This window comes from Chitinophaga vietnamensis (genome assembly GCF_902167635.1).
Classification (GTDB): domain Bacteria; phylum Bacteroidota; class Bacteroidia; order Chitinophagales; family Chitinophagaceae; genus Chitinophaga; species Chitinophaga vietnamensis.
In genome coordinates, this window is record NZ_CABHMS010000002.1 from 517,875 (window position 1) to 633,217 (window position 115,343).

General features: G+C 50.8%; 89 protein-coding genes (1 of these 89 only partly in view). 55 read left to right on the forward strand and 34 right to left on the reverse strand.

Annotation, left to right across the window (positions count from 1 at the left end; translation table 11 throughout):
* From FPG75_RS06385 to FPG75_RS06405, 5 genes are all read left to right on the forward strand, one after another.
* On the forward strand, nt 1-251 hold the final stretch of the coding sequence (locus FPG75_RS06385) for a glycoside hydrolase family 35 protein (protein ID WP_143305933.1). 1,558 nt of this gene lie to the left of the window's left edge; the window shows 251 of its 1,809 coding nt (coding positions 1,559-1,809); the start codon falls outside the window, past its left edge; it ends in the stop codon at nt 249-251.
* A 252-nt stretch (nt 252-503) separates the two neighbouring features.
* On the forward strand, nt 504-1,424 hold the full coding sequence (locus tag FPG75_RS06390) for a hypothetical protein (protein WP_143305934.1): 921 nt from the start codon (nt 504-506) through the stop codon (nt 1,422-1,424).
* A 33-nt stretch (nt 1,425-1,457) separates the two neighbouring features.
* Nucleotides 1,458-5,270 carry a DUF5977 domain-containing protein gene (locus tag FPG75_RS06395; protein WP_143305935.1) on the forward strand — a complete coding sequence of 1,271 codons (3,813 nt, stop codon included), beginning with the start codon at nt 1,458-1,460 and terminating at the stop codon, nt 5,268-5,270.
* 19 nt (nt 5,271-5,289) lie between these two features.
* A complete protein-coding gene (locus FPG75_RS06400) occupies nt 5,290-9,753 on the forward strand; it encodes a DUF6443 domain-containing protein (RefSeq protein WP_143305936.1) in 4,464 nt (1,487 codons plus the stop codon).
* Between the two features lie 5 nt (nt 9,754-9,758).
* Nucleotides 9,759-10,196 (forward strand): hypothetical protein, encoded by a 438-nt coding sequence (locus FPG75_RS06405; protein WP_143305937.1) that lies wholly within the window; start codon nt 9,759-9,761, stop codon nt 10,194-10,196.
* A gap of 54 nt (nt 10,197-10,250) precedes the next feature.
* Here FPG75_RS06405 and FPG75_RS06410 read toward each other — a convergent pair whose 3' ends face one another.
* Together FPG75_RS06410 and FPG75_RS06415 are read right to left on the reverse strand one after the other, a co-directional pair.
* A complete protein-coding gene (locus tag FPG75_RS06410; protein ID WP_142688496.1) occupies nt 10,251-10,586 on the reverse strand; it encodes a helix-turn-helix domain-containing protein in 336 nt (111 codons plus the stop codon).
* 61 nt (nt 10,587-10,647) lie between these two features.
* Nucleotides 10,648-11,744 (reverse strand): IS3 family transposase gene (locus FPG75_RS06415; RefSeq protein ID WP_143305938.1). Its coding sequence is split into 2 segments (ribosomal slippage): nt 10,648-11,498 and nt 11,498-11,744, totalling 1,098 coding nucleotides; the frame shifts between segments, so codons are not numbered across the junction.
* Between the two features lie 167 nt (nt 11,745-11,911).
* Between FPG75_RS06415 and FPG75_RS06420 the strand changes: the two genes are divergently transcribed.
* From FPG75_RS06420 to FPG75_RS06435, 4 genes are all read left to right on the forward strand, one after another.
* Nucleotides 11,912-12,997 carry a helix-turn-helix domain-containing protein gene (locus tag FPG75_RS06420; RefSeq protein ID WP_143305939.1) on the forward strand — a complete coding sequence of 362 codons (1,086 nt, stop codon included), beginning with the start codon at nt 11,912-11,914 and terminating at the stop codon, nt 12,995-12,997.
* Between the two features lie 164 nt (nt 12,998-13,161).
* On the forward strand, nt 13,162-16,467 hold the full coding sequence (locus FPG75_RS06425) for a SusC/RagA family TonB-linked outer membrane protein (RefSeq protein WP_161596692.1): 3,306 nt from the start codon (nt 13,162-13,164) through the stop codon (nt 16,465-16,467).
* A gap of 18 nt (nt 16,468-16,485) precedes the next feature.
* Nucleotides 16,486-18,075, forward strand: a complete 1,590-nt coding sequence (locus FPG75_RS06430) for a SusD/RagB family nutrient-binding outer membrane lipoprotein (RefSeq protein ID WP_143305941.1) — start codon at nt 16,486-16,488, stop codon at nt 18,073-18,075.
* Between the two features lie 84 nt (nt 18,076-18,159).
* Entirely contained in the window at nt 18,160-18,651 is a 492-nt protein-coding gene (locus tag FPG75_RS06435; protein ID WP_143305942.1) for a DUF6886 family protein, read from the forward strand.
* A 1-nt stretch (nt 18,652) separates the two neighbouring features.
* On the opposite strand, the gene FPG75_RS06440 is transcribed toward FPG75_RS06435, so the two are convergent.
* The 3 genes from FPG75_RS06440 to FPG75_RS06450 are packed head-to-tail and all read right to left on the reverse strand — an operon-like array spanning nt 18,653 to nt 21,642.
* A complete protein-coding gene (locus FPG75_RS06440; protein ID WP_161596693.1) occupies nt 18,653-19,402 on the reverse strand; it encodes a LytR/AlgR family response regulator transcription factor in 750 nt (249 codons plus the stop codon).
* A 5-nt stretch (nt 19,403-19,407) separates the two neighbouring features.
* The gene (locus tag FPG75_RS06445; RefSeq protein WP_143305944.1) at nt 19,408-21,210 is read right to left on the reverse strand and encodes a sensor histidine kinase; all 1,803 of its coding nucleotides are present in this window, start codon (nt 21,208-21,210) and stop codon (nt 19,408-19,410) included.
* Between the two features lie 15 nt (nt 21,211-21,225).
* Complete coding sequence (locus FPG75_RS06450) at nt 21,226-21,642, reverse strand: hypothetical protein (RefSeq protein ID WP_143305945.1); 417 nt, start codon at nt 21,640-21,642, stop codon at nt 21,226-21,228.
* Nucleotides 21,643-21,837: 195 nt separating this feature from the next.
* Here FPG75_RS06450 and FPG75_RS06455 point away from each other — a divergent pair, with 195 nt between their 5' ends.
* The 3 genes from FPG75_RS06455 (at nt 21,838) to FPG75_RS06465 (ending at nt 25,804) form a co-directional block, all read left to right on the forward strand.
* The gene (locus FPG75_RS06455; RefSeq protein WP_143305946.1) at nt 21,838-22,458 is read left to right on the forward strand and encodes a hypothetical protein; all 621 of its coding nucleotides are present in this window, start codon (nt 21,838-21,840) and stop codon (nt 22,456-22,458) included.
* 72 nt (nt 22,459-22,530) lie between these two features.
* On the forward strand, nt 22,531-25,221 hold the full coding sequence (locus tag FPG75_RS06460) for a hypothetical protein (RefSeq protein WP_143305947.1): 2,691 nt from the start codon (nt 22,531-22,533) through the stop codon (nt 25,219-25,221).
* 10 nt (nt 25,222-25,231) lie between these two features.
* Nucleotides 25,232-25,804, forward strand: coding sequence for a phage tail protein (locus FPG75_RS06465; protein WP_143305948.1), 573 nt, complete (start codon nt 25,232-25,234; stop codon nt 25,802-25,804).
* Here the strand turns inward: FPG75_RS06465 and FPG75_RS06470 are convergent.
* Complete coding sequence (locus tag FPG75_RS06470) at nt 25,797-26,513, reverse strand: metallophosphoesterase family protein (RefSeq protein WP_143305949.1); 717 nt, start codon at nt 26,511-26,513, stop codon at nt 25,797-25,799. The two genes, FPG75_RS06465 and FPG75_RS06470, sit on opposite strands and share 8 nt — an antisense overlap.
* Before the next feature lie 133 nt (nt 26,514-26,646).
* Here FPG75_RS06470 and FPG75_RS06475 point away from each other — a divergent pair, with 133 nt between their 5' ends.
* From FPG75_RS06475 to FPG75_RS06500, 6 genes are all read left to right on the forward strand, one after another.
* Nucleotides 26,647-29,313 (forward strand): glycoside hydrolase family 38 N-terminal domain-containing protein, encoded by a 2,667-nt coding sequence (locus FPG75_RS06475; RefSeq protein ID WP_143305950.1) that lies wholly within the window; start codon nt 26,647-26,649, stop codon nt 29,311-29,313.
* Between the two features lie 4 nt (nt 29,314-29,317).
* Nucleotides 29,318-30,541 (forward strand): glycoside hydrolase family 27 protein, encoded by a 1,224-nt coding sequence (locus FPG75_RS06480; RefSeq protein WP_143305951.1) that lies wholly within the window; start codon nt 29,318-29,320, stop codon nt 30,539-30,541.
* A 94-nt stretch (nt 30,542-30,635) separates the two neighbouring features.
* Nucleotides 30,636-31,526 carry an aldo/keto reductase gene (locus tag FPG75_RS06485; protein ID WP_161596694.1) on the forward strand — a complete coding sequence of 297 codons (891 nt, stop codon included), beginning with the start codon at nt 30,636-30,638 and terminating at the stop codon, nt 31,524-31,526.
* Nucleotides 31,527-32,699 (forward strand): enolase C-terminal domain-like protein, encoded by a 1,173-nt coding sequence (locus tag FPG75_RS06490; RefSeq protein WP_143305953.1) that lies wholly within the window; start codon nt 31,527-31,529, stop codon nt 32,697-32,699.
* A 16-nt stretch (nt 32,700-32,715) separates the two neighbouring features.
* A complete protein-coding gene (locus FPG75_RS06495; RefSeq protein ID WP_143305954.1) occupies nt 32,716-34,266 on the forward strand; it encodes an SLC5 family protein in 1,551 nt (516 codons plus the stop codon).
* Between the two features lie 12 nt (nt 34,267-34,278).
* Nucleotides 34,279-34,686 (forward strand): L-rhamnose mutarotase, encoded by a 408-nt coding sequence (locus FPG75_RS06500; protein ID WP_161596695.1) that lies wholly within the window; start codon nt 34,279-34,281, stop codon nt 34,684-34,686.
* On the opposite strand, the gene FPG75_RS06505 is transcribed toward FPG75_RS06500, so the two are convergent.
* Complete coding sequence (locus FPG75_RS06505; protein ID WP_143305956.1) at nt 34,673-35,554, reverse strand: AraC family transcriptional regulator; 882 nt, start codon at nt 35,552-35,554, stop codon at nt 34,673-34,675. The genes FPG75_RS06500 and FPG75_RS06505 overlap by 14 nt on opposite strands.
* 172 nt (nt 35,555-35,726) lie before the next feature.
* Here FPG75_RS06505 and FPG75_RS06510 point away from each other — a divergent pair, with 172 nt between their 5' ends.
* From FPG75_RS06510 to FPG75_RS06555, 10 genes are all read left to right on the forward strand, one after another.
* Nucleotides 35,727-38,849 (forward strand): SusC/RagA family TonB-linked outer membrane protein, encoded by a 3,123-nt coding sequence (locus tag FPG75_RS06510; RefSeq protein ID WP_143305957.1) that lies wholly within the window; start codon nt 35,727-35,729, stop codon nt 38,847-38,849.
* Between the two features lie 18 nt (nt 38,850-38,867).
* Nucleotides 38,868-40,673 carry a RagB/SusD family nutrient uptake outer membrane protein gene (locus FPG75_RS06515; protein ID WP_143305958.1) on the forward strand — a complete coding sequence of 602 codons (1,806 nt, stop codon included), beginning with the start codon at nt 38,868-38,870 and terminating at the stop codon, nt 40,671-40,673.
* 15 nt (nt 40,674-40,688) lie between these two features.
* Entirely contained in the window at nt 40,689-43,190 is a 2,502-nt protein-coding gene (locus FPG75_RS06520; protein WP_143305959.1) for a hypothetical protein, read from the forward strand.
* Between the two features lie 12 nt (nt 43,191-43,202).
* Complete coding sequence (locus FPG75_RS06525) at nt 43,203-45,482, forward strand: hypothetical protein (RefSeq protein WP_143305960.1); 2,280 nt, start codon at nt 43,203-43,205, stop codon at nt 45,480-45,482.
* A gap of 105 nt (nt 45,483-45,587) precedes the next feature.
* Nucleotides 45,588-46,328 (forward strand): GntR family transcriptional regulator, encoded by a 741-nt coding sequence (locus FPG75_RS06530; protein ID WP_143305961.1) that lies wholly within the window; start codon nt 45,588-45,590, stop codon nt 46,326-46,328.
* Between the two features lie 12 nt (nt 46,329-46,340).
* Nucleotides 46,341-48,956: an ROK family protein gene (locus tag FPG75_RS06535; protein WP_143305962.1), complete on the forward strand. Its 2,616-nt coding sequence runs from the start codon at nt 46,341-46,343 to the stop codon at nt 48,954-48,956.
* A 20-nt stretch (nt 48,957-48,976) separates the two neighbouring features.
* Nucleotides 48,977-50,338: a sugar porter family MFS transporter gene (locus tag FPG75_RS06540; protein WP_143305963.1), complete on the forward strand. Its 1,362-nt coding sequence runs from the start codon at nt 48,977-48,979 to the stop codon at nt 50,336-50,338.
* Nucleotides 50,339-50,355: 17 nt separating this feature from the next.
* Nucleotides 50,356-53,616, forward strand: coding sequence for a glycoside hydrolase family 38 N-terminal domain-containing protein (locus FPG75_RS06545; RefSeq protein WP_143305964.1), 3,261 nt, complete (start codon nt 50,356-50,358; stop codon nt 53,614-53,616).
* 10 nt (nt 53,617-53,626) lie between these two features.
* Nucleotides 53,627-55,162, forward strand: a complete 1,536-nt coding sequence (locus tag FPG75_RS06550) for a glycoside hydrolase family 43 protein (RefSeq protein ID WP_143305965.1) — start codon at nt 53,627-53,629, stop codon at nt 55,160-55,162.
* Nucleotides 55,163-55,192: 30 nt separating this feature from the next.
* Complete coding sequence (locus tag FPG75_RS06555; RefSeq protein WP_143305966.1) at nt 55,193-55,543, forward strand: VOC family protein; 351 nt, start codon at nt 55,193-55,195, stop codon at nt 55,541-55,543.
* 4 nt (nt 55,544-55,547) lie between these two features.
* On the opposite strand, the gene FPG75_RS06560 is transcribed toward FPG75_RS06555, so the two are convergent.
* The 9 genes from FPG75_RS06560 to FPG75_RS06600 form a co-directional block, all read right to left on the reverse strand.
* On the reverse strand, nt 55,548-55,997 hold the full coding sequence (locus tag FPG75_RS06560) for a DUF1569 domain-containing protein (protein WP_143305967.1): 450 nt from the start codon (nt 55,995-55,997) through the stop codon (nt 55,548-55,550).
* Nucleotides 55,998-55,999: 2 nt separating this feature from the next.
* A complete protein-coding gene (locus FPG75_RS06565; RefSeq protein WP_143305968.1) occupies nt 56,000-56,407 on the reverse strand; it encodes a VOC family protein in 408 nt (135 codons plus the stop codon).
* Between the two features lie 66 nt (nt 56,408-56,473).
* Nucleotides 56,474-56,899, reverse strand: coding sequence for a helix-turn-helix domain-containing protein (locus tag FPG75_RS06570; RefSeq protein WP_143305969.1), 426 nt, complete (start codon nt 56,897-56,899; stop codon nt 56,474-56,476).
* A gap of 75 nt (nt 56,900-56,974) precedes the next feature.
* A complete protein-coding gene (locus FPG75_RS06575; protein ID WP_143305970.1) occupies nt 56,975-57,775 on the reverse strand; it encodes a PhzF family phenazine biosynthesis protein in 801 nt (266 codons plus the stop codon).
* An 84-nt stretch (nt 57,776-57,859) separates the two neighbouring features.
* Nucleotides 57,860-59,617 (reverse strand): RagB/SusD family nutrient uptake outer membrane protein, encoded by a 1,758-nt coding sequence (locus FPG75_RS06580; protein ID WP_161596696.1) that lies wholly within the window; start codon nt 59,615-59,617, stop codon nt 57,860-57,862.
* Nucleotides 59,618-59,636: 19 nt separating this feature from the next.
* Entirely contained in the window at nt 59,637-63,038 is a 3,402-nt protein-coding gene (locus FPG75_RS06585; RefSeq protein WP_161596697.1) for a TonB-dependent receptor, read from the reverse strand.
* A 402-nt stretch (nt 63,039-63,440) separates the two neighbouring features.
* Nucleotides 63,441-64,562 (reverse strand): FecR family protein, encoded by a 1,122-nt coding sequence (locus FPG75_RS06590; protein WP_143305973.1) that lies wholly within the window; start codon nt 64,560-64,562, stop codon nt 63,441-63,443.
* Nucleotides 64,563-64,634: 72 nt separating this feature from the next.
* Nucleotides 64,635-65,210, reverse strand: a complete 576-nt coding sequence (locus FPG75_RS06595; protein ID WP_143305974.1) for an RNA polymerase sigma-70 factor — start codon at nt 65,208-65,210, stop codon at nt 64,635-64,637.
* 138 nt (nt 65,211-65,348) lie between these two features.
* On the reverse strand, nt 65,349-66,617 hold the full coding sequence (locus tag FPG75_RS06600; protein WP_143305975.1) for an alpha-L-fucosidase: 1,269 nt from the start codon (nt 66,615-66,617) through the stop codon (nt 65,349-65,351).
* Between the two features lie 183 nt (nt 66,618-66,800).
* On the opposite strand from FPG75_RS06600, the gene FPG75_RS06605 reads away from it, so the two are divergent.
* Nucleotides 66,801-69,224, forward strand: a complete 2,424-nt coding sequence (locus FPG75_RS06605) for an ABC transporter permease (RefSeq protein ID WP_143305976.1) — start codon at nt 66,801-66,803, stop codon at nt 69,222-69,224.
* A gap of 204 nt (nt 69,225-69,428) precedes the next feature.
* On the opposite strand, the gene FPG75_RS06610 is transcribed toward FPG75_RS06605, so the two are convergent.
* Nucleotides 69,429-71,588 carry a TonB-dependent receptor family protein gene (locus FPG75_RS06610; RefSeq protein WP_143305977.1) on the reverse strand — a complete coding sequence of 720 codons (2,160 nt, stop codon included), beginning with the start codon at nt 71,586-71,588 and terminating at the stop codon, nt 69,429-69,431.
* A gap of 165 nt (nt 71,589-71,753) precedes the next feature.
* Between FPG75_RS06610 and xth the strand changes: the two genes are divergently transcribed.
* Nucleotides 71,754-72,527 carry an exodeoxyribonuclease III gene (gene xth / locus FPG75_RS06615; RefSeq protein ID WP_143305978.1) on the forward strand — a complete coding sequence of 258 codons (774 nt, stop codon included), beginning with the start codon at nt 71,754-71,756 and terminating at the stop codon, nt 72,525-72,527.
* A gap of 603 nt (nt 72,528-73,130) precedes the next feature.
* Here xth and FPG75_RS06620 read toward each other — a convergent pair.
* Together FPG75_RS06620 and FPG75_RS06625 are read right to left on the reverse strand one after the other, a co-directional pair.
* A complete protein-coding gene (locus FPG75_RS06620) occupies nt 73,131-74,471 on the reverse strand; it encodes an ankyrin repeat domain-containing protein (protein ID WP_143305979.1) in 1,341 nt (446 codons plus the stop codon).
* Between the two features lie 4 nt (nt 74,472-74,475).
* The gene (locus tag FPG75_RS06625; protein ID WP_143305980.1) at nt 74,476-75,663 is read right to left on the reverse strand and encodes an ankyrin repeat domain-containing protein; all 1,188 of its coding nucleotides are present in this window, start codon (nt 75,661-75,663) and stop codon (nt 74,476-74,478) included.
* A gap of 140 nt (nt 75,664-75,803) precedes the next feature.
* Here FPG75_RS06625 and FPG75_RS06630 point away from each other — a divergent pair, with 140 nt between their 5' ends.
* The 7 genes from FPG75_RS06630 (at nt 75,804) to FPG75_RS06660 (ending at nt 85,713) form a co-directional block, all read left to right on the forward strand.
* Entirely contained in the window at nt 75,804-76,364 is a 561-nt protein-coding gene (locus FPG75_RS06630; RefSeq protein WP_143305981.1) for an RNA polymerase sigma factor, read from the forward strand.
* A gap of 83 nt (nt 76,365-76,447) precedes the next feature.
* Nucleotides 76,448-77,590 carry a FecR family protein gene (locus FPG75_RS06635; RefSeq protein ID WP_143305982.1) on the forward strand — a complete coding sequence of 381 codons (1,143 nt, stop codon included), beginning with the start codon at nt 76,448-76,450 and terminating at the stop codon, nt 77,588-77,590.
* Between the two features lie 334 nt (nt 77,591-77,924).
* Nucleotides 77,925-81,374 (forward strand): TonB-dependent receptor, encoded by a 3,450-nt coding sequence (locus FPG75_RS06640; protein WP_143305983.1) that lies wholly within the window; start codon nt 77,925-77,927, stop codon nt 81,372-81,374.
* 20 nt (nt 81,375-81,394) lie between these two features.
* On the forward strand, nt 81,395-82,798 hold the full coding sequence (locus tag FPG75_RS06645; RefSeq protein ID WP_143305984.1) for a RagB/SusD family nutrient uptake outer membrane protein: 1,404 nt from the start codon (nt 81,395-81,397) through the stop codon (nt 82,796-82,798).
* 26 nt (nt 82,799-82,824) lie between these two features.
* Nucleotides 82,825-83,922 (forward strand): TlpA disulfide reductase family protein, encoded by a 1,098-nt coding sequence (locus tag FPG75_RS06650; RefSeq protein ID WP_143305985.1) that lies wholly within the window; start codon nt 82,825-82,827, stop codon nt 83,920-83,922.
* Nucleotides 83,919-85,121: a TlpA disulfide reductase family protein gene (locus FPG75_RS06655; RefSeq protein ID WP_143305986.1), complete on the forward strand. Its 1,203-nt coding sequence runs from the start codon at nt 83,919-83,921 to the stop codon at nt 85,119-85,121. Before FPG75_RS06650 ends, FPG75_RS06655 begins: the two co-directional genes overlap by 4 nt.
* A 76-nt stretch (nt 85,122-85,197) precedes the next feature.
* The gene (locus FPG75_RS06660) at nt 85,198-85,713 is read left to right on the forward strand and encodes a DinB family protein (RefSeq protein ID WP_143305987.1); all 516 of its coding nucleotides are present in this window, start codon (nt 85,198-85,200) and stop codon (nt 85,711-85,713) included.
* A 218-nt stretch (nt 85,714-85,931) separates the two neighbouring features.
* Here the strand turns inward: FPG75_RS06660 and FPG75_RS06665 are convergent, their stop codons facing one another.
* The 4 genes from FPG75_RS06665 to FPG75_RS06680 all read right to left on the reverse strand — a co-directional run bounded on the left by FPG75_RS06665 (nt 85,932) and on the right by FPG75_RS06680 (nt 90,519).
* Nucleotides 85,932-86,417 (reverse strand): hypothetical protein, encoded by a 486-nt coding sequence (locus FPG75_RS06665; RefSeq protein ID WP_143305988.1) that lies wholly within the window; start codon nt 86,415-86,417, stop codon nt 85,932-85,934.
* Between the two features lie 2 nt (nt 86,418-86,419).
* Nucleotides 86,420-87,742 (reverse strand): hypothetical protein, encoded by a 1,323-nt coding sequence (locus FPG75_RS06670; protein WP_143305989.1) that lies wholly within the window; start codon nt 87,740-87,742, stop codon nt 86,420-86,422.
* 361 nt (nt 87,743-88,103) lie between these two features.
* Nucleotides 88,104-89,441, reverse strand: coding sequence for a TIGR00341 family protein (locus tag FPG75_RS06675; protein WP_143305990.1), 1,338 nt, complete (start codon nt 89,439-89,441; stop codon nt 88,104-88,106).
* A 73-nt stretch (nt 89,442-89,514) separates the two neighbouring features.
* On the reverse strand, nt 89,515-90,519 hold the full coding sequence (locus FPG75_RS06680; protein WP_143305991.1) for an EndoS/ChiA family endoglycosidase: 1,005 nt from the start codon (nt 90,517-90,519) through the stop codon (nt 89,515-89,517).
* A gap of 158 nt (nt 90,520-90,677) precedes the next feature.
* Here FPG75_RS06680 and FPG75_RS06685 point away from each other — a divergent pair, with 158 nt between their 5' ends.
* Together FPG75_RS06685 and FPG75_RS06690 are read left to right on the forward strand one after the other, a co-directional pair.
* Nucleotides 90,678-91,712 carry an OmpA family protein gene (locus FPG75_RS06685; RefSeq protein ID WP_143305992.1) on the forward strand — a complete coding sequence of 345 codons (1,035 nt, stop codon included), beginning with the start codon at nt 90,678-90,680 and terminating at the stop codon, nt 91,710-91,712.
* Nucleotides 91,713-91,820: 108 nt separating this feature from the next.
* Entirely contained in the window at nt 91,821-92,498 is a 678-nt protein-coding gene (locus FPG75_RS06690) for a GNAT family N-acetyltransferase (RefSeq protein WP_143305993.1), read from the forward strand.
* On the opposite strand, the gene FPG75_RS06695 is transcribed toward FPG75_RS06690, so the two are convergent.
* From FPG75_RS06695 to FPG75_RS06705, 3 genes are all read right to left on the reverse strand, one after another.
* A complete protein-coding gene (locus FPG75_RS06695) occupies nt 92,474-93,283 on the reverse strand; it encodes an alpha/beta fold hydrolase (protein ID WP_161596699.1) in 810 nt (269 codons plus the stop codon). The two genes, FPG75_RS06690 and FPG75_RS06695, sit on opposite strands and share 25 nt — an antisense overlap.
* A gap of 122 nt (nt 93,284-93,405) precedes the next feature.
* The gene (locus FPG75_RS06700; protein ID WP_143305995.1) at nt 93,406-94,545 is read right to left on the reverse strand and encodes a tetratricopeptide repeat protein; all 1,140 of its coding nucleotides are present in this window, start codon (nt 94,543-94,545) and stop codon (nt 93,406-93,408) included.
* Between the two features lie 55 nt (nt 94,546-94,600).
* Nucleotides 94,601-95,524: a terpene synthase family protein gene (locus FPG75_RS06705; protein WP_143305996.1), complete on the reverse strand. Its 924-nt coding sequence runs from the start codon at nt 95,522-95,524 to the stop codon at nt 94,601-94,603.
* A 103-nt stretch (nt 95,525-95,627) separates the two neighbouring features.
* Between FPG75_RS06705 and FPG75_RS06710 the strand changes: the two genes are divergently transcribed.
* Entirely contained in the window at nt 95,628-96,359 is a 732-nt protein-coding gene (locus FPG75_RS06710; protein ID WP_143305997.1) for a DUF481 domain-containing protein, read from the forward strand.
* On the opposite strand, the gene FPG75_RS06715 is transcribed toward FPG75_RS06710, so the two are convergent.
* The gene (locus FPG75_RS06715; protein WP_143305998.1) at nt 96,325-96,816 is read right to left on the reverse strand and encodes a hypothetical protein; all 492 of its coding nucleotides are present in this window, start codon (nt 96,814-96,816) and stop codon (nt 96,325-96,327) included. The genes FPG75_RS06710 and FPG75_RS06715 overlap by 35 nt on opposite strands.
* 19 nt (nt 96,817-96,835) lie before the next feature.
* Nucleotides 96,836-98,113 carry an erythromycin esterase family protein gene (locus tag FPG75_RS06720; protein WP_161596700.1) on the reverse strand — a complete coding sequence of 426 codons (1,278 nt, stop codon included), beginning with the start codon at nt 98,111-98,113 and terminating at the stop codon, nt 96,836-96,838.
* Between the two features lie 103 nt (nt 98,114-98,216).
* On the opposite strand from FPG75_RS06720, the gene FPG75_RS06725 reads away from it, so the two are divergent.
* Nucleotides 98,217-98,876: a GDSL-type esterase/lipase family protein gene (locus FPG75_RS06725; protein ID WP_143306000.1), complete on the forward strand. Its 660-nt coding sequence runs from the start codon at nt 98,217-98,219 to the stop codon at nt 98,874-98,876.
* 3 nt (nt 98,877-98,879) lie between these two features.
* Complete coding sequence (locus FPG75_RS06730; protein WP_143306001.1) at nt 98,880-99,923, forward strand: ArsO family NAD(P)H-dependent flavin-containing monooxygenase; 1,044 nt, start codon at nt 98,880-98,882, stop codon at nt 99,921-99,923.
* Here the strand turns inward: FPG75_RS06730 and FPG75_RS06735 are convergent.
* Nucleotides 99,901-100,419: a GNAT family N-acetyltransferase gene (locus FPG75_RS06735; RefSeq protein ID WP_143306002.1), complete on the reverse strand. Its 519-nt coding sequence runs from the start codon at nt 100,417-100,419 to the stop codon at nt 99,901-99,903. The two genes, FPG75_RS06730 and FPG75_RS06735, sit on opposite strands and share 23 nt — an antisense overlap.
* Nucleotides 100,420-100,653: 234 nt before the next feature.
* Between FPG75_RS06735 and FPG75_RS06740 the strand changes: the two genes are divergently transcribed.
* Entirely contained in the window at nt 100,654-101,520 is an 867-nt protein-coding gene (locus FPG75_RS06740; RefSeq protein ID WP_143306003.1) for an EamA family transporter, read from the forward strand.
* A gap of 36 nt (nt 101,521-101,556) precedes the next feature.
* On the opposite strand, the gene FPG75_RS06745 is transcribed toward FPG75_RS06740, so the two are convergent.
* The gene (locus tag FPG75_RS06745; RefSeq protein ID WP_143306004.1) at nt 101,557-101,979 is read right to left on the reverse strand and encodes a VOC family protein; all 423 of its coding nucleotides are present in this window, start codon (nt 101,977-101,979) and stop codon (nt 101,557-101,559) included.
* Between the two features lie 140 nt (nt 101,980-102,119).
* Here FPG75_RS06745 and FPG75_RS06750 point away from each other — a divergent pair, with 140 nt between their 5' ends.
* Entirely contained in the window at nt 102,120-102,980 is an 861-nt protein-coding gene (locus FPG75_RS06750) for a helix-turn-helix domain-containing protein (protein ID WP_143306005.1), read from the forward strand.
* Between the two features lie 51 nt (nt 102,981-103,031).
* Nucleotides 103,032-103,436, forward strand: a complete 405-nt coding sequence (locus tag FPG75_RS06755; RefSeq protein ID WP_143306006.1) for a DinB family protein — start codon at nt 103,032-103,034, stop codon at nt 103,434-103,436.
* Nucleotides 103,437-103,623: 187 nt separating this feature from the next.
* Here FPG75_RS06755 and FPG75_RS06760 read toward each other — a convergent pair whose 3' ends face one another.
* Complete coding sequence (locus tag FPG75_RS06760; protein WP_143306007.1) at nt 103,624-104,880, reverse strand: serine hydrolase domain-containing protein; 1,257 nt, start codon at nt 104,878-104,880, stop codon at nt 103,624-103,626.
* Nucleotides 104,881-104,979: 99 nt separating this feature from the next.
* Between FPG75_RS06760 and FPG75_RS06765 the strand changes: the two genes are divergently transcribed.
* A complete protein-coding gene (locus FPG75_RS06765) occupies nt 104,980-105,870 on the forward strand; it encodes a LysR family transcriptional regulator (RefSeq protein ID WP_143306008.1) in 891 nt (296 codons plus the stop codon).
* On the opposite strand, the gene FPG75_RS06770 is transcribed toward FPG75_RS06765, so the two are convergent.
* Entirely contained in the window at nt 105,863-106,270 is a 408-nt protein-coding gene (locus FPG75_RS06770) for a hypothetical protein (RefSeq protein ID WP_143306009.1), read from the reverse strand. The genes FPG75_RS06765 and FPG75_RS06770 overlap by 8 nt on opposite strands.
* Before the next feature lie 41 nt (nt 106,271-106,311).
* Between FPG75_RS06770 and FPG75_RS06775 the strand changes: the two genes are divergently transcribed.
* The 5 genes from FPG75_RS06775 to FPG75_RS06795 are packed head-to-tail and all read left to right on the forward strand — an operon-like array spanning nt 106,312 to nt 108,758.
* Nucleotides 106,312-106,803 (forward strand): 2'-5' RNA ligase family protein, encoded by a 492-nt coding sequence (locus tag FPG75_RS06775; protein WP_161596701.1) that lies wholly within the window; start codon nt 106,312-106,314, stop codon nt 106,801-106,803.
* A gap of 20 nt (nt 106,804-106,823) precedes the next feature.
* On the forward strand, nt 106,824-107,237 hold the full coding sequence (locus FPG75_RS06780; RefSeq protein ID WP_143306011.1) for a response regulator: 414 nt from the start codon (nt 106,824-106,826) through the stop codon (nt 107,235-107,237).
* 14 nt (nt 107,238-107,251) lie between these two features.
* Nucleotides 107,252-107,740, forward strand: a complete 489-nt coding sequence (locus FPG75_RS06785; RefSeq protein WP_143306012.1) for a DinB family protein — start codon at nt 107,252-107,254, stop codon at nt 107,738-107,740.
* 60 nt (nt 107,741-107,800) lie between these two features.
* On the forward strand, nt 107,801-108,214 hold the full coding sequence (locus tag FPG75_RS06790; protein WP_143306013.1) for a nuclear transport factor 2 family protein: 414 nt from the start codon (nt 107,801-107,803) through the stop codon (nt 108,212-108,214).
* A gap of 1 nt (nt 108,215) precedes the next feature.
* Entirely contained in the window at nt 108,216-108,758 is a 543-nt protein-coding gene (locus FPG75_RS06795; protein ID WP_143306014.1) for a TetR/AcrR family transcriptional regulator, read from the forward strand.
* Here the strand turns inward: FPG75_RS06795 and FPG75_RS06800 are convergent.
* Nucleotides 108,755-109,504: an XRE family transcriptional regulator gene (locus FPG75_RS06800; protein ID WP_143306015.1), complete on the reverse strand. Its 750-nt coding sequence runs from the start codon at nt 109,502-109,504 to the stop codon at nt 108,755-108,757. The genes FPG75_RS06795 and FPG75_RS06800 overlap by 4 nt on opposite strands.
* Before the next feature lie 136 nt (nt 109,505-109,640).
* Here FPG75_RS06800 and FPG75_RS06805 point away from each other — a divergent pair, with 136 nt between their 5' ends.
* The 4 genes from FPG75_RS06805 to FPG75_RS06820 are packed head-to-tail and all read left to right on the forward strand — an operon-like array spanning nt 109,641 to nt 113,879.
* Nucleotides 109,641-110,648, forward strand: a complete 1,008-nt coding sequence (locus tag FPG75_RS06805) for a hypothetical protein (RefSeq protein ID WP_143306016.1) — start codon at nt 109,641-109,643, stop codon at nt 110,646-110,648.
* Nucleotides 110,649-110,660: 12 nt separating this feature from the next.
* On the forward strand, nt 110,661-111,920 hold the full coding sequence (locus FPG75_RS06810) for an amidohydrolase family protein (RefSeq protein ID WP_143306017.1): 1,260 nt from the start codon (nt 110,661-110,663) through the stop codon (nt 111,918-111,920).
* Between the two features lie 51 nt (nt 111,921-111,971).
* A complete protein-coding gene (locus FPG75_RS06815; protein ID WP_143306018.1) occupies nt 111,972-112,574 on the forward strand; it encodes a pseudouridine synthase in 603 nt (200 codons plus the stop codon).
* Between the two features lie 9 nt (nt 112,575-112,583).
* Nucleotides 112,584-113,879, forward strand: a complete 1,296-nt coding sequence (locus tag FPG75_RS06820) for a hypothetical protein (RefSeq protein WP_143306019.1) — start codon at nt 112,584-112,586, stop codon at nt 113,877-113,879.
* On the opposite strand, the gene FPG75_RS06825 is transcribed toward FPG75_RS06820, so the two are convergent.
* Nucleotides 113,842-115,284, reverse strand: a complete 1,443-nt coding sequence (locus FPG75_RS06825; protein ID WP_143306020.1) for an alkaline phosphatase — start codon at nt 115,282-115,284, stop codon at nt 113,842-113,844. The genes FPG75_RS06820 and FPG75_RS06825 overlap by 38 nt on opposite strands.
* Nucleotides 115,285-115,343: the final 59 nt, after the last annotated feature.

Below are 115,343 nucleotides of genomic sequence, written 5' to 3' on the forward strand. Positions count from 1 at the left end.
AAGGCGCTTTCCAGTTGACCTCCACCGGCGATACTTACCTGGATATGTCGCAATGGGGTAAAGGGGTGGTATGGGTCAACGGACATCACCTCGGCCGCTACTGGCAGGTAGGGCCGCAGCAGACTTTATACGTTCCTGCCGGATGGCTGAAGAAGGGGACCAATAAGGTAACGGTGCTGGAGCTGATCCGGCCGGAGCAGCAAGTCTTGCAGGGGATTGATCATCCGATACTCGATGTATTGAATAAATAAAAAAGAAGGCCTTACGATAATGTAAGGCCTTCTTTTTTTGATAGAAATTATTATTTTTGGCGTGAGTAACCAAGAGTATATTGCCCCTATATCTGTACGAAATTGGCCCGCAATGTAATTCTTCTATTTTTTTGTGAGTGTTAATCCTTAATTGTACTTGTACTTATGAAACGAGTTTGCATTACTGTAGTTATTGCATTGGCAATGTCTGGGCAACTGTCTGCCCAAGTTACCCAGGATCCAAGTGGGAACGTGAGTGTCGGTAGTAGTACCTTGCCTCAAGGCACCTTGGATGTCAACAGGGCTACCATTAATACCCTTTCTACTGTATTGGGTCGTCTGCCGGAAGGGAATGCTGCCAGTCCGGGTACTTATTTGGGTCTGCAAGCCTACAACACTACGCCGGCTGGTAGTCTTTCATTCGCATTTGAGCACAAATTCTACGGCGTGCTGAACAGTGCTATTAATTTCTATCGTGGATCGGCCAAAGATGATGGCTTTATGACCTTTACTACTGCTACTGGCAATGAGCGTATGCGCATTAGCGCCAATGGTAATATTGGTATCGGCACTACGACGCCCGCAGCTTTTCTTGATATCGGAAAGCCGGCCAATAATACTTTGACGGCCGTATTGGCTCGTATGTTGGAAGGAAGTCCGAATACTTACCTGGGTGTGCAAACCTATGCTACAACGCCGGTTAACAGCGTGTCATTTGCATTGGAGCACAAATTCTACGGTGTGCTCAATAGCGCCATTAATTTTTACAGAGGCTATTCAACCAGTGGAGGTTTCATCGCATTCTCTACCGGCGATGGCACCGAGCGTATGCGCATTGATCCATTCGGTAATGTGTGCATCGGCACTCCCAACCCGCAAGCCAAGTTGTCCGTAAATGGTGATGTTTTTGCCAAAAGAATAAAAGTAACACAAACCGGCTGGCCTGACTATGTGTTCACCTCCGCATATCAATTGCCATCCTTACAACAGGTAGAACATTACATCCATACCAACGGACATCTGCCGGAAATGCCTACTGCTGAAGAGGTAGAGGCCAAAGGTCAGGATGTAGGAGAGATGAATAAGCTGCTGCTGAAGAAAGTGGAAGAGCTGACGCTGTATATTATAGAGCAGAATAAGCGGATAGAGGCGCTGGAGAAGAAGGGGAAGTAGAGGAACCCCTAATATTTCAAAGATTGTAAGAACATGAAAAATAGCATATCGGTCTGGCTGAAGCGGGTATTGATTATTGCAGTCATTCATTGTACGGGCATTGAGCTTTCTCTCGGTCAATCTGACCAGTTAAGTACGATTATTCCGCCATCGCCACGCTCAAGAGAGTTTGAAAAATTCATCAATTATGAGGTTTCACTATACAACGGGTTACCTCAGATTAATGTCAATTTTTATACTATTGAACTAGGCGGTATAAAGATACCCATAGGTATATCTTATCACGCCTCTGGTATAAAATATGGCCAAACGAGCGGCGATGTGGGCATTGGCTGGGCCTTGGACCCTGGGTTCCGTGTGTCGAGGACAGTGCATGGCCGGCTGGATGAGGCTTACGACATGCCAGATATGAATAATTTTCCCGGCGGGCAGACGATAAGCAGCTACCTGAGTGGGTTTTCATCTTCGTACGACCGTGACCGGTACCTCGCGAGGTACATGCTATTACAACCAAATGGAGAGAAACCTGCCGTTTCTGCATCCTCAAATGACTACCTGGATGGGCAATATGATCAATTCACTATTGGCTTGCCAGGTAACAGTGGCAATTTCATTATCACGAACCGCTTGAGCCGCACTGTTACTATGCTGGATAATTCAGCGTTGCAAAAGATCAATTATTCAACCGGGGATGTTGGTATTACGGAATTTAATGTGACCGATGGAAATGGAATACAGTATAGATTTGGTGTTTCAGATGCTAATAATGAAAACTCACAGGTATATATCAATGGTGCATACCGAAAGTATAATTCTGCCTGGTTATTGGGCAAGATTACCACGCTCTTCAATGATTCCATTAATTTCCAATACCAATCATTTACTGAATCAAGTGAAGGGATGCCGTCTTATAGCAGGACAATTCTGGAGGGCTATGGCCCAACTTACTGTTCCCCGTTGTGTTACCCCTCGTCGGACAATAATCAAAGGGGACTTGAGCAACCTGCTACAATCAAGTATTATGATACGAAAATATTATCCGGCATCACTACTCCGAATGAGCTGGTAACGCTAACCCGGAACGCTAATGGCACAGTAAGTACTATCACGGTTACTAATAAGAAGGGAGCACTATTGAAAAAGGTGTCCTTCTTTTACAGTCTCTCAGGATCTTCTAATTTTCTGGATTCCCTTCAAGTGGCTGGCGCCGACAACGTGGCGGTTGAAAGGTATAACTTTGACTATACATCAAAAAATGTACGTTTCCCCAACTACGATTGCTTTGGATATGGAATAAACAACCCTGGCGGAGGATATAGTTACGCGAATTATTTTGGCAAGTTTGACTATACACAAGTAGGCAAGGATGTCTACACTACTAGTCCCGGTGATCCTGGCGCATCATCTGATGTATGTAACGGGAATGCGTTTCCTCAATCATATCCTCAATCGATCACATTTGACGGTACCGATAAAAGAAGCGTGCTCCCATTGGACGCTGGCATGTTGAAACGGATTACCTATCCTACGGGAGGGACTCGAACATTCAGCTACGAGTACAACCAATACAAAGTTTTGGTGAATGGTATTGCTTACGCCAGAACTGGCGGCGGTTTCAGGATAGCCAGTATTAGCAGCGATGATAAAGTGAAAGGTACTACCTTAACCAGAAACTATTACTATGGAGATGGCCAGCGTACTTTCGATCCCACAGATCCCCAGCTGGCAGTGAAAGAAAAAGCAGCATTGGCCTTGTTTACATGCCCCGGCGCTACCGTGAAGAAATTACGGCAGGTTACACAGGCTTCATCATTAGATGAAGAGTTGTCGGAGGCCATAGTGCAGGGCCAGGAGGGTTGGTACAGCGATGTTACAGAAAACTATGGCGCGGGGAAGATTACATATAAGTTCAATATTCCCAATACAACTGCGGGTTTAAACCGCTACATAAACAATGGTACTTCTCTGGCGAATCCATCCTATTGTTTGCAGACGTATAATCCCTGGAACAAACCTTATTTAGCAGAGAAAACGATTTATGAAACCAAACCTGTTACGGGTGACGTGATCAGGCAGAAGGAGAGCTATGAATACTATATACCTGCTCCCAACCCGGTATCTGAGGTATTTACCGGTTTGAAAGTGTCTCCTTACGGACTTGCGTACAAAGTAGATGTACAGAACCTTTCGACGCCAACATATGATTTGTACGCAGCCGGAATACAATCTGTGTTTAATTATGCTACATATAATCTGACTAAAGGGGATGTACTGTTGAAGAAGAAGATAACTACTGATTATGATACCCAGACAGGCAATACTACCAGTACAGTTGCTGAATACAATTATACCTATGCTAACCTGATGGCTAGTGAGAAAGCGACTAATAGTAAAGGAGAGGTGATCTTCACCAGTTATAAATATCCGCTCAATTATGCGGGTATAACCGCTACAGACGCTATTTCGGCAGGTTTGAAGAATATGCAGAATGTTAATGTTGTCAATCCCGTAATTGAAAAAAGTATCTACCGCGCAAATGTAGATATGACCAATAAGCGGTTGATGTCTTCTTTGTTCTTTACTTATAAGTCTATGGTCCCTGTGGCTGATAAAGTCTTCAGAACAGCGTTGGCGGCGCCCGTTACCAGTTTTGTTGAATCCAGTGTTCAGAGTGGCGCGGTAATAAAAGACAACAGTTATCTTGAAGATATCAGCTTTGATCTATACGATGCTAAGGGGAATATTTTACAGCGTTCCAGAACTAATGATGCCAAAGAAGTTTATTTCTGGGGGTACAATAACAATTATCCAGTGGCTAAAATTACGGGAAGTGACTATAATGCGGCGAAACAATATATCAGTCAGATCCTGCTTGATAGTGCCGCCAATTATACAGATGCAGCTGTTCAAGCCGAGCTGGGCAAGCTACGTACCAACCTGGGCGGGGCATTGGTATCAACGTACACCTATCGTCCGCTGGTGGGTATGAGTACCGCAGCCGATCCTTCCGGTAAGCTCTCGTACTATGATTATGATGCTTACGGAAGGCTGCAAACGGTGCGTGATAAAGATACCAGGATTGTAAGCCAGTTTGACTACAAATATCAGACTCCTATTACGCCTATATGGGGCAATAATTATAAGTTCCAAACGTTTACCCGCAACAATTGTACTGTTGGTGGAGGTACACCTGTGGATTACGCCGTACCTGCCGGAACTTATTATTCGGGTATCAGCCAGGCAGATGCCGACCAGATGGCGCAGAATGATATCAATGCTAACGGTCAGGCCTATGCGAACAAGTATGGTTGCTGTACTTACTTCAAGAATGCCGGTGCCAGTCAGTGGTTCATACGCAGCAACTGCACCGCAGATTCAATCGGGGGATGGATACTCTATAGCGTGCCGGCAGGAACTTACACTTCTGTTATTAGTCAAGCAGATGCCGATCAAAAAGCCACAAACGAAATCAATACTAATGGACAGGCTTATGCAAACCAATATAGTAAATGCCAGCCACCGGTATATGCAAAATTGCGTTTAGAGAACATTACTCAAACGCCTACGACTACAACGGGTGATGTGGTTGTACGGTTCTACAGTGATGATGCCTGTACGACGCCTGTTTCATTAGTAGGTAGCGTGATAGTAAATATCAAGATTACAAAGGTCACCACACCTGATAATACTACTACCATTACTAATGAAAGCTCCACCTGCAATGGCTCCTACCAGGTGCTTAAATCAGCCTTCCTTCTTTCAGAACGGCAATCACAAACACCGGGAGCCCCTGCCACCAATTATACTTTTACACTGCAAAGTGGTTATGGATACACCGTGCGTTAACCAATAAATAAGCATCAGCATGCAAAAGAGATTCTCTATACAACAAATTTTTTTTACGACGGTGTTATTGCTGCTAAATGCAGGGGTATGTGCGCAGTCGCCCGATGCCAGTCAGCGGCCCGCCGCCACAGCTGTTACGCCACCAGCGGCTTACAATAATTCCACTATTAACTATATCCGTACCTGGACACCCAGCATGCCCACTACTGATACCGCTGTGGTGAGCGCTGCTGCAAGATCGGTGGCAGAAGTAAAACAGGCCACGCAGTATTTTGATGGCTTGGGCCGGCCGATACAAACGGTTGCTAAAGGAATAAGCGCAACAGGCAAAGATCTGGTGACGCCTGTTGTATATGATGCATTCGGAAGGGAGCAGTATAAATATCTTCCATATGCGCAGCAGGACGCCAGCGATGGCAAATTCAAAACCAATCCTTTTAATAGCCAGGCATCGTTTTATCAGAATGCTGCACTGAATCCCGGCGCTAACGGGGAAAGTATTTATTATAGTCAGACAGAATTCGAGTCATCTCCGCTTAATCGCGTGTTGAATAACTATTCAGCTGGCAACAGCTGGGCAAAAGAAGGAGGGAACCGCGCGGTGCAAAATCAGTATCTGGTGAATACTGTAGCGGATTCTGTTCGCCTGTGGAGTATCAATGCTGTTATTCCGGTGAGCACTACTACCTATGCCGCTGGAACGCTGTACAAAAATATTATCATCGATGAAGCCGGCAACCAGTCGGTGGAATATAAAGATAAAGAAGGTCATGTTGTACTGAAGAAAGTGCAGCTGTCTGCAACTCCCGGCACGGCGCACGTAGGCTGGCTTTGCACCTATTATGTGTATGACGACCTGGGCAACCTGCGTTTTGTGATCGCACCGCGGGCAGTGGAATTGATTAGCGCCAATTGGAGCATCAGTGCAGACATGGCTGCCGAGCTTTGTTTTGCTTATCGCTACGATGGCCGTAACCGCATGATCGTGAAGAAGGTGCCTGGCGCAGATTCCACTGAAATGGTGTACGATGTGCGCGACAGGCTGGTATTCAGCAGAACCGGCAATCTCAGGGATCAGGGCAACTGGCTGGTGACATTTTACGATAACCTCAACAGGCCAACGATGACGGCCTTATACCGTTCCTCATCGAGCCGGGATGCACTGCAAACCAGTATGAACACGGCAGTATCCAATACTACCGCGATCGCCTATACGTTCCCAGGCACTGCCGACCTGGTATTGGGTAATTATGATGGCAGTTCTTTATACCAGGCCACTAACAGCATTACGGTACAAGATGGATTTGATTCCGGTACTGGCGCTGAATTTTCAGCAGAGATCAACGCTAATGCTAATAATGGCACTACATCTGTTACGGTAACGAACCCCCTGCCCGGAATTGCCAGCAGCGCATTAACGCCACTGACTTACACCTTCTACGATAATTACAACTACAATGGCAAACTCGATTATGTAAGTGGCGATATCACAAAGCCACAAGCAGGCAGCAATCCCTATGCAGAAGCCTTGCCTGCTTCCGCCAGCGCGGCTATCATGGGACTTACCACCGGAGTTAAAGTGCGTGTGCTGGAAACTAATCAATGGCTTACCACCAGCACCTACTATGATGATAAAGGCCGCGCCATTCAGACCGTCTCCAACAACAATACCGGTGGGAAGGATGTACTGACAACATTATACGATTTTAGCGGCAAGATATTAAGTACTTACCTGCGACAAACAAACGTACGCAGCGGCGCTACCCCTCAAACCACTTTGCTCACCATGAATCAGTATGATGATGGCGGCCGGTTGGTATCTATCAAAAAGCGTTTGAATGATAATGTAAGTCTGGAGAGAACAATCGAAGAGAATAGCTACGATGAGCTGGGACAACTCAAAAGCAAAAGGATAGGGGTTTCCAGCGCAAGCGCGCAACTGGAAACACTGAACTATGAATACAACCTCAGAGGCTGGCTGAAGGGCATCAACAAGAGCTTTGTGAATACAGCCGGCAGCACCAGCAACTGGTTCGGCCAGGAGCTCAGCTACGACTATGGTTTCAGCAGTAACCAGTTTAATGGTAATATCTCTGGCATCAAATGGAAGAGCGGTTCCGATGGTACGCCACGGGCTTATGGCTACAGCTATGATAAAGTCAATCGCATTACTATCGCCGACTTCAACCAGCAGAATACAAATGGCGCCAACTGGACGCGTGACAAGGTTGATTTTTCTGTAAGTGGTCTTAACTATGATGCCAATGGCAACATCCTCTCGATGACCCAGAAAGGGATGATAGGCATTACACCCTCTACCATCGATCAATTAACATACAGTTACCGTTCAAACAGTAATAAACTGATGGCGGTAGCCGATCCTATCAACACGTCCAGCGCGGGTTTAGGGGATTTCATCAATGGAACTAACGCTGGCAACGACTATAAATATGATACCAGCGGTAACCTTATCCAGGACCTGAATAAGGGCATCGCGTCTATCAGTTACAATCATCTCAATCTTCCGGATACCATTATCATCACGGGTAAAGGTACTATCACTTACTTGTACGATGCAGCTGGCAACAAATTGAGGAAAACGGTACTTGATAATACAAGCAATCCTGCCAAAACCACCGTAACCGATTATCTTGGGGGACAGGTCTATTCCAATGATACCTTGCAGCTGATCAGTCATGAAGATGGCCGCATCCGCCCGGTATTCAAGACAGGCCAGCCATTAGCATACGCCTTCGACTATTTTGTAAAAGATCATTTAGGAAATATCCGGATGGTATTAGGCACACAGAGTGATGCCAACCAATACGCAGCCACTATGGAAACCGCTGCCAGCGCCACAGAGAATGCGTTGTTCAGCAATATCGATGTTACCCGCGCACCCAAGCCGGTAGGCTATCCTGTTGACGGCACCACCAATCCTAACGACTACGTAGCTAAATTGAATGCTACCAACGGCCAGAAGGTAGGCCCGTCACTGGTTTTGCGGGTAATGGCCGGCGATACCATCCAGCTCGGTGTCAAAGCATTTTATAAAAGCACCGCTGCCAACACTTCCAGTACCACCAGCAGCGCGATGTTGGGTTCCTTGCTATCTGCCTTCAGCGGCGGTAGCGTAGCCGATGGATCACATAGCGCCACAGGACCGGGTTCACCAATGGCTACTACTTACAGTAGCGCCCTCTATGATCAGCTGAAACAAAAAGACCCCAGCCAAAACCTGCCGGATAAGCCCAAGGCCTATCTGAGCTACGTACTCTTCGACGACCGCTTTAATATGGTAGACGAGAACAGCGGTGTAAAACAGGTACAAGGCACGCCCGACGCCTTACAAACGCTGGCTACCGACAGGCTCACGATCAAGAAGACAGGCTTTTTGTATATTTATACCAGCAACGAAAGTGGTGCAGATGTGTTCTTTGATAACCTGGTAGTAGCGCATAATAGCGGGCCGCTGTTGGAGGAGACGCATTATTATCCGTTTGGGTTGACGATGGCGGGGATTAGTTCGAATGCGTTGAAGGGGAGCAACTACTCTGAAAACCGCTTGAAATACAACGGAAAAGAACTTCAATCAAAAGAGTTCGGAGACGGTTCAGGGTTGGAGTTATATGACTACGGAGCCAGGATGTATGATGCGCAGATAGGACGGTGGCATGTTCAGGACCCAATGGCAGACAAGTACATAGGCTATTCTCCTTATGGCTATGCTAATAATAGTCCTATACTCTTTGTTGATCCGAATGGAAAGGAGATTTGGATATATTATGGAGATAATCAGAAAGCTCGCTACAACAATGGAAGATTGTATAATGAAGATGGTAGTAAATATAAGGGGAAGGATCAGTTTGTGTCTACCGTAATGAAGACATTAAATCAAATGAACTCAACTGAAATAGGCAAGGAGGTCTTAACTACTCTTTCTGGCTCTGAGAATAAATTTGATTTTATGAATAAAACCCCTACGAAGGGAGGAAAAGAAATAGACGCATTACAGTTCCAAGAAAATGCTTCTGGTGGAGGTAAGATTTGGGCCGGAGCATTAATGAAAAATACTCCTGGTGCACAGAAATTAGAGAATACGGCGCATGAATTATTCCACGGTTATCAGCATGAGAATAAACAAAGCGGTGCATCTGTAAATAATGAAGTAGGGGCATACTTATTTGGGCAGGCAGTAGCAATGAATGCAGCACTAAATGGTAGTGCTATGGGTGGTCTCCAACCTCCTGCAAGAATGGATAATAATGCGGGGGTAATGTATGGGCAGGCCTATAATTACTTATTGTATGATGCAAAAGGTGTCAATTATAATACTTATATTAATTATTTTAATGCACTTATGAGCTTCAAGAAAGGAAGCACGTCTAACGTAACAGGTCTTTATAATAACAACCCTATGTTACTGCCCAATCAACAAGGATCTGTTATATTTAAATTTTTCCCATTAATAAGAGAAAAATAGTACTCATGAAATCCGTAATAGCATTGATGATAGTAGGCTTTAGCTTTGGTTGTGTCCAATCAGGCAGAGAAGTCACAAATGAGGCAGCTGTAAAGAGTGGGGATACAATTATAGACCCAATAGTGCCGTCTCACTTTGAGATAGACTATAACCGAGTTGTCAAAGTTAGTCCTAATATCTTTCCTCAAGGTTCTAATGGTATTGGGGCAATTAGAATATTTATTGATACAGCGTCAAAAGTAGAACGGTTTGAAATTATTTCTGCCAGAATTAATGATGGAGGGAATACTATTTACAACTATGTATCTGATAAGGATAGCGCTAAAACACAGGAGTTAATTAATGCATTGAAGATATTGGTAAATAGTATTAAAGTAAGGAAGCTTGGTAATCCAATATTACATGGCCTGGAGCCGTATGATTTAGCTGTCAAATTTGAATAATAATTTTTATCTCATAACAGTAAAGCCGCTGGCGTGATGCCAGCGGCTTTACTGTTATCTTGAATATGCTTTTTTAGTTTTATTGTATGTAATGGCCATATCGATGAAGTAATAAATTTTTTCTTTTTCCTCCTCCGGTAAGGCTTCAATATCTTCAATGCGTTTAAGTAATTTTTTATCCAGTACCATGCTGGTAGAGCCGCCAATCAGGTAATCCACGGTCACGCCCAGTTCATCCGCGATTTTTTTAGCCATCTCGATAGAAGGCTTTATCTCGCCACGTTCATATCGGCCAATAATGGGCGCCGATGTACCCACTCTTTTAGCCAGTTCGTCCTGGGATATTTTAAGCTGCTTACGCTGCGTAGCAATGTGTTCACCAAAAGTCATAAAAAGGTACTTTAAATACCCTGTAAAAGCTGGTGTAAGTACCCCATCTAGGTAACAGCGATTAATTGGAGTTTCTTGATTTTTGCAACTCCGTTTTCCATTCGCAAGGCGTCATGTTCTTCAAAGATTCGTGGGGTCTTCTCTGGTTATATTCTTCGATCCAGACATCGGTTAATTCCCTTACCTGGTACAAGTCCTCAAAGATATAAGCATCCAGGACGGCTTCTCTGTAAAGACGATTAAATCGTTCGATATAACCATTCTGCATTGGTCGGCCTGGTTGAATGTATTGTAGCCTGATATCATGCTGATGGCACCACTGTTCAAAGTACGCGGAAGTGAACTCCGGGCCATTATCAGTTCTTATCGCGGCTGGTTTCCCTCGGTATTCAATAATTTTTTCCAATACCCGCACAATTCGGCATGAGGATAGTGAAGTATCGATTTCTATACCCAATACCTCCCGGGAGCCATCATCTATCACGTTAAATGTCCTGAAGCGTTTGTTTCCGGTCAGGCTATCACTCATGAAATCCATACTCCAGATGACATTAACATTGGTTTGCCGCTGCAATGGTTGTTTGATACGAGCTGGCACTCTCCGTTTGAGCTTCTTCCTCTTATTCAGTTTAAGCAGCCTGTATACCCGATATACTCGTTTATGATTCCAGTGGTGGCCGGCACGCCTCAAATAGGCAAATAGCTTGCGAAAGCCGTAGGAAGTATGCTTAAAAGCAAGGTCCTGAAGGGCATCAATCAGTACCTGGTCATTTCTACGACTACGATAGTAAAACTTCGAACGGGGAAAGGAAACTATTCGACAGGCCCTGCTCACAGAAACACCCTGATCTGCGACCAGTTCTTCTGCTACTTGTCTTTTTGTGGAAGGGCCCAGCCTTTTTTTGTGAATAGATCCTTCAGTATCTGATTGTCAAGGGACAGGTCAGCATACATTCTTTTGAGCCTGGAATTTTCTTCCTCCAGGTCTTTGAGGCGCTTCACATCTGAAGCCTCCATGCCTCCATACTTGCTTTTCCAGTTATAGAAAGTGGCTTCAGAAATGCCGTGTTCACGACAAATGTCCTTTGTGGCAAGCCCGTTCTCCTGCTGCTTCAAAATAGACACAATCTGGGTTTCTGTGAATCTGGTCTTTTTCATGATGGTAGTTCAGTTTAAATTTAACCTTTTTTATCTAAGTTTAAACTGTTACCAGAATAGGGATACTTACAACCCTTTCCAAAACTTAACCCAAACATAACACTGCTCATTTCTTAAACTTCCGGTAACATTAGCCTCCTAAATTAGCAGCATCAACCTCTGTGGATATGATGAGCATTATACTTCTGTCATGCATTAACCTGCAAGCCTGTGTCGCTATTTATTTGTTTAACCTCTTACGGCCTAAGGACCGCTTCGAGAAAACGCTGAACGCTTTCCTGATCCTGCTGCTGGCGCATCTGGGGGTGAAGTTATCTTTGCTGGTGGTGTGGAAGAGCGCCTTCCTGTATAATAACAGCCCGAGTGGTTTCAGCTTCGCCTATGGACCGCTCTTGTACCTGGCCACTTTATTTTACCGGGAGCGCAAAGTACGCACCCCGAAAATCCTGGCGCACATGCTGCCTTTATGTATCGGACTGCTGATGTTCCTGGTTACCAGTGAAGGGTACCTGGAAGGACTGATATCGCCCGTGTTCATGCGCATGTATGCGAAAGTCTATGAGATAGGAGCGATCGGGTCGCTGATCGTATACCCCTTATTGTGCTGGCGGATGCTGAAAGGCGGCGCGGATACACCGGCTGATCCCAAACGCAAGCTGCTGCTGGCTTTCATACGTACGATACTGGCGGCTATCTTACTGGGGCTGGCAGGCATGGTGGTATTCGGCATCAAAACGGGCCGCTGGGATCTCAACTTCTGGATATTACCTTATCTCTGTTATGTATGGCTGATCGTGATGATCCTGCGATATAAAATGGAATCTATTGCGGCCGTGAAGCCGGTGGCGCCGCCTGTAAGACAGTATAAAAAATCAGGGCTGGACGAGGAGCGCATGGATAGTTATGAAGATAATATCCGCGCCTTCATGCAGCAAAGTCGTATCTACCTGGAGCCGGAGCTGTCGCTGGAAGAGCTGTCGGAGCGCGCCGGTATCCCCAAACATCATATCACGCAGTTGCTGAACGAACGTTTCAACAAAAACTTCTACACCTTTATTAATGAATATCGGATAGAGCTGGCGATGAAGAAATTAAAAGATCCTTCTCTCGACATTAATTTATTATCCCTCGCCTACGATTGCGGCTTCAATTCCAAATCATCTTTCAACAGTTATTTCAAAAAGATCACGGGGGTAACGCCTTCCGTTTACCGGAAGAATAGCCATCAAAACATTCCGGTAACAATTCCGTAAGGATTAGGTAACATTGGCTAAATGAGCCATGGTGGCTGATGTTAGTGTGTGTGCCATACGGCTTGTACATTTTTTTGACCTTCCCGCTGGGCTTTGTCGTATTAGTTGGGCGGCATTTTCATTTTTGCGTCGGTTCCTATTTTATTACCAAAACCAAAATGAAAATGAGATTATTCACGCTACGCAGTACATTTCTCTCCCTCTGGCTGGCCCTTCTGCTGATTGCAGGTAATGCCATCGCACAGGACAGGATCATCAAAGGGAAGGTGACAGCGGCTGATGGCGCCGGTATCCCGGGCGCCAGCGTCAGGGAGAAGGGCAAGCCTGGTGGCGCCTTCACCGATACCAACGGCGAATTCACTATCAAAGCCAGCGGACCTGGCGCCGTACTGGTTTTTTCGTATGTAGGTTATTTATCCCAGGAGGTAGCCACAGGCGCCAATACCTTCTTCAATATCTCTTTACAGGAAGATCACAAACGCCTCGACGAAGTAGTGGTAACGGCCATGGGTATACGTAAAGAAGCCAAACGCCTCGGCTACTCCGTACAGGAAGTAAAAGGCGCCGACCTCGTAAAAGCCCGTGATGCCAACCCGATCAACTCCCTCTCCGGCAAGGTGGCAGGCCTCTCTGTAGGCGCCAGCCCCGAAATGCTCGGCCGCCCCGACCTCGTACTGCGCGGCAGCAAAGACCTCCTCTTTGTAGTGGATGGAGTGCCCATCAACTCCGATACCTGGAACATCAACCCCGATGACGTAGAATCATATTCTGTATTGAAAGGAGCTAACGCCGCCGCCCTCTATGGTTTCAGAGGTATCAACGGCGCCATCGTCATCACCACCAAACGCGGCACCAAAGCGGCCAAAGGATGGCAGGTAGATGTGAACAGCAGCACCATGTTCGAAAAAGGATTTCTCGCGCTGCCACAGATACAGGAAGAATATGGCCGCGGCACCAACTTCAAATATTCTTACGGCGATCAACTGTACGATAACAACCAGCGCCTGCCCGAATGGGGACCCCGCTTCGAAGGTCAGCTGGTGAAACAATTCGACAGCCCCTGGGATCCGGTGAACCGCGTGAGAACCGCCACCCCCTGGACCGCACGCGGTAAAGATAACTTCAAACGCTTCATGGAAACAGGCGTGATCAATACCAATAACATCTCCCTGTCCTCCGCCACCGACCGCTCTGATATCCGGATATCCGTATCCAACATGAATCAGAAAGGTATGAACCCCAATACCAAGCTGCATACCTATGCACTGTCGCTGAGCGCCGGCTACAAGATCACCGATAAACTGAAGATCGAAGCCAGCGCCAATATCAACAAACAATATTCTCCCAATATCCCCGATGTGAACTACGGGCCTAACTCTTACATCTACATGTTCCAGGTGTATGGCTCCGCAGATTATAACATCGACGATCTGAAAGATATCTACAAAGCGCCGCAGGGCGTGCCGGGCCTGATCCCTTACGCACAGGAATACGGCCGTGAGAACAGCGCCTGGTTCATCGCCAAAAAATGGTTGCGCGGCCATGATAAAACCGATATCAATGGTTATATCAAAGCCAGCTACAAGTTCAACGACGCGCTGGACCTGAGCCTCCGTACCCAGATCACTACCTGGAACCAGGTAAGAACAGAGCAGGTGCCTGCCGGTACTAACCTCAACACCTATACGCCGTGGTATTACTTCGGCTGGTACGGCGATTACCGCGAAGACCGCAGGAACCTCTTCGAAAATAATACAGACCTCATCCTGAATTATAATAAGAAGATCAGCAAGTTCAATATCTCCGGTCTCGCCGGCGCGAGCATGCGCTCTTTCACTTATAACTCACTCTGGGGTACTACCAAAGCGCTGGCAGTGCCGAATGTATACTCGCTCACCAACTCCAAAGAAGCTTATTCTTCTTTTACCTGGGGCTCTAAAATGCAGGTGTACAGCGGGTTCTATTCTATCGACTTCACCTACGACAAATTCCTGACCCTGTCGCATACCGGTCGTGTGGATCATGTATCTACGCTGGCAGATGGTTATAACACCTTCTACTATCCTTCGGTATCGCTCAGCTCTGTGATCAGCGATTATGCGCACCTGCCGGAATTTATCTCCCTGTTGAAGATACGCGGCTCTTACGCCAACGTGAAAGGCGCGCTCACTTCGCCCACTATAGCCTCTGCTTTCACCAGGGTAACAGGCCAGAGCACTAACGCCAAGCTGGGATATGGTACTGACCTCTATACTTCTTATGATGGTCCTACTTATGCCAACCAGATGGCATATAACAATAACAGCTATTACAATAACAACCCTTCAGTGGACTTCTCCAACGTGATCGCTGATCCTACACTGAAGCCTTTCACGGTGAGTTCTTATGAAGCCGGCGCCGACCTGCGCCTGTTCAATAACAGGCTGGGCGTGGACTTCACCTACTTTACGAGCCTCAATGGTCCGCAGATATTTCCTTTTGGCATACCGCCATCTTCCAGCTACGACAAACGTAACGAGAACGCCATCACTACCCGCAAGAAAGGTATAGAGATCGCGCTTACCGCTGCGCCGCTGCGCAATCCGAACGGCCTGAGCTGGGATATCGGTATCAACTACGCTACCTACAAAGAAACGCTGGACCGGATCAACGACCATGATGAAGCGATCGCGCTTAACAACCACGTTTACCACAAAGGCGAAAGGATGGATGCCATCTATGGCGCCGGCTTTGTACGCGACCAGAGCGGTAATGTAGTGTACAGTGGCGGTTTGCCGCTGCGCGCGCCTTCCGATATCAGCAACAACGTGTTCCTCGGACATGCCAATCCTGATTTCACTTTCGGTTTCACCAACCGTTTCTCTTATAAAAATTTCACCCTCAGCTTCCAGATCGATGGCCGCATCGGTGGCAAGATCTATGACGAAGTTTATAAAGATGGTATGAACGGCGGTACCGCGCTCGCCAGCGCCAGCGGCGACTTTGGCACTGCGCGCCTGGCCGACTGGCAGTCTACCAACGGTGGCACACAGGCGCCTTCCGGTCACTATATAGCGGATGGCGTGAAGATCACCAGCGGTACGCCCATCTATAAAGATGGTCAGATCACCAACTACAAAGACCTCACTTTCGCTAAAAACGATGTAGCCACCACCGTACAGAACTTCATCTCTTCCGGTATCGGTAACGTCACCGAATACTGGATGGTAGACCGCTCTTTCGCGAAACTGCGCGAAGTAACGATTGGTTACTCATTGCCCGCCAGACTGCTGGGTGGCAACCGTTTCATCAAATCGGCTACCTTCTCGCTGGTAGGCCGCAACCTGCTGTACTGGGCAAAACGTAAGGATATTGACCTCGACCAGTTTGCATCCGGTTATAATGATACCGACCGCTCACTCAACAATGGCGGCGTTCTCCAGAGCATGACTGCCAGAAGGTATGGCTTTAACATCAATCTCAGTTTCTAATTTCTTTAAATCATCAGTATGAAGATATCATTCAAATATATCGCGGTGGTAATGCTGGCAATCGGGTCGGTGATCAGCGGTTGCCAGAAAGGGGACTTGCTTTCCGATCCCAACGTGGCAGCAGAAAATGCGCCTGTGCCGGTATCCCTGATCCTCAATCACATCACCGCCAACCTGCTGCGGGAAGAGGAACCAGTGATCTCCACGGTATACCGTTACAACCAGAATATCGTTTCCAACTATTCTTATTATTTCGGCAGCAACGCCTACAACTGGTCCAATACCAATCATACCTACGATATGATCCGCTATTGCAACCAGCTGGAAATACAGGCGAAGCGCCAGTATAACAACACTACCAACGTGTATTTCGCGCTCAGCAAGTTTTTCAAGGCCTATGCCTATATCTGGCTGTCGCAGCGCGTGGGAGATATCCCGATGTCACAGGCGGGCGATGTGAACAACCTTGCACCCGCTTACGACAACCAGCATGATGTATACAAAAACTGCCTGGCCATGCTGGATACCGCCAATACCATGATGGGTACCCTGATGAACACGCCCGGCGTGCCTGCCAGCAAGGTAGACGCCAATGGCGACATCTTCGGTCTTACCTACCTGCAATGGCGCAAAGTGATCAATACTTACCGCTTGCGCGTATTGATCAGCCTGAGCAAACGTGCAGACGACAATGCAGACCTCAACATCAAATCGCAGTTTGCCACTATCTTCAACAATCCTGCACAGTACCCGGTAATGACCTCCGGCGATGATAACATGGTATACCGTTATACCAGTGTTACCCTGTATCCGCCAAACCGCTCTGGCAACGCGCCGTATAACAACTGCGCCAATATCAGCAAAACCTTCTTCAGCGTAACGGCGGCGTATAACGATCCGCGCGTGTTTGCCCTCACTATTCCTGCGCCGGCGCAACTGGCTGCTGGTAAACAGGTCAGCGATTTTACCGCTTATGTGGGAGAAGACAACGGGAAATCGCAAGGGCTGATGTCGAGCTTCTCTGCTGATGGAAAATATTCTTCGTTGAGCTATAACCGTTATATGTCATCTGCTTCAGGCGCCAATGCGGAGCCCTATATCGTGATCGGCTATACGGAGTTGTGCTTCAATATCGCGGAAGCAGCCTACCGTGGCTGGATCGCGGCGGACCCGGCCACCTGGTACCTGAATGGTATCAATGCATCGATGAAATGGTATGGCCTCTCACAGGGGCAAACACTCACCATCGGCAACGTGGATGGCTCCAAACCCAATCAGGGTACTGCCGTTGTTGACATCGCCGGTTTCCTCGCCAATCCTAACGTGGTGTACAATCCGGTGAATGGTCTCAACCAGATCCTGACGCAGAAGTATGTAGCCTTCTTTATGAACTCCGGTTTTGAGGCTTACTACAACTGGCGCAGAACAGGCATTCCGGCTTTCAGCCAGGGTGGCGCAGGCATCGGTACCGCCAGCAATATGATCCCGCTGCGTTGGCAATATCCGCAGGACGAGATCACCTACAATAACAATAACTACAAAGCGGCCGTAAGCAGCCAGTATGGCGGCACGGACGATGTGAACGCGAAAATGTGGCTGATTAAATAATTTACGGATTTGCGGATTTTTTGATTTACGGATTGAGACAAATCCGTAAATCAAAAAATCCGTAAATCCGTAAATAATTACTTTATGGAGAAACTATATCATATCTCTGAAGACCCGAAGATCAAATGCTTCGAGCCGCGGGATCAGAAGGTGTTCGCTATTTCTGGCGAGCTGTTACACAACTACCTGTTACCAAGGGATTGCCCGCGCGTAACCTACTATTGCGGCCCGCAGACTTCCGCCACTGACCGTGCCCTGTTCTTTGGCTATAGCACCGCTAATTATATTGTGGCCGTAGAATCGGCCTGGCTCAAACGGATACAACAGGCCATCATCTACTGTTATGAATTTCCGGCAGATGATTTCTTCCTCTTCGATCCCTGCGCAGGATATTACATCGCGCAGAAAGCGATCACGCCATTGCAGGTGAAGCCAATTTACAATGTGATGGAAGAGATGCTGAAACGCCAGGTGGAACTGCGTTTTATGCCATCGATCACCGGCCTCGCCGATGCGGTGAAACATTCTTCGCTCAATTTTTCGCTCATCCGTATGCAGTATGCCAAACAAGCCTGAGTCACTTTAACATCTGACGCGTTTTCAGCAGCGCCTCTTTATAGCGGCGGCTCATGTAGATCATGTGCCCGTTATTAAGCGTCACGTAATTCTCTGCGGTATTGATCTCTCTTACTTCGTCGAGGTTGACGATGAAGTTGCGGTGTATACGTTGAAAAAGCGCTGCGGGCAGCATATCCATCAATACTTTGAGGGAGTGGAAAACGAGGAAACGCGCATCGCGTGTGATAATGCTGCAATACTTGTCATCTACCTCCACAAAAAGGATCTCCTTCACGGGCACTTTCACCAGGTTATTCCCTTTCTTGATAAAGAACTCCTGTTGCGTAACGGCGGCAGCGGTTTGGCTGGTGGTGAACAGGCCAGGCTGCGCTACCAATTTTTCTATGGCCAGTTCCAGGGTGAATTGCAGCTCTATTTCATTGAAAGGTTTTACCAGGTAAGCAAAGGGAGTGGTTTTCTTTGCTTCCCCGAATGTTTGCCGGTCGGTGATGCTGGTGATGAAGATGAAAGGCTTGCGGAGCAAGGGATTTTCGTTAATGGTTTGTGCAAATATAAGTCCGTCTGCCGCGCCATTCAGCAGGATATCGATGATCACCAGGTCGGGCGGCGCTTTGTAAAATTCCTGCAAGCCACTGGCGAGAGAGCCGGCTACGGCGGTAACGAGGTAGCCGTTGCTTTCCAGTAAGCTGCGGAGATAGTTGGCCTCGCGCTGGTTATCTTCTATGATGAGGATACGGATCGGTTCCATGGTGTTCAGGCAATAGGTAAAGTGATCAGGATGAGGGCGCCTGTATGGGAGGCAGGGGCGGTAATGCTGCCCCGGTTCATTTGCAAGAGGTAGTGACATAGCCACAAACCGAGGCCAGTGGAGGGTTCGCCGGCGGTGCCGCTTCGCTGTTTCTTTTCATTGATCGCAAACAGGTTGGCACGTGTTTCCGGCGGAATGCCAATGCCGCTGTCTTGTATGCGGAGCTGTGCCATACCGTTTTCTTCGGTGGCGCTGATGCGGATGATTCCCTTGTTCGTGTATTTGACAGCGTTACCCATCACATTCCTGAGCACTGTTTTTACCGCGTTGATATCCGCGTGGATCATCAACTCCGGCGGGATAAGCGTTTCCAGCTGGTTGTGTTTGCGTTGCAATGCGGGCTTGAGATCATGCGCTACCTGTTGTACAATGGCTGCCAGCGGCAGTTGTTCCGGGTGAAAAGGGTAGCGGCCTGATTGTATCCATACCCATTGCATCAGGTTATCAAGGAGGTGCTGATATTGTTTCAGTTCCGCCTGCATGGTGTGGAGGTTCTCTTGTAATGCTGGTTGGTGGCGGTTTGCCAGGAGTTGTACATTTTCGTTGGCGAGCAGTTGCAGGGAGAATACAGGCGAGCGCAGATCATGCGCTACTACAGAAAACAGTTTCTCCCTCGTTTGCAATAATGTTTCCACTTGTGTTTTCTGGGAGAGGATCACGCGGTTACTTCTGACCTTCTGGCGTACGGCGAGCAGGCTGATGATACTAAGCGCCATGAAGGAACCTGCCGCCACGAGGAAGGTATTGCGCTGCCATCGTTTTTGTTTGATCTCGGCCAGCTGCAACTGGCTCCTGTGCTGCATGTTGACTAGTTCCTGCTGTTTAAGTGCGAGGGCGGTATTCTTCTCTTTCTGTGCCAGGTCCCATACTTTATCGCGGTTCCAGATACTGTCTTTTACCTGCAGGTATGCTTCGAGGTAGTTAGTGGCTGCATGGTAGTTGCCCAGGTTTTTCATGGCTACAAAAAGATTGTAGCTGGCATTCTGCTGCACGGCCAGGCTTCGTTGTTGCTGTGCGAGGGCCAGGCTTTTTTTCCAGTAAGGGATGGCTTTTTTATCGAGGTACTGTTCATAGTACAGGTCCCCGATATTGAGGTAGGAGGTAGCGATGCCGGTGGTATCGCGCAAGGCTGTTTCGAGCTGCAGGCTTTTCTGGTGGAAGGTTTCCGCCTCCTGATATTTTTCCAGGTACAGGTAGCACAGCGCGGTATTGTTGAATACCGTGCGTTGCAGGCTGGCGCTGGTATCGAAGCCGGGCATGCGTTGTATGGCGGCATAGCAGGTGAGCGCTTGCTGGTATTGCCTGGCATTGAAATACAATACGGCAAGATCGGACCGGGCTTCGGCAGCTAGTGGGAAACGTCGTTCCCTTGCAATGGCGATGGCTTGTTGTAAAGCGGCTGCGCCTTTCTGTGGCAGCTTGCCGCGCAAGTAGATGTTCCATTCTATCAGGTGCGCAAGATACAGGAGCGTATCGTCAGGCTGTTTTTCCAGTTGGTCGATCGCTTTGAGCACATGCGGCAGCGCCTCGTTGTATTGTTGTTGTGCCAGCAGGCGATGCGCCTGGTGGTACCGGGTGGCGAAGGGCAGCATACTGCCTTGCAGCGGCAGGAACAGCGGTGAGCGGCACACATAGCAATGCGCACGGAACTGCTGCTCCGCGAGCCGGGTATTGAGGTTGTTCTGCGCCGTCGCCGGTGAAATGCTGCCTAATAACAGGAACGTATAAACGAAAATCAGTGAGCGCATTTCGTTACAGATAGGTTATGAGCTGGAACCGTCTTTGGGCATGGATATAGTCCCGCGCTTCGGGCCACACTCGTCTGGCAGGTCATCCGTGACCTGTATCAGCTGAATGGTGGCATCTAGCTGTACGTCGAATGAAATCAGGTAAAGATAGTTGCCTGGAAGTACGTCGGGTACAGGAGGATTCAGTGGAGAGATACAAAAGTTGGCCGCGATCAGCTCCTGCGTGCATGGGGCATTGTCTCCCCGTGTGATATGGATATTATCGATATCTGCGATCGGTAAGGAACAGATAATATTCACGTGGCACGAATATTCTGCGCTGAGATACTCCGGCGGCAGTTTTTCTGCGCTCATACAGAGGACATTCACGGAACTTACCAGTGGACCAGACAAAGGCGTGATCTTGACGCCTTCAACAGTGGCAAAGGGCATAGGATAATTTTCCTACAATATACCACATTCCCATCACCTGCGCGCCATTGCTTCCACATTTTCCGCCACTTGCGGTAATAGCTGCGCCACTCGGGCCAATGCCGTCAATAACCATCTCTATGACCGATAATTTTGACTTCATGATCACCGGTGATATGTCTTAAACATTTCCTAACCACCTTTTAAACTTATTTTATGGCAGACATCAAACTGAATTTCGTGAACCGTTCCAACGACAGGAACAATTCCAGCATCGTTATTTTCCAGAAGAATGTAGCTACCGATTTTAACGAGGTCGCAGTGGCCTGGCGCGTGATTAAAAATTGCGGCCAAACCTGGAACCATCCTTTTACCTATCCGATGACCATGACTGTTTCCGCCAGCGACAGCTGGGGTAACTACAGCCCTCAACAGAAAGCTATCAATGGCCAGCAATTTCTGGTAGTGCAGGATAACAGCGGTGACATCCTGCGCCGTGGCTCTTTTGCCGCCAGCCCTAATGAAGTGGAAGTGCTCAACACCCTTGAAGTGGGCGCTATTGATGCCAATATCTACAAAGATGGCCGCCTGCTGGCCACCAAAACATCGATTGCTCCCGGCCAGAAGGCAGTGTTTGAATTTAAACCCACTATCTGGATCGGTGTGGTATCACAAGTGGAAGAGGGCGAGATAATGAACGCCGCTATCCTTTCGCAGGTGAATACAGAGCTGTCACTGTTCGGTCTTGTCAGCGCTGATATCGTGATGACGGGCGGCGGCCCTGGCCCCGATGCCACCGGCTTCCAGTTCACGTTGCAGAACCAGCAATACGCCTGAAAATAACGATGCCTTTTCTCCGGCAGGATACCGCAACGGTATCCTGCCGGATCACCTTCAAACAGCAATGTTATGGCTACATTTATCATCAATAACCTGATCAAGGTGATATCGCAATACATTCCTCCCTCACTGCCCGCAAATGAGGAAGGGATGGTCAGTTGCGGGATCTATTATCCGCTCAAGGCGCTGCATCCGCTGGTAACCGCATCGGTGGCCCTTCACCAGATGCAGGATATTGATACTTCCGCCGGCGATGGCTTCCTCATCAAAGGGAGCCTGTGTGTGATTGCCAAAGGAGAGGAGATCATCCTCACCGCCAATCTCTATTATGGCTATCACGAAAATCCCGCTATGCAAAATCATTTCGATGGCACGCTGGCTATCTTCGGCGACACGCCTCCCGATCCGCCTGCGCCTCCCGATTATAGCCCTGGTAGCGACTTCCCCGATGAAATAAATGTGGTGTCGCCGCTATTTCCGTACATCTACCTTGAGCCCTGGCCAGCGGTGGACGAAGCGCAACTGCGCCTGCATTTTGTACGTTACCAGCCTGCAACAGATCCACCGGATTCCTTGTACCAACGCATGAAGGCTGCATCGCTGCGACAGGAAAAGATAACCTTGTGCGTGGCATTCCTCAATGCCGATCCATCTTTCAAAGATCAATACTATAGCGGGTTACAGGACATACCTTTTCCATTTAATATTTTCCCTTCGCTCTACGACCAGCTCACAGACAGGATACCTCCCGATGTACAGGAATACCGCCAGATGATACTATCGCTCACCGGACAGGCTGCGGAAGAAGTGCTACAGCTGCCAATCTGGGCAGAGGTGCAATACCGCGTATGGCAGAACTATTTTGCGCTCGTAGTGATCAATGGCTTCCACATGCCCTTCCTGGTGGAGCTGAATAAAATATTGCTGATCCTGCATCTCATCGAATGGCTGGTTGCTGATCTGCCGGTTGACCCTGAACACCTTGATCGCTTGCTCACTGCCACCATTATTTTACCGGAGATATTTCCCTTGCCGCCCGCTGAAACGCAGCAGGATAGCGCCATTCAGCCGTATGCCGTTGGGCGCCTCAACATGGTAAAGTACCAGTTGTGCCGCTACCAGGCCGGCGAGATCGCGCGCATGGAAAATGTATTGAAAGGCGAATGTAAAAAGTTATTGCACCGCCAACGTCATCAGCAGCAGGAACATACTTCGGAGCATACCCTGCATCAACAAACCGATGCGGCCGATGTGCGGGAAACCACACAGGACCTGTTCATCGAAGCCAGGAAAACACTGGCCGATTATATCAAAAAAACTACCTACCAGGATTTTAAAACCACCTACGGACCGCCTACCGTGGCTACGCTCAACGGCTCATGGCAGGAAGAAATTACACCCGTGCATCCGGAAATGAAAGACACAGACAGTTTTGCCAAAGCGGTGCTGAATAAAACCCTGCACCGTATCAACGAACAGGTGAGCCGGAAACGTTCTTTCGTGCATTTACAGGAAGAAGAAGATGTAAGCGTAAGCGTGATCGATAACCGGCAGGCAACAACACATCTGCGCGCGATCTACCGCTGGGTGAATAAAGTGTATCGCATTCATGTGGAGAATTGCGGCTGCCGTTTTCTGCTGGAAATAAATATCGACCGGCCCGCTGCCGCCTACATTGCATCCCAGCAAACACTGAATGGCATTGACTTACGGGCTCCCAAAACATTGAAGGAGCAGCAAGTGCTCAGTTATAAAGATATTACGGAAGACAATTATGCCGCACTGGCAACGGAGTATGGCCTTACCGATATCCTGTTGCCTCCGGAAGAGGAAGTTGACGCCGCTGTATTATTGAAGCCGGGAGAAACAGAGAAGTACGTGCAGGTGCCGGCAGGCTATGCTGCCCGGGAAGCCCGGGTGTCGGCGGTCTTTGCATCGGATACACAAGAGAAAAGCATCGCAGGCCTGGTGAGCAGTTACCTCTTCTCCCTGAAAAGCGGAGATGAACCTGTTACTATCCACATGGGGCAGGAAACAGGATTGTTGCCGGTGGCTGCTGCTGGCGTGGTGTGGGCCACCGCGGGCAACGATTATATCATCACGGCGAAGATCACCTGCGAGTTGCTGGCTGGAAAAAAAGACGAGTGGAAAACGCGGGTATACCAACAGCTTTCGCTGGCATATGAAAAGAGGCAATCGGCCTATATAGAGGAGCTGTCGCGCATGACGAAAGAGAACGATGCTGTAAATCCTTTGCTGCTGCGACAGATAGAGCAAAGTGTTTTACGACAGGCTTGTACCGGGTTGTTGCAGCAGGTGGCGGTGAGCAATGAAGGCCAGTCTGCATTTACGGCCGATGCCAGCCGCTATCAGCAGTTCTTTGCGGAGGCGCTGGAATGGCAGGAGATGAGCTACCTGTTCAGCGACGCGCCCGCCGCCTTCAGTTATGCGCTGCAAGGGCGCGACGATTCGCTGCGGCCTTTCCTGCAGGCGGCCACCGCACGCGTATTTATACCGGTGCATCCAGCATTCAATTTCCAGTTCCTGTATTTTCTTGGATGTGGCGCCTTGTGGAATGGCCGCTGGCCCTTTGTTCCGCTAAATGATACGCAACACAACCGAAGAACGGCCTTGCTGCTGCAACAAGTACAACAAACTACAAACGCCATGCAGCCTGTACGTAGCTGGGAGCTGTCTCTGCCCACCACTATGCAGGTGATACAGGAAAGCAACCAGTTACCATCATTTATCGATCATTAAAAAATTTGTTATGCACCCTGCACCTGCTTACCCCCTTACACTGATGCCCGCAACATTGCCGCCAGGCGCGGTGGTGGCCTTCGCCGGCAAAGTAGCCGATACCGTTGCGCCCTTTGAAAGCATCATCGCCAGTTATGGCTGGCTCATATGTGATGGCCGTTCGCTCAAAATGGCCGACTATCCCGTTCTCTACCAGGTGATCGGCACATTATATAATGCTAAAGATGATCCGGCAGACAGCTTCCGGCTGCCGGATTATCGCGGCCGTTTTCTAAGAATGGCGAACATGGATGCGCCACCTGCCTACGGCGATCCTGATACGGCTGAACGCCAGTTGTATAACGGCACACAGGATAGCGGCATCGGTTCTTTACAGGATGATGCATTGCATGACCATACGCATTTTTATCCGCTTATAGGCGGCACGCCGGGCAAAACAGGCAAGAGCCCTGAGAAAGTAATACCAGTCAGCATCGATGTGCAGACAGATAAGGTAGATAATGAAAGAGGAAGGATAAAGCTGAGCCAACACGAAACGCGGCCCCGGAATATTTATGTCTATTATATCATCCGGTTTATCTGAGCAACAACTCCGCATAAAAATCAGGAATAGGGCTGGCCATGATACCCGCTGCCGTAGCGGCAATATCATAATTCACTTTCGTTAATTGATAATGTATCTCCTCATCGTTCGCAGTGATGCGCAGATAGGTAGCTTTACCGTCGCCTTCCTTGGTTCTGCCGCAGGAGCCGGTATTGATCACCAGGCCCTTTGCTAAAGTACGGATATAGGAATGGTGGGTATGCCCGCAGATCATCACATCTGCGTGATGGGTTTGCAGCATCGCTTGCAAGGCAGAGGCATCGTGGTTTTCATAGAGGTATTCGTCGTTGCTGGCCGGACTGCCATGCACCAGTAAAAAATTTTTTCCGCCCAGGCTGAAACGCATGCTGTGCGGCAATTGCGAGAGGTAGCTGCGGTGCGCGGCGTGGATGGTAGCCTTGGTATGGTTGATGGCGGCTATTCTTGCCTGTCGCTCTTCTTCGCCATGCTTTTGCAGCGGCAGGATGGGCAGGTCGAAAGCGATCCTTTCATCATGATTGCCCATGATGGTAGGGATGTTGCGCGCACGTATGAGGTCAATCACTTCATTATGCCAGGGGGCGGCATCGGTGAGGTCGCCCAGGCAGTAGGTCTCATCTGCGCCGAAGGCGCGTATATCTTCCAGTACTGCTGTTAATGCCGGCAAGTTGCCGTGTATATCGCTGATGATCGCTATGCGCTTTTCCATAGTACGAAAATACAATAAAGCGGATGGTATTATTGGCCGGTTTAACGGTACATTTTGTTTTTTTAGCGAAAAGGCTATCTTTGTTTTTATATGTTCATACATATGAACAAATAAAATTCTACACGCCTTTTATATGAAATACAGATTCCACGCCTTGTTGCTGGGCTTGTCGCTATGCGCCGCACAGGTGCATGCACAGGAAGAGCAAGCCAGAGATACGGTTGTTAAAGACATCATCGTCGTTTTCAAAACTCATTTTGATATTGGCTATACCGATTTTGCAGAGTCAGTGATCCAGAAATACAGCACCACCATGGTGCAGCATGCATTGGAAGTGGTGGACAAGAGCAAGGTGTTGACGCCTGACCGCAAATTTGTTTGGACGGTATCCGGATGGCCTATGGAACAGATGTTGCAACGCAGCGAGCCGGCCTTGCAAGCAAAAGCCTGGCGCGCCTTTGCCAATGGTAATTTCGCGGTGCATGCTTTGCCTTTCAGCATGCAAACAGAATCCGCCGATCCTGAAATGCTTGTGCGCGGCATGAACATCGCCTCTCATCTGTCGCGGCAGGCACATCTGCCACTGCCCCGCGACGCCAAGATGTCGGACGTACCCAGTCATTCCTGGGTACTGCCTACTTTACTTACACATGCCGGCGTAAAAATATTGCACATCGGCTGCAACCCCGCCTCGCAATCGCCGCAACTACCTTACCTCTTCTGGTGGCAGGGCCCCGACGGATCAAAGCTGATGACCATGTACTGGGCCAAATATTACGGTACCTCCCTGCTACCGCCCGCGGGCTGGCCGCATAAAACATGGATGGCGCTGATGCAAACCAATGACAACGACGGCCCGCCATCTCCGCAGGAGGTGGACAGGATCATCGCCGAAGCCCGGAAACGCGCGCCCAATGCCCGTGTGCGAATAGGTCGCATGTCCGACTTCTACGATGCCATCATGAAAGAAAATCCGCAGCTGCCCATCGTAAAAGGTGATATGCCCGATACCTGGATACATGGCTTTATGTCCATGCCGCGTGAAGTGAAAAGCAACCGCAAGGTGGGCGCCGATATCACGGCACTGGAATCCCTCAACACGCTTTACCGCTGTTGGACCAGCAAAGGCTACAGCCTGCATGCACCACTGCAACGCGCCTACGAAAATAACCTGCTCTTCAACGAGCATACCTTTGGCATGGCCATGAGCCACGCTGGCAGCGGCGCCTGGGCCTATGGCGATGCCTTTACACAACAACGCGCACAAGGCGTGTACGATGACCTGGAAACATCCTGGAAAGAAAAAAGTAACCGGGTGTTCATGGCAGAGAACAGCGTTACGCCTTATCTCCGTCGCCAGCTCCGCGAACTGGCGCAGGAATGCAAGGTGGCCGGCAAAAGGATATTCGTCTACAACCCGCTGCCCTGGCAGCGCAGCGGCCTCGTGACTTTACAAACAAGTACCGACTGGAATCCCGGCAATGCTGTGAAAGATATTGCCACCGGCGAGATCATCCCGGTATCCAGTCGTGATAACGTGATACAATTTATGGCGAAAGATATTCCGGCATCGGGATACAGTAACTACGTACTGCTCAATGATACGCCCGCCAGCACTGATTTACAGGTGAATGCCGCCACGCATACGCTGGAAAACGCTTACTACCGTATCCAGCTGGACACTGCCCATGGCGCCATCGCATCCATCATTGAAAAAAGCAGCGGCCGCGAACTGGTGAACCACAATAGTGAATATGGTTTCGGGCAATATGTTTACGAGCGCTTCAGCAAAGCCGACGCTGATAACTATACTGCACGCTATGTAAAAGCCTTTCACACCGAATGGGCAGATGCAGAGCTGGGGCGGCCCAAGCTCAGCGCGGGTCCGCATGTAACGGTGAAAGGCGGCAGCGCCAGAACCGCTTTCACTATCACGCCTGTAAGCGCAAGCGCCACCATGTTCTTTGAACCAACAGCGCAAATGCCGCACCGCTACAGCATTACCATTACCTTGCATGCCGGCTCGCCCGATGCGGAGCTGCTATGGAGCATCAACAGCAAGCCTGCGGAATCCTGGCCGGAGGCAGGCTGGATCAGCTTTCCATTGAATGTGGAACATCCTTCGTTTAAACTGGGCAGGCTGGGTGGCATCGCAGATCCTGCCACTGATTTTGTAAAAGGCAGCAATCACGACTACGGTTTTTTACATACCGGTATGGCGGTGATGGATAACAAGGGCGCCGGCGCCAGCATCTCTTCTCCCGATGCCCCGGGCCTAAGTCTCGACAGGCCCGGCCTCTGGCAATATTCCCCGGATTTTATCCCACAACAACCCAATGTGTTCATCAATCTTTATAATAACTTGTGGAGCACTAACTTCACGGAATGGGTGGAAGGGTCCTGGTCGGCCAGGATATACCTGCGCGGCATAGATCACTATGATGCCGAACAGTCCCTGATTACACCGGCAGCGGAAAACCGCTTCCCGCTGCAAGCCGTGCTGGTGAACAATAAGGGCGGCCAATTGCCTGCGCGTGAGCACGGCGTGCAACTATCCATGAAAGGAGTGATGATCACCGCCTTTGCCGAAAACCCGGATGGGGAAGGAACCATCCTGTGCTTATGGGAACAGGCGGGCAACAATGGCCAGTGTACCGTTACCTTACCGGCGCATCATCCTTTCAAGACCGCCTGCTATTGCGATCTGCGCGGAGAGCCGCTGGGCAAGCCTTTCGCGGTGAGCGACAAAATAACAGTGAACATACACGCCAACGAACCTGTCAGCATTTTATTGAAATAAACATATGAAGATCACTACACGCTTTCTTTTCTTTTTACTACTTGCTTGCTGTCAGCATGCATTTTCACAGGCCCGCTATACCGCCTGGGACTCGCTGGCGCTCACCCCGCCGATGGGTTGGAACAGCTGGAACTTTTTCGAGGCCCGCGTAAGCGAGCAGGTGATCAAAGATATGGCCGATGCCATGGCCGCCAACGGCATGAAAGCCGCCGGCTATCAATATCTCGTGATCGATGATCATTGGGTGGGTGGGAGAGATAAACACAATCAGCTCTATCCCGATCCGGAGCGCTTCCCGCATGGTATGAAATACCTCGCGGACTATGTGCACGGCAAGGGGCTGAAGCTCGGCATCTATTCAGATGCGGCGCCGCTCACCTGTGGCGGCGTTACCGGCAGCTACAACTTTGAAGAAGAAGATGCACGCACCTTCGCAGGCTGGGGCATCGATTTCCTGAAGTATGATTATTGCAATGCGCCGGAAGATGTAACTACCGCTTTCGCGCGCTACGCGCGCATGGGCGATGCATTGAAAAAATGCGGCCGCCCGATCGTTTATTCTATCTGCGAATGGGGCCCGCGCAAGCCCTGGCTCTGGGCGCGCGCCGCCGGCGGCCACCTGTGGCGCACCACCTGGGATAGCCGCGATGTATGGGAATCGCACAATACCAATCTCACCGGCATGATGGAAATATTCCGTCAACAGGAAAACCTCGCGCCCTATGCAGGCCCCGGTGGCTGGAATGATCCCGACCTGCTGATGGTGGGCCTGTATGGCAAAGGCTCCTCTTCCTCTGTAGACGGGCGTTTCAAAGGATGCACGACTACCGAGTACCGCACGCATTTTGCACTCTGGTGCATGCTCGCCGCGCCGCTGATGGTGAACATGGACCTCAGGACCATCGATGCGGAAACGCTGCGCCTCCTTACCAACAAGCAGCTGATCGCCATCAACCAGGATGCCTTGGGCAAACAAGCTACTACCGTGTTGAAGAGAGATAGTTTGCAGGTGCTGCTGAAACCCTTGCAGGGCCATGCTTTCGCGGTATGTGTGTTTAATACTGCCGCCAGTAATGCCGCTTTCGATATCCAGCTGAAAAAAGACCTTGACCTCTGGCAACCTTTCCGTATACAGGAAGTATGGAGCGGCAAAAATGTAAGCGCGCTGAAAGGCACGCTGGCGGCGCATGATTGCGCGGTATATATTTTGGAAGAGGGGCAAAAATAATAGTGGTTATAGTCAATTTAGTTGTTGTAGCGCGGTGATCACGGCGCTATCTTCGGAACAACAGTTTTTTCGATCACGCATAATTGGAAATTGGATGAATGCCGGACGTATTGTGCTGGGGACAGCAGGCCTGGGAGGCGTTTGGGGCAAGATAGATGCAGGGGCTTCTGTCCGCGCTATACTGTTGGCATTGGAAAACGGCATCACGGCGATGGATACCGCGCCCGCCTACGGCGATGCGGAAACATTGCTCGGACGGGCCTTGCGGCAATGGCGCGGCGCAGCGCCGCTTATCAGCACCAAGGTAGGCAGGCTGCGATCATATGCGGCAGATGAGGCGCAGTATGATTATAACGCAGCGGCCATGCTCAACAGCCTGCACAACTCCCTGAAAACACTCGGTGTAGAAGCCCTGGATACCGTGTTCCTGCACGATCCCGAGGCGATGCCGCCTGCATCGGCAGAAGGAGCGATCACCGTGTTGCAGCGGCTGAAGCGGCAAGGTCTCACGCGGCGCATCGGCCTGGGTGGTAATATCCCGGCATGGCTGGAATCCTATATTGCAGCCGGCATCTTTGATGTGATCATGGAGTTCAACCGCCTGAATGCGTGTCGGGCGCCCGCTTTGAAAGACCGGCTGCCGCAATGCCGCCAAAGAGGTATGGATTATTTTGCTGCCAGTCCGCTCAACATGGGATTGCTTGGCAGCAATTATACTGCCTGGCAGCAACAGCCGCCCGCCTGGATGGATGCCCGCACATTGGCCACTGCCAGGGCTTTGCAAAGTATCGCTGCTGCGCAGGCCATGCCGCTGTCTGCGCTCGCGCACCGTTTCCTTTTATCCGTTCCGCATGATTTCAGGATCGTGATCGGCGCATCCAATAGTGAGGAACTATCGGGCACGATGGCGGAACTGGGCCAGGGGCCGTTGCCGGAAACTGTTTACCGGAATATATTGGATTGTCAACATGCTAAATTGATGTAATTGTATACTATCGACCAACAGATCATCAACATCATCCGTGTGCAGCTGCGGGAGCTGAAACCCGCACCGGCAGTAACACCTATACAAGATGCCACCATGGGGCCTTTTCCTGCTTTTGGCCTGGCATTGATCACACTGGAAGACGAAGACGGATATATCGGCGAAGCGCCGGTATATGGCAGTTATAACAACATCCTTGAAAACTGCCTGCTGCCCATCCTGCTGCACAGCCACAAGGCGCCATATCAGCAACTATACACGCAGTTATATTGGTCTATCCGCAACGAAGGCTTCAGGGGGCCGGCAGCAGCGCTGGTAGGACAGATAGATCTTGCCCTGCACGATCTTGCTGCACGCCGCGCAGGCGTACCTTTGCACCGTTACCTGCACGCACAGCGCAACACTGTAAAAATGTATGGTAGCGGCGGCGGCACCAACTACACCTTACAAGAGCTGGAAAAAGAAGTGCGCCTTTTCACAGATGCCGGCATAGATTGCTACAAAATGAAAGTGGGCAAGGCTTTCGGCACGGTGATGAAAGAAGATATTGCCCGCGTGAAGTTCGTGAGAAGCCTTTTAGGCAAAGAGATAAGGCTGGCAGTAGATGCCAACCAGATATGGACCGGCGAACAGGCATTACAATTTGCAGAGATGGCGGGAGAAGAAAATATCGCCTGGTTCGAGGAACCGATCCACTCCGCCGCATTTGAACAGATCGGCATCCTGTGTAAAAACACTTCGCTGAAAATTTCCTTCGGTGAATCCGAACGTACATCCCGCCTGTTTCCTACCTTGGTGAGCATGGGCGTAAAGCACCTGCAACCGGTGCCCAATCATCTCGGCGGCGTGAAGGAGTGGATGGAAGTACGCGACCTCGCCGCAAAAACAGGAGTGGACTTTTCTTCCGGCGGCTACTCTTTATTCACCGCCTCGCTGATGGCGACGGCGGACGAAGCCTGCGAAGTGGAATACATGTATTCCATCATGCGGGGACTGGAACAATATTTCAGCGTATGCCCCGAATGGAAGAAAGGACATTTCGTATTGCCGGAAATAGCAGGCCTGCCTGTACGGGTCGACTGGGAGCGGGCGGCGCGCGATAATAAAATTGTGAAGCATTGTAATTGGGACAAGCAGAATGTCAAAAAATATTTGCCAATTGTATCATTATGATCTTTAAGTTTTGCCTGTGAAAGTATTACTCGCTGGTGTGGACTATACCGTGTTGATCATCTACCTTGTTGCCTTGTTCTCCTTTGGTTTTTACCTGGGCAAGGCCGGCCGGCAGGATATCTTCCTGGGTGGCCGTTCGCTGCGCTGGTGGCAGATCGGCTTTTCTATGTTCAGCGCCAACGCAGGCCCGACGATGCTCATCGGCATGACCAGCCTCGGTTTCTCCCACGGTGTGGTGGGCGCTAATTTCGAATGGCTGGCCTGGATATTCCTCTTGTTGCTGGCCATGTTCTTCCTGCCTAAATATCTCTCTGCAGGTATCAGCACTATTCCACAATATCTCCTGCACCGCTTTGGAAAAGGCGCGTATAATTTTCTCGTGATCTATAGCCTGGTGTCGATACTGGTGGTATGGCTGGGCAGCGCGCTGTATGCGGGCGGGCTGGTGATTTCGCAGGTGCTGGGATGCCACCTGCTATATGCCGTGGTGCTGATCGCCATGATTGCCACCAGTTACACGGCAGCAGGCGGTTTCAGGGCGGTGGTGCGTACAGGCATCTTTCAATCTGTCATCATCATCATCTCTTCGTTGGTAATGACGGTGCTGGCCTTCCTCCGTATGCAACGCGCGCCTGCCGCGGCGCATCCCTTGCCGCCGGATTTCTGGAAGCTCCTGCATAGCCCTGACGATCACGAATACTCCTGGATGGCCATACTGGCCGGTTACCCGGTGGTGGCTATCTACTACTGGTGCGCCGATCAAACGATCGTGCAGAAGCTGCTCGGCGCCAAAGACCTGCGGGAAGGGCAATATGGCGCGATGTTCATCGCGATGCTGAAGATCATCACACCGCTCATTTTCCTCTTGCCGGGTATGATCTGTTTTGTCCTGTATAGCGATATCACTACCGCCGACAATGCCTATATCACACTGGTGAAACAGCTGATGCCGGACGGCTTGCGCGGACTGTGCATTGCCGCGCTCATCGCGGCTTTGATCGATACCGTATCATCCGGTCTCAATTCATTCAGTACCGTATTTACGCTGGATGTGGTGGCGCAATTTACCCGCACCGATGAGCGTGCCCGCACGCGCATCGGGCGTGGGGTAACGGTGGCGGCAGCCTTGCTGGCCATCGGCGTAGCGGCGATCTTCATGTGTTCAGGCAAGGGCCTGTTCGAGATCACGCAAGGGATGGTGTCTATCCTTGCGCCGCCTTTATCAGTGGTATTTCTGGCGGCTATTTTCTGGAAGAAGACCAACAGAAGAGCCGTGATCACTACCTTATACGGTGGTGGTTGCAGCTGTTTGCTGATCGGCATCTGCTACCTCCTCAGCTTTCCCTACAAAGGTTTCTGGCCGCATTTCCTTGTGCTATCCGTTTATTTATTTGCCGGATTAGCAGCTTTATTGATAACTGTCACCCTGTGCACGTCACATTCAACCGTAGAAGATCACTTGCCGCCGGCAGCTGAAAACCTTGCTGGCGGCGCTTCACGGAAAGTGTGGATGGGATGGGCGATATTAGCGGTGGTGATGGTAATGATCTACCTGTTTTTGAAATAAATAAAAATGACGATGAGAACAGTTCTATGGATGGCTTTACTGGCTTGCCTTTGCAGCTGCGCTAAGCAAGGGGTGAAGCTGGAAGAAAAAGTTTTTGTGGTGAACATCATGCCGGGCGAGCAAGCATTGCAAACCTATCTGCACTATCATCAGCAGGTATGGCCGGAAGTAGAAGCCGGCTTCAAAAAAGCGGGCTATCAAAAAATTACATTATACCGTTACGAACATTTGCTGGTGATGAAGATCGTAGTGCCCGCCGGCGCTAACCTGCAACAGATGGGCAAAGTAGCGGAATCATATAGTCCGCGTTGTGTGGAGTGGAACCGCCTCATGGGACAGTTCCAGCAAGGCGTGGCCGGCACAAAGGCAGGAGAGACCTGGGTAGAAGCGAAGCCCTTCTACGAGTTTAAGCAGGAATAGCCGCGGCCTGGTCCTTGTAACGCTTTATGAAATCGCGCGGCGATACGCCTTTGATATCTTTGAAATGTTTATTGAAATTGGAGATATTGTTATACCCGCTCAGATAGCAGGCTTCGGCCACATTATGGCGCCCTTCCAGCAATAGTTTGGCGGCATGACCGATGCGCACTTCCTTCACAAAATCAATCAGCGTACGGTTGGTTTTTCGTTTGAAGAAACGGCAAAATGCGGCTGAGGACATGGGTATCAGGTCTGCTATATCCTGCAGCACGATCTCTTCCCTGAAATGGCGGAAGATATGATCAAACACTTTATTGATCTTGTTGGCTTCACCGGAATTTTCTACTGCATTGAAATAAGGGGAGGAGAGCACTTCCGCATGCGGCGACTGCGACAATACATCGAGCAATTGCAGCATCAGCGCAGCTCTCGTAAGACCGGAAGCATAGAGCATCTGCTTCATGATACTTTGCGCCTGTAATACTGTAGCGCCGCTGAACAACACGCCTTTTGCGGCTTTTTCAAATAATGAGTTGAGCTGCCTGGCTTCCGGTTTTTCCAGCAGCTGCCGCCCGAGAAAATCCGGGAAGAAGTGGATCACCGTAGCTTGTGACGGTTCCTGCGGGTCTATGACGTGATAATATTGCCAGCAATGCGGCAGGTAACTGCCCAGCAGCACCAGTTCTGTACCTTCAAAATCATGGATGTGATCCCCGATAAAACGTTTGCCACTGCAATTCTCCAGCAAGGCGATCTCAAAGTTCACATGTGATTTCAACGCTGTGTGTTTCCTGATCTCCAGGAATTCTGACCGGATGGTAAAGGATTGGTCGGCAGGGAACGTGAAATTCTCGTAGATGTACTGCATAGCTAAAAGTAATACTTATTTAGCATTCCACCCGGCAAAAAAAGTATAGGTATTGGTCAAATAAGGGGTTGTAAAGGCTTTGCGCAAGTTCGAAATTTACATCATTGCTACATGTACCGCGATCGAGTTGTTGGAGACGTCTTCGTATTCACCACCTATTACAATTCTAGCTATGAACCAATCTAAATTGCTCATGTCGATACTGGCATTGCTATGCCTGCTGTGTTACGTCAGCAGCGCCTTTTGCCAGAACAAGCAGGCTACTGCCATCAAAATTATTATCACAGATTCCACAAGAACAGGCCTCCCTGGCGCCACCATCATGGAGATAGGCGGCGCTGGCAAACACGCCGTTGCCGATAACAACGGTAAAGCCGAGATATTGGCGCCGCTCGGCTCCAGATTAAAAGTAAGCATGACGGGCTATCAACCTCTTACCATCATCGCCAGCAACACCGTGATGAATATTGTGTTAAAGCAAGTAACCTCCGACCTGAAAGACGTAGTGGTGCTGGGTTACGCCACACAAAAGAAATCCCTGGTCACCGGTTCTGTGGCTACCATGAAAGTGAACGAAGAACGCCGTGATGCGCCCACCACCTCCATGGCCACACTGTTGGCCGGTCAGATGCCAGGCGTCAACATCGGCACGCCTTCCGGCATACCCGGCACTATGGCCAGCATCAACATCAGAACCGCCAGCTCCTGGAACGGCCAGCCGCCGCTGTTCGTGATCGATGGCGTGATCAGCAGCGCAAATGATTTCAATAATCTCAGTCCTAACGAAGTAGATAATATATCCGTATTGAAAGATGCCGCCGCCGCCGCCGTGTACGGCTCCCGCTCTGCGGGCGGCGTAGTAGTGGTAACCACCATCCGCGGCAAGAGCGGCATCCCCAAGATCAGCTACTCTTTTAATACCGGCTTTGATAAACGCGGACGCAATGCGCCGCTCACCAGCGCCATCGAAACCGGCGAGATCTATAACCGCATCAATCCCAATTCCAATTCCATCTGGACAGCATCCGATTTCGATTATTTTAAAAAGATCAACAACGGATGGGGTTACAGCCAGCTGGATGCCGTATGGAAAGATCCTTATATCCGCACGCATAACCTGAACGTGAGCGGCGGTACAGACAAAGTGAAATATTTCGTGGGCGGTTCCTACACCAAGCAAGGCGGCACCATGACCAACCTCACCTATGAAAAATATAATGTACGCGCCAACCTCACCGCGCAGGTAACAGACAGCCTGCAATTGTTTGCCGGTCTGTCGCTCAATAACAACCTCACCTACGGCCCGCCACAGTCCTCAGTTTCCTATGATGTGAATGGCTTGTACCGCAAACAATTGTTATGGCAACCCGAGCAACCCGTATGGACGAAGAACGGCAACCCGATCGATTATGGCTGGATCGGTAACGTAGGCGCAGAAGCCAGAGGCGATGGCGGCTACCTGAAACAGAACTACCTGCAATCCGCCGTGAACCTGAAACTGACGTACCACGTGCCGCATGTGCCGGGATTATACGCCAGCGCGCAGTATAACAAAACCTATAACAATTACCGCAGCAAGTACTTCGAAACGCAATATAATATGTGGGTGATGAAGAATACGGGCGTAAGACAGATCAGTACAGATGATGCAGATGTGATCGCGTTCAAGAGATCATCGCAGATATCCAAGAACTTCCTGGAAGAAGATTATAACTGGTATAACTTCGGGCAGTATAATTTCCAGATCGGCTATGAGCAAAGCTTCCGGAAGCACCATGTGCAAGGCATGCTGATATATGAAGGCTATGAATACAAAAGTGGCGGCGTACAGGCAGGCCGCGATAATTTCCCGGTGTATCTCACCGATCAGTGGTGGGCTACCAGCACCGATCGTATCAATGGTTATGTTGGCGGCAGATCCGAGTTGACGAATGGCAGAAGATCATGGGTAGGGCAGGCCTTCTATGATTATGCCGGCAAATATCTCGCTACCTTCGCTTACCGTTACGATGGATCTATGAACTTTGCTTACGACAAGCGCTGGGGGCTTTTCCCCTCGGGCTCCGCAGGATGGGTGATCTCTGAAGAACCTTTCTTCAAACATATAAAATCGCGCGTCGATTTCCTGAAACTGCGCGCCTCTGTGGGCCTCACCGGCAATGACCTCGTTGGCGGATGGCAGTGGCAGCAATCTTATCAGAATGGCAACAGCGCCTACTTTGGCACCAGCCCTGCTACCAATGCCGGTATCACCTATGGCCCCATCGTGAATGAGAAACTTACCTGGGAAAAATCATTGAGCTATAATGCCGGTGTAGACGCGCATTTCCTGGATCATTTCAACGCCACGCTGGAATACTATAATGTGAAAACATATGATATCCTCGGTCAGCGTATCGCGGCAGTGCCGCCCACTTTCAGCCGTTCGCTGCCCAGCAGCAACTATGGCCAGATGCGGGCGCAAGGAATGGAGTTGGTGCTGGGATATGAAAATAAAGACCATGCAGTGAAATACTATGCCAATATCAATGCATCGTATGGCGGCGCTAAATATGTGATCAAAGATGAGAACATCACTTATCCCTATCAAAAAACAGTAGGGCATGCCACTAATATGATCGTAACGCGCGAAGCGATCGGTATCCTGCGCGACCAGGCCGCTGTAGACGCTTTCCTGGCGGCGCATCCGGGCTATACCTATTACGGCATCACGCCCAAACCCGGACAGATCGTATACCAGGATATCAGTGGTCCGAATGGTAAACCTGATGGTATCATCGACGATTGGGATTTGAAAGCGGTGAAGCCAAATAATAACCCGGTATACCTCGGCCTCAACTTCGGCGCTGAATGGAAAGGCATCTCCGTAAGCGCCTCTTTCAGCGGCAGAATGCACCAGTGGCGCTTTGTGAACAGCCTGGTTGATGGCAACGTGGAATGGAACCGAATGTGGGAAAAATGGTACACCGATGGATGGACGCCCACTAATACCAACGCTTCTCTGCCGATCCGTTATTCCGCCAATGATGATACGCGCCGCGTTACCAACGACCAGAGCACCTTCTGGCTGAAGAATGCCGCCTATCTCCGCCTCAGTTTCCTCAGCGTGGGCTATTCACTGCCGGGAAGCGTGGTTAAACACATCGGACTGCAAGGCGTAAAATTTTATTTCTCCGGCTCCAACCTGTTTGTGATCAGCAAATTCAACAAAGCGTTCTATGATCCGGAAATGGTGGACGGGTTCTCTTATCCCATTATGAAAACCTTCAACTTCGGCGCGCACATAACGCTCTAACATCTAAATGTAACAACTATGCGATCCAATAAAAGATATATACCGGTATTCCTTTGCGCTGTGCTGCTGGCGGGCATTACGTCCTGCCGCAAGGGGCTCGACTATGTGAACACAGGCAACCTGAATCCGGACAACGTCTGGAAAGACTCTACGATGATCAAAGCATTCCTCAGCGATATCTACGGCGGCCTGATGCCAGGATGGCCCTTTAACGGCGACAGATCCGATGAAGGCATCTCCACCGCTAAATCCCTTTCTGATTATTTAAGAGGGATCGTAACAGTGTCCACCACTACTTCCAGTCTTAATTACAACAGCATCGACAAGATCAATTTCTTTCTCGACAAACTGGCTACAGTTCCAGCCGGCGTGATAGCGGATGGCACCCGGCAACGACTGGCGGGCGAAGCACGCTTCTGGCGCGCATGGTCCTATTGGAATATGGTGAATGCAGTAGGAGGCGTACCGCTCATCCTGCACACACAATCTGCTGCCAATATCGATTCTCTGTTCGTGCCGCGCAACAAAACATCGGAGTGCATGGCGCAGATCGTAAAAGACCTCGACAGCGCCATCCTCGTGCTGCCCGGCGCTTACCCGGATGCAGACTATGGCCGCATCACCAAAGTGGCGGCCATGGCCTTCAAAGGAAGGGTATTGCTGCATTATGCCAGCCCGCTCTTCAATCCTTCCAATAGCGCCGCCCGCTGGCAGGCCGCCTACGACGCCAACAAAGCCGCAGTAGATTATGCCGTAGCGCAAGGATATATGCTCCATCCTTCTTACCGTAACCTCTGGTACCAGAAACAAAATAAAGAGGTGATCATGGTCAACCAGTTCTTCTATCCCAGTCACCCGAATAATTTCAACGGCATTCGCCCGGAACCCTTGACCAAAGACGCTTCCAACAATAACCAGCCTTTGCTGTCGCTGCTGCTGGCATTCCCGAAACGCGACGGCTCGCCCATGCAGTTCGATCAGAACCAGTTGTTGGCGCCCGCCTATAACGCACAGTTCCTCACGGATTTTTATACCAACCGCGATGATCGTTTCTATACGACCATCTTCGTTGGCGGTACCCCGTATCCCGCTCCCGACGAGCTTGCGCCGATATATGTTAAAGGAAACAGTTTCTGGAATGTATGGAGATATGATGCCGCCGGCAACCGTTATGTCAATATCCTCAATGTGATACATCCCGGTATGCCCGGCAATCCCGGTATTACCGGCTTCTTCGATCGCAAAGGCCTGGATACTACGGTGACAGCCGGTTTGGGCGGACAGGCACAGATCGACTGGCCCGAGATCCGCTTCGCCGAAGTGCTGATGAACTATGGTGAATGTGCCAATGAAATCAATAAACCAGCAGAGGCCTTGCAGGTGCTGAAGAACATCCGCCAGCGCGCCGGCATCAGCGCCAACGCTGATGGTAACTATGGCATCACCGCGGCCGCACAGGCAGATATCCGCGAAGCCTACATCCGCGAACGACAGGTGGAATTTGCCTTCGAAAATAAACGCTTCGGTGACCTCCGCCGCTGGAAACGCTTTGATATCCTCAATAGTCAGGGCGCCCGGCATGGACTCTATATCACCCTCAAAGACGGTATGATGGTATCGCCAACCGATAATATCATGAGCGCCGCCGTGAGAGCGAAGTTTACCGCTAATTATATCGATAACCTCGATGGCGATCCCGCATTCAAATTCAACCTGGACCTCCACCACTGGTTCTATGCCATACCGCCATCGCAGTTGTCGCAATCTAAAAATGTGCTGCAACAGAATATAGAATGGGGAGGATCTTTCGATCCATTACAGTAAGGATAATTATTTTTTATGATAAAACGACGGTTTATAACAGTGATGATGATGATGGCCTGCTGTCTGCGCGTAACCGCGCAGCAGAAGGCTTTTCAGACGGCATATGCCACCATCGCCATCAATGCGAAAGGAGAGATTATCTCGATCAAAGACAAGAAGACGAAGAAAGAATATTGTTTCTCCGGCAAGCCATCTGCTTTGCTAAGCCTCTATAAAGGCAAGGCCGTACTCCGGCCACAAGCCGCGCAGTTCAATGATGCGCGCCAGGAAGTGGAACTGCGCTACGACGGTAATATCACCGCAAGGGTCAGCGTGGCGCCCAAAGATCGCTACCTGAAACTACAGCTCATCAACATACAACATGGGGAAGGTGTTGACAACATCGTGTGGGGACCTTATAATACCACGATCGCTAAAACGATTGGCGAGATCATCGGGGTGGTGAGAGATGATCATTTCGCCATCGGTATGATGGCGCTGGATGATAACACCACCAGCGGGCCGCCAACTGATGGCGATATGCCCGTTACCTACTATTACATCCATTCCCCCGACCCGGTGAAATACCCGCTGCCACCGCATCTCAGGGAAGGACAAACTTTCAAGATCGGTGGCGATGGTACCAATGATATTGCCTTCTATTCACAGCCGGAAGAATATTTCCGCATGAACTATGGCAATGCCGCCTGGCTGGAGCCTGCCTTCGGTAGCGCTATCTGTATGCACGCCCGCAACCGCCGGAAAGAACAGATGATCCGCTTCCCGGTATTGCCCGATAACCTCGACGGTGGCTACAATTCCGCCCGTTACCAGCTGGTATTGCCGGTGGATGCGGATTTCAAAGGAAGCGCCGTTGCCCTGTATGCTTGTCCTGATTCATTAGGACTCCAGACAATAGAAAAAATAGTATTGAAAGAAGGGCTGCCGCATCCCACGATGGAAGGCAAATGGATCAAGGATCCGGCATCCTTCCGGACGGATATCGCCTGGTGGGGAACGCACGACAGTCTTGCATCCTATGCTGCGCAACTGGGCGTGAAAGCGGTGCAGGATGAGGGCTGGGGCGAATACTATCCCAATCCCGCTAATCGCTGGGGGCATAAAAAGATCAGCCTCAATAGCGCTGCGATGACGATTCCAGCCTTCGGCGCCGCCATGCAAGCCAAAGGTATCCGCTATGGCTTGCATACCCTTTGCGAATTTCTGCAACCGGATAATAACAGCGATGTAGCGCCCGTTCCCAGCGACAGTCTCGCCATCATGCAACGAACGGTGCTTACGCAGGCGATCAGCGTAGCAGATACGCTGATCCGTGTGGCAGATACCGCGTACTTCAACGAGTTTGGCGGATGGGAAGGCAATCATACCAATGTATTGAAGATCGGGAAAGAACTGATCGGGTACAATGGCATCACCACTACTTACCCCTATACCTTTCAGCAGGTGAAGCGCGGCCTTTACGGCAGCGCCAGGAGCGCGCACCAGGCCGGCGATACCATTGTGAAGCTGCAACCCAACTGCTACCGCGGCTTTGCGCCGGATATGCACCTGCAACAAAACTATGCCGCTTACTATGGCCGCTGGCTTACCGAAGGCGGTATGGACTATATCGATTTCGATGGCCTGGAAAGCTGCATCTATCAAGGTCACGGACAATATTCTTTCAAACAGTTCTTCCGGAAATTATTCGATACCTATCATCAAAACGGCGGCGTCTACCTTCGCGTGATGGGCTCCTGCGTGTATGAAGGCAACTGGCACTATATGAGCGTTTGCAATGTGGGCGGCGGCGATCATATGTTTGATCCTGTGCACAACAAATGGGGCATTGAAGGGAAAGATATGCGTTATGTGTTCGAGAGCAATTATTTCCCCGCTACATTTGGCATCATCAATTTCTCTCCCGCCTGGAGCTTATATGACGGAGAGAATTTACAGGCCAAGGCCATCGGCTGGAACGCCATGTACATGCTGGGTTTGAGCCAGGAAACAGTAGAGCGCAGCGGGGAGAAAGCCGCTTTCTTCGATGCTTTCCGCACCTGGGAAGATGCCAGGGCGGCAAACATATTCACGCCTGCACTCAAAGCCAAATTGAAACAGCTCGACCGCAAGTTTCACCTGGAAAAGCACGGTAAGGGCTATACGCTTTATACCCTGAAAGAAGACCGGCTGGAACAGTTGCCGCTGGATAGAAATGGCCAACAGTTGCAGCTCCCCGCCAAAGGAAAACTGCTGGAATGGTCTATACGACTGCATTTGCAGAAAGGCACAGTGGTAAATAAATTGATATTGAAAAATGGCAAGCGCGAGATCGTGATCGATCAGCCACTGACAGATAAACAATTCATTATCTGCAAACAGCATCAGTTATATATCGCTGATGCCAACCGTAACAGCCTGAGAGTGATCCTGCCGGAAGCCCTGGATGGCCTGACAGCCATCGAAGCTACATATAGCGGTAGTGGTGGCAGCATGGAATGGGTACGCACTACGATCGCATCAACAGAGAAAATATAATAGATAAGGCAGATGAGAAAGTACGGCCTCCTGGCCTTGTTAGGCATTAGCACGAGCGGCATGGCACAACGAGGTAGCGAAACGCTCCTCGAAGATTTACACGGCGCCTTGCGCGTGAGCGTACGGCATTTTAAGGGCACGGAACTGATAGCAATGCAGCAGTTGCCGGCTTCCGGTAACGGGCCATGGCGGCTGAAAATAGCCAGTACTCCGGTGAAGGACGGAGCGGACATTGAAATGGTATGTACGCTAACAGCAGGCGCCGCCTCGCAAACGGCGCTGGCAGTATCACTGGATTTCAGCCGGTGGAGCCCGCGTAACTATGTGCTGGCGCCGGCCATCGTGTACAATGGTAATCGCTACCGCGTGATCGGTAATGGTTACAACCCGCCATATCCGGCGGATATGTATTACAATCCTGCCGTGCCGCTCACCATCTCCAACAACCCGCAGCTGTCGCCCGATAGCGGGCAAGCTTCGTGCATCGCCCTGCAAACGGGCAATGCAGCTACGCCGGCCATTTGTTTCTTCGCGCCAGCGCAGCAAAAAGGCTTCATCTTGCTGACTACCCAGCAAACACGTTTTGGCAACAGCGGCCTTAATATCATGGAGAACGGCAGAAAGGACAGCTGTACCATAGAGATAACGGCGCCGGCTGTACGAAAACTGGCGGCCGGTTTCGGCGATTTTCACCCGAGCGGCGACCGGGCGCCCGACTGGCAGGCGGGCGACAGTGTAGCGCTGCATTTCCGGATGCTGGTATTCGATGCAGTCAATATTCCTGCCTTGCTGAACAAATTCATGCAGGTGCGTAAAGCATTGAGCGCGCCCAACGATCCGCGTAATATCCTGCCTATGAGCCAGGAGCTGCAATCTGCCGCTGCCATCTGCAAAGGCAATTTCGTGAAGGCGCCTGCCGGCAGCTATTACAAGCCGGAAAACAACAACGATTTTCAGTTAGGGTGGGTGAGCGGCATGATGAATACTTACCCCATGCTCGCGCTGAACGACGCAAAGGAAAGACAACATGTAGCAGAAGAGCTGGATTTTGTTGTTGCAAAATTACAGGGCAAGAGCGGCTACTTCTATGGCGGTATCACCGCTGATGGCGCGCTGCGCCCGGAAAAGATGAATCCTGCCTTTCCCGCTTTGCAGGCCATGGTAAGGAAGAATGGCGATGTGTTGTTCTGGCTCATGAAGCACTTGCTGCTGCTGAAGGCGCAGGGTTATGGCAATACTATCAAGCCGGCCTGGGAACAGGCGGCACAGCGGCTTGCAGCAGCCTTTGCCAACAGCTGGGAGGCACATCACGAATTTGGTCAGTATATCGCTCCGGAAACGGGGGAGATAGCCGTATATAATTCCACCGCGGGCGCCATTGTACCGGCAGGACTGGTCCTGGCTTCCCGCTACTTCCACGTCAGGAAATGGACGACGATCGCGCAAGATGCGTCCGCCTTTTATTACCTCCGTGATGTTGAAAAGCAGGGCCTCACAGGAGGCGACTGCGGGGATATTTCGCAGGATGCCAATTCTGAATCGGCATTCGCTTTCCTCGAATCGCTCATGGCCATGTATTACCACAGCAAGGACCGTCGATGGCTGGAGAGGGCCGAAACGCAGGCTGCCCTTTGTGCTACATGGACGCTTTCCTATGATCCTGTTTTTCCATCCGGTAGCGAGATACAGCGCCTGGGCTGCCATATGGCCGGCGCCGTATTTGCCAGCATTCAGAACAAACACGCCGCACCTGGTATCTGCACCTCTTCCGGCGACGCGCTCTTTAAATTATTCCGCGCCACCGGCAATCCTGCCTATGCCGCACTGTTGCGCGATATCCAGCATGCGCATGCCGAAGCGGTGAATATGCCCGGGCATCTCACCACACGCTACCTCACCGGTTCCTCCATGGAGCGTATCCAGCCCAGCGATGCAGAAGGGAAGGGCGCTACGGGTAATTTCATCAATACCCGCAACTCCTGGACAGAAACCAATGGCATGCTCATGGCGCTGGAGATTCCCGGTATTTATATCAACACCGATAAAAAAGAAGTATTTGTTTTTGATCATGTAAAAGCAAATATGTTGTCGGGAGATGCCCTTGGCATGGTGCTGTCGCTTACCAATCCAAGCGCCTTTGACGCCTCCGTGTCCGTGATGGCGGAAACATCGCGGCAGGCGGCGCTGCCACTGGATTATACGGCATTCGTGCATTGGCCGCATGTGAATGTGCCGGCAGGGCAAAGTATAAAGGTGCGCGTTACCCCACAAGGTATTGCTACTATAAGGTGAACCAATGATTAAGAGATACGAGCTCAAATCCTCCTGCGGTTCGCCCGCGGGAGGTTTTTTATTTTAAATTTTTCCGGCTCGTAAAAAAGTAATATGTTCGCACATATGAACAAAATACCATTGTTGGATCACGACAGCCGCACGCCTTTGCATCAGCAGGCGGAGGAGCAGCTGCGCAAACTGATCCGCGATAACCACTTCCGCGAAGGCGACCAGTTTCCGAAAGAAACAGACCTGGCCAAACGTTGGGGCATCTCCCGCAACACCCTGCGCATGGCCATCGCCAACCTGGTGAAAGACGGTTTGCTCGAACGCAGGAAGCGCTCCGGCACCACCGTGAAGAAAAAGAAGATCACCACAGACCTCAGCAGCTGGTACAGCTTCACGCACGAGATGGAAGATAAAGGCATCCCGTTTAAAACGCTCAAACACAAGGTGAGCACCGTGAAAGCCAATGCCGATACCGCAAAGCAATTACAGATCGCGCCCGCCACCGCCATCGTATGCCTCGAACGTATACGCAGCACCGGCAGGAAGCCGATGGTATATTTCGAATCTTTCTTCCATCCACGCACCGGCCTCAGTGAAGCTGATGATTTCAGTCGCCCGCTATACGAAATGCTGGATGCCGAACATCATATCGTACCGGTATACTCACAGGAAGAGATCAGGGCCATTGCCGCCAGCGAAAAGATCGCCGCATTGCTACAGATCACCAAAGGCGCGCCTGTACTGGAAAGAAGGAGGGTAGTGCTCGACGCGGGCAGAAAACCGGTAGAGTTCAACATCTGCTGGTATCGCGCCGATTGCTTTACTTATAGCATAGAGATCAAACGGCCACAATAAGAACAGTGAACAATGAATAAGTACCGTATCGGGATGGATGTGGGTGGCAGCCATATCAGCGCGGCGCTGACAGGCATCAGCGGGCATAGCGTTACGCGGCCGGTCAACAGTCATGCGGATGCTGCCACTATTGTGGAAACCATAAAAGATTGTATCCATACGCTGCTGGCGCCCGGCTACCCGGTAAGCAGCGTTGGCATTGCCTTCCCCGGCCCTTTTAATTATGGAAAGGGCGTAAGCGCCATCAGCGGCGTAGGCAACAAATTTGAAAAAACTTTCGGACTGCACCTGAAAGCCGCACTGGAAGCCGCTTTTAATAACCGCTTCTCCATAGGCTTCGCCAACGATGCCCATTGCTTTGCCGCCGCTTGTCATGAAGCAATGCAGCTCGGCAACGCGCGCTGTATCTTCCTGACGCTGGGAACCGGCTTCGGCTCTGCATTCTACGCCGATGGCCAGCTGCTGCACGCGCATCCCGACATACCCGCACAGGCAGCTTTTTATTGCGAGCCATTTAAAGAAGGGATCGCTGATGATTACTTCTCCACCCGCTGGTTCCTACAGGCATTTGAGAGGATGGCAGAAGAAAAGGTGGCCTCCGTGAAAGAGCTGGTAACAGCACATCCACCAGCAGCGGCGCAGCTGTTTGATACCTTTGCGGCCAACCTTTGCGCATTCCTGCAACCATGGATCGAAAGGTTCCGCTGCGATACCCTGGTGATCGGCGGCAGCATCGCAAAGGCGCAACACCTCTTCGCTCCGCAGCTACGGCGGCATCTGCACACACAAATAATTTTTACGGACGATACAGAACAGCTGATCATAAATGGCGCAGGCATGATACCAACAGCACAAACAACGCAACAAACGCATTTCAGGAAAACCAACCAGCCCTTGCTGCCGGTGCACAAAACACCGGCCGGCGGCTATGATATCTTTCCCTCTTTTCATACGCCACAAGCGATCTATAGCGGATTCGATACGCTCGCCGCGCAGATCGCCCATGCAAAATATGTTGTGATAGACGGCTACGGCGGCGTGCTGTGGGAGCCTTTCCGCACACGGCTCGGCGCCGCCTTGCAGCAACAAGGCCGCACCGCTTATTGGTACGATGTGAGCGCCTGCCTGAAACCCGCTGCCAGCATAGACGAGATGCTGCAAGCATCGCTCAATGGCGATGATCCCGTATTCGGGAAAAAATTCACCGGCACGCTCCGCGATTTTTTTGACACGTCTAAGCTGGGCATGTTACATGCGGATGAAGCAGCTGATATCAATATCGTCTATGGTACCGGCGCCGCGCTGAGCGGCTGGGATGGCCTGCTCATCTATCTCGATGTGCCCAAGAATGAAATACAGTACCGCATGCGCGCAGGCAGCATCACCAACCTGGGGGCTGCCGCTGCGGATGATCCGGTGCAGATGTATAAACGTTTTTACTTCGCCGACTGGCCCGCGCTCAATGAGCACAAAGCCGGCCTCTTGCCCGAAATAGCTTTCATTGTAGACGAACAACGTGTGCACGATATCACCTGGACCACCGGCGCCGCTTTCCGCGAAGCGCTGGAAGCTATGCTGCATCAGCCTTTCCGGGCGCGCCCCTGGTTTGAAGCCGGCGTATGGGGCGGCCAGTGGATGAAACAACATCTCGCCGGGCTCGACCCGCAATCTCCCAATTATGCCTGGTCTTTCGAATTGATCACACCTGAAAATGGCATCGTGCTCGAACACGATGGTATCTTGCTGGAAACCTCTTTCGATTTCCTCCTGTACCACGATCATCAAAAGCTGCTCGGCAAAGCCGCTGCCCGCTTCGGTGCTGCCTTCCCGATACGTTTCGATTTCCTCGATACCTTCAACGGCGGCAATCTCTCCATACAATGCCATCCACGTACGGAATATATCCGTGAACATTTTGGAGAGTCGTTCACGCAAGACGAAACTTATTACATCCTCGATTGCGCACCGGATGCGGAAGTGTATCTCGGCTTCCAGGAAAACATCGATCCGCAGCAGTTCCGGCAGGCGCTGGAAGATGCGCAGGAACGCAGCATCCCGCTGGCGGCGGAGCAATATGTGCAGGTGCATCCGGCACAAAAACATGATCTTTTCCTGATCCCCAACGGCACCGTACATGCTTCAGGAAAAAATAACCTGGTGTTGGAGATCAGCAGCACGCCTTACATTTTCACTTTTAAAATGTACGACTGGCTGCGGCCCGGCCTTGATGGAAAACCACGTCCCATCAATATTACGCACGCTTTCAATAACCTGTATTTCGACCGCAAGGGAGAGAAAGTAAAGCAGGAACTGATAGCTAAACCGGAAACGGTAGCTACCTGGGAACAAGGGCGCAAAGTGCATTTGCCTACGCACCCGGTTCATTTTTATACGGTAGACCGCTACGAATTTACCGGCAGCATAGCGATACCTACCAATGGTCAATGCCACGTTTGTATGCTGGTAGCAGGCGATGCGGTAAGGGTGCATACGCCGGTATCTGATGAAATATTCCACTTTGCAGAAACATTCGTGGCGCCGGCATCGGCGCCCGTGTACAACGTTCACTACGAAGGGCAAGGCAAGGCCTTTCTGGTAGTGGCTTACGTGAAAGACGAATGTTGCTGATGATATGAAAAACTGAACTTATGACATCATCTGTCCGCAACGCCCGGTACCTGCGGTTACTAACGTTTACGGCTACACTGGGAGGCTTTCTTTTCGGCTTTGATACCGCGGTGATCTCCGGCGTGATCCCTTATGTACGGGTACTGTATAACATGGATGCCTTGCTGGAAGGCTCTTTCGTGGGATCGGCGCTGGCGGGTTGTATCCTCGGCGTATCCATGAGCGGATGGATGGGCAACCGTTTCGGACGGCGGCCGGTGATGTTGTTGTCGGCGCTGTTATTTGCTTTGTCGGCCATTGGCTGCACCTTCGCAGGCAATGCCTATAGTCTTATCTTTTTTCGGCTGATCGGCGGCATCGGCATCGGTGCGGCATCTGTGATATCGCCGATGTACATATCAGAGCTGGCGCCGCCTTCGCTGCGTGGCAGGATGGTCACCTATTATCAGCTGGCCATCACTATCGGTATACTCGCGGCTTATTTTTCCAATGCGATGATACAACCGTGGAGAGATAGCGAGGAGTATTTTTTATTCAGAGATGAGATATGGAGATACATGTTTGCCGTAAGCGCGATACCCGCATTGTTGTTCCTGGTGATGAGCGGCATGATCCCTGAAAGCCCGCGCTGGCTGGCCATGCAGGGTAACTACGCTGCGGCGCAGGCGATCACGGCAAAGATCTCCGGGCCGGAAGCAGCCATCGAAGAAATGGCGATGATCCGCAGTTCTTTGTCGGTAGCGCAAGTGAAACTGAAAGATATGTTCAGCGGCCATTACCGGCAAGCCTTGCTCGTCGGCATACTGCTGGCGGCCTTGTCGCAGTTCAGCGGCATCAACGCCGTGATCTACTACGGCCCTTCGCTGCTGGAACAGGCCGGCTTCGGGCTGGGACAGGCATTGGGCGGACAGGTCACCATCGGCATTGTGAATATGCTGTTTACCCTGGTGGCTACGTATAGTATTGACCGTTATGGCCGTAAACCTTTGCTGCTATGGGGGATCGGGGGAGCGGTGCTGTCGCTGCTGGCTACCGCAGCTTTGTTTGCCGGTCACCTTGCCAGCGGCTGGCTGGTGCTGCTGCCTATCATGACTTTCATCGCCTGCTTTGCCTTTTCGTTTGGTCCTGTTACCTGGGTGATCATCAATGAAATATTCCCGGTAAGGGTGCGCAGCGGCGCCATCGCGATAGCGACGATGAGCCTGTGGATCGCCAACTGGATCGTAGGCCAGTTCTTCCCGCTGTTGCTGCTGCATGGCGGCCCGGCGCTTACCTTCCTGCTGTTTGCCGCATGCAGCGCCTTCGCCTTCTGGCTGTCGTGGAAAAAAATACCTGAAACTAAAGGAATGCCACTCGAAGAGATCAGTGGAGTGGCATCATAAAATAAAAACGCTGTGTTATGAAAAAATATTTGCTGCTCGCCATCAGCCTGTGCTATGGTTTGCTGTGCCGTGCACAAATGGAAGTGCCCTACCTCGGGAAGATCAGCTGGCAGGCGGGCTACGCGCGCGATATCAGCGGCGAAATCATCAACTATACATCGGCCTATCCGCATTATGCCGCCAGCGCATTGCTGGTACGCTGTACCGACGGCAATAAAACGATGGCCTGGGAAACCGCGCCGGTGGCGGCATCCGGCAAGGATAAATATATTTATTTCAGCTGGCTGGCATCGCACTCCAGTGGTAGCAGCAGCGGCCAGCGCGATTTCGATCTTTATGTCAATGACCAGAAATTGTTGACTTTTTCAACCATTCCGAACAATGAAAAACCGGTGTGGACCTTTGCCGCGCCAGACAGTTCACGCCTGGTTTTTGTGCAGCTGCGCCAGGATGGCGGCCGCGATGCACATGGCCAGGCATTTTTACGCCTGCCGGCAGATAAATACCCTGCCGGCAAACCACTGAGATTGAAGGTCACCGGTCATGCCCAGCAGAGCAACGACTGGTACATGACCTTCCGCTTCGATGGCAAAGAAAAGCTGGATGTGGCGCCTGTACCGTTTTTGCTGCGCAACGGTCAGCAGCCGTTGGCCATCACCGTTTTACGTTTCGGCGGCCCGCAGGAACTGAAAGTGCAGATAGGGCAGCAGCAGTTATCTTTCACCCTGCAACATGGCTTCAACCGTTTTGAAGTACCAGTGGCCGTATCCGGCAAAACCGACAGCATCCACGTACAAGCCGGCGCCGGCAAGGATCTCAGGCTGGACCGCTATGTAATAATGCAGCCCGTCACTCCGCGCACCATCTGGCTGCTCCATCATTCCCATACAGATATCGGTTATTCGCACCTTCAGCCCGAAGTGGTGAAGATCCATAATAAAGATATTGATGATGCACTGGCGCAGATAGACCGTACGCGGAATCTCTCGCCGGCAGCGCGTTTCAAGTGGAACATCGAATCCCTGTGGGTGGTAGAGAACTATCTCTCGCAAGCATCTCCCGCGCAAAAAGAAAAATTTATACAGGCAGTGAAATCAGGCAGCATCTGCCTCTCTGCCATGTATGCCAATATGCTCACGGGTTTGAGCGAACCCGAAGAACTGTTCCACTACACCGACTATGCCGCCAAGCTGCGTAAAGACTATGGCCTGGATATCAGCAGCGCCATGATCTCCGATGTGCCTGGCTACACCTGGGCTACGGTGGCGGCGCTGGCGCATGGCGGCGTGAAATATTTTTCCAGCGGCGCCAATGAAACCGATCGTATCGGTCATTTCCTCCGCGATATGGGCGACAAGCCCTGCTGGTGGGTATCGCCTTCCGGCCAGGAGAAAGTGCTGTTCTGGGCCGCCGGCAAAGGCTATTCCAACTGGCACGGCTGGGAAGGCATCGCCAATGGCCATAATAACCAGGATGCGGCGCAGAAAATAGCCGCTTACCTGCGTGAGCTGGACCAGAAAAAATATCCCTACGAAATGGTGCAGTGGCGTTTCAATATCCATGCGGACAATGCCCCGATAGATACCACCGTAGCGGATTTCGTGGAAAGCTGGAATCAAAAATACAGCTCTCCCAAACTGGTGCTGGGCACTACCGCCGACATGTTCCGCGAATTTGAACAACGTTATGGCAAAACGATCCCCGAGATAAAAGGAGATATTACGCCTTACTGGGAAGATGGCGCAGTATCCACCGCGAAAGAAGAGGGGCAGAACCGGGTGAACAGCCTGCGCCTGCAACAGCTTACCACGCTCTACGCCATGCTGGCGCCAGGGCTGTATGATGCAGATAAATTCTATCATGCCTGGCGCAATGTGATCATGTTCAACGAACATACCTGGGGCGCGTATTGCAGTATCTCGGCGCCGGATATTTCTTTCACCACAGAACAATGGCGCATCAAAAAGCAGTTCATGGAAGATGGCGACAAGCTCACCAATGAACTGGAGCACGCCCTGCTACAACCCTTGCAGGACGAGGCTTCCGGCACGGTGGCAGTGATCAACAGCGCTTCCCGTGCGCGCAGCGGCCCGGTATTTTTTCATTCTGCGGTGAAAGGTAATAGCGTTACCGATAACAAAGGCACGCGCTATCCTTTACAACGCCTGCAAGATGGCCGCTATGTATTTATTGCCAAAGACGTACCTGCTTTATCAACGGCCGTTTACAAAATAACGTTACCGGCTATACGTAGCACGGCTGCCGTTACCATGCCCAATGATACTACCATGGCCAATGCGCAGCTGCAGGTATCCTGGAGCCCGCACAACGGCAGTATCAGCGAGCTGAAAAGGCGCGATGGCGGCAACGTTGCCGGCCGCTTCAATGGCGGAGGCCTCAACAGCTACTGGTATGTGCCTGGCCGCGATCCGGCTGCCGCGCAAGCGGCCCTTGCGTTCAGCGCCAGCGTGGCAGAGAAAGGCCCGGTGATGACCACCATCATGCTGAAAGGCGCTGCGCCCGGCGCCAATAGCCTGGAGCAAAGGATCACTTTATTTGCCGATGGCGGCGCTGTTGAGATAGAAAATGTCATTGACAAAAAAGGCGTGCGCAGCAAAGAGGCGGTGCATTTTGGCTTTCCCTTCCTGGTGGAACATCCCGGCGTATATGCCGATGCGGGCTACGGCGTAATGCGCTACCCGGAAGATCAGCTGCCAGGCTCCAATGCGGAGTTTATCAGCAGCCGTCGCTGGCTGGATATCGCCAACGAACAAAATGGCGTGCAGCTGCTGTTCAAGCAAACGCCCATGCTGGAGCCCGACTCCATGATCGATGAAAGTCGCCTGGGCAATGGCGGCAAGATATGGAAGGAAAGTGGGCGGTCGCCCGCCACCGCCACCTGGTTCAGCTATGCGATGAACAACTACTGGCATACGAACTATAAAGCAGATCAGCCAGGGCCGGCCGTTTTCAGCTATGCGCTGCGTCCGCATGCAGCCTTTGACTATACGGAAACGGAATATTACGCTAACGACTATACGCAGCCGCTGGTAGCCATTCCCTTACGTAATGGCGCGCAGCTGCCGGGGCCTTTGTTGTCATTGAGCAATAACCGTATCGTTATTACCAGCATTACGCCGGAGAAAAATAGTTATATGGTACGGCTCTACAATCCTGACCAGCAGCCGCAGGAAACGGAGGTGAAATGGAAAGGAGGAACGGTGAATATTGTCCGCTTGCCATCGATGGGCATCACGGAGATGCATATACGTTACTAACAGTGTACCAATGAAGCGCTTTATCTTATTGCTGCCAGCCTTGCTGGCAGCTTTTTCAGCATTTGCACAATGGGCGCCCGACAGGGGCAACGGCACTTTCGTAAACCCGCTGATGTGGGGCGATTGGCCCGACCCGGATATCATCCGGGTAAATGATCAATTCTATTTTATCTCCACCAGTATGCATTATGTGCCTGGCTGCCCCATCGCGGTATCGAATGACCTGGTGAACTGGGAGATGGCGGGTTATGCCGTGCCCCGCTATGACGAAGATCCGCGCTATGATATGCAGGGCGGAGACATGTACCTGGCGGGCTCCTGGGCGAGTACCATCCGTTACCATAAAGACAGTTTCTATGTAGGTTTCTGTACACCGGGAAAAGACGGGCAAAAAGGTAACTTCTCCATCTGCACCGCTAAAAATGTACAGGGCCCCTGGACCAGGACCATCTTCCCGGAGTTTATGTACGATCCCGGCCTTTTCTTTGATGAAGATGGAAAGGCGTATGTAGTACATGGGCAGCAAACCCTTTACATCACGGAGTTGCAGCCCGATGCCCGCTCGGTGAAAACGCCACAGCGCAAGATCTATGAGAACCCTGGATACCCTTACCTGGAAGGTTCCCATCTCTATAAAATAAATGGTAAATATTATATCCTCGGCACTACCGGTGGTACGAAAGGCCGGCAGGTATGCCTGCGCGCGGATAATATCTATGGTCCTTATGAATCAAAAGTAGTGATCCGTGATGATCATACTTATCCCGGCAATTACCTGCACCAGGGCGGCATGGTGCAATTGAAGAATGGCAGCTGGTGGTTCATCATCATGCAGGACCGCGGGCCAATTGGCCGCGTGCCCAACCTGGAACCGGTTTTCTGGGAAGAGGGCTGGCCCATGATCGGCAAAAACGGCAAAGGTGTGGATACCTGCGCCAAGCCCGATGTAGGCGGCAGTTTCCCGCTGAAGATACCCGCTAGCTCTGATGAATTTGATCAGCCGGAGTTGGGCCTGCAATGGCAATGGAACCATAACCCGGATAACCGCCGCTGGTCGCTCCGCGAGCATCCCGGCTATTTGCGCCTGCATGCATCTCCGGCCGCCAGGCTGGCCGGTGCGCGCAATACCCTCACCCAACGCGTGGAAGGCCCTTACTCCGAAGGTACCGTTGAAATGCATGCCGATGGCTTGAAAGATGGCGATGCAGCGGGTTTCGGCGTATTTCAATTCCCTTATGCCTATGTAGCGATTCAACAAGCCGGCACACAACGCCGGCTCGTGATGGTGAACAATGACAGTACCATTACCGCGATGCCTTTCAAAGGCAGCAAGATATGGCTACGGGCAAGTATATACGAAAAAGACTTCAGCGCTGCTTTCTCTTATAGTACGGACGGCCGGCATTTCGTCTCCATCGGCAACCGGCTGCAAATGGGGCTGGGCCTGGATTGGACGGCCAACCGCTTTGCCCTCTTTAATTTCAACAGCAAGGGCAGCGGCGGCTATGCCGATTTTAACTGGTTCAGGCGGGAGCGCCGGAAATAAAAACGTATATTACCAGTAAACCATGGTCATATGAAGTTCCTTTCACTCCAACCTTTTGTGCCCTCCGGTCCTGATTACGACAAGTCAAAGCAGCTGTTTCAGGAGCTGGGATTCAGCATCGCCTGGGATGCGGGCGACCTGACCGCATTTGAGAAAGATGCTTGCAGCTTTATCCTGCAACGTTATGATGATGAAAAATTTGCCAGCAACCTGATGATCAGTGTTGGCGTAGAGGATGCGGAGGCGTTCTGGAAAGATGTGACAGACCGGAAACTGCCGGAAGCCTTCGGCATCAGGATCAGCGGGCCGAAGCAGCAGCCTTATGGCATCGAAGTAAATATCATCGATATCGCCGGCGTATGCTGGCATTTTATACAGTGATATCTCAGCAATTGAACTGCCGGAGATGATGATCTGCATGTTTGTAGATCATCCGTCCAATCTGTTCTCTCTCCATCTTTCCAAAAAATGGATGTATAAATCCCTCATTGGAAAAGTGCGCATGCGATTCGATTAAACGCATCCAGGCCCTTTTCTCTCTTTCGATATCCGGTGCGCCGGCGCCTGTTACGATCAGCTCCGGCGCACTGATGGCATTGCGTGGCAAAGGATCATTTTTTTGGAAGAGACTGCGCATGGCCATCTTGCCGAAGAGGTAACCCATGAATATCCGTTTTGTTTTCAATCTGCCAACCACCATCTCCTCCCATAAGCGGCAGTGCATCAGCATCTGCCGTACATTCATCTTGCCCCACAAAGGGAGACTGTTTTCATGCAGCTGTTCAATGCGGATCAGGAGCTGTTCGCGCATCGCTGGATCGAAGGCTGTTTTCATGATTAGCTTAATTGTGCGAGTGAGAACCAGTTGCCGGAATCATCTTTGAAGATGGCTTCCAGGCCATAAAATTCTTTCTTGGGCGCCTTCGTAAATTCCACGCCTTTGGCGCTCAGTTCTTCATAGGTAGCGTAAATATCGCGGCAGGTGAAAATACCGATGCCGAAAGTGCCTTTGGATACGAGGTCGCGCAGCAGGGTCACCATCTCTTTACTGAACATGCCTTCCATGATGGGCATCAGTACGATCTGGAAATCCTGCATATCCGGCGGGCATACGGTGAGCCAGCGGTGTTCTTTGTTCATGGGCAGATCGGTGATAACCCGGAAGCCGAGCTTGTTGACATAGAAATCATGTGCGCTGTCCTGGTCGAGTACATACAGGCTGGCGTGCGTCATACTGGTGATCATAGTGCGTATGTTTTTTTGTTTACACAAAGAACCGCCATTGGCGTCATTTCCATTTCTTCAAAATTGCTATTCTTTGAGCCAGCCGTTCTTGTAGGCGAAGCAGGCGGGCACGAAAGAGAGCGGGGATTCAAGCATCTGCGATTTACGCCTGTCCTGCTGCGCGAGGTATTGAGAAGGAGTGAGGCCCTGCATACGTTTGAACAGCCCGCTGAAAGAGCTGATGCTTTCAAAGCCCACGGTATAGCAGGTGTCGGATACGCTATGGCCGGCCTTCAGCAGTTCCAGGGCTTTTTCCATCCGCACCGTGATCAGGTATTGATGGGGTGTTTGACCATAGATGCTTTTGAACTGACGGATGAAATGGAATTTGGAGAAGCAGGCTTCATCGGCGATGTTATCCAGGTCGATAGGTTCCGCAAAATGCGCATCGATGAAGAGTTTGGCCTGCACCAGCCTGCGATAGAAATATATTTTGGGATACTGTTCCTGCATAAGGCAAAGATACCCATTGCCCCTCGCTCCTGCGAGGGGTGATTGTGACGAACAAGCGGGGGGAACGGGCTATTTTCAGATCAGCAAACTGCCTTCCAGTATGATCACTGCCTGCGCAATGAGCAATACTTTATCGTCTTTTACTTCCAGCTGCATGGCGCCGGTGCGACTGGACGATTGAAAGGCGCGCAAGGAGTTTTGCTGTAATTTCTCTGCCCAGTAGTTGGCCATGAAAGTTTGTACGGCGCCTGTTACCGGATCTTCGTCAGTGCCTGCCCATGGCCAGAAGTAGCGGTAGTGATAATCATAATTGCCATCCTTTGCCGGGGCGGTTACCAACACGCCAGCGATGCCGGAATAGGACTGCACCAGCGCCTGGAAATCGGGTTGCAGGGCGGCCAGTTTTGCAGTGTCGCCGATCTCCAGCATAATAATATTGTTCTCTGCATTGTACCTGGCATTCGTTACTGCATCTATACCCAGCGCAGACAGCATTTCGGCGGGCGCCGTGGCTGCCGTGGTCTGGTACACCGGGAACTCCATGATGATCTCCTCTCCCTTGCGGCGAACGAGCAAGTCGAGGTGCCCGCCGGTGATGAAGTGCAGCGTGGTTTCATGGTGATCCCGGAAGATCACTTTGGCGGCCGACAACGTTGCGTGGCCGCATAAAGGGATCTCCTGTTTGGGAGAGAAATAACGGATATGATAAACGCCCGGTTGCGCGCCGGGGTGTACGAAAGCGGTTTCAGAAAAGCCGAACTCGCGGGCGATATCCTGCATCCTGGCGGCATCCTGCGCATCCGCTGAAAGGCATACTCCTGCCGGGTTTCCTTTGAATGCGGCAGTAGTGAAAGCATCTACAAAAAAGGTCTTCATCCGCTGAAGGTAAAACAAAAAATCAGGAGCATTGATATGCCCCTGATTATTTTTCTGATCTATGCCTGTAAAACGTAGTATCTTTTACCAGCCCGGGTTCTGGTCCATTGTGCTGTTAGGCACCTGTAGCTCCGACAATGGCAGCGGCGACAGGTAATCCCTTTTCACATCGAACTTGTAACCATTGGCCATAGCGCCAACTTTCTGGTATAATTCGATATAGCCGTTGGCATCCACGGGGTAACCGGCCAGCTGACTGGCAGGCACTAATGTTTTCCATTGATTCAGTTTTGCACCTTTCGGTTTGGAGCCGGTGAAGAGTTGTCCGGCAGCGCCCCAGCGCAATACATCATCTTTCCTGAAACCTTCGCAGGCCAGCTCTATGCGCCTTTCGCGGCGTACTTCATTGAGCACCGGGCTCAGTGTCGGGAACTTCCAGTTGGGATCGTTGACGATAGCGCCGATGTTCAGGGGAGGCATGCCCACCCTGGCTCTCAGCTTGTTGATCGTCATATCTACATCCGCCTGTGTGAGCGCGCCCATCTCTGCTTTAGCCTCTGCATAGTTGAGCAGCACTTCTGCATAGCGCATCAGGATGAGGGCGGTGGTGCCCACATCGCCGGCATATTGTTGCGCATAATCGGGATTATGCCCTTTGTACAACTGGTAGCCGGTAGCAGGTTTGTTTTCGTTGGCCGCAGAAAAAGTAGGCAGCTGGAAGATCATATTGGGCGCGCCTCCTGGCTGGTTGTTGGTAACGAGATGGTTGCCGTCAGGCACACAGATGGTTTGCACAAGGCGCGGGTCTCTGCCTTGCACCACGGTGGCGAGGGAGTCGTCGCCCTTGTACAGCGGGCTCACCGCGATAGGGTTGCCATCGAGGCAGAGGTAATCATCTACCAGGCTTTTGGTCAGGCCACGGCCCGCGCCGGAATTCGTATATCTGTGCCAGTTATGGGTAGGGCCGGTGGTAAGATTATACTGCCGCCAGAACATCACTTCCTTGCTGCCGCTGTAGTCGGTTTGATTGAAGAGCGACCAGTAGCCATAGTCTTTGCCTGTATTATCGAGCGAGAAGATGCCGGTAGCCATCACATTGCCTGCTACTGTGGCGGCTTTCTGCAAGTATTTAGCGCCATTGGAGCCGCTAACGCCGAAAGGGGTGCCATTCAGGTATTTTTCCCAGGTGCCTTCGTATAGGGCTACCCGTGAGAGGAAGGCCATCGCAAATTCTTTGTAAACCCTGCTCGGTTGCGCGGCGCCTTTGCCGGGCAGGCAGCTGATAGCGCTATCGAGATCGGCAATGATGGAATCGGCAATGATATTGCGCGCCAGCCTTTTGCTGTACAGCTCCGGCGAATTGGGCGTGAGTGGTTTGCTCACCCAGGGCAGCGCGCCGAACTGCTTCATCATCCCGAAATAAAAGTAAGCACGGAAAAACAAGGCTTCTCCTACATATGGTTTCACGTTGGTCCATGGCTCTCTCACCTTGCTGTAATTGGCCAGCAGGTAATTGACATTGCGCAGCGCGCTCCAGCTCCAGCCGCCGCCGGAGGAAGGCACCACGGTTTCGTCGTTCAGCCAGGTGTTGTAGCTCATGTTGATCATGTTATCACTGCCCTGGTCGGCATCCAGGCCATAGATGCCGATGGTGCCGTAACCGGTATAGGAAGGGAAGGCGGAATAAAAACTGTTGCAATATAATTTCAGATCATTGGATGTTTGCCAGTATTGTGCGTCGCTGATCACTGTTTCCGGGCTTCTGTCCAGGAAGTCTTTCTTGCAGGAAAAGAGGGTGAAGAGGATGACCGCAGCTGCCAGCAAGTGTTTATATAAGCGCATATCTTTCATGTTTGATGGATTAGAGGATGACGTTGATACCACAGGAGAAAGTCCGTTGCAGTGGATATATTTTGGCATCACTGATAGACAGTTCGGGATCCATTGTTTTGATCAGTTTGGTGAAGGTGGCCAGGTTTTCCACGTCGAAGTATAAACGAAGTCTCTGGATGCGCGCGCGCGACAGCAAACTGGCTGGCAGCGTGTATCCCAGCTGTACGCTCTTGATACGCATGTAGGCTGCATTTTGCAGGTACCGGGTCTGCACTTGTGTATTCTTGCCGTTCTCGCCGCTCATATAAAATTTCGGGAAATAGCCGTTGGTATTGGCAGGCGTCCATCTGTTCAGCTGCGCGGTAAATGGAGAGCTTTGCCATTCATCTCCTACGATGCCCCAGAAATAGTTGGAGCCGATCCAGGCATCTCTCTTGGCGATACCTTGCAGGAATATGTTGAGATCAAAACCTTTGTAGTCGAAATTAAGGCTCAGGCTATACTGGTACCTGGGAGTGTTGTTACCGATGATGCGAAGATCGCCGCTGCTGTCTGCCGTATTCTTGCCATTGCTGATGATGCCATTGCCGTCAAAGTCTTTATAGATCACATCTCCGGCGCGCCAGCCGCTTTTCCAGAAAGTAGCGGTAGGCGCTTTGGAAGCATCTGCATCGGTGGCGTAGAGGCCGAGGGTAGTGTAGCCCCATATCTCGCCTAAGGTCTGGCCTTCATACCAGGTATCGAGCGAGCGGGAAGGATTATTGTAGCGTACTACTTTTCCTTTGTAGTCAGACAAGGTTCCGCGGATGCCATATCCCAGCTGGCCAATGCGGTCATTCCATTGCAGCGTTAACTCAAATCCTTTTGTTTGTATTGCGGCATTGTTCACTTTCGGTACGCTTGTGCCGAGCAGTGCAGGCAGCACTTGTGCAGGACCGGCGAAATCATCGGCCTTGCGGATGAAATAATCGTAAGAAGCCGTGAGCCTGTGATCGAGGAAAGACATATCCGCACCAATGCCGTAAGAAGTAGTGGTTACCCAGGTAAGGCCTGTATTTACCAATGGCGGCTGGCTCACGGATGCCTGCTTGTTGCCGCCAAAGAGCCAGGAGGTATTATTCGGCGAAGTGGTCGCTAAACTGGGATAGAAAGGATAGTAAGTGCTGATGCCGGGATCGCCGAGGAACAGCTGATCGGGCGCAGCGCCGTAGTTGGCGCGCAGCTTGAAAGTATTCACGATCGTTTTGATCGGCTGCCAGAAATTTTCCCGGTCGAGGTTCCAGCCGGCAGACGCGCCTGGAGAGAATTTCCAGCGATGGCCGGTAAGGAAGCGGGAAGTGCCATCATAACGGCCATTCAATTCCAGCAGGTATTTATTATCATAGTTATAATTGAACCGGCCGAAAAAGCCTTCCACGGCCAGTCTGCGCACCTGGTCGCCCACAGTAGGACTGGTATTATACGTCAGGTTGAGGGAAGGTATATCGTTGGAATACAACTGGCTGTTGGAAGCATTGTATGCCGTGTAGTTGGTCAATTCGCTGGTGAAGCCGCCCAGGAGGCGGAAGTTGTGTTTGTTGAATTGTTTTTCGTAAGAAGAATAAGCATTTACGATATGATGCTCATTGCGGTAATTATTCCGGGAGAAAGAATTGGGAGAAGTACCGCCGGAAGGGGCGGTGCTGCCATCCGGCAGATAAACATATACGGTTTTGAGATGATTCTGCTGATCGTAGAAATCGCCGTCAAAGGTATAGTTGGCAGTGATATCCCAGCCTTTCAGCGGTGTGATGCGGAACTCGCCGGTGAGCACGGGCTGGTCTTCGGTGGACTTGTTACGTCCGCCTTGTAAATGCAGCAGCACATTGCTTTCGTCGGAGTAGTGGCCATCCGGATTGATCAATGAAACGGTCGGGAATTTACGCGCGATCTGGTGCATATAGTTACCGCCTGTTTGACCGGCATATACATTGGGTGTATTGAACAGGCTGCGTGAAATACTGCTGCGGAAATTAAAGGTCAGCCAGTTGGTGATATTGGACGAGAGGTTGGCTCTGACGTTGAAGCGTTTGAAATCGTCGTTACCGAAATTGTACATTCCCGCTCTGTTGTTATATCCTGCGCTGATAAAGTAATTGCTTTTTTCATTGGCGCCGCTGATGCTCACGTTATGCTGCTGGCTGAATGCAAACTTTTTGAAATAGATCTTGAACCAGTCGTTGTTGGCATTACCACTGTTCCAGTTGTTCCATCCGTTGGGAACATTCGGATTTTTGATGGTCTGTGTTTTGAGAGAGCCATCGAGGTAGGCTTTGATCCTGCCCATGGTTTCATCGTTGAAGAAGGGCGCCCTGCCTGCGTTGGCGAAGGCTTCGTTATAAAGGTTGGCGAAATCGAGCGAGTTGAGCATCTTCGGCAGGTTGATCGGTTGCGCCCACGACAGGTTGTTGTCATAGGTGATCCTGGTGCCTTGCCCGGCCTTTCCTTTTTTGGTGGTGATGAGTATCACGCCGTAAGGCGCGCTGGAGCCGTATATGGCGGTGGATGCGGCGTCTTTGAGCACGGAGATACTTTCTACATCGTTCGGGTTAAGGGCATTGATATCGCCGCCCTGGATACCATCGATCACCACGAGCGGGCTGCCGGTGGCATTGAATCCCGTATAGCCTCTCACGTTAATGGTCTGGGTAGCGTTGGGAGCGCCGCCATTGCCATTGGTGAGGATATTGAGGCCGGCCACCAGGCCTTGCAGGCCCTGGCTGATGCGTGTCATAGGGCGGTTTTCCAGTACTTTGCCGGACACTTGTGATACGGCGCCGGTGAGGTTCACTTGCTTTTGTGTGCCGTAGCCTACCACTACTACGTTTTCGAGCTGTGATACTTCTGCGATGAATTTCACTTCCACGTAGGAGCGGCCGTTTACAGGCACTTCCTGGCGTTGAAAGCCGATGTTGGTGACGATGAGCACCGCTTCGGGGCCTATGTTGGATAGCCGGAAATAGCCGTCTCCATTGGAGATAGCGGCGGCTTTGCTGCCTTTCACCTGTATGGTGGTACCGGGAACGGCATTACCTTTTTCATCCACGATGCGGCCGCGCAGGGAGTCTGCCACGTTCGTGACAGTGGCTGCGGGCGCCGCCACGCGGTTCAGCACAATCGTTTCCCGGATGATCTTCCAGGAAAGGCCCTGCCCTTTGAAACACAGGTCCAGCACCTGTTGCAGCGGTGCGTCTTTTACTTCTATGCTGATGTTGTGCGTGCCTTCCAGGTCGCCGGAATGGTACCAGAATTTGTAGCCGCTCTGCTGTTCTATCTTCATAAACACCTCCTGCAGCGGTTTATTTTTTTCTGCCAGGGATATTTTCTGCGCAAATCCTTTGGCACTGATCTGGCACAGGATGGCCAGCAAGAAGAATATAGATAGTCTCATGATCTTCCAGATTTTGGTCAATAGGCTGCTATGCCTGTTGTTGGTGATGTAACAAGCCATTGAATACATAATTGAATAGTTAATTGTAATAAGGAGTCCTTACTAAATAGAGATACGACTGTTCGGTTTACATGAAATTTAAACGTTCATAAGTGGTCATTGCAACTGTTGGCGGTGGCGCGTGTTATCAGGAGCTTATGGATGAAATGTGCATCAGGAGAGGCTTCCAATGCCCGCAGGTTTGGAAACGAAGATTTAATAACATAAATTTAGATTTAGGTAATAAAATGTCTTTTACTGTAGACCGTTTTGTTGCTGTGTTGACCGGGATATGTTAGCGCATACCCGGTTTTTTTCATTGTGGTGATCACTGTTTTTGCATGCTTGATAATTTTGGTTGTTTTAAATGACAATAATTTTTCTTCCCTCGACAGTAAAATGTATGCCGCTCTCTTCCAGTATGGATAATACTTCCTGGAGGCTATAGCTTCTTTTTATACTTCCTTCGAACCGCAGTTCGGGTATTTTATTTTTATAGGTTACTTCTACATTATACCAGCGTGCGAGTTGCCGCATCATGGCGGCGGTGCCTTCTCCATTCATGGCGAAGTAGCCTTCTTTCCAGGCTACGGCCTGCTGAATATCCTTGCAGGTGGCCACTTCCAGGGTGTGGTCTGCTTTCAGCCGGGCCTGCTGTCCGGGCTTGAGTGTAGTGGTATCGGCCTGGTAGCCTACGCGTACGGCGCCTTCCAGCAATGTTACATTGGCGCCGGGTTCTTCCGGGTATGCCATGAAGTTGAAGCGGGTGCCAAGCACCTGTACGGTTTTGTCGCCCGCACTTACAACAAAGGGCTGGCGGGCATTGGCGGCCACTTCAAAATAGGCTTCGCCGGTGATCTCCACTTTGCGTTCGCTGCCGCTGAAGCCGGAAGGGAAGCGGATAGAAGAGGCGGCATTGAGCCATACTTTAGAGCCGTCGGGCAGCAGCAGCTGGTACTGGCCTCCCGGCGGTGTGCTCAGCATATTCATAGCGGCGGCAGGCGGCTGATCGCCAGGATGGTAGGCTACCTGTCCGTTCCCTAATTGAATGGTGGCGCCGCCCTGTTGCAGGGTGCCATGCCCGGCGCTGTCGAGCACGATCTGCTGCCCGCTGGCCAGCGTGAGCACGGCCTTGTTGCCGCCCGGTTGCGGCGCTTGTTCTTTCAAGGCCAGCTCCGTAGGGGCGTTACCGTTATATTGCTTCCACAGTTTTTTACCGAAGAACCAACAGCAGGCGATCACGGCGGCGGCCGAAGCGGCTTTCGCTACCATCCGCAGCAGGCGGCCTTTTGCGGCGCCGGTATTTTCCCGGATACGCTGCTGCAGCAGCTGCGCCGTCGCCTGCTTGTCGCCCAGCAATAACTCATCCCAGTCAGCATCTTCACTGACCTGGTCCAGCAGCTGGTTATATCGCTCAATGTCATCTGCCGTAGCTTCGCCGTTGGATATACGTTCGGCAAGACGGGCAATTTCTTCGTGGATCACTTAAAATGGACGGTTTATAAGATGAAGGCACTTGAAAGAAAGGTATCCCCCAAAGGCGGAGAAAAAATTTTTTCAATAGAAGAAAAAGAGGCAGCAGATCAACAACAGGGAGTGCCCGATGAACAGGCGAATACGTCGTAAGGCGATGGTGATCTGGTTCTCCACCGTTTTGGCGGTGATGTTCAGCTGACGGGCGATCTCCGCGTGCGACAGCTGCTCATCACGGCTCAGGTGATAGATGGTGCGGCATTGCTGTGGCAACTGCGATACCGCCATCGATACGATCTTCTTCAGTTCGCGCAGCGTCATATCGCTGGCATCTACCGAAGTAGCGGTGGTATAACTGAGATTATTGATCAATGCCTGCTGGTATTTACCGCTGCGGATATGGTTGGCCATCTTGAAGCGGGTAGCGGCTTTGAGGTAATATTTCAGGGAGCTGATCTGCGCTTCCTCCCGGTGCTGCCATAGCCAGGTGAATACCTCCTGTACCACGTCCATCGCAGTATCCCGGCAACGCAGCGTGAAGTAAGCGTGCTTGTAGAGCGTTTCCCAATAACGTTCGTAAATAGCGTCAAAAGCGTTGCTATCACCTTGTTTCAGGAGATGCAAAAGTTCACTGTCTTCCATTTTCATGCAACGCGACATGGAATGTCATTTATAGCAATGCCAATGATTGCAATCTAGTTATTCTATTCAGCATGGAGTTGTACTTTTTAAACAAAGAGTGACTGAATCTTAGCAGTTATTGTCAGTGTTTCATAGTAAGCGGCAGAAGAATTTATTTTACTTTTTCATTACCGGCAGGGTAGTGGCATTGCCGCTTAATTCCAGTGCAATAACGGAACAGATGCTGTCGGGCATTGTGGCGGGCAACTGAAGCGTGGTACCATTGTCGTTGCTGGAAAACGCTAGGGGCGCGCCTTTCAAGAAAGCGGCCCGTTTTACTTTCAGCTTGCCTAAAGGCGGCAATACCAGTGGCTGCACGGGCCGACCAAAAACATGTACATACAAGGTGCTGCCTTTACGCGTAGTGGCAAAGATACTATCTGGTACGAAAGGGCCGCCCTGTGTGCCATAAATGCTTTCGCCATACTGATTCAGCCAGCGGCCCATCTCTCTCAAACGATCGATCTGGCGCTGCTCCATACGGCCGTCCAGCATGGGGCCTACGTTGAAGAGCAGGTTGCCGTTGCCCCCGGCGGTTTTCACCAGCGTTTGTATGCATTCTTTCAGCGATTTCATTTTATCATTCGGCTTCCAGGCCCATTGCTGGCAGATCGTGATGCAGGATTCCCAGGGATCTTGCATATTCAGCGCGCCTACTACCTGTTCGGGCGTGGCATAGTCGCCCACGGCGCCCTTGCCCAGCTCCGTATGTTTGCCTTTGCCCAGGCGGTTGTTGACCACCACATTTTTATCAATGCGTTTGATGAAATTATATACCTCGGTTCCGTATTCTTCTTTCCAGGGCGCTTCCCAGTTGCCATCGAACCAGAGCATGTAAGGATGGTAGCGGGTGATCAGCTCTTTCAGTTCATCTTTCATGCGCTGTACAAATACGCGGGTATTGCCTGTATAATCCGCATCGTGCCAGTCGAGCACTGTGAAATAGATACAGAACCTGATCCCTTGCCGGGCGCAAGCCGCGGCCAGCTCGCCTACCACGTCCCGTTTGAAAGGCGAGTGAGATATATTGTAATCGGAATAAGCAGTAGGCCAGAGGCAGAAGCCATCGTGATGTTTAGCCGTGATGGTGAGGTACTTCATCCCTGCATCCTTAGCGGCTTTCACCCAGTTATCAGCGTTGAACAATACGGGATTGAACTCCGTATACAGGTGGTCGTATTCGTCGGCAGGCACCTGCTGGCCGCGGCTCCAGCCAATTTCTGTACCGCGCAGGGTTACCGGCCCCCAGTGGATGAACATACCGAAACGTTGCGCCATGAAATCGTTCATCACGGCAGGCGGCGTTTTGTAAGGGATCTGCTGGGCAGCTGCTGTAAAGGCGTTAGTGAGACAAAGCAACAAGAGGAAGATATTTTTCTTTTTCATAGACAGTGAATATATAAATTTAATTGGAAGATGGCTATAGCTATAAGCGAACAGTAATGTTCGAAAGCGGACAATTTATCTCCCTGGCTTTATCTCTATCTTCCTGATGATGAAGGAATTGCTAAATTGGTATTTTCTTTGGCGCGTGCCGCTTGTTCATTCATCTAAAGGAAAACACATCTCATGTTTAAGAATTATTTCTACGTTGCATTACGAAACCTGTGGAAGAACAAAGGATTTTCAGCCATCAATATTTTTGGCCTAGCCATCGGCCTCGCCACCTGCTTGCTGATCATGATCTATGTAACAGATGAACTAAGTTACGACCGCTATAATGTAAACGCTTCCCGCATCTACCGCATGAATACCGACATCCACTATGGCGGCGAGCTGCACAATTTTGCCACTACGCCAGCGCCGCTGGCTGCCACCATGAAGCAAGCTTTCCCGGATGTGGAAGAGGTGACCCGCTTCCGGGTTTATGGTGGATTACAGGTGAGGAAGGGAGCGGACGACATCAATGAAGAGCATGTAGTATATGCAGATTCCACCCTGTTCCGGGTATTTACCTTGCCACTCATCGCCGGAGATCCGGCTACGGCATTACAGCTGCCGCGCCATGTGGTACTTACGGAAACGACTGCACGAAAATATTTCAACAGCACGGACGTAGTAGGCCGTACCTTGCTGGTGAACGATTCCGTGAGCTTTACTGTCAGCGGTGTGATGAAGGATGTGCCGATGCAATCGCATTTCCGCTTCACCTTTTTCGTTTCTATGGCCGGTGTGCCGGAGAGCCGCAACGACCAATGGCTCAGTAATAATTTCCAGACATACGTGCTGTTCAAGCCAGGCACCGATCCTGCGAAGGTGCAACAGCGCTTCAGCGGCATGGTCAGCAAATATTGCGCGCCGCAATTGTCTGCCCTGCTGGGTACTACTTTAGAAGATTTTGAAAAAGGCGGCGACTATTTCCGTTTCAGCATGACGCCGCTCACCGATATACACCTGTACAGTAACCGAAGCCTGGAGCTGTCTGCCAACAGTTCCATCCAGTACGTCTGGATATTCTCTGCGATCGCGTTGTTCATCCTCCTCATCGCCTGCGTTAATTTTATGAACCTTTCTACGGCGCGTTCTTCCAACCGTGCGAAGGAAGTAGGTATCCGCAAGGTGATGGGATCACAGCGCGGGCAGCTGATCACGCAGTTCATTGCAGAATCGGTGATGATCACTTTCATCGCGATGTTGCTGGCCATCGGTATTGCCAGCATAGCGCTGCCGTTCTTCAATCATCTTTCCGGTAAGGAGCTGAGCGCCGCCATCTTCCTGAAACCTTTGCTGATAGCGGGCCTTCTGGGAGTAGTGATATTAACGGGATTGCTGGCCGGCAGCTATCCGGCATTTTTCCTGTCGGCCTTCCAGCCGGTATCAGTGCTGAAAGGCGCTGCCAACAAGGGTTTTCGGGCAGGCATATTGCGCAATGTGTTGGTGGTGTTCCAGTTTGGCATCTCGGTATTCCTGATCGTGGGCACGCTGGTGATCTATAATCAACTTAATTTTATACGCAACAAAAAAATAGGTTTCGATCGCGACCAGGTGATCGTGTTGCATCATACTTCTTCTTTGGGCGGTCAGGCCGATGCTTTCCGCCAGGAAGTGCTATCGCTGCCGGGTGTAGCCGGTGGCACGGTTACCGATTATCTGCCTACCGGCGGCAACACCAATAGTGAACCTATTTTCCTGGAGCCATCGCTCGATCAGAAGAAATCCGTCGTGATGCAGACCTGGTCGGTAGATGATCAATACATTCCTGTGATGAGCATGCAGCTGGCCAAAGGCAGGAACTTCTCCAAAGATTTCCCTACCGATTCATCCGGCGTGATCATCAACGAAGCCGCGGCGCGCCTGTTGGGGCTGAACGATCCGCTGAACCGTGATCTCTACGAGTTGAATAATATGCATAGCCGCGAATCGACCCGCTTCCATATCGTGGGCGTTGTAAAAGATTTTAATTTCAGCTCCCTGCGCGACCAGGTGCAGCCACTGGCGCTATTCCTGCGCCCAAGCGATGGCAATGTAGCTTTCCGTTTCCATACGAAAGATATACCCGCCCTGGTAGCCAAAGTAGAAGCAAAATGGCGCGCCATGATGCCCGGCAAACCTTTCAATTATTCTTTTATGGACGACGATTTCAATGCGCAATATAAATCTGAAGTGCGCGTGGGCCGCATCTCCGTGATCTTCTCGGTGCTGGCAGTGTTGATCGCCTGTCTTGGATTGTTTGGTCTCGCCGCCTATGCCGCCGAACAGCGTACCCGCGAAATAGGCATCCGCAAGGTATTAGGCGCCACCACTACCAACATCGTTGACCTGCTGTCCAGAGACTTCCTGAAACTGGTACTGGTAGCGATATTGCTGGCATCTCCCATCGCCTGGTGGGCGATGCATCGCTGGCTACAGGATTTCGCTTACCGCATCACCATTGGCTGGAGCGTATTTGCCCTGGCCGCCGTACTGGCCGTACTGATCGCATTACTTACCGTCAGCTTCCAGGCTATAAAGGCCGCAGTGGCCAATCCGGTAAAGAGTTTGAGATCCCAGTGAGGAGGTTGTCTTTGCTCAGGATTATAATGATTGAAAGGATTACCAGGATTTTTTTACAGGATTGATAAGGATTAAAAAAAGATTCGCGAAGATCAATTCGAACTGATCTTCGCGAATCTTTTTTTAATCCTTATCAATCCTGTAAAAAAATCCTGGTAATCCTTTCAATCATTATAATCCTGAGCAAAGACAACCTCCGCGTGTTTAAAACCTTCCCGAGATACCTATATAAAAACTCCTGCCATCAGCTGGAATGATGCCTGGGCCGGGGTATTCGTCGGTTCTTCTGGTGAAATAGGCTTTGTTGCCAAGATTGTTGACGCCTGCTTTGAGGGCATAGCGTTTGAATTTGTAGGTGGCGCTGATATCGAATACGGTGTAGGCGGGGATGTATCCGGCTACGGGGTCTTCGCTGAAGCGGGCATTGGTGGCGTCGCCGTAGGCGTCTCCTACGTTGCTCATCTGGCAGGTGGCGGAGAAGTGGGTGTCGTTGTAGATGAGCCCTATGCGATGGATGTAGGTGGCGGCAGCTTCAACACGATTGCCTTTGAAGGCGCCGGAAGTGTATTTTGCGTCGGTGTAGCCGAAGGCGTCGAAGATGCTGAAACCCTTTCTGCTGCCGGGATGCAGGAATTTTAATAAATTAAATTCTGCGTAGCTTTCCAGTCCTTTATGTACGCTGTTAGCGACGTTTGTACGATAAGTATATTGTTGCTGGTTTTTATCGGTGATCAATACCGTACCGATCCGGTTGTTATAAGCAAGATAGAACAGGCCGATATCGAAATTGAGGTAGTTGGCAACGGTGCCTCTGTAACCCAGGTCGGCATTGAATCCTGCGGCATCTTTCATATGAGGGTCTATTTTGGATGTGATGCCGATGGGCGTGAGCTGGGCATAATCCACGGGGCGGTATGCCTGGCTGATGTTGGCGTAGACGTTGGTATACTCGCTGGTCTTGTATTCTGCGCCGATGCCGAACAGTGGTATGGTGCGGCTTTTACGGTCGTCGGTATATACGCGGGCGCTGTCGGTGATATAACCTTTGGCGGTGCTGCTCAGGTATTCCAGTCGGAAGCCGGGCGTGATAGACAGCGCGCTGCCGATATGAAAAGTGTTTTCGATAAAGGGCGCAATATTCGTGGTGGTGAAGTCGAGATCATATTCGTAGTCGCCTGTGATGCTTAGGTCGAAATCGCTGCCGGTGCTGCCTTCGCCGCCGCCTTGCCGTTTGAACCAGGCATAGCTGTAGCGCAGGCCGCCGGCAAGGGCGCCGAAGGAGTAGTGATGCAGCAGGCGGACTTCCGTAGTGGTGTTGTGCATATTTTCATTCTGCACTTCTCTGGGGATATAGTGGCCGGTAGCCGGATCGATGGTGTCCAGTGCGCCGGGGCCGCCATCTTCATTACGCCATACCAGCGCGCGGTTGCTGAACAGGTATACCGATTTGATGTTGAGAGAAGTGGAAGGGGAGAGATGATAATCGATCGTTGCCGCAAGCACATTCCACGGGCTTTTGAGCCAGTTGCGGGCGCGGAAAGAGGATTTCGGATCAGCGTTGAACATGCTGTCGTTAAGGCCTCCCGGCATTTTGATCCTGTTGCGCAGCAGGGAATATTCTACGCCTATTTTCAGTTTTTCAGAAGGAGCATATTGTACTTTTCCATAGCCTGAAAGCTGCCACTGCTGGCTGTTTGGGCGGTAACCCTGCAAGGTGCGGTATTGCAGGAAGCCGTAGTAGCTCCATTTGTTAATGGTGCCGCCGATGGAGTTGAAAGTATTGAAGAGGCCGAAGCTGCCGGCAGTTTCGGAAGTATAAAATTCGAAAGGTTTGTTTTTCGGTGGTTCGTTGATTACGTAGTTGACCAGTCCGCCGAACTGTGGTCCGAATTGCAGGGAGGCGGCGCCTCTCACCATCTCCACACGGCTCACGGCTTCCATGGGAGGGATGTAGTAGGCTTCATTGTAGCCATAGATATCCGAGCTGATATTGTAGCCATTCTGGCGGGTGTTCATCTCGATGCTCTGTGTAGGATTGAGGCCGCGCGTAGCGATGCCGTTGGCGGTGAAGCCACCGGTTTCGGTTTCCACGATGTTGAGGCCGGGGATGCGTCCTAATATCTGGCGGGTATTGTTGATGGCTTTGTTGGCATCCAGACTGTCGATCACCACTACTTCATTCTTTTTTCCGGAATAGATGATACCGTCTTTTTCTTCAGGCAGGTGGCCTGTTCCGCGTACGGTGCGGATGCCGCGGATATTTACATCTTTCAGATAACGGACCCTGGTTGAATCGGCATGACGCTGTGCGCCTGCAGCCAGTGGCAGCAATACAAAGGGCAGCCACGATAATGATTTGCTCATAATGTCAATTGTGTTGCAAAATTCGCAAGTCGTTGCAGGCGCCAATGATCAAAAGCGGAAAAAGAAATACGCGATCGGGAAAAAAGGCCGCCAGTATTAGAATGCGCTTAAATTCAGCTTAAAAAATGATTTTTTCTTACCTTAAAGAAAAAATAGCGCCGATCCATGAAGATAGCGACCTACAATGTGAATGGTGTGAATGGCCATTTGCCCGTTTTGTTACAATGGCTGGAGCAAGCCTCGCCTGATGTGGTATGTCTGCAAGAGCTGAAGGCGCCGCAGGAGAAATTCCCGGAGCAGGCGATCCGCGATGCCGGTTATCATCCCTTATGGCATGGGCAGAAAAGCTGGAATGGCGTGGCGATCCTCGCCAAGAGCGGCCTGCCGCAGGAGCGGCGGCGCGTGTTGCCCGGCGATGAAGAAGATACGCATAGCCGCTATATCGAAGCCGATATTGATGGCATGATCGTAGGCTGTCTGTACCTGCCTAATGGCAATCCTGCGCCAGGACCCAAGTTCGACTACAAGCTCGGCTGGCTCAAACGTTTTACCGCGCATGCAAAAGAGCTGATCACTTCTCCCACGCCTGTAGTGCTCACCGGCGATTACAATATCATCCCTACCAACAACGACGTATATAAACCCGAGAAATGGGTAGATGATGCGCTCTTCCGCCCGGAAGTGCGCGAGGCCTTCCAGCAACTGCTTGCCCAGGGCTGGACAGACGCCATCCGTCAATTCTATCCCACCGAAAAGATCTATACCTTCTGGGATTATTTCCGCAATGCCTATGGCCGCGATGCCGGTTTGCGTATCGATCATTTCCTGCTCAGCCCCGGGCTGGACAAGCGTCTTACCGCTGCCGGCGTGGACCGGTTTGTACGTGGATGGGAAAAGTCGAGTGATCATGCGCCGGTGTGGATTGAGTTGAAAGGGTAGATATTTTTGTTGAGAGGCTAAGAAGGGTTTGTGAGGGGTAATACTGAAAGCCTGATATCCCATATTTAAATCTTACTCTGATATTTATTTATCTTTTTTTATACAAAAAAGCATTATTTGAAATAGCCTTCGAGATATTCATTAAGAACAATATAAATTCGTCAGCTTGTTTTGGTCGGACGATATAGATTTTAATTGGAAGGTTAAATAACCAGATTTGAAATTCTTTTAGCTAAACAAAATTCAATCAATGTATTTTCTAAATAAATATCGGTGGTTTGTAATTGTCACTTTTTTAGGGGCGATATCTATATGGATTTTTTATCAACGCTATAATAATAGCTACGTAAAACTAAGGCCCCTCGACTTTAATACCACAATCGGTTTCTATGAGATAAAGCCAAATGATAGTATTCGAAAGTTCCTTCCGCAAGTACTGAACTACTATCAGGAGTCTTATCAAATAGATGACGATGGAAATATAATGGTCAAGCGGCGACTCGCTAATGATAGGGAGCTCATTTGGAATTATACGACTAAATCACTAGACACCGCATGGCTCAAAGATAATCTTCCGAAAAAATAGATATCGAATGCACGGTCTCACCGTGCATTCAATATCTTCCCTTTCTCCGCATCAAATTCCGCTTGCGTTAATATCCCTGCATCCAGCAATTCTTTCAGATCCATTAGCGCTTTCTTTTTATCTGTAACACCATTACCTGGTGTTTCTACTATGGGCGCGGGTTGTGGGCCGGTTTTAGCTGCCGGGGAGTGATAGCTGAGCAGCAAAGCGGCGATTTCGTTATAGCCTTTGATGGAGGCGTAGTCGATCGCTTTCTGTTCTTTGGTATTGACAACGGATACATCTGCTTGTTGTTCCAGCAGGTATTTCACGATATCTTTTTTGCCGCCGGAGGCGGCATAGTGTAATGCGGTGTTGCCGGATTCATCTTGTATGTTGATGTTGGCGCCGCGTTCCAGCAGTAGCTTTACCATGCTGAGGTGGCCGTTTTTGGCGGCTACGTGCAACATGCTTTCACCGCCATAGCTATAGCTGTGGTTGAAGCTGAAGGAGCTGCTAATAGAAAGGCTGTTGGCGCTTTCTACCCAGTCGAGGTAGCTGTTCATGCTTACGGTGTCTTGAGATAGCGGCTGACTGAAATTCACATCAATGCCTTTGTCGAGGAACATGGCTACGATCTCTTTCTGATTGTTGGCGCAGGCGTACCAGATGGGCGACAGGCCTTCTTTGGAGGTCACCAGCACATCGGCGCCGTGTTCTACGAGGAGGTTGGTGAGCGCGCGGTTGGTATCATAGCAGGCGATGAGCAGGGAAGACTCGCCGGCATGATTGGTATGGTTTACGTCGGCGCCATTGTTGAGCAGGGTGCTGGCCATGGCCGGGTTCTTGGCGCGTACGGCCACGATCAGCGGACTGTCACCGGATTTGTTGGTGGTATTCACGTTGGCGCCATTGTCGATCAGCAGTTGAGCGATGTCTTTGTTGCGCCATGCAGCAGCGATGAACAGAGGTGTTTCGGCCTGGTTGTTTTCCAGGTCTACGTTAAGGCCTTGTTGCAGCAATGCTTCCATCACTTCTTTCTGGCCGGTGCGGGCGGTGAGGTGGAGGAGACTGTTACCTTGCAGGTCGTTGATATCTGTTCTGGCGCCACGTTCCAGGAGGAAGAGGGCGGTTTGTTTCTGTTTCTGCAGGCAGGCAAAATAGAAGGGCGTTTCACCGTTATGATCTTCATAGTCCAGGTCGGAGCCAGCGTCCAGTAATAGTTTCACGAGATCGAGGTAGCCATGGTGCGCAGCATAGTGTAGTGCGGTCCTGCCTTTCTCGTCGGTATATTTTACATCTACTTCGTTATTGGCCAGGAGTATCTCGGCGATCTTTCTTTTGCCGCTTTCACAGGCAACAATAAATGACATGGACATGGTACTATGCTTTATGTTTTAATAATAACTCAACGGTCTTTGATTTGAGGTTGTCTTGCGCGGCGAGGTCCATCGGGCTTTGGTCCTGGTCGTTGGTGACGTTCGCGTCGGCGCCTTTGTCGATCAGCAGTTTCACCTTGCGGTATATTTGTCTGGCCGCTTCCTGGTCGTAGTTAACGTTGTAGGCGCATACTTTATGCAGGAGGGTATTGCCTTGGTTGTCGCGGCGGTGGATGTCCACTACGCCGGCGTCCAGCACGGCTTCCAGCATATCGGCGGGTTGTTCGGCCACCCAGTCGAGGGCGGCTTTGTCTACGCTATAGTAGGGCGAGGTTTGATAGATATCAGCGCCATCGCGGAGCAGGGCCTTGATGAGTTTTATGTTCGATTCCGATGCGCGGTTATGCACGCGCAGCGCGCCGCAGAGCAGCGTTTCGCCGTTTTTGTTGGTGATATCAAAATCGGGGGAGACGTGTTGCGCGAGCTTTTCATATACGGCGGTATTGCCCTGGTGTACTACGGCATAGTAGAATACTGTTTCGCCGTCTTTGCCGGGGAGATTAGGGTCGGCGCCATTTTGCAGGAGCAGGTCTACATATTGCTGTTTGTTCTTGCCCACGGCGAGGTGCAGCGGCGTTTCGCGTACGATGTTGCCGGCATTGGGGTCCAGACCTTGTCCGATCAGGTATTCCAGGTATTGTACGCCGGTGTCTTCCTTGATGCCATATTCCTGTATGATCTTGTACAGGTAATTCTCTTCATAATTATTTTTATAATGAAGATCAGCCCCTGCATCCGCCAGCGCTTCAATCTGCGCTACCGGCACAGAACTGTTGAATGCCAGTTCCAGTAAGGTTTTGTCGTTAACCGCGTCATTGATATTGTCGATCTTTTTGAGGAAGGAAGAGAGAAATTCAAGATCGGCAGGATCATCACGGAGAAAGCGGAAGATGCTTTCGAAGATGGAGCCGTCGAGTTTTTCGTATTCATAAAGATCGGTTTCGATGCCGCGGCTTTTCACCAATGCATCTACTACATCAAAGGCTTTGGCCTGCATGAGCTGGTCGTAGATATACCTTCTGTCGTAGGAGGGGAGGTCTTTCGGAAGTTTTTCGCCTTGGTCTATCCGTTGCTTTGCATCTGCCAGCAGGCCTCTCTTGAGGGCGTCTGCCAGTGTATTCACATCAGTCATAAAAAAAGAGGTGTGTTGGGTTACGGGCTCAAATCTAGGGCATAAAATCCATACAAGCAAAGTAATGTATCAGGAAGGAGCAGCGCTATGAAGAGTACAAAACTTGTTGTACATTCGTCAACAGCCAACCAATTAAGTTGATGTCTGATTACAAGCATTACAGTGATGATGAGCTGGTGGCGCTGATCCGGCAGGATGATCACAGGGCCTTCACGGAGATCTATTACCGTTATTGGAAGCGGCTGTTCACGCTGGCGTTGCATCGTTTGCATGCGCGCGAGCTGGCGGAAGATGTAGTGCAGGATGTATTGTCTGGCCTCTGGCAACGCCGCATGCACACGGTGATCGACTCGCTGGGCGCCTATCTCGCCGTGGCTACCCGCTATGCTACTTTCCGGCAGCTGGAAAAAATGCAGGCTACTATCGCCGCGGACGAGTTGCCCGAATCCCTGCATGGTACTACCGATGATCAGGCCGAACTACGCTTCCTGCAGCAGTCGATGCAGGAACAATTACAGCGTCTGCCCGAAAAATGCCGACTCGTATTTGACTACAGCCGTAACAAAGGATGGTCTAACAAAGAGATATCGCAGCAATTGCAGATATCCGAGAAGGCCGTGGAAAAGCATATCACCAAAGCATTGCAGCGGCTCCGCATGCAATTGAAGCACTACCTGCATTTCTTTTCTGTGCTCCCCTGAAAAAATTTTTTTAGAGAGAGGTAGGGGCGAAGGCCCTTGCCGGTACTATATTATTATTACCACCTGTAAATCTGCCCGCACGTATGGAAATGAATGAATTGTCTGTTCTGGCACGGAAGTATTTGTCCGGCGCCGCCAGCGAAGCTGAGAAAGCAGCGCTGCTGCGATGGTATAATGCCTACGACGAATCGGAGTTGATGGTGCATATCACTGCGGCAGAGGAGGAGTCGGAGGCTACGCTGGAAGCCCGTATGCTGCAGCGTTTGCAGCAGGCTACCGGCACCGCGCCGGTAACGAAAGTTCATTTCCTGCGAAGGCGCAGTACCTGGGCCGCCGCCGCTATACTGCTGGCAATGGTAGCAGGGGCCTGGTTCCTGTGGCATAGCGCCGGTATACAACAGGAATTTAAAACAGTAGCACAGGCAAAGCCGGGCAACAAAGCCGTACTGGTGCTGGATGATGGCACACAACTACAGCTCGACAGTACCGGCCAGGGCGTGTTATCGCAGCAGGGCAACGCCACCGTGGTACAGGCAGCCGGCAGCCTGGCTTATCAACCAGGCAAGCCGGAAAATACGAATGCCCCTCTGCGTTATAATACGCTGAGAACGCCCAGGGGCGGGCAGTTTAAAGTAGTGCTGCCAGATGGTTCCGGCGTTTGGCTTAACGCAGCATCCTCCATCACTTATCCCACCGCCTTCACCGGCAAGGAAAGGAAAGTGAGCATCACCGGCGAAGCCTACTTCGAAGTGGCCGCCAGCGCGCAACAGCCGTTCATCGTGCAAGCTATGAACATGGATGTACTGGTGCTCGGCACACATTTCAACGTGAATGCCTATGAAGATGAAAGCAGCATCAACACCACCTTGCTGGAAGGCGCCGTCGGCATCCGGGTGGGCGACCAGGCGCAGCACATCCTGCCAGGGCAGCAGATGCGCGTAACCGGCACACACATGGAACTGGTGAAACATGCAGACATCGCCGCCATCACGGCCTGGAAGAATGGCTACTTCTCCTTCAAAGATGCCGACGTGCCCGCCATTATGCGGCAGCTGGCACGCTGGTATGATGTGAAAGTGCATTATGAAGGCAAGATCCCCGATGGGGATTTCTCCGGCGAAATCGGCAGATCATTGACACTGGAACAAGTAGCCGCCTTATTGGAGGCAACGCGAATACATATACGAATTACGAACGGGGGAAGAGATATTACGGTAGTACCTTAAAAAAATACACCAACACATAGCAAAACATGCACTCCGCTGCGATCAGCCCCGGTAGGGCCGATAGTCCGGTAGGGCCGGCGGAGCTATGTCATCCATAAAAAAAACCTGGTGGTAAGATTGGCGTCTGCACCAGGTTTTGTTTCGGTTAACCTTTTCAGGAAAAGCTCTTGCACGGGCAGTGAACCCGTAGCAAAGAGGATCGTCAACCAAACCATACAAATGTATGCAATTAAAATCGTATTGCAGCGGGTGGCTGCGTGCAGGGAAATCGTCTGCAGCCGCCAGTGTAACCAACCACCAACTCCCTGCGCAGGCAACCAAAATCTGTCGGATCATGAAGCTCACAACGATTCTCCTGACTGTCTTCGCATTACACATCAGTGCCAGAGGTGTATCGCAACATGTCACGCTATCTTGCAGGAACATGCCCTTGCAACAAGTGTTCAGCCTGATCAAGGAGCAAACAGGCTATGTCTTTTTCTATCGCACGCAAGACCTCAAAGAGGTCAGTCCCGTGTCGGTACAGCTGAACGATGTACCGCTGAAAGATGCCCTGAAACAGCTCCTGCGCGAAAAGCCGCTGCTCTATTCCATCCAGGGCAATACGGTGGTCATCTCCCGACAACCAGTAGCTGCCGCCGCCCAGGAAGTGACGGCCAATGCCGCCGCTGCGCCACCGGCAGATATCAACGGCACCGTCACCGATGAAAAAGGTAACCCGCTGCCCGGCATCTCCATCCAGGTGAAAGGCAGCCGCAAAGCCGCCATCACCGATAAGGACGGGCATTTCATCCTCAAAGAAACAGGCGATAATATCGTACTGGTGATCACCAGCGTAGGCTTCGAAAGTCAGACCATCAGCACCAATGGCCGCGTCAACATACAAGTGATCCTTAAAAACAAAGTGGGCGAACTGGATCAATACGTGGTGGTAGGCTACGGCAGCACCAAACGTAAAGACCTCACCGGCTCCGTGGCCTCTGTAGATCCCAATGAAGTGAAGAATGTGCCCTTCGCCAGCATCGACCAGGCCCTCGCCGGCAAGGCCGCAGGCGTACAGGTAACGCAGGCCGACGGATCGCCCGGCGGCGTAGCCAAAATCCGCATCCGCGGCGGCACCTCCCTGCTCGGTGGCAACGACCCGCTCTACATCATCGATGGCATACAGGTGACTATCCAGAACAGATACATCCAGAACCAGGCAGAAGTAGTGAACCCGGTAGAACGCTTCGGCAGCGATGACCCCAACTCCTCCGTGGGCGGCTCTTTCGCCAGAGGCCTCAACAGCCTCGCCGGCCTTAATATCAACGATATCGAATCTATCGATATCCTCAAAGATGCTTCCGCCACCGCCATCTACGGCTCCAAGGCCGCTAACGGCGTCATCATCATCACCACCAAAAAAGGAAAACTCAATCAGAAACCTGTACTGGAAGCCAACTATTACACGAGCTTCAGTCGGGCGATAGCAGAAAAACTTCTCAACGCCGATCAATACCGCGCGGTAATGAAAGAAGCCGCCAAAAACCTGAACGATGCGCGCGCCGCTGCCGGCCAAGGTCCCAATCCCACTGCTACCAGCATCCTCAACGATCCGCATTTCCTCGGCGATGCCAATACCAACTGGCTACACGAAGTCTTGCGCACCGGCGTAACGCAAAATGCAGATATCTCCGTACGCGGCGGTGGCAGCGGCTCCCGCTACTATACCTCTGTCGCCTATATGAAAGAACAAGGCGCGGTCAAAGGCACAGATTTCAGCCGCATCTCCGGTAAGATCAGCCTGGACAATGACATCACCAGCCGCTTACGGGTGATCAACAACCTCGATTACGGCTTCACCAAAAACAATATCACCAACGGCGTGTATGCGCAGGCCATGTATGCGCCGCCCACACTGCCCGCCCGTAATCCCGATGGCAGCGTAAGGCAGTTCCTTGCCTCCGATCTCGGTGGTTATAATTATGAAGGTTACCAGAACCCGCTCGCATTGCTCAATGGCATCAATGAAGGGAAAACCGCTTCTCTGCTAGGTTCCCTCGCCCTGGAATACGACATCCTGCATGCTCTGAAATTCAGGAGCGTAGTATCTGTAAACTATAACAACTACCACCAGCTCAACTATGTGCCCAGCACCGCCGTGATCGCATCGCCCAACGGCGTAGGCAGCTCCAACGGCGGAACGGGCTCCCAGAGCCAGTCTGAAGAGGTGAACACTTTTTATGAAAATACCCTCACCTGGGATAAGCAATTCAATGAACACCACCGCATCAACGTAGTAGGTGGTACTTCCTGGCAGAAGTTCCGTTTCAGTTCGTTCTCCGCGAGCGGACAAGGATTCCCGGATGATAAATATCTCAACAACCTGTCATCTGCCGCCATCACCCTGCCTTCTACCGGTTTATCAGGACAAAACTCCCTGCTCAGCTTCTACCTGCGCGCCAACTACGCCCTGAACGAAAAATATCTCTTCACCTTCACCGGCCGTTCGGATGCTTCTTCCAAATTCCCGGCGCATAACAGGGTAGGGTATTTCCCTTCGGGCGGTATCGCCTGGCGTATCTCGGAAGAAAATTTTATGAAGAAAGCGAAATGGGTGAATGAGCTGAAACTGCGCGCCAGCGCAGGCTATACCGGTACGCAAAATATTGGCGATAATCTCTTCTACACGCTCTATACACCTGGCTCTTATGCCAGTAATAACGCGCTCGTACCTACGCAATTGGGCAATGATAAGATCAAATGGGAATCCACCCTGCAAAAAGACCTGGGACTGGATTTCGCCTTGCTCAATTCCCGCATCCGCGGCGTGATCGGCTATTACGAGAAACTGACCACCGGCCTCTTGCTCACCACCAGCCTGCCGCCCAGCTCTTCCTATGGCAGCGTGATCTCCAATCTCGCTACCATCCGCAACCGTGGCCTGGAAATAGATGTGCGCGGCGATATCATACGTACCAAAAATTTCCAGTGGACCAGCGCCATCAATATCTCCGGCAACCGCTCGCTGGTAAAGGATATTACGAACGACTTCACCAATCCTTCCGATAATCCGTCCGATGCGCAATATAATCTCGGTAACAGCATCGTACGCAAAAACGAGCCACTGGGGCTGATCTACGGCAAAACGTTCACCGGCATTATCCGCACGCAGAAAGAACTGGAAGCTTACAAGAAAGATTTTACTTACGCGCAATACTTCGCACGCTACCTCGGTATCGGCGACCCGATGTACAAGCTCGACAGCACCGGTTATTTTGGCCAGGATGTGATCGGCCATGCTGAAGCTAAGTTTTACGGCGGTTTTACGAATACTTTCAACTGGAAGAATTTCAGTCTTACCACCTTGCTCACCTTCTCCTACGGCGGCCAGATGCTATACCTCGCAGATGTGCAGAACCAGTACGTTTCCGGCCGTACCAACAAAGGCGTGCGCATCCTCGACCACTGGACGCCCGATAATCCCGGCAGCGACCGGCCACGCCTCATGCTCGGACAGAACAGCTATTACTACACCGCCAGCAACGATGTATTCGATGCTTCTTACGTGAAACTGAAATCGATAACGCTTACCTATACGCTGCCAACGGCAACGGCTACACGCTTACGTATACGCGATGCCGCCGTATATGTATCGGCCACCAACCTGTTCACCATCACGCATTACCCGGGCCCTGATCCGGAAGTGACGAACAACCCGTATAGCCTGATCAACAGCAGCAGCGACGTAGCCACCTACCCAACTATCAGGCAGTATAGCATGGGCGTCCGTTTCGGTTTTTAACATCTAAAAAGAAATTTATCATGAAGAAGATATTCCTATATAGCCTTTTACTGACGGCCATCTCCTGCAAGAAAGACCTGGGCAAACTGCCGGAAAATGCCAAAGTAGATGGCAATACCATCATCGATCAGCGCACCTCGCAGATCGCGCTCAATGGCGCGTACTACCGTTTTGCCAACGTGAACGCCAACAGCAATACCACCATCTGGCGCGATCATGAAGTGCTGCCCGGCATGTGCGATGGTTACCTGGGCTATGGTTATGGGCAGGATAACGCAGAGGACAATGACTACGCCAACTCCCAATATGTTGGCGGCCCGTGGTCGGAATGTTATAACCTCGTCAATGCCGCCAATGGCGTGATCAAAGGCGTAGAAGCCTTGCCGGATCAGGACTTTACCGATAACCGCAAAAAGGAGATATTGGCAGAAGCACGTTTTCTGCGCGCTTACGGTCATTTTAAACTGCTCAGTTATTATGGCGAATGGTACGATACCAGCAGTGCTTACGGCGCCCTGCTCCGCACCGATTTTGTGACCTTGTCCAACATCATGAAGAAACGCAGCACGGTGAAAGAAAGCTATGATCTCATTATGCAGGATATCGACTATGCCGTAGCCAATGCCGCCGCCACACAGCCGGGTTATTATGCCAGCAAATGGGCCGCTATGGCGCTGAAACTGCGTATCCTCATGAGCCACGGCGACTATGCCCAGGCCGTTACCCTCGCCGGCAGCATCATACAGGATGGCCCCTACCAGCTGGAAGCAAATGTGAAAGATATCTTTTACCTCAAAGGTATCAACAGCAAAGAAGTGATATTGGGCATCCAGCCGCAACAAAATCAGGAGTCCTACTATTATAATCTCAGCTCGCAGTATTATCCCGGCGCCTCATCGCTGTATGTGGCCAAGCAAAAGCTGAAAGACCTGCTGCAAGGAGATCCGCGCCAAAGCTGGCTGATAGGCAGCGCCAACAACAGTACGCCCGGTACTTACTATTTTCTTAAATATATTCCCGAAGGCGCCAAGGCTACCAAGATATCCGAAACTGCCTATGCATTCCGGCTCACAGAGGTATACCTCCTCAAAGCCGAAGCCACCGTGCGTAGCGGCGGCAGCTTGACCGATGCTAAAAGCCTTGTGAAAGAAGTGATGAAACATGCCGGTGTAACCGATTTCTCCGCCATCGACAATGCCGGCACGGCTGATCAGCTGCTCTTGCAAATCTATTACGAGATTTCGAAAAGTTTGGTGGGAGAAGACGGACAGGAGTGGATGGCCTTGCTCCGCCTGCCTTTCCCGACTGTACAACAGCTGAAGCCGGAGATCAACGACAAGATCAGGTACATCTTTCCGGTACCGCATGACGAGTTTATCCAGAACCCTGCCTTCGGGCCGCAGAACAGAGGCTACCAACAATAATCTTCATCTCTCAAACAATAATATTTATGAAAAGATCATTCGTATGTCTCGGCCTCCTCGCCGCCGCTGCCTGTAAAACAGGCGGCAGCGGGCAGGCCAGCATCACCGCGGATATCGCGGGATTGAAAGATTCCATTGTGCACATCATGGTGCCAGTAGCCGATTCCGCCAGAACAGATTCTGCACGCGTTACCAATGGCCACTTCACCTGGACCGGCCAGATCGGAGAACCGCAGAAAATTTATATCGGTACCTCTTCCCGCTACATTGAATTATATATGGGCGATGACGCGGTAAAGATCAAAGGCAATATCGACTCCATCGAACAATTGCAGATCACCGGTTCCGCGATACAGGATGAACACAAAGCCTATACGAATGCCATCAAAGATGTGACGAACCAGGAAGATTCGATCTATGCGCACTATGATGAATTAAGAAAGACCGACAGCGCCAAATCCGCCATGGAAGGCAAACTGGAGGCCTTGCGCGAACAGCGTCATGAACGTGCCGCGGCTTACATCCGCTCGCATCCCGAAAGTCCGCTGAGCGTGAACATGCTATCTGATATGGCCGTGATGGGCGAGTACGCACCACTGGATAGCCTGTATAAATCCCTGTCGCCTGCGATACAACAAAGCGCCACCGGTAAAAGGGTGGGCAGCCGCCTCGAAGTGCTGAAACGCAGCGCTATCGGGCAGCCGGTGATCAACTTCACACAAAATGATGTGAATGGCAAGCCGGTGAAATTCTCCGACTTCAAAGGCAAATATGTGCTGCTCGATTTCTGGGCCAGCTGGTGCGGCCCTTGCCGCGCCGAAAATCCGAACGTGTTGAAAGCCTATAATACTTTCAAGGATAAGAACTTCATCGTGGTAGGCGTATCGCTGGACGACAATGCCGACAAATGGAAAGCAGCCATCGCGCAGGATGGCATGCCCTGGATACAGCTGTCGGACCTCAAAGGCTGGCGCAATGAAGTGGCCCATGAATACGGCATTCAGGCCATCCCATTCTCTTTCCTCATCGATCCTGATGGTATCATCATCGCTAAAGAATTACGCGGCGCCAAATTGCAGGAAAAACTCGCATCTATCTTAAACAATCAAAAACCAGCTATATGAAAATCCATGCGTTTAATGTAGCGGCCCTGCTGTTGTCATCATCCCTGATGGCGCAGCAGCCGTTTACCATCAACGGAAACATCAAAGGCCTGAACAGCAAATTTATTTACATGAGCTATCCGACAGGCAGCATGAACTACCGCACCGATAGCGCCGCAGTGAATAATGGAAAATTTATCTTCAAAGGAACGCTCTCACAGCCCACACAGGCAAGGCTATACGTAGATAAGCAAAAAGCGATGTACGGAGAAGGGGAGATGCTCACCGTATTCATTGAACCTGCGGTGATGACGCTGAAAGGAGAGAACGCGCATTTTGATCAGCTACAGCTCACCGGTTCTGCCTCACAGCTGGAACAAAATGAACTGGACAAAGCCCGTCAACCGGTAGAGGTAAAGCTCAAACCCTTATCTGCGGCCTATTCCAAAGCCGGTAAGGCATATCGCGATGCCATCAAGGCAAAGAAAAGTGAAGCGGAATTGAATAAATTAAAAGAGGCGGCTGATCAAATCAAAGAGCAAATGGAACCATACTATGAGCAAATGGAGAAGATCGACAAAGCCTTCATCGATCAGCATCCTGCCTCTTATGTAGCTGCGAACCTCTTGCGCTGGCGCGTGAGCAGCATGCCCTTACAGGAAGGCGAAAGCTACTACGCCAAAATGCCGCCGGCGCTGCAACAGAGCCTTGATGGCATGGATATACGAAAAGAGCTCGATGGCCTGAAGATGGGCTCTCCCGGCAGCGAAGCGCATGGCTTCACCAAAACGGATATCAATGGTAATACTATTCACCTGTCCGACTTCCAAGGCAAATATGTGCTGCTCGATTTCTGGGCCAGCTGGTGCGGCCCCTGTCGCAAAGGCAATCCACATCTGAAATCATTATACGCCAAATACAAAGACAAAGGCCTGGAGATCATCGGCGTTTCTGACGACGACAGCAAGCCGGAAGCCTGGAAAAAGGCCGTGGAACAGGATGGTATCGGTATCTGGAAACACGTGCTGCGCGGCCTCGACTGGAATAAGCGCCAGGCCGGCGTTCCTAACCCGGAAGATATCAGCGACTACTACGGCATTCATTCCCTGCCCACCAAAATACTGATCGACCCGAAAGGCGTGATCATCGGCCGTTACGGCGGCGGCGGGGAAGATGATGAAGCAATGGATAAAAAGTTCTCTTCTCTTTTTGGTTCATGAGTGATGATGATGCACAACTCCGGGCGTCTTGCCCGGAGTTTTTTATGTAAATTGACGGGACTAATAACGGAAGATCATGAAAAGAACACCATGGTTCGAAAGAAAATTCCCGTTGATCGATGATAACGGCACTTTGCCATCCATCATTGAACGTTTGAGCGGCACGCCTGCGAGGGCAGAAGAGATCGCAAGCCAGCTCGATCCCGATATATTGAATATCAAACCAGATGGCAGATGGTCCATCAAAGAAGAAATAGGCCACCTCGGCGATCTGGAATCACTATGGTTCGGCCGCCTGGAAGACCTGGAAAACGGCCTCACTGAATTACGTGCAGCCGATCTCACCAACCAACGCACACACGAAGCTCATCACAACGATACCGATGTAGCCATCCTCCTGCAACGTTTCCGGGAACAGCGGCAGCGTTTCGTGAACCGCCTCCTGGCCCTCACCGATACACAACTGCAACATAGCGCGCTGCATCCCCGCTTACGCACCCCCATGCGCATCGTTGACCTGGCATATTTCGTAGCGGAGCACGATGATCATCATTTGGCGGCGGTGCGAATTTTGTCTTACTCAGGATTATAAGGATTGAAAGGATTACCAGGATTTTTTTACAGGATTAATAAGGATTTATGAAGATCATTTTTTGTGGGCAAGAATAAAACGGAGATCGGCCCTGTAGGGGCCGGAGCTCGGTAGCCCCGGGTGGAACCCGGGGAACAAAAAATGGGGAACAAAAAATGATAAAGTTATTTTGACACAGTTTATTTACACCTCCAAATATAGATTTGGGCAACAGCACTTTAATATACAGTCCTTCCTATAGATGCCGTAACGCCGTCCATTACATAAACTGGGTTTTTCATTTTTACACCAATAACTCCCTTTGCAAGCATTTCCCCCAAATCTTTAGCACTAATGCTTATCTGACAATATTGATCAGGAAAAATTGCAATTGGTAACAATATATTATAGTCTGCGTTTGGCTGTAAATCAAAATACTTGGTGGTGAGCTCCCTAATATTCAAACTAGCAAACACTCTTTTAACTTCATGTCGCAAGGACTGAGGAAAACCTGGAGAGAAAATAAAGCTGGTATCAAGAGCTCCCTTTTTTATAGAGATGCCTACCGCTCCAATGAAGGAAGTACACCTCATATCATCCGGCGCCCTAAGTTCTTTTAATATTTTTCGCGTTATTTCTGCCTTACCATTGTTTTCTTGCGCAAATAAAGGGAAACATACCGAAAAGGCAAGGAAAAGCAGCGATGTACCAATTAATCTTTTCATAGTTAATTACATTTTGTTCCTAAATCTGAAGTTTTATAGCTCTTATTCTTATTAAGTATGTCAATTGCTTTAAGAGGTGCGTTCCTTACTAACTCCGACCATGAGTAAGATTCATGCACTCCCCCCCAGGCGAGAGCAGTAGCATCTTCGTCAGATAGTGACGGGAAAATCTCCCTTAGTGCCGCCGACATTTTGTCAATATAAAAAAGCCCCATTTCATTATGATCAACTATTGGATTATAATTTTTTGCTGAAAAATAGGCGTGTAATACCTCATGCAGAATAGTAGCCACTATATACTCCTGAGAGGAGTGGAACTGTGTAACTAATTTTGAATTTAATGTGATGTCCATATTATAAGATATACTCGTGCCAGAAGAATTCGTAAAGGGCTTAGTATCTCCATCGATTGAGTCAGCCAGACTTGCTTCATAAAAACGAATGTTGAAATTGTCGGGCTGGTCAAAAATTCTACAGAGTATCGTAGAAACAGTATTCTTTAGGACACCGTTATTCACAGCGTGAACGCTATTAATCAAGCATGGAGACTGTAGATTATTGATAATATCGTACAATATAATGTTTCCAGTTCCGGTGCCGGCTCCCCCAGCACCACCACCGCCTCCACTGTAATCCGGTTCACTGCCTCCACCAGTTCCACCGCCTTCACCCGGAAATTCTTGGTCTATACTACAAACAGTTTCTGAACGTAGGTATGTTCTACCTATCATCTCGCCATCGCGGTAAACTTCTTGATAATAATCAGTGGTAACACAAATGCCTCTTTCAGTTTTCAGTTTGTTAGATTTGTAACCAATAGACACGTCTAATTTTCCAGCTTTGCCATCCTTATATCTATATCCTCGATTAACATTCCCCTCCCAATCTGTTACTAGTATATTGCCGGAAAATGCCTTTCCCGTTCTTTTTTCATCAAGGAATTTATAAACCACTTCGGCACGCATTTCTCCTTTCTTATCTTTGAAAATTGATAAAAAAGGGCGAACATTTATCGGCTGCATCGTTTTCCCTCCATCTTTTGAAACAGTAATTGTTTGTTTAAATTTCAACGGAACTGTCACAACTTCAAAAGATTGCAATTTTTCCACACTTGCATTCTGCCAATCCGTCTCAAGTTCAAAGGAAAATCTGTTCGCTTCAACACCTGTTTGTTGCTTTTGCAGTACCTCGGACGTGAAGTATTGTTTTGCAGCTTCAATTTGGCTTTTGGGTTGGGAGCTTTGGTCGCCCTCTTTTTTACAGGCGTAGAATGTAAGTAAGGCAACACACAATGATGCGGTTAACAAAACAAACTTTTTCTTCATGGGAATAGTGGTTTTAGTGGGTTAATCATAACAAACATTCACAAAACGTCAAAACGCAACCTTCAAATAGAAAATGCAATGAAAATAATGTAAAATTTGAATTTCGACAAAAATATACCTCCAAACAATAATTAAAAAGGCGGAGTCGATACCCCGCCCTTGTTCAACGTTTTCCTTTTTATTTCAAAAAATATTTCAGAAACAATGCTTGCTTTGAGTTCTTTCGAGGTAGTTTCTTTGCTGACCTGCGGATTACCTTCTGGATTTTTTTAATTCGATTCAAATACAGCCCGAGCAAAATAAATATAAGGAATAATTTTTCCCTTATAGGAAATTTCTTCCGCTATCGCAGGCGACGCGCTTAGGGCTTGCCCTGTTGCAGGATCAGTTGCACGGAATCCTTGTGCAGCCGTGCTTTGAGCCAGCGCTGCATTTTCTGCGCCTCTTCCTTGCCGGGCTTTTTGCTAACGTTTACCACTACTACGGTAACCGTGTCAGCGCGCGTACTGTCGGGCCGATGGAATATCATATCAGATGCGCCGTAATGCAACAATGGCGGAAACAATATTTTTAATTCGTCTGAAAGGTCCGGCCATAGCGGCTTTTCAGGCCCGGCGCTTTTTGACGTGCCGCTATCTTGCCGGAAAATATCTTCCAATATGCTCGCTTTGATCTGCGACAGATCAATCTCTTGTTTGGCATTCAATCCCTGGCGCACCACCAGTTTGGTATGCGGCAGGTGATAGGCGGGCAGGCGTTGGCTGATGGCTTTGATCACAGAGTCTTCCAGTTCCGCGCCGATGAGCAGCAGGTCTATCTCTTTACCTTGTGGCCGGAAAATAAAATTCTTGCTCACCACCTGCGTATTACGGAAATTAAATGCCTCTTTCACAAAACGCTGCGCATTGTTTTCAAAGATGCTTTTGTCTACAATGCGCCAGGCGAGGAACACGCTGGGCGTGATGGTGACCAGCGTGATGATGAGCACATAGCGCGATATCCTCTTTTCATACTGCTTGTCTTCAAATCGCTTTTTGCCAAAGCGAAGAAAACGGACGATGAGGAAAGTGCTGATGCAGATGAATACACTGTTGATAAAATAGAGATAGATGGCGCCGAGAAAGAAGAGCGGTTGCCCGTTGGCCAGCCCGAAACCGGCGGTACAAAGGGGCGGCATCAAAGCGGTGGCGATAGCTACACCGGGTATCACATTGCTCTTTTCTTTCCGCGTGCCGGCAATGATACCCGCAAGGCCGCCAATGAAAGCGATGAACACATCCCATACAGATGGTGTGGTGCGGGAAAGTAATTCTGATTGTGCATCATGTAATGGCGTAAGCCAGAAGTAACCCGCAGAGGTAGCGATGCTGATCAGGGTGGCGATGAGCAGGTTGCGGCCGCCTTTCTTCAGCAACTCATAATCGTTGATGGCCACTCCCACGCCGATGCCCATGATAGGCCCCATCAGCGGGGATATGAGCATGGCGCCGATGATCACGGCAGTAGAATTGACATTGAGACCTATAGAGGCAATGAGTATCGCGAAGATGAGCGTCCACAGGTTAGCGCCCTTGAACTCCGAATTTTTTTTGACAGCGGTGATCACTTCTTCTTCATCGGCCTTGTCCATGTGGAGGTTGAAGCGCCGTTGGATAGTGATCCTGACTTTCCTGAAAAAACGTGTTCCCTTTTGCTCCATAGCAGCAAAATACTGATTATAGCGCAAATAGAATAAAAGAGGCCATCTTCAACAGATGGCCTCTTTGCCCGTATCAATGTGCGGGCGGATTCATGAGCGCAATAGCTGCGCGTGTATAGTAGAATGGTCGGCCATCATTTTTGTTGGCATAATCGGTATCGATGCCGTAAGAGAATACACCGGCTTTTTTGCCTTGTGAAGGTTGCCACAATGCGTATTGATTGATCGGCGGATTGGCGCCGGCCCATCCCGATCCGTCTTCAAAGTCCACTCCAACGAGGAACTTGCCGGGCGTCAGGTAGGGCGACCATGCCGTGTAGCTGGTTTGCAAAGAAGAGGTGGGGCGCCAGTATGCCTGCAGGAATACATAATTCACTTTCGGGCCTGATTGCTGGAAGAAAGAAGATACAGAAGTGGAACCCTGCAAAGGTCTGTTGGTATCCAGTATCAGCCATTTACCACTGCTGGATTTAGGCCCGAAATAGGCGGAGAGCGCAGTTACCATACCATTGAATTTCGTGAGGGTGGCGCCGGTAGGATCTGTTTCTACATCCATATCATAACCATCAAAGCCGTAATAGTTCACGAGGCTGTCGCGCACATAGATCGCCCACTGGTTGTAAGAGGCGGTATTGTCGCCGGTGCCGGGGTGGTAGCTTTTCCAGTAGTCGAAATTGCCGGTGCCTTGTGTGTACACTACTTTGGTGCCTTTGGCATGAAGGCCGGGCACATAGCTGTTCTTCAGCATGGTCCAGTAAGGATGGCCCGCGGGCGTGTAGTCGGGGAACACGCACACGATATCCATGCTGTCGGGCAGGTTGTTCATAGATGGCAGGTTGGCCCCGAAGGTGCTGTCGCCCCAGGTGCGGTAATAGCCGGCCATCAGGCTATGCGCGCTGTTCTTGTACGCCAGCAGGCTGTCGAGATACGTGAGGGCCGCCCCGCTGGCCTTTGTTACTGTGGTGGATGGCTTGTTTGCTGGCGCTTGTGTTTGCAGATCTTTGCGGCAGCTGGCGCCCATTACAACCGGGAATAACAATAGGGCCAGTGCTTTCCATTGTTCATGCATTTTTTTCATAAAACGTATTATTGGGTGAACGGATTAACGGATAGAAGATGGGCATTGTTCACAGGAAAAACGGGCTCGTCTTCTCTAAGATAAGAAAAAATTAACGTATACCTGTCATCGTTAGATATTATAGAAATCCTATACCTTTGGCAGATCAAAAAAATAGAATGATGAAAGTGGCAAATCAAAAATTATACTGGGCGCTGATGCTGTGTGCAGCAGCCATTACGTTTGAAGCCTGTGGTAACAAGAAGAAAGCAGGTCAGGAAGAAACGGCGCAAACCACAAAAGATTCCGTTAGCACCCCTGCACAACAGGCGCCTGCCGCGGCTCCTGCAGCTTTTGATATTAATTCCGTACCGGTGACCGACAAAAACGTAGGGGCGTTCCCGTTCTTTACGGCGCCTACCAAATATGCTTACCGCAACGCTACCACCAAAGATTTTGACCGCGAATACTTCACGGTGAAAGGTAAGCTGCTGCCAATGGAAGGTAAAACTTACAAAGCCGAGATCGTTGACAAAGACAACAAAGGATCTTCTGCCTTCAGCGCACTGGAAGTAGAAAAGAGCTATGAACAGGCCATCCTGGCGCTGGGCGGCGTAAAAGTGAACGACGAAAAAGCGCCCCGCGCAGAAAGGGAACGCGTAGGCGACGACGAAATCTATAAAAAAGGCTATGGTTATGTAGTTGGCATGTCTGATGAAGTGATCAACACTTATGTGATCCGCACCAAAGATGCTGAGATATGGATCTCCATGCAATGCAACTCCGCTTATGGTCAGATCTGCATCCTGCAAAAAGGCAAGCTCACCGCCACCGTGGATATCATCAAAGCCGATGAATTGAAAAAAGAAATTGACGCCAACGGCAAGGCTGTCCTGCACATCAATTTCGCTACTGATAAAAGTGATATCACTCCGGAAGGCCAACAAGCGGTAGACGAGATCGTGAAGCTGATGCAGAACGATGCCGCACTGAAATTATCCGTGAATGGTTACACCGATAATACCGGCGATAAAGCCAAAAACCAGCAGCTGTCCAGCGACAGGGCCAAAGCGGTAGCTGCAGCTATCCAGAAAGGCGGCATCGCCGCAAACAGGCTCCAGTCCAAAGGTTTCGGCGCCGACAAACCCATCGCCGACAATACCACCGAAGAAGGCAAGGCACAGAACCGGCGGGTAGAGCTGGTGAAAATTTAGGAATTTTTTGATTTAGGAATTTCTTGATTTACGAATTTAGGGATTTAGTTTCCAGGAGAATTTTCCTGGAAACTAAATCCCTAAATTCGTAAATCAAAAAATTCCTAAATGATTTTAGATAATCCTGCCTGGAACGCACTCACAACCGTGCATGCCTGTTTTGCTGAAGGGGCGGCACATGCCAAAAGATATAATGCTGCCATTGTTTCCTTTATTGCCTGCGAAGATCCGTATAGTCAGCAAATGCATACCCTCGATGCATGGATCGCGCCGGGAGAATCATTTTATATTATTGGCCATTTGCCGTCTTTACCTGCGGGTTGGCAGGTAGCGAGCGAGCTGCCCTGCGCGCAGATGCTGTTGCCATCCGGCGCCTTGCCGGAAATTGCGATAAGGGAAAAGATCGAATTGTTAGGAGAGGAGGATGCACAGGAGATGTATGATCTCATCAATCGTATACAGCCCGGTTATTACAATATGAACACGCGCCTGATGGGCACTTATTACGGCATCCGCCAGGAAGGCCGGCTGGTAGCTATGGCGGGGGAACGTATGCGGATGACAGGCTACTCCGAGCTGAGCGCCATCTGCACGGACCCGGCATTTACCGGCCGTGGATATGCACAACAGCTGATTACACAATTATGCCGGCAGCACGCGGCCGCCGGCATCACTTCTTTTTTGCATGTGGCGGCTACTAATGAGCGCGCCGTGCGACTTTACGAACACATGGGATTTCAAACAAGCACCTTGATCAGCTTTTATCGCGTGGTCAAAGGTGTTTGAAGAAAATCTTCGAACAGGGCCACAGTGGCCTGATATACCTTCGGGTCGGTTTGGAAGAGAACCTCGCCGATACATTCGCCATGCCTGCCTGGCAGTATCATCAGGCGACCTTTGGGCAGCAGGCGATACATGGCGACGGCATGCTCGGCAAGGACGGCGTCCTGGTCGCCTACGGCTACTAACGTTGGCGCCTGTATGTTTTTAATCACGGCATCATCCCATCCTTTGAAGGCCACCATGCGGTTGCGGTCTTTTTCAAACATAGCGCGCAGGCCGGCGGTATCGCCGGGGTTGTCGTGGAGGAAAGCCTCCTGGTAAGGTTTAGGCATCATGTCGATAGTGGCCGTAGGCAAGCTTTTCCAGAGCTCCTCCGGCATACCGGAACAGTTGTAAGGAGCGGAGAGAAGGATCAATCTGTTCACCAGCTCCGGATGCCGGGTCGCAATTTCGATGCAGGTCATGCCGCCATTGCTGAAACCTAAGATATCAGACTTGCGGATGTGCAGTTGCTGTAATAGTGCAGCTACATCGTCGGCATCCTGTATAAACGAGGTGGGGCCTGGCCTGCGGCCGGTGTGGCCATGCGCTTCCAGTTCTACCGCAATTACTTTGTGATGCTGCGCAAACAGCGGTATCACTTTGGAAAAATTCGTCTGGATGGTGGAGCCGCCGCCATGCAGCAATACCAGCGGTTCTCCGCTGCCATGTATTTCGTAATACATCCTGATACCATTCACCGTGGCATAATGCCCCGCATCTTGTGCCGCTACTTTGTGAGTTGTCATAGCCAATAGTATTAAAAAGAACAGGTTTTTCATTTCCCTTTTTTGTTTTGATAAAATTACAAAGAAGGGGAGTTGGTCATATAGGCATATTACGACAATCTGCGGGTGAAATTATGCCAGCATTATTTTATCATACGCTTCTTCAGGTAATCATAAATTTCTTTCTCTTCATTGTTGTTGCTGCCTGGTTTGTACAGTTGTACATAACGTTTGTAATATTTCAAAGCGGTGGCGTCGTTCTTGTAAGCGGTTTCATAAATGCGGCCAATGCTGTATTGGTTTAGCGGCCGGTGGCCAATGTACCAGGCAGTGTCCAGGTAAGCGATAGCCGGCTTGAACAGTTGTAATTGTTCATAGTTGTGGGCGGCGCTGCTGTAGTAGTTTTCCAGGTTGGGCGATTTAGCCATGGCTATACATTGCTGTAACAGCGTATTACTTTCCTCATATTGCTTCAACGACGTATAGGCGAGCGCGGTATAGTAGGTGATGCTCTCCGATGCCGTGTTCGCAGCCTTGAGATATTCGTAGAAGAGTATGCATTGTTCATATTTTTTTGCCGTATAACCAGCCACCACTACATACAGAAAGATGCCCGGACTGGACACGTTGAGCGACATCAAGCGCCCTCCGATGGCGATGGTGCGCGCGTATTGTTTATTATAGTAAGATGTTTTGGCCGCTGCGCCCAACACGGCCACCTGTGAGGAATCGCTGGCCATAAAAGCATTGACAATGGAATCGGCCAGCGGGTAATTTTTTCGTTCTATCCATTCCTCTGCCAGGCGCGCCGTTACTTTCGGATCTTTGGCATTCAGGCGGTAAGCCTGTTGCAGCCATACAAAGGCAGAATCAGGCAGCTGCGCAGCAAAGGCGGCAAAACTGAGTTGCTTCCAGGCGGCTGCACTGGCGGGTTTCAGCTTCACGATACGTTGATCATAAGCCACCGCCTGCCGATACGATTCCTGTTGCATACTGATAGCCGCCAGGTATTGCAAGGCCGCCAGATGATTGCTATCCTGCTGCAATACCTTGTTGTACTGTTCCGCTGCTGCGGCCATATTGCCAGACTGATAATAGGTATAGGCCAATAAGGACAATACCTGCGGGTTACTGCTCTGCGCAAATGGAGCCAGGTAGTTCAGGGCTTCTTCATATTGCTGCTCTTGCAGGTAATCCATTACCCTGTTCCTGTCTGGCCCTTGCTGGGCATAGCTTTTAGCGGAGAATACGACCAGGCAGACGATCCATACAAAGTTTCTCATCGGAATTTATTTTCCATAAAACTAAATGATTAGTTTTAAAACTAAAAATTTAGTTTTACTTATACCGCTCATTATCTTCATACCAGGCCAGGTGCCCGGCGATGATCAGCTCCAGGTTTTGTACGTAACAATCCACAGCGGCATGGTACTCGCCGAAATCGGGCCAGTCGGCACGCAGCGCCAGGTAATCGCTTGTCAGCTGGTTGTGTAATTCTACGGCTCTTTCGAAAGCCTCGTCCTGGCTGCAACCCAGCTCATTTTGTATCACGCTCACCAGGTTCAGGGCTTCACTGTTGCGCAGCTCTTTGACAACGGAAAGGATATCATTGGCTGCGGTGGTGAGCTTGCTCGTAAAATAACGCGCCTGCTGGATAGCAGGATGGAGGTAGATTTCATCGGGTAAGATAAGACCGGTTTCTATTTCGGCGAGATCTACGAAAGGATAGGCGGCGCCTACTTTTTCTCTCAATAAACTAAATTCCCTGATCGTGGGATAAGTGAGCGGATATTTGTAACTGTAGCTGGTTTCATGGATCTGCCCTTCAAAAAAATAGGCCCAGTCGGCCGTAAAGCGCTCCATCCATGATTTGTTGACATACGGTTGCAGTTCTTTCAATGCGGTCGCAAATTCAGTGAAATAGGCTGTTTCGCCGGGATCGGGCTGATCGCCCTGCAACAGCTCCATCAGCCGGCGATGAGCGGTCCTTAGCAGGGGCAAAGGCTTTGAGCAATAAACATCATCGAACACAAATACCCATACCATCAGGCGGCCGCAAGGGATGAGCAGTTCCGGCGTTGCATGCGGATAGAAAAGGGCCGTGAGCTGATCGAAAGCAGATTGTTTCATGGCGTGGCCGAGCGATGGCGGCAATTGGTATTGATCAATCCACGCGCTTGTTTGGCGCTGCAACAGGGGCAGGTGTGGATTAGTTTGGTGACCAAACGGATACATGATCCGTTCGTGGAGCAGGGTTTTCATTTAACAGCTATTTTGAGTTAACCATGTTATAAATATAAAGAGCTTTTCCGAATCTGCGTCGCATGATGAACAAATCGGGCATGCAAGTTGCGGACAGGGCAGCATGAAAAGATTGCTTGTATCGCTTGTATTAGGGTGCTGTGGCCTGTCTGCATCGGCGCAATTCAATGACTCCACCCACTATTATCTCAAATATGCCTCTACCGGCGCCATCAACCGTACCAATAACGGCAACGCCTATCTGCTCAATAATGCCTTTAATTTCAAGGTGAGCAAAAAAATGATCGATCTCAATGCCATGGGCAGCTATGTGTACGGCAAGCAGAACCATGATCTCACCAACAACGACGTATCGGCAGCACTGGTGTTTAACCTGTACCGGGGCGATAAACGTTTTTATTACTGGGGACTGGCCAACTACGATAAAAGTTATTCACTCAAGATCAATAACCGCTTCCAGGGCGGCGGCGGCGTGGCTTATGATGTAGTGCGCAATAAAACTTTTACACTTAACCTCAGCGATGGGCTGTTATTTGAAACCAGCGACCTGTACCTGCAAGATACCATTCCCGATGTATACCACACCTTCCGGAATTCCTTCCGCCTTCAATACAAGCTCGTGATACAGGACATCATCGTGCTGGACGGCAGCAATTTTTTCCAGAATTCTTTGTCTAACGGAAACGACTATATCATAAAAAGCAATACCAACCTGTCGGTGAAGCTCCGTTCCTGGCTGAGTATCACAGCAGCGGTGCAGTACAACAAGTTAAACCGCACCGATCGCGAGAATTTCCTTTTTAACTATGGGGTGACGATAGAGAAGTACTTTTGAGTTTCCTTTGCCCGGCTGCAAAAAAGGCGATCGCAAAGTAAAGCAGCGACCAGGTCACATTGCATTCCAAAAAGAGCATGCCTGCCAGCGCCAGCGAGAGGACGGCAGTGGCGATCACGCTTTGCCGGAACGGCCGCCAGATATATAACAACGGAATAACCGCCAGTGCGATGTTCACTGCGGCATAGTGGCGCAAACAGCTTCCCATGCCCATTTGCAGGTCTTCTATCCGCGCATTGAAAGTGTAGGTGGCATTCATGATCAGGGTAATGATCAGCAACAAAGTACCTGCATAAGCCAGCATACGGTTGGACGTTTCCACGTAGGTATCCCTGATATTCCGCCAATTGCGGCTAAACAGGCTGATACACAGGAATAACAGCGATGCCAGCGCATAGCTGCACAACAACAGGCGTTGCAGGTGTGATAATATTGTCATGATCATATCAGGACCCATAATCCTCTAATATATTAAATTATCTGTCAACCGGAAATACTTTTTTAATAAAGAAAAGCCCGTCGAACACCTCCGGCCATTTGGCGCTCAGCGGGAAGAAGTCGGCAAAGGTGGCTATCTGCGGCGTCTCCACAGCTCCTTTACCATAGCGGTAATCCAGCCAGGCATTGGTGAAACCGGCAGCGGCGAGCTGTCCTTCTACGCTGGCGGGGGCGGCAGCGGGCACGTCTACGATCTTGCTGTTGGTATAATCCATGTAGCGGCCTTCGGCGCCACTGAAGCCGATACTGAAAGCGGCCTTGCCGAAATGCTGATGCACCGTAGTACCCATCGGTACATAGCTGGCAAAGAATGGCGGCACCGAGCCATTGGCGGACATTTGCAGTGTATTGGTCTTTTTGGAGATATGCACGTTATGCGCCCACACGATGATCTTCTTGCCCGGATAGGCTTTTTCCGCCAGCCAGATCAGGTTCAGCGCCATGTGCTCATCCCGCACCGATACTTCGTTGCCGCTCACCAGCTGCCAGTAACGTTTCGTTTGCGATTCGATGCTGGCGGTGATGCGGTACCAGAAACCGGCCGATTCGCTGAAATGCGCCGTGGCGGCAGTGTCCAGCTTTACGAGCGTAGCCTTGAGCTGGTCCAGCTGCTGAAAGAACTTTGTTTGCTCCGCCAAGGAAGGACGGTAATCGCGGGAGGCGAAAGTGGCTACAGATATACGTTTGAAAGCAGCCCAGCTGCTATCTTCCGGCAAGGCATGCCTGGCGCGCAGGTACTTTTCAAAATCGGGGAACAGTTCCTGTTGTGCTTTGAGGCCGCTATGCTGGCTCTCGAAACCCGCTACCACCAAGGAATCCGGGCGATGCGCCCTTTGCTGGATATAGTCGAACAAGGGATACATCTGACGACTGGTGGCCCACATGAAAAAGAGGCTGCCGATCACTTCCTGTTTAAACTGGCCGCCATTGCGCGTATTTTCCCAGATGCGGGCACAGTCGTACAAGCCGCTTTCAAAAGCCAGCACGTCAAAGCCCATCTGCTCGTGCAGGAACCTGATCAACCTGATCTTGGCCAGGCAGGTGGAACCCTCGCCATGCGTTTGCTCTCCCAGCATCACAATGCGCGCATCGCCTATCGATTGCTTCAAAGCCTGGAGATCACTGAAATCCGTATCCGCCGGATCGATGCTGCGCACGGCCACGGCTTGTTTGGCAACCACCGGCTGCGCGGCAACGCGGAAGGAAAGGCACAGGATGATCAACAGGATTCGTATAGGTGTCAACGTTATTTTCATTTTTATGGAAGATTTACAGAGATGTCGGGACAATACCACCGCGGTACCATCTTCACAAGCTACAATTTTTGTAAATTGTCTGCTGCATTTAAAATTCTCGTTTATGATCAGGAAAACCTGCATCGCCTTGTTGCTGGCGCTGGGCATCACCGGCGGCGTACGGGCGCAACACCAATACGATAAAGACGTACAAACGATCAAGGATTATGAGGCGATGTATGTGCCGCCGAAAAACCCGATCCTCTTCACCGGCAGTTCTTCCATCCGCAAGTGGGAAGACCTGGAGCGTACTTTCGCCGGCTATGTGGCCATGAACAGGGGCATCGGCGGGGCGGTGACTACAGACATCACTTATTTTGCCAAACAACTGATCTTTGCCTATCATCCACGCCAGATCGTATTATACGTAGGAGAAAATGATCTGGTGCAAGAGGGGATGACGGCAGATTCTATCTTCCATAATTTCAAAAGGCTCTATGCCGCTATCCGTCAGCAATTGCCGGAGGCGCCGCTGGAATATATTTCCATCAAGCCCAGTCCCTCGCGCGTGCAGTACATCAAAACCGCCGAAGCGGCCAACCGCCTGATCAGCGCATTCCTGGCCAAAGAGCGGCATGCGCATTTCATCAATATCTTCCCCCTGATGTTAACGAAAGATGGAAAGCCGCGCCCCGAGCTGTTTGTAGAAGACATGCTGCATATGAACGCCAGGGGCTACGCCATCTGGCGCAAAGCGGTGGAACCTTACCTGCTGAAACAATAAGCTATGCGCACCTATGATGTGATCGTGATTGGCGGCGGACAGAGCGCCCTCGCCACCGCCTATTACCTGCGGCGCAGCGGGCTGCGGTATGTGCTGCTCGACAAAGCGCCCGCCCCCGGCGGGTCCTGGCAGTATTACTGGGACTCTTTGTCGTTATTCTCGCCGGCGCAATACAGCTCATTGCCCGGCGTGCTGATGCCCGGCGGTATGACCTACCCTTCGAAAGAGGCCGTGCTGGCCTATCTGCGCGATTATGAAGCGCGTTATCAATTCCCGGTGATACGGCCGGTAGCCGTATCGGCGGTGCAATATGCGGAAGGGCAATTTCATTTACAAACATCCGGCGGCGATTATCATGCAAGCGCAGTAGTGAGCGCCACCGGCTCTTTTTCGCATCCCTATACGCCAGTGATCGCAGATCGTGCATTGTATAGGGGAGAAGTGATACATGCCTCCGAATACCGCCATGCTGCCGCCTTTGCGGGCAAGCGGGTAGCGGTGGTGGGAGAGGGTAATACCGGTGCGCAGCTGCTGGCTGAATTGTCGGAGGTAGCGCAAACCATCTGGATTACTTTGCAAGCGCCCTCTTTCTTGCCGGATGATATCGATGGCCGTTATTTGTTCGATGTGGCCACACAGCAATATGCTGCGAAGCAGCAGGGGCGCGATTTTACAGCGCCCTCCCTCGGGCGCATCGTGATGGTGCCTGCTGTAAAGGCAGCCCGCAGCCGCGGCGTATATGCCGCCCGGCCAGCCTTTGATGCCTTCTGGGAAAACGGGATCGCCTGGAAGGATGGCGCCCGTGAAATAGTAGATGCCGTGATCTTTTGCACCGGCTATCGCCCTGCATTGGAGCACCTGGCGCCGCTAGGCCTCCGCGATGCGAAAGGGCGCATTGCCACCAATGGCACGCGGGCCGTAGGACAGCCAGGGCTCTGGCTTGTAGGCTATGGCGAGTGGACCGGCTTCGCATCGGCCACGCTGATCGGCGTAGGCCGCTCTGCCCGGAAAACAGTAGAGGAGATTACAGCATTTTTTTCATCATGATATCCGTCTGCCTTTCATCGCCCAATTGGAAGGCATGACTGTCGAAAGCAATGAAGCCATTGCGTTCGTAGAATTTGATGGCCTTGTGGTTCTGGTCCCATACGCCCAGCCATACATAGGTTTTTTGCGCGCTTTGTGCGGCGGCGATCGCCGCTTCGTACAGCAACTGTCCTACACGCTGGCCCTGCCACTGCTGGTGCACATAGATGCGTTCTATTTCCAGCGCTTCCGGCGCCTTCAACTCCGTTTGTGCGTTACCGGTATTAATTTTCAGATAGCCGATCACGTTATCATCTGCAACCGCAAAAAGGAAAGTACTTTCCGGGTTGTCGAGTTCTGCCTGTACCTGTTCGTCGCTGAAACTTTTAGAGAGATATGCTTGCAGGTTTTCCGGTGTGTTCAATGGGCCGAAAGCATCTATGAAAGTCTGGCGGGCAAAAGTCTGTAAGTCGCGCCACTGGGAGCTTTCCACCTTTCTGATCTGAATTGTTTGCATGGTGATAGGTTACAGCGATAAATTTACAGAAATTCTTCCTATCTTGGGATGCTTAAAGATCAAACAATGCGTCATCATCTTTTCTCCACACCTCCGCCGGTTGCACTGCAGGCAAAATAACCTGTCAGCTCAGCTGCGTGAATAACATGTTTGACCGCGTCTGACGGCCTGGTTGTTTTTGCATGCATGTTTTCGAACCATGTATCTTCTTCTTAAAAACAACCGGAAAAATAAATGAACAGATATATCTGGATGGTCTTTGCCGGCGCATGCAGCTTCGGCATACTGTCAACTTTTGTGAAACTGGCCTATCGCCAGGGATATACGGCTGCGGAAATATCCGTATCGCAGGCGTTTACAGGCATGCTGGCCCTTGGATTACTGGCCTTGTTATTCGATCGTCAGCCGCAGCCTTTTTACCGGCGCAAGGTGCAATGGCCGCTGCTTTTCACGGGTATGAGCATCGGGCTCACCACCTTTGTGTACTATGTATCAGTGAAATATATCCCTGCTTCGGTGGCGATCGTGATCCTGATGCAGTTCACCTGGATAGGCATATTGCTCGACTGGCTCCTCTTTAAAAAGAAACCGGGTATGGGGCAGGTATTGATCACGGGGATGATACTGGCCGGTACGGCCCTCTCGGGCGGATTTACGGGCAAAGCCGCATCAGGACTGTCTTTGGTGGGTATCGGATACGCGTTGTTATCTGCTTTGTTGTACGCCATCTATATTGTGGCTAACAGCCGCACGGGGCATTCGGTGCATCCTTTGCGTAAAAGCGCGGTGATGATGTGCGGCGCTACGCTGGGTATCTTTCTCGTGAATAGCCCGGTATTATTAACCAGCACACATTTCAATATGGAGCTCTTGAAATGGGCTTTGTTCCTGGCTTTGTTCGGTACGGTAATACCACCGGTGCTATTTGCACAGGGTATCCCGAAAACCGGCGCTGGCACGGCCGCCATCGTGATGACGGCGGAACTGCCGGTAGCAGTGATTTGTTCTCACCTGGTATTACAGGAACAGGTAACGGTATGGCAATGGGTGGGAGTGGCAGTGATGTTGCTATCGATCGCGTTGTTGTATCGTAGCAAATAAAAAAAGGGCGCCGGATTACGGCGCCCTTTCAAATTTTTACTGTTTGTTGTAGTCAAAATTGACCATCCAGTTAACGCCGAATTTGTCCGTGAGCATCCCGAAATAGGCGCCCCATGGTGCATCGCTGATGGGCATGGTTACTTTGCCGCCGTCAGCAAGTCCGTTGAAGATCTGGTCCGCCTGATCTTTTGTATCAGGAGAAACAGCCACTGAGTAGTTGTTGCCAACATTCAGCGGACCGAAAGTTGAGGGGCTGTCGCTACCCATGAGAATGGTGTTGTTACCAATAGGAAGCGCAACGTGCATTACCAGGTTTTCTTCGCCCGGGCCGTAGTGTTCGGCCGGCATCTCACTGAAGCGTGACAGTGTGAGGAAATCGCCGCCGAATACGGATTTGTAAAGGCCGAAAGCCTCTTCGCAGGAACCTCCGAAAGTAAGATAAGGATTAACTGCCGCCATGTTGATGTGGTTTGAGATGTGAATGATTGAAATTAGCTTTGTAAAAATAGCACCTTCACTGCAAAAATACGCTGGCTGAAAGCGCCATTATCAGGGGGGATTAGGGTATTTAAGATTAATTTTACGTTAAAGCCATTATTGTGGACGCCGATATCCATACACGCTACCGCTCCGATCTCTATAACATCCTTGACTTCCGTTGCCGCTGCACGGATTGCAGAACATCGCGCCCGGAAACTTCGGCAGCTTTCTGCATCAGTTTCGTACGCAAAGGGAATTTTCTTTTCAACGTATTCCGGCGTTCGCTTGATTCTTACACAGGTTGCGTACTCATTACCAAACCGGAATATGAGCGCACCGTAACGCACACGCATGCCGTTCCGGATGAATGCACCATTTTTGAACTGAAGCCCGAAGGGTATGCCATGATCCTCGATCACTATGGCCGCACCAGTTTTTTCCGTAACCCGGACATCCATTCCACGCTGCATTTCAGCGATCCCGCACTGGAATATTTACATGCCTGTATCTTGTCGCTCGTGCAGGCAGGCAACCGCGACCGCCTCCATATTGATCAGTTGGTGATGGATATGATCCACACGGTATTGGGCAATATTACCGACTACCAGGTGAACGAAAAAGTGACGGCCCGCCTGAAGAGAAATCATCTTGGCACCATCGAAAAAGCGAAGGCTTATCTCACTGAAAATTTTGTGCAGGATATTTCTTTGCAGGAGATGGCTACGCATTGCCATGTAAGCCCTTTTCATTTCAGCCGTTTGTTCAAAGCATTTACCAGGGTATCACCGCATCAATTTCTATTGGCTGTGCGCTTGAAAAATGCCGCTGTCTTTTTACATAATACGCATATGCCTGTAGCAGATATTGGTTATGCTTCCGGCTTCAATAGCGTAGAACACTTTGTGGCGGCCTTCCGGCAGCATTATCATTGTACGCCTACGTATTTCCGTCAGCAAAATAAAATGAGCAGGATTTCTTAGTTACCTGCCGTTTACGCCAGCTAGTTTTGTGATACAAATAAATCATTAACGATGAAATCACAATTATTAAAAGCGCTGGAAAACTCCCGTCAGTACACGCTTGCAGTTGCCGCTGCCATGCCTGAAAAGCAATACCATTACAAACCGGTACCGGATGCCTTCAGCTTCAAAGAGCTGATGACCCACATCGGTTATGGTATCCACTGGTGGGAAGAAAACACCATCCGCAGCCAGGAATCCGCCTGGGAGCCACCTGCCGCCAAGAAGAAAACCGAGGCAATCCAATACCTCGACGAAGCCTACCAACACCTCCAACAATCCATCCAGCAACACGAAGCCACTCCCGCCCTGGTAGACGCTTTCCACAACACCCTCAGCCACATCACCCACCACCGTGGCCAGGCCGTCACTTATCTGCGCAGCAATGGTATCACTCCTCCGGAGTACGCGTATTGATGTTGCTCATGATTATATGATTAAAAGGATTACCAGGATTTTCGAATTTTTTGATTTACGGATTTTTTGATTTAATTGAAGCGGAGATAATAACATTATTCGTCTTCGCTTCAATTAAATCAAAAAATCCGTAAATCAAAAAATTCGAAAATCCTGGTAATCCTTTTAATCATATAATCATGAGTACCTACAATGCGCTATACACCGCCGCCTTGAACTCGTCGCCAATGGAGAACCAGGGCGATAAATATTCCTGTGTCATCAGGAGGCCGATGAGGCCTTCATGGGGATCGGCCCAGCCGTGGGTGTTGAAGGCGCCGCCCCAGCCAAAGGAGCCGATGGTGAGCGGGGAGCCATAATCATTGGCGGGCGTTTCGAGCGCGAAGCCAAGACCGAATGCGAAATCGTCGGGCTGCGGCGGGAGCGGAGAAACGTGCATGCGTGGCGTGAGTTGGTTGGTGAGCATCAGTGCAATCGTTTTTTTACTGAGCAAACGTTTGCCTTTGAATACGCCTTCGTTCAGGAACAGGGTGTAAAAATTGGAGAGGTCTGCCGCGGTGGAAACGATGCCTGCACCGCCGGAAAGATAGGTGCCATGCAGGTTTGGGAATAACGGGTCTACTCCTTCATAGATCGGGTGGGTGACCTGCTGAAGACCTTCAGGTGTGCTTTCGTACAAGGTGGCCAGGCGCGATTGTTTGTCGGCCGGCAGATGGAAATAGGTATCGTGCATCTCGAGCGGTGTAAATACCCGCTGTTGCAGGAATACGTCAAGAGGTTGGCCGCTCCATATTTCGATGAGGTATCCTAATAGATCGGTGTTGAGGCCATAGGTGAAAGCCTCGCCGGGATCGTGTTGCAGCGGGAGGGTAGCCAGCCGCTCCATCTTTTCTTTGAGCGTGGAGGCGGTGGTGCCGATGCCGGAAGGTACGCCAGCCTGATCATAGATATGTTGCATGATAGTGTCGCTGAAGATGGCAGCATAGGCAATGCCGGAAGTATGCCGGAGCAGGTCGCGCACCGTGATCTCGCGACTGGCGGACCTGGTGGTGTAGCTGCCTTGCTGCTGATTGTAAGATACCAATACTTTCGGATGCTTAAACGCAGGAATGTAGTTGGAGATAGGATCATCCAGCAAGAACTTCCCTTCTTCATATAACATCATTGCGGCGGTGGTAGTGAGGGCTTTGGATTGCGAGGCGATCCTGAACAGCTGGTTATCCTGCATACGTTTGCGTGCAGCGATATCGGCATAGCCGAATGATTTCTGATAGATGACTTTTCCATTTTTGATGAGCAGGGCAGTGGCGCCGGAAATATGCTGCGCCGCTATGTGGCGGTTAATCAGGCTGTCGATGAGCGCTGGTCTGCCAAGGCCTTTTTCCTGTGCAAAGGTGGTGGCGCTGATGAAGGCAGCGGCTATAATATTGACAATCGTTTTCATCTCTTTTTCGTTTTGAGGAAACAAAGTTGAAGGCTTTATTCGTATAAATAAAATAGAATGAATTATAGGAATCTATAAAATTATTTATAGTTTCGTGCTATGGTAAATCTTGAATGGTTCCGCACCTTTAAAGCGATCTATCGCACCGGCACGCTCACCGGCGCCGCGCAGGAGCTGCTGATATCGCAGCCCAACGTGAGTCAGCACCTGTCGTCGCTGGAAGCGCATGTGGGCAAACAGTTGTTTGAACGACAACCGCGCCGCATGGTGCCTACGGAGTATGGCAAATTGTTTTACAACCAGGTGATCAGCGCGCTGGAAAAACTGGAGAATGTGGAAGCGGAATTTCGCTATGTCAGTGGTTCTAATGTACCGCTCACCTGTATCGGCCTGCCGAAAGAATATTTCTATACTGTACTGGCGCCGGAACTTTGCCAGGCGCCGGCCAACCTGGTATTTGAGTTTGGCCACACCAAACAGTTGCTGGAAAAGCAATTGAAAGGTGCGCCGGTATTCGTGGTGGCCACGCATACGAGTAATGATAAAGAGCTGGTGTTTGAACCGATCCGCGAAGAGCGCTTTGTATTGGTAGGCAGCGCGCAACTCAATACCAAAGCGTTCGACAAACACCTCGCTGCGGGAGATATGGAGCAGGTGGAAGCCTGGTTATGCGCCCAGCAATGGTTTGTGTACAGCAGCGATTTTCCTGTCATACGGCGCTTCTGGCTGGCGAACTTCAAAAAACGGCCAGCGATCAAACCCCGCTTTGTGATACCGGATTACAATGCGATCCTTAAAGGCATCAGCTGCGGCACAGCGGTAACGATTGCATCGGATTACCTGGTGAAGGAGCTGGTAAAAGAAAAGAAACTGAAAGTGCTGTGGAAGGGAGAACAGCCCGCCACCAATACGCTGTATCTATCGTATAACAAACAACATACAACTACAGAACAGCTGGAGATGATGCGGAAATTGTTAAAGATTAAGTAAGTTCATCGCGGGTAATAGCGTGGAAGAGGTTTTGCAGCTGATGTACATGCGACAGTGGCCGGCCATAGGGCACCAGGCCAAGCGGACAATCCGTCATCGGTTGGAAGCTGCCATTCTTTTCAAGGCGTACATGCACGCTGTTAAGGCGGTTGTATTTCAGGGAGTATACCAGGGGATCTTCGTTGTGTGAGGGGTCGCCGGCGATGAAGCCGAAACGTTCCAGCCATGCGGTATCCAGCAATACGGGATTGGCTTTGCGGCAAGGTATCTTGCTCAGGGGCAGCCCGCTGTTATAGATGTAGCCTTGCCATACGCCTTCCACAACAAAGACGCTTTCGTCCATGTTGTAATCGAAATAAGCAACTAAATTGCCTGTGCGGATATCTGATTCTTCTATCATGCTGATAATATCTCCCTAACAAAATAATAAATAAAAGCGTTTTGATCATCACCCTTGAACTGGCGGCTGCGCAACAACAATATTTCAATGCTTTACGGGAACAATATTTCCCGGCGCACGCCAATTACCTGGATGCGCATATTACGTTATTTTACCGGCTGCCCGAACAGGAGCCGGCCATCCCTGCGATGTTGACGGATTTTGCGCGCCGCCCGCCCTTCGAATTGCTGGTAGACCAGGTGTACAGCTTTGGCCCTGGCGTTGCTTTCGGCTTGCTGAGCCCCGAGCTGATGGCGCTGCACACCGCCATGCAGGCGGCTTTCCAGCCATGGCTGCTGCATCGGGATCAACAGCCGCTGCGCCCCCATATCACTATTCAGAACAAAGTAACAGCCTTTAAGGCGCAACAGCTCTGCAGCCAGTTGCAACAGCATTTTACGCCTTTTCGTATAGCGGCTACCGGTATCGCTAGCTGGCGCTACCTCAAAGGTCCGTGGAAACGGTTGCATGATTATCCTTTTTATTTCAGCTGAAATAGATTATCTTGGATAGTATGCAGAGAGACTTTACCTGTCTTTTGATTGATGACGACCTGGACGACCAGGAGCAATTTGTGCTGGCGATGGAATCTCTCAGCCACAATATCCGCTGTGTGATGGCCAGTGATGGTGAGCAAGGCATCCGCTGGCTCAAGGAGCACCGTGAGACTTTGCCGGATATTATCTTCCTCGATCTTAACATGCCCCGCATGACTGGCAAAGAATGTTTGCGGGCCATCCGTCAGCTACCACATCTCAGCAGCGTGCCGGTGATCATCTTCTCCACCTCATCTGAACAGCGCGATATGCAAGAGACGCAGCAGATGGGCGCCGCCGGCTACCTCGTGAAATACACCAGCATGAACGCTCTCGTCACTGCCTTGAAAAAGGTGATCGAAGAGCAAGGCGTGCTGCGCATCCCGGAATAAATCAAACCGATCATATGAACCAGCTCGATCTCTTTGTTGCCACCGCATTGAAATCATGGCAGCTGCAAATAAGCAGGGCCACCCAGACTTTTGACAAGCTCACCGACAAACAGTTATATCTTGAAGTAGCACCCGGGCGCAACCGTGTGATCTATCTCCTGGGCCACCTCACCGCCGCGCATGATCACCTCTTTCCTTTGCTGGGCCTGGGCGACCGCCTGTACCCTGAACTCGAGCGCGCTTTCATCCGCACGCCCGACCGTACGGTAGACCCGCTGCCCGCACCGCAAGTCCTGCGCGATGCCTGGCGCCATGTCAATGCCAAGCTGGAGGAGGCCTTTCATCAACTGCCCGCAGATGCCTGGCTGGAACGCCATACCCAGGTGTCGGAAGACGATTTCCAGAAAGAACCACATCGTAACCGTATCAATGTACTGTTCTCCCGTATTGCGCACGTAGGCTATCACACCGGACAAATAATGTTGCTGCATGCAAATGAATAGAATCATGTATATTTGTTGAATAGACAGACTAGTCTGTCTATTCAACAAATATACATGACCATGGAACAGAAACATCCGCTTCCGCCGTTCACACTGGAAACAGCGCGGCAAAAAGTACAGCTGGCAGAAGATGCCTGGAACTCCCGCGACCCGCAACGGGTGGCGCTGGCATATACAACTGATACAGAATGGCGTAACCGCGACCGCTTTATAAATGGCCGTCAGGAAGTGATACAATTCCTCACCGAAAAATGGGAACGCGAACTGGATTATAAACTCCGGAAAGAATTATGGGCCTTCACTGATAACCGCATCAGCGTGCGATTTGAATACGAATGGCACGATGCCGCCGGTAACTGGTACCGTTCTTACGGCAACGAGCAATGGGAATTTGATGCCAATGGCCTGATGAAGAGGCGCTATGCCTCGATCAACGACCTGCGCATCGATCCGGCCGACAAACGAATAGTATAGTATGAAAGCAAAGGCGCATCCGAAAGATCGTATCCTGGAAACCGCTGCCAGGCTGTTTTATGAGCAGGGCTACCAGGCCACCGGCATCAATCAGCTCATCGATGAAGCGGGAGTGGCCAAAGCCAGTTTATATCAGTATTTTGAAAGCAAGGAAGCGCTGTGCGCGGCCTTCCTGCAACAAAGGCATGCGCAGTGGTTTGCAGGCCTGCGCGCATTTACAGAAAAGCCTCGTAAGCCGAAAGCGAAGGTGCTGGCGGCTTTCGACTTTCTGCATCATATGAACGAGCAGGAAAATTACCGTGGCTGCGCCTTTCTGAATGTGCTATCGGAGATCACAGAAAAAGAGGATAGCCTGTTGCAGATCATCCGGCAGCACAAGCAGGAGTTGAAAGATTATCTCGCTGCCTTGCTGGCCGGACAAAAGCCATCCCTGAAAGATCACGTGTACCTGCTCTTTGAAGCGGCGCTGGTGGAAAGCCAGGTATTCCGGCAGCAATGGCCGGTAACGGAGGCGAAGAAAGTAGTGGCCGGCCTGCTCGCTTAGGCGCTCTGTGCGGGCATTTCACGGCTCACGTAACCAATGAACTGCCAGATCTCCAATACTTCGTTCATATTTACGTTAAAAGGATCATAGGCGGTATTGAGCGAGTGCAAACGCAGCGTGCCGTCCTTTTTCATGTTATTATCTACCAGTTTAAAAACAATATCTTCTTCTCCACCGCGTAAGATCAATACGCAGGGAACATCTTTTTTGATACGGCTCCAATCATCTACGTACTGCGCAATCACATGGCTGCCATCAGGGATGGGCAGCATGCTGTCGCCGCTCACGGGGAACATTCGCACCGTTTTGCCCCTGGGCATGCCCGGCAGCGTGAAACGTGGCAGCTCCGCAATAAAGGCAGGATCGCTGAAACCCGCGCGGTAGCCCGCCTGCGCGCTTACCGGCACAAATTCCATGTTCTCTTCATTATCACTGTTTACCGTGATCGGTAAAATACGTATATGCTTGCCCGTTATATCCAAGGGACCAGCTGTTTCCAGTTCGAATAATTGTTGCTCATCCAGCTGTGAAAGATCGGTGCGGATCAGGTGGTCAATGGAGATGTTGAAATAGGCAGAGAAGCGTACCTGGTCGTCCATTTTAGGGTTTTTCGTTTTCCCGCTTTCCTGCGTATAGATCCTGCTTTGCCGGATGCCGGTAGCCGCTGCCAGCTGGCGCTGTGTCAGGTTTTTGCGTTGGCGTAAAAATCTCAGGTTAGCGGCCCAGCAGAAAGAAACTTGATCCATAATTTAAAATAGTAATATATAAAATGCAGGCGCAAATGTAGTGCAATTAAATGAAAGACCGCTGCTGGCCTGCTTGCTTATATGCCCGGAATTTTGTAATATTAGGTGTTAGTAACCCCAAAAAATAGACCCCTTTATGAGTTTCACTTCCATCCCCATTGTGGCTACGGCTATTGCCATTGTCATCAGCTGGGCGTTGTTCGCGATCCTCTGCAGCCTCATACAGGAAGGCATTGCACAGATCAAGGCAGAACGGGGCCGTTTCATGAAACATTACCTGCTGCAACAATTGCAGGATTTTCCGAACGGCGTCAACTGGGCCTCTCTGCTGTATTTGCACGGATCTGTTGACCTGCTGAGCCGCGCGCACAACAAACCCACCAGCGAAATCACCCCGCGCCTTTTTGCAGAAACACTGATCGACGTGGTTGGTAAATCGCAGATCGTTCAGAAAGACAGCAACCTGGTCAGCCAGTTCGTGGGCTATCAGCATCCAACGCTCGCCAGCTTCAAATCCGCCACCATGCTGCTCAATCCCAGCGATGTGGTCACCCTTTTCCGCCAGGCCCTCAACAGCGCCGAACTGAGCGCCGTGCCCAGAAGAGGAGAACCGCTTAACGAAACGCTCATCTACAGCAACCTGGTCGCCAACCTCGAAAGCTGGTATGCCGACTTCACCGGCCGGCTCAACATCTGGTATAAAAAGAAGACGAGATACTGGCTGTTTTTCATCGGCATTATCACCGGCACCCTCCTGAATGTAGACACGGTGCAGCTTTTCACCTACTACCTGCACGAGCCCGCGGCACGGCAGGTGATGATCTCCTATTACGAAAAAGATTCTTCCACGCTCACAGCATACGCGCAAAGACTGGACACTGCCGGACTTTCGCGCAATGTGGACTCCGTACGGAATGATATTAAAAACTATACCCACAACATGCAGCAACTCATTACGGAAGCTACGCTGCCCGTTGGCTGGGAATATAATATCTTCCATCAGGCGCGTTTCGTGAAGCCGGGAACACGTACTTCTTTTTATAGCTGGAAGATCATAGGACTATTGCTCACCGGCTTCGCGGCCAGTCTGGGCGCGCCTTTCTGGTTCGACCTCCTGCGCCGCGCCTATTCCAAAAAAGTTTAAATTCTGAACCTCATGCCTTACTATAATGTTCATACCCATATCTTCACCATGAACAATGCGCCACGCCGTTTCCTGCACCTCTACCTGCCGGATGCCGTGGCCGACCTGGTGGACAAGATCACCAATACTTCTTCCGGTACCGCCGTTGTGCAAAGGCTGCTGTCGTGGTTCGGCGGTAATGGTGGCAAACGCTACGCCAGCTTCCTGCAGATCGGCAAAAGCAAAAATCAGCGCGAAGTATTTGAAGATCTCAAACAACGCTACGATGACGATACCCTCGCTTTCATCGCGCTCACCATGTTCATGGAAAAATGCGGCGCCGATACTTCTGGCTCCGGCTATGAAGGCCAGCTGGAAGAGATCATACAGGTGAAACGCGAATATCCCGATCGCCTCTTTGTTTTCATGGGCATCGATCCGCGCTGGAAACTTACCGGCCACGAGCTGCGCACTACCGTAGAATCTTATTTTGAAAGAAAGATCAACGTAACCGCCACCCGCTCGGTATATCCTTTCATCGGCCTCAAACTCTATCCCTGCATGGGTTTCTATCCTTTCGATGAAAGATTGAAAGAGACCTTTGAATGGGCGCAGGATAATGGTGTGCCGATCATCAGCCATTGCAATTATCTCGGCGGTATTTACAATAATGATGAAAGTTATATCCAGTCGAGCCTCAACCCCGTAGATCCTTACAGCGGCAGCACTTACAGCGCGCCTAAATATATAAGCGATGCCAATCGTCTGAGCTGGATCATGGGCAAATACCGCTCTACCAACAACATGCGCTCCTGCTCTTATTTTATGGAGCCGGCCAGTTATATCTCCATGCTGAAGAGCTTTGAAGAGCGCTTCGAAAAAATGCACCTGAAAGATGACCTGAAGATGTGCCTGGCGCATTTCGGCGGTGGCAACGAGATACTCGCCAAACCTACCGATATACCTTACGGCGTAGCCGGTGTGAACTGGTACAACCAGGTGCAGGCCATGCTCACGCGCTTCCCACAGCTCTACACAGATGTATCTTACGCAATCTACGACAGCAAGATCTTCGATACCGTTTATGATGAGCTGAACAAACCATATGGCGACCGTATCCTTTTCGGCACTGATTTCTTCCTCACAGAAAGAGAGCAGCCGGAGAAGAGCACGTTCTCCAACTTCCGGAAATACGCTGCCGGCAAGCCTTTGACGAACCATAACAATGTAGACGCCTTTGATCAGATCGCGCAACATAATATAGAGCGCTTCCTGCAAAGCAAATATTTCTGAAACATACTGTTTAGCCGGGAATGATTACATTTGCCCGTCTAAACCAGATCCATGGCCCACCGCTATTTTATTGTGCATAAGCCGTACCGGATGGTATCGCAGTTTGTAAGCCCCGACAAGGTGCGGCTGCTGGGCGATCTCGATTTTGATTTCCCCGAAGGGACGCATGCCGTGGGCCGGCTGGATAATCATTCCGAAGGCCTGCTGCTGTTAACAACCAACAAAAAAGTAACGCAGCTGTTATTCCAGGGCACGGCGCCGCATACACGAACTTATCTCGTAAAGGCCAAGCATGTGATCAAACCGGAGAGCGTGCAGCGCCTGCGCGATGGCATCGGCATCCCTGCCGGGCCGGGAGAGCTATACCATACAAAGCCTTGCCATGTAGAGGTGGTGCCCAGGCCCGAAGGATTGCAGCTGCGCGAGGCAGAGATAGAATACAGTTCTTATGAATGCACCTGGCTGAAGATCACACTTACCGAAGGGCGGTACCACCAGGTACGAAAAATGCTGGAAGCCATCCGCCACCGCTGCCTCCGGCTGATACGGTTGTCCATCGAATCCATTGAGCTGGGCGACCTGTTGCCGGGAGAGGTAAGGGAGATGCCGGAAGATATTTTCTTCCAACAATTGAAAATAGATGATTACCGTTGATGAGATGATATGATGAGACGATTTTTATCCGGTTTGTTGTGCTGCCTCCTGCTGATGAGCGGAGCAGCGCGGGCCACGGACGAAAGACTGGCCTCCACCCTCGATTCACTGCAAGCGCCCCAGCGGGAGCTGCTTTACCAGTATGCTACTTTACGCCATTATGCACAGGCAGGAGATGCTGCGGCTTTTCTGCAACAGCACCGGCATGCGATGCCATCATTGCCAGACAGTGTGCTGGCGCAGCTTTCAGAAGAGCTGTTGCAAAACAGCCAGCTGGTATACGAAGTGAAGAAACCTTCGCGTATCCAGGCGCTGAGGGGCGTGTTCACCACTTCGCGATTGTTGCTGGGCCTTGCGGCGCTGGTGGCGGCATGGTCGCTCATTCACCTGTTATTACGTTACTGGGGCCGTATCCGCGAGGCGCTGATCCGCTGGTTTGCGCCCTTGTTCCGCATCCTTTTCTCACCTAGGCTGCTCACCTGGGAACTGCTGCTGCTGGGCCTCGCAGGCATCCTCTTTGGTTACCGTATAGCCGATACCGTTATACGCACCATTGTGATACATACCGGCATCTATGTATGCTGGGCGCAGCTGGTAGCGCTGTTTACCGGCCGCTATATCATCAATCGTTACCTGCAAAAGATAGAAGACACCTGGCGTGGCGGGCAGGCCCGGGAAATATTGCTGGAACTGAGTTTGCCGGCGCTCTTCACCACCGCAGCCATGGGCTGGGTGATGGCGCATTGTGCAGACAGCTGGTACGGTTACGAGATCGTGGCGCCGGCTCTCATTGCCTTGTGCAGCCCTTTAATGATCTACCCGATATATACTTATGCAAGCCGGGTATTACTGCCGGTAACCAATACTTCCAGGGAAGATTACCGGCGCTTGTCGGCAACTACGCTCGTTGTTTTGCTGATGTGGATGGCACTGGTTTATGCGCCGGTATTGTTGCCTGCGCCGCTCACGGCCCTGAGCGTGGTGCTGGTATGTTTATTAGTGGTATTGTCGCTGGACAAGATCAGCAATGGCCCGCGTTGGGTATATATTTACATACAGGCGTTTACGTTAGCCTGGCTGGCAGCCTGTATGCTGGCGGGTACGCAGCTGGGGCTTTCCCTGTTGAGCCGCATAGCGCTTGGCGGCCTGGTGATCTATATCATTTGCAAATACTGGGAAGTGCCGGTATTGTTCGGATGGAGCTGGCGGAACCGGAAGAGCTGGGGCACGCTCGGCATGGCCCTGCTCCTCTGGCTCATCGCTGCTATCATACGCTGGAAGCCCGAATGGTTTGTGCTTTTTTAAGCGCATCGGCTTGCAGGCCGCTGGCTTCGAGCATCAGGTAATGGAGGTCGGTGTTCTTCACAAAGGGGCGTAGCAATTCGCTGCCGGGGCCTGTCATGGCCAGTTCTACAAAGTCGGCCGTATGCTCCATGCCGCCCCAGTTAATAGACGTATAGCCGGCTTGTATCATGGCCAATTCGCGGAAAGGCAGCTTGTGCGGGTTGTACAGGCCTTCTTCACTGAGGTTGGCATAATTTTTCAGCAGGCTGGCGGCTTCAGCGTCGCTGATGGCAATGCCCTGTGCATAGTGGATGCGCTCTATCACGGCTGCCGGCGACTGGCTTTTATTAATACCTTTCAATATCCATTCATTCGTATAGCGATAGTGTTGCACCTGGTCGAAACGGTCATTGGCCTTATCGTTGTAATACAGGCCAGGATTGGCATTACCGTGATCGGTGGTGATGATCACCAGCGTCTGTTGATCTTCTTCCGCAAATTTCAGGGCTACGCCGATGGCATCGTCGAAGGCGAGCTGGTCGTACAGGAGTGCGCCGGCATCGTTGCTATGGGCCGCCCAGTCTACCTTTCCGCCTTCTACCTGCATCACGAAACCATTTTTATTTTGCTTTAGCTGCTGGATGGCGCATTGCGTCATTTCAGCGAGGGTGGGCACCTGTTGTTGCTGGGCTTTTTCCTGGTTGCGGTCCAGCGAAAAGGGAAGGCCATCATCGTGGAATACGCCGAGGATGGGGCGGGTATGTTGTGCCGGTAATTGCAGCATCTCGCTGCGGGATTGCACTACCGTGTAACCCGCGTCTGTATAGCTTTTGAAGAGATCGGTCTTGTCTTTCCGGGTGCTGGCGCTGAAATATTCGGCGCCGCCGCCCATCATCACATCAAAGCGTAAAGGAAGGTATTGGGTGGCTATTTCGGCCATATCGCCGCGGTGGCTGTTGTTGATGCAGAAGCCGGCCGGTGTGGCATGTGTGATAGGAACGGTGGTGACGCAGCCGGTGGCTTTTCCGGCGGCTTTGAATTGTTGGAGGATAGGAGTATGGGAGATGCCATCAGGGCCAACATTCAGGCTGCCATTGTTCACCCGGTGGCCGCCGCCCCATGCAGAGCTGGCCGCCGCCGAATCGGTTACCAGCGAGCTGGCGGAGGCGGTATCCATCAGGGCGCGCACGGCGCGTTGCTGTTCATACAATTGCAGCCAGTGGCTTTGTCTGCCTTCCATGCGGCGGCGCAGGAGGCTGGCCATGCTCAGGGTGCCGTTGCTCATGCCATCGCTCACCATAAAAATGATGTTCTTTGCCACCTGCCCTTTTTTCACAGCCGGAGCTGCGAGGCCGCGCAGCGGCGCTGCCAGCGTAGTGCCGAGCAAGCCTAATGAAGTGTTCCGGAAAAATTCTCTTCTTCTCATAATAATGTTTTCGTTTCGACGGAGTTTTTTTTCACGCAAAGACGCAGAGGAGCAAAGGA

Bases quoted from the DNA above. Each gene is read 5' to 3' on its own strand.
- FPG75_RS06755 (WP_143306006.1), top strand. From the start codon at position 103,032: ATGAAATCACAATTATTAAAAGCGCTGGAAAACTCCCGTCAGTACACG.
- FPG75_RS06440 (WP_161596693.1), bottom strand. From the start codon at position 19,402: ATGGAACCGATCCGTATCCTCATCATAGAAGATAACCAGCGCGAGGCC.
- FPG75_RS06790 (WP_143306013.1), top strand. From the start codon at position 107,801: ATGGAACAGAAACATCCGCTTCCGCCGTTCACACTGGAAACAGCGCGG.
- FPG75_RS06600 (WP_143305975.1), bottom strand. From the start codon at position 66,617: ATGAAAAAGAAAAATATCTTCCTCTTGTTGCTTTGTCTCACTAACGCC.
- FPG75_RS06395 (WP_143305935.1), top strand. From the start codon at position 1,458: ATGAAAAATAGCATATCGGTCTGGCTGAAGCGGGTATTGATTATTGCA.
- xth (WP_143305978.1), top strand. From the start codon at position 71,754: ATGAAGATAGCGACCTACAATGTGAATGGTGTGAATGGCCATTTGCCC.
- FPG75_RS06635 (WP_143305982.1), top strand. From the start codon at position 76,448: ATGGAAATGAATGAATTGTCTGTTCTGGCACGGAAGTATTTGTCCGGC.
- FPG75_RS06645 (WP_143305984.1), top strand. From the start codon at position 81,395: ATGAAGAAGATATTCCTATATAGCCTTTTACTGACGGCCATCTCCTGC.
- FPG75_RS06460 (WP_143305947.1), top strand. From the start codon at position 22,531: ATGGCTACATTTATCATCAATAACCTGATCAAGGTGATATCGCAATAC.
- FPG75_RS06540 (WP_143305963.1), top strand. From the start codon at position 48,977: ATGACATCATCTGTCCGCAACGCCCGGTACCTGCGGTTACTAACGTTT.
- FPG75_RS06800 (WP_143306015.1), bottom strand. From the start codon at position 109,504: ATGGATCAAGTTTCTTTCTGCTGGGCCGCTAACCTGAGATTTTTACGC.
- FPG75_RS06695 (WP_161596699.1), bottom strand. From the start codon at position 93,283: ATGACAACTCACAAAGTAGCGGCACAAGATGCGGGGCATTATGCCACG.
- FPG75_RS06450 (WP_143305945.1), bottom strand. From the start codon at position 21,642: ATGCCCTTTGCCACTGTTGAAGGCGTCAAGATCACGCCTTTGTCTGGT.
- FPG75_RS06400 (WP_143305936.1), top strand. From the start codon at position 5,290: ATGCAAAAGAGATTCTCTATACAACAAATTTTTTTTACGACGGTGTTA.
- FPG75_RS06715 (WP_143305998.1), bottom strand. From the start codon at position 96,816: ATGGGTCCTGATATGATCATGACAATATTATCACACCTGCAACGCCTG.
- FPG75_RS06580 (WP_161596696.1), bottom strand. From the start codon at position 59,617: ATGCGCTTATATAAACACTTGCTGGCAGCTGCGGTCATCCTCTTCACC.
- FPG75_RS06725 (WP_143306000.1), top strand. From the start codon at position 98,217: ATGATCAGGAAAACCTGCATCGCCTTGTTGCTGGCGCTGGGCATCACC.
- FPG75_RS06740 (WP_143306003.1), top strand. From the start codon at position 100,654: ATGAACAGATATATCTGGATGGTCTTTGCCGGCGCATGCAGCTTCGGC.
- FPG75_RS06625 (WP_143305980.1), bottom strand. From the start codon at position 75,663: ATGACTGATGTGAATACACTGGCAGACGCCCTCAAGAGAGGCCTGCTG.
- FPG75_RS06605 (WP_143305976.1), top strand. From the start codon at position 66,801: ATGTTTAAGAATTATTTCTACGTTGCATTACGAAACCTGTGGAAGAAC.
- FPG75_RS06640 (WP_143305983.1), top strand. From the start codon at position 77,925: ATGAAGCTCACAACGATTCTCCTGACTGTCTTCGCATTACACATCAGT.
- FPG75_RS06690 (WP_143305993.1), top strand. From the start codon at position 91,821: ATGATTTTAGATAATCCTGCCTGGAACGCACTCACAACCGTGCATGCC.
- FPG75_RS06675 (WP_143305990.1), bottom strand. From the start codon at position 89,441: ATGGAGCAAAAGGGAACACGTTTTTTCAGGAAAGTCAGGATCACTATC.
- FPG75_RS06555 (WP_143305966.1), top strand. From the start codon at position 55,193: ATGAAGTTCCTTTCACTCCAACCTTTTGTGCCCTCCGGTCCTGATTAC.
- FPG75_RS06655 (WP_143305986.1), top strand. From the start codon at position 83,919: ATGAAAATCCATGCGTTTAATGTAGCGGCCCTGCTGTTGTCATCATCC.
- FPG75_RS06685 (WP_143305992.1), top strand. From the start codon at position 90,678: ATGATGAAAGTGGCAAATCAAAAATTATACTGGGCGCTGATGCTGTGT.
- FPG75_RS06420 (WP_143305939.1), top strand. From the start codon at position 11,912: ATGATGAGCATTATACTTCTGTCATGCATTAACCTGCAAGCCTGTGTC.
- FPG75_RS06660 (WP_143305987.1), top strand. From the start codon at position 85,198: ATGAAAAGAACACCATGGTTCGAAAGAAAATTCCCGTTGATCGATGAT.
- FPG75_RS06530 (WP_143305961.1), top strand. From the start codon at position 45,588: ATGAACAAAATACCATTGTTGGATCACGACAGCCGCACGCCTTTGCAT.
- FPG75_RS06485 (WP_161596694.1), top strand. From the start codon at position 30,636: ATGAATGCCGGACGTATTGTGCTGGGGACAGCAGGCCTGGGAGGCGTT.
- FPG75_RS06510 (WP_143305957.1), top strand. From the start codon at position 35,727: ATGAACCAATCTAAATTGCTCATGTCGATACTGGCATTGCTATGCCTG.
- FPG75_RS06825 (WP_143306020.1), bottom strand. From the start codon at position 115,284: ATGAGAAGAAGAGAATTTTTCCGGAACACTTCATTAGGCTTGCTCGGC.
- FPG75_RS06435 (WP_143305942.1), top strand. From the start codon at position 18,160: ATGGAGAAACTATATCATATCTCTGAAGACCCGAAGATCAAATGCTTC.
- FPG75_RS06710 (WP_143305997.1), top strand. From the start codon at position 95,628: ATGAAAAGATTGCTTGTATCGCTTGTATTAGGGTGCTGTGGCCTGTCT.
- FPG75_RS06610 (WP_143305977.1), bottom strand. From the start codon at position 71,588: ATGAGCAAATCATTATCGTGGCTGCCCTTTGTATTGCTGCCACTGGCT.
- FPG75_RS06630 (WP_143305981.1), top strand. From the start codon at position 75,804: ATGTCTGATTACAAGCATTACAGTGATGATGAGCTGGTGGCGCTGATC.
- FPG75_RS06410 (WP_142688496.1), bottom strand. From the start codon at position 10,586: ATGACTTTTGGTGAACACATTGCTACGCAGCGTAAGCAGCTTAAAATA.
- FPG75_RS06430 (WP_143305941.1), top strand. From the start codon at position 16,486: ATGAAGATATCATTCAAATATATCGCGGTGGTAATGCTGGCAATCGGG.
- FPG75_RS06785 (WP_143306012.1), top strand. From the start codon at position 107,252: ATGAACCAGCTCGATCTCTTTGTTGCCACCGCATTGAAATCATGGCAG.
- FPG75_RS06730 (WP_143306001.1), top strand. From the start codon at position 98,880: ATGCGCACCTATGATGTGATCGTGATTGGCGGCGGACAGAGCGCCCTC.
- FPG75_RS06575 (WP_143305970.1), bottom strand. From the start codon at position 57,775: ATGAAGACCTTTTTTGTAGATGCTTTCACTACTGCCGCATTCAAAGGA.
- FPG75_RS06670 (WP_143305989.1), bottom strand. From the start codon at position 87,742: ATGAAGAAAAAGTTTGTTTTGTTAACCGCATCATTGTGTGTTGCCTTA.
- FPG75_RS06760 (WP_143306007.1), bottom strand. From the start codon at position 104,880: ATGAAAACGATTGTCAATATTATAGCCGCTGCCTTCATCAGCGCCACC.
- FPG75_RS06525 (WP_143305960.1), top strand. From the start codon at position 43,203: ATGAGAAAGTACGGCCTCCTGGCCTTGTTAGGCATTAGCACGAGCGGC.
- FPG75_RS06815 (WP_143306018.1), top strand. From the start codon at position 111,972: ATGGCCCACCGCTATTTTATTGTGCATAAGCCGTACCGGATGGTATCG.
- FPG75_RS06470 (WP_143305949.1), bottom strand. From the start codon at position 26,513: ATGGAAAAGCGCATAGCGATCATCAGCGATATACACGGCAACTTGCCG.
- FPG75_RS06735 (WP_143306002.1), bottom strand. From the start codon at position 100,419: ATGCAAACAATTCAGATCAGAAAGGTGGAAAGCTCCCAGTGGCGCGAC.
- FPG75_RS06545 (WP_143305964.1), top strand. From the start codon at position 50,356: ATGAAAAAATATTTGCTGCTCGCCATCAGCCTGTGCTATGGTTTGCTG.
- FPG75_RS06795 (WP_143306014.1), top strand. From the start codon at position 108,216: ATGAAAGCAAAGGCGCATCCGAAAGATCGTATCCTGGAAACCGCTGCC.
- FPG75_RS06565 (WP_143305968.1), bottom strand. From the start codon at position 56,407: ATGATCACCAGTATGACGCACGCCAGCCTGTATGTACTCGACCAGGAC.
- FPG75_RS06620 (WP_143305979.1), bottom strand. From the start codon at position 74,471: ATGTCCATGTCATTTATTGTTGCCTGTGAAAGCGGCAAAAGAAAGATC.
- FPG75_RS06770 (WP_143306009.1), bottom strand. From the start codon at position 106,270: ATGATAGAAGAATCAGATATCCGCACAGGCAATTTAGTTGCTTATTTC.
- FPG75_RS06765 (WP_143306008.1), top strand. From the start codon at position 104,980: ATGGTAAATCTTGAATGGTTCCGCACCTTTAAAGCGATCTATCGCACC.
- FPG75_RS06810 (WP_143306017.1), top strand. From the start codon at position 110,661: ATGCCTTACTATAATGTTCATACCCATATCTTCACCATGAACAATGCG.
- FPG75_RS06585 (WP_161596697.1), bottom strand. From the start codon at position 63,038: ATGAGACTATCTATATTCTTCTTGCTGGCCATCCTGTGCCAGATCAGT.
- FPG75_RS06550 (WP_143305965.1), top strand. From the start codon at position 53,627: ATGAAGCGCTTTATCTTATTGCTGCCAGCCTTGCTGGCAGCTTTTTCA.
- FPG75_RS06820 (WP_143306019.1), top strand. From the start codon at position 112,584: ATGATGAGACGATTTTTATCCGGTTTGTTGTGCTGCCTCCTGCTGATG.
- FPG75_RS06560 (WP_143305967.1), bottom strand. From the start codon at position 55,997: ATGAAAACAGCCTTCGATCCAGCGATGCGCGAACAGCTCCTGATCCGC.
- FPG75_RS06805 (WP_143306016.1), top strand. From the start codon at position 109,641: ATGAGTTTCACTTCCATCCCCATTGTGGCTACGGCTATTGCCATTGTC.
- FPG75_RS06515 (WP_143305958.1), top strand. From the start codon at position 38,868: ATGCGATCCAATAAAAGATATATACCGGTATTCCTTTGCGCTGTGCTG.
- FPG75_RS06520 (WP_143305959.1), top strand. From the start codon at position 40,689: ATGATAAAACGACGGTTTATAACAGTGATGATGATGATGGCCTGCTGT.
- FPG75_RS06535 (WP_143305962.1), top strand. From the start codon at position 46,341: ATGAATAAGTACCGTATCGGGATGGATGTGGGTGGCAGCCATATCAGC.
- FPG75_RS06665 (WP_143305988.1), bottom strand. From the start codon at position 86,417: ATGAAAAGATTAATTGGTACATCGCTGCTTTTCCTTGCCTTTTCGGTA.
- FPG75_RS06465 (WP_143305948.1), top strand. From the start codon at position 25,232: ATGCACCCTGCACCTGCTTACCCCCTTACACTGATGCCCGCAACATTG.
- FPG75_RS06595 (WP_143305974.1), bottom strand. From the start codon at position 65,210: ATGTCGCGTTGCATGAAAATGGAAGACAGTGAACTTTTGCATCTCCTG.
- FPG75_RS06680 (WP_143305991.1), bottom strand. From the start codon at position 90,519: ATGAAAAAAATGCATGAACAATGGAAAGCACTGGCCCTATTGTTATTC.
- FPG75_RS06425 (WP_161596692.1), top strand. From the start codon at position 13,162: ATGAGATTATTCACGCTACGCAGTACATTTCTCTCCCTCTGGCTGGCC.
- FPG75_RS06650 (WP_143305985.1), top strand. From the start codon at position 82,825: ATGAAAAGATCATTCGTATGTCTCGGCCTCCTCGCCGCCGCTGCCTGT.
- FPG75_RS06500 (WP_161596695.1), top strand. From the start codon at position 34,279: ATGAGAACAGTTCTATGGATGGCTTTACTGGCTTGCCTTTGCAGCTGC.
- FPG75_RS06405 (WP_143305937.1), top strand. From the start codon at position 9,759: ATGAAATCCGTAATAGCATTGATGATAGTAGGCTTTAGCTTTGGTTGT.
- FPG75_RS06720 (WP_161596700.1), bottom strand. From the start codon at position 98,113: ATGAAAATAACGTTGACACCTATACGAATCCTGTTGATCATCCTGTGC.
- FPG75_RS06705 (WP_143305996.1), bottom strand. From the start codon at position 95,524: ATGAAAACCCTGCTCCACGAACGGATCATGTATCCGTTTGGTCACCAA.
- FPG75_RS06455 (WP_143305946.1), top strand. From the start codon at position 21,838: ATGGCAGACATCAAACTGAATTTCGTGAACCGTTCCAACGACAGGAAC.
- FPG75_RS06745 (WP_143306004.1), bottom strand. From the start codon at position 101,979: ATGGCGGCAGTTAATCCTTATCTTACTTTCGGAGGTTCCTGCGAAGAG.
- FPG75_RS06505 (WP_143305956.1), bottom strand. From the start codon at position 35,554: ATGCAGTACATCTACGAGAATTTCACGTTCCCTGCCGACCAATCCTTT.
- FPG75_RS06780 (WP_143306011.1), top strand. From the start codon at position 106,824: ATGCAGAGAGACTTTACCTGTCTTTTGATTGATGACGACCTGGACGAC.
- FPG75_RS06570 (WP_143305969.1), bottom strand. From the start codon at position 56,899: ATGCAGGAACAGTATCCCAAAATATATTTCTATCGCAGGCTGGTGCAG.
- FPG75_RS06475 (WP_143305950.1), top strand. From the start codon at position 26,647: ATGAAATACAGATTCCACGCCTTGTTGCTGGGCTTGTCGCTATGCGCC.
- FPG75_RS06480 (WP_143305951.1), top strand. From the start codon at position 29,318: ATGAAGATCACTACACGCTTTCTTTTCTTTTTACTACTTGCTTGCTGT.
- FPG75_RS06700 (WP_143305995.1), bottom strand. From the start codon at position 94,545: ATGAGAAACTTTGTATGGATCGTCTGCCTGGTCGTATTCTCCGCTAAA.
- FPG75_RS06445 (WP_143305944.1), bottom strand. From the start codon at position 21,210: ATGCGCTCACTGATTTTCGTTTATACGTTCCTGTTATTAGGCAGCATT.